Origin of the sequence: Micromonospora sp. NPDC049047, assembly GCF_040649135.1 — a bacterium.
Classification (GTDB): domain Bacteria; phylum Actinomycetota; class Actinomycetes; order Mycobacteriales; family Micromonosporaceae; genus Micromonospora.
The window spans coordinates 133607-235880 of sequence record NZ_JBEZEY010000010.1; the positions used below are offsets into that span (position 1 = coordinate 133607).

87 protein-coding genes and 4 pseudogenes are annotated in these 102274 nt (G+C 72.8%); 67 read left to right on the top strand and 24 right to left on the bottom strand.

The window, feature by feature from the left end; all coding sequences use genetic code 11:
- The first annotated feature begins 240 nt into the window (after positions 1-240).
- Together metF and AB0B86_RS18275 are read left to right on the top strand one after the other, a co-directional pair.
- Entirely contained in the window at positions 241-1158 is a 918-nt protein-coding gene (gene metF / locus AB0B86_RS18270) for a methylenetetrahydrofolate reductase [NAD(P)H] (protein ID WP_357408411.1), read from the top strand.
- A 44-nt stretch (positions 1159-1202) separates the two neighbouring features.
- Positions 1203-1892: a CDP-alcohol phosphatidyltransferase family protein gene (locus AB0B86_RS18275; protein ID WP_357408413.1), complete on the top strand. Its 690-nt coding sequence runs from the start codon at positions 1203-1205 to the stop codon at positions 1890-1892.
- 56 nt (positions 1893-1948) lie between these two features.
- On the opposite strand, the gene crtI is transcribed toward AB0B86_RS18275, so the two are convergent.
- The 6 genes from crtI to AB0B86_RS18305 form a co-directional block, all read right to left on the bottom strand.
- Positions 1949-3436 carry a phytoene desaturase family protein gene (gene crtI, locus AB0B86_RS18280; RefSeq protein ID WP_357408415.1) on the bottom strand — a complete coding sequence of 496 codons (1488 nt, stop codon included), beginning with the start codon at positions 3434-3436 and terminating at the stop codon, positions 1949-1951.
- 12 nt (positions 3437-3448) lie between these two features.
- Positions 3449-4576 carry a glycosyltransferase gene (locus tag AB0B86_RS18285; protein WP_357408417.1) on the bottom strand — a complete coding sequence of 376 codons (1128 nt, stop codon included), beginning with the start codon at positions 4574-4576 and terminating at the stop codon, positions 3449-3451.
- On the bottom strand, positions 4573-5481 hold the full coding sequence (locus AB0B86_RS18290) for a carotenoid biosynthesis protein (protein WP_357418698.1): 909 nt from the start codon (positions 5479-5481) through the stop codon (positions 4573-4575). Before AB0B86_RS18290 ends, AB0B86_RS18285 begins: the two co-directional genes overlap by 4 nt.
- Positions 5478-6029, bottom strand: coding sequence for a GNAT family N-acetyltransferase (locus tag AB0B86_RS18295; protein WP_357408421.1), 552 nt, complete (start codon positions 6027-6029; stop codon positions 5478-5480). The genes AB0B86_RS18290 and AB0B86_RS18295 overlap by 4 nt, the downstream gene beginning before the upstream one ends.
- A complete protein-coding gene (locus tag AB0B86_RS18300) occupies positions 6026-6745 on the bottom strand; it encodes a monooxygenase (protein ID WP_357408573.1) in 720 nt (239 codons plus the stop codon). Before AB0B86_RS18300 ends, AB0B86_RS18295 begins: the two co-directional genes overlap by 4 nt.
- Positions 6746-6819: 74 nt before the next feature.
- Positions 6820-7308, bottom strand: coding sequence for a YbaK/EbsC family protein (locus AB0B86_RS18305; RefSeq protein ID WP_357408423.1), 489 nt, complete (start codon positions 7306-7308; stop codon positions 6820-6822).
- Positions 7309-7780: 472 nt separating this feature from the next.
- Here AB0B86_RS18305 and AB0B86_RS18310 point away from each other — a divergent pair, with 472 nt between their 5' ends.
- The 9 genes from AB0B86_RS18310 to AB0B86_RS18350 all read left to right on the top strand — a co-directional run bounded on the left by AB0B86_RS18310 (position 7781) and on the right by AB0B86_RS18350 (position 18336).
- The gene (locus AB0B86_RS18310) at positions 7781-8230 is read left to right on the top strand and encodes an SAV_6107 family HEPN domain-containing protein (RefSeq protein ID WP_357408425.1); all 450 of its coding nucleotides are present in this window, start codon (positions 7781-7783) and stop codon (positions 8228-8230) included.
- A gap of 111 nt (positions 8231-8341) precedes the next feature.
- Positions 8342-9067, top strand: coding sequence for a hypothetical protein (locus AB0B86_RS18315; RefSeq protein WP_357408427.1), 726 nt, complete (start codon positions 8342-8344; stop codon positions 9065-9067).
- Entirely contained in the window at positions 9064-10713 is a 1650-nt protein-coding gene (locus AB0B86_RS18320; RefSeq protein ID WP_357408429.1) for a DNA polymerase Y family protein, read from the top strand. The genes AB0B86_RS18315 and AB0B86_RS18320 overlap by 4 nt, the downstream gene beginning before the upstream one ends.
- Before the next feature lie 132 nt (positions 10714-10845).
- A complete protein-coding gene (locus AB0B86_RS18325; protein WP_357418754.1) occupies positions 10846-14214 on the top strand; it encodes an error-prone DNA polymerase in 3369 nt (1122 codons plus the stop codon).
- Between the two features lie 92 nt (positions 14215-14306).
- Complete coding sequence (locus AB0B86_RS18330; RefSeq protein ID WP_167492956.1) at positions 14307-14483, top strand: hypothetical protein; 177 nt, start codon at positions 14307-14309, stop codon at positions 14481-14483.
- A gap of 79 nt (positions 14484-14562) precedes the next feature.
- Complete coding sequence (locus AB0B86_RS18335) at positions 14563-15330, top strand: methyltransferase domain-containing protein (protein ID WP_357418702.1); 768 nt, start codon at positions 14563-14565, stop codon at positions 15328-15330.
- Positions 15327-16499 (top strand): nucleotide pyrophosphatase/phosphodiesterase family protein, encoded by a 1173-nt coding sequence (locus AB0B86_RS18340; RefSeq protein WP_357408435.1) that lies wholly within the window; start codon positions 15327-15329, stop codon positions 16497-16499. The genes AB0B86_RS18335 and AB0B86_RS18340 overlap by 4 nt, the downstream gene beginning before the upstream one ends.
- A gap of 62 nt (positions 16500-16561) precedes the next feature.
- Positions 16562-17821, top strand: a complete 1260-nt coding sequence (locus AB0B86_RS18345; protein ID WP_357408437.1) for a DNA polymerase IV — start codon at positions 16562-16564, stop codon at positions 17819-17821.
- Positions 17822-17937: 116 nt separating this feature from the next.
- Positions 17938-18336, top strand: coding sequence for a DUF3040 domain-containing protein (locus tag AB0B86_RS18350; protein WP_357408439.1), 399 nt, complete (start codon positions 17938-17940; stop codon positions 18334-18336).
- Between the two features lie 233 nt (positions 18337-18569).
- Here AB0B86_RS18350 and AB0B86_RS18355 read toward each other — a convergent pair whose 3' ends face one another.
- The 3 genes from AB0B86_RS18355 to AB0B86_RS18365 are packed head-to-tail and all read right to left on the bottom strand — an operon-like array spanning position 18570 to position 23407.
- Positions 18570-21038: a DUF3488 and transglutaminase-like domain-containing protein gene (locus tag AB0B86_RS18355; protein WP_357418704.1), complete on the bottom strand. Its 2469-nt coding sequence runs from the start codon at positions 21036-21038 to the stop codon at positions 18570-18572.
- A gap of 16 nt (positions 21039-21054) precedes the next feature.
- Positions 21055-22353, bottom strand: a complete 1299-nt coding sequence (locus AB0B86_RS18360; protein WP_357408443.1) for a DUF58 domain-containing protein — start codon at positions 22351-22353, stop codon at positions 21055-21057.
- Position 22354: 1 nt separating this feature from the next.
- Positions 22355-23407: a MoxR family ATPase gene (locus AB0B86_RS18365; protein ID WP_357418707.1), complete on the bottom strand. Its 1053-nt coding sequence runs from the start codon at positions 23405-23407 to the stop codon at positions 22355-22357.
- Positions 23408-23808: 401 nt separating this feature from the next.
- Here AB0B86_RS18365 and leuS point away from each other — a divergent pair, with 401 nt between their 5' ends.
- Positions 23809-26649: a leucine--tRNA ligase gene (leuS, locus tag AB0B86_RS18370; RefSeq protein ID WP_357408447.1), complete on the top strand. Its 2841-nt coding sequence runs from the start codon at positions 23809-23811 to the stop codon at positions 26647-26649.
- Positions 26650-26841: 192 nt separating this feature from the next.
- Here leuS and AB0B86_RS18375 read toward each other — a convergent pair whose 3' ends face one another.
- The 3 genes from AB0B86_RS18375 to AB0B86_RS18385 are packed head-to-tail and all read right to left on the bottom strand — an operon-like array spanning position 26842 to position 29478.
- A complete protein-coding gene (locus AB0B86_RS18375) occupies positions 26842-27525 on the bottom strand; it encodes a VTT domain-containing protein (RefSeq protein ID WP_357418709.1) in 684 nt (227 codons plus the stop codon).
- Positions 27522-28241 (bottom strand): glutamine amidotransferase, encoded by a 720-nt coding sequence (locus AB0B86_RS18380; protein WP_357408451.1) that lies wholly within the window; start codon positions 28239-28241, stop codon positions 27522-27524. The genes AB0B86_RS18375 and AB0B86_RS18380 overlap by 4 nt, the downstream gene beginning before the upstream one ends.
- Positions 28231-29478, bottom strand: a complete 1248-nt coding sequence (locus AB0B86_RS18385) for a MurT ligase domain-containing protein (protein ID WP_357408575.1) — start codon at positions 29476-29478, stop codon at positions 28231-28233. The genes AB0B86_RS18380 and AB0B86_RS18385 overlap by 11 nt, the downstream gene beginning before the upstream one ends.
- A gap of 355 nt (positions 29479-29833) precedes the next feature.
- Between AB0B86_RS18385 and mraZ the strand changes: the two genes are divergently transcribed.
- From mraZ to AB0B86_RS18510, 25 genes and pseudogenes are all read left to right on the top strand, one after another.
- Positions 29834-30265, top strand: a complete 432-nt coding sequence (mraZ, locus tag AB0B86_RS18390; RefSeq protein ID WP_357408453.1) for a division/cell wall cluster transcriptional repressor MraZ — start codon at positions 29834-29836, stop codon at positions 30263-30265.
- Positions 30266-30471: 206 nt separating this feature from the next.
- Positions 30472-31578, top strand: a pseudogene (gene rsmH / locus AB0B86_RS18395) (16S rRNA (cytosine(1402)-N(4))-methyltransferase RsmH); the annotation flags it as partial.
- A complete protein-coding gene (locus AB0B86_RS18400; protein WP_357408577.1) occupies positions 31573-32178 on the top strand; it encodes a hypothetical protein in 606 nt (201 codons plus the stop codon). The pseudogene rsmH and the gene AB0B86_RS18400, both read left to right, overlap by 6 nt.
- Before the next feature lie 3 nt (positions 32179-32181).
- A complete protein-coding gene (locus AB0B86_RS18405; RefSeq protein ID WP_357408455.1) occupies positions 32182-34389 on the top strand; it encodes a penicillin-binding protein 2 in 2208 nt (735 codons plus the stop codon).
- A gap of 91 nt (positions 34390-34480) precedes the next feature.
- Positions 34481-36004, top strand: coding sequence for a UDP-N-acetylmuramoyl-L-alanyl-D-glutamate--2,6-diaminopimelate ligase (locus AB0B86_RS18410; RefSeq protein WP_357408457.1), 1524 nt, complete (start codon positions 34481-34483; stop codon positions 36002-36004).
- Positions 36001-37398: a UDP-N-acetylmuramoyl-tripeptide--D-alanyl-D-alanine ligase gene (gene murF / locus AB0B86_RS18415; protein ID WP_357408459.1), complete on the top strand. Its 1398-nt coding sequence runs from the start codon at positions 36001-36003 to the stop codon at positions 37396-37398. Before AB0B86_RS18410 ends, murF begins: the two co-directional genes overlap by 4 nt.
- A complete protein-coding gene (gene mraY / locus AB0B86_RS18420; protein ID WP_357408461.1) occupies positions 37395-38519 on the top strand; it encodes a phospho-N-acetylmuramoyl-pentapeptide-transferase in 1125 nt (374 codons plus the stop codon). The genes murF and mraY overlap by 4 nt, the downstream gene beginning before the upstream one ends.
- Before the next feature lie 439 nt (positions 38520-38958).
- Positions 38959-40401, top strand: a complete 1443-nt coding sequence (locus AB0B86_RS18425; protein ID WP_357408579.1) for a putative peptidoglycan glycosyltransferase FtsW — start codon at positions 38959-38961, stop codon at positions 40399-40401.
- A complete protein-coding gene (gene murG, locus AB0B86_RS18430; protein WP_357408463.1) occupies positions 40401-41507 on the top strand; it encodes an undecaprenyldiphospho-muramoylpentapeptide beta-N-acetylglucosaminyltransferase in 1107 nt (368 codons plus the stop codon). Before AB0B86_RS18425 ends, murG begins: the two co-directional genes overlap by 1 nt.
- Positions 41504-42907: pseudogene (gene murC, locus AB0B86_RS18435) on the top strand (UDP-N-acetylmuramate--L-alanine ligase); the annotation flags it as partial. The gene murG and the pseudogene murC, both read left to right, overlap by 4 nt.
- 158 nt (positions 42908-43065) lie before the next feature.
- Positions 43066-43884 (top strand): FtsQ-type POTRA domain-containing protein, encoded by an 819-nt coding sequence (locus tag AB0B86_RS18440; RefSeq protein WP_357408465.1) that lies wholly within the window; start codon positions 43066-43068, stop codon positions 43882-43884.
- A 245-nt stretch (positions 43885-44129) separates the two neighbouring features.
- Positions 44130-45245 carry a cell division protein FtsZ gene (gene ftsZ / locus AB0B86_RS18445; RefSeq protein ID WP_357408467.1) on the top strand — a complete coding sequence of 372 codons (1116 nt, stop codon included), beginning with the start codon at positions 44130-44132 and terminating at the stop codon, positions 45243-45245.
- A gap of 9 nt (positions 45246-45254) precedes the next feature.
- Positions 45255-45998, top strand: a complete 744-nt coding sequence (locus tag AB0B86_RS18450) for a YggS family pyridoxal phosphate-dependent enzyme (RefSeq protein ID WP_357418713.1) — start codon at positions 45255-45257, stop codon at positions 45996-45998.
- A 189-nt stretch (positions 45999-46187) separates the two neighbouring features.
- The gene (gene sepF, locus AB0B86_RS18455; protein ID WP_357408470.1) at positions 46188-46880 is read left to right on the top strand and encodes a cell division protein SepF; all 693 of its coding nucleotides are present in this window, start codon (positions 46188-46190) and stop codon (positions 46878-46880) included.
- A 30-nt stretch (positions 46881-46910) separates the two neighbouring features.
- Positions 46911-47216 (top strand): YggT family protein, encoded by a 306-nt coding sequence (locus AB0B86_RS18460; protein ID WP_357408473.1) that lies wholly within the window; start codon positions 46911-46913, stop codon positions 47214-47216.
- Positions 47217-47260: 44 nt separating this feature from the next.
- Positions 47261-48067, top strand: coding sequence for a DivIVA domain-containing protein (locus AB0B86_RS18465; protein ID WP_357251070.1), 807 nt, complete (start codon positions 47261-47263; stop codon positions 48065-48067).
- An 81-nt stretch (positions 48068-48148) separates the two neighbouring features.
- Positions 48149-48940 carry a hypothetical protein gene (locus tag AB0B86_RS18470; RefSeq protein WP_357418715.1) on the top strand — a complete coding sequence of 264 codons (792 nt, stop codon included), beginning with the start codon at positions 48149-48151 and terminating at the stop codon, positions 48938-48940.
- Between the two features lie 10 nt (positions 48941-48950).
- Complete coding sequence (locus AB0B86_RS18475) at positions 48951-49256, top strand: DUF167 domain-containing protein (protein ID WP_357418718.1); 306 nt, start codon at positions 48951-48953, stop codon at positions 49254-49256.
- Between the two features lie 22 nt (positions 49257-49278).
- Positions 49279-50778: a potassium/proton antiporter gene (locus AB0B86_RS18480; RefSeq protein ID WP_357408479.1), complete on the top strand. Its 1500-nt coding sequence runs from the start codon at positions 49279-49281 to the stop codon at positions 50776-50778.
- A gap of 227 nt (positions 50779-51005) precedes the next feature.
- Complete coding sequence (locus tag AB0B86_RS18485) at positions 51006-51425, top strand: TraR/DksA C4-type zinc finger protein (protein WP_357418720.1); 420 nt, start codon at positions 51006-51008, stop codon at positions 51423-51425.
- A 64-nt stretch (positions 51426-51489) separates the two neighbouring features.
- Complete coding sequence (gene lspA / locus AB0B86_RS18490) at positions 51490-52104, top strand: signal peptidase II (RefSeq protein ID WP_357418721.1); 615 nt, start codon at positions 51490-51492, stop codon at positions 52102-52104.
- Entirely contained in the window at positions 52101-53045 is a 945-nt protein-coding gene (locus tag AB0B86_RS18495; RefSeq protein ID WP_357408483.1) for an RluA family pseudouridine synthase, read from the top strand. Before lspA ends, AB0B86_RS18495 begins: the two co-directional genes overlap by 4 nt.
- Positions 53046-53087: 42 nt before the next feature.
- Complete coding sequence (locus tag AB0B86_RS18500; RefSeq protein WP_357418723.1) at positions 53088-54122, top strand: hypothetical protein; 1035 nt, start codon at positions 53088-53090, stop codon at positions 54120-54122.
- Between the two features lie 95 nt (positions 54123-54217).
- On the top strand, positions 54218-55984 hold the full coding sequence (locus tag AB0B86_RS18505) for an ATPase (protein ID WP_357408486.1): 1767 nt from the start codon (positions 54218-54220) through the stop codon (positions 55982-55984).
- Positions 55985-56040: 56 nt separating this feature from the next.
- Complete coding sequence (locus AB0B86_RS18510; protein WP_357418725.1) at positions 56041-57015, top strand: DUF2567 domain-containing protein; 975 nt, start codon at positions 56041-56043, stop codon at positions 57013-57015.
- Here AB0B86_RS18510 and AB0B86_RS18515 read toward each other — a convergent pair.
- The gene (locus AB0B86_RS18515; RefSeq protein WP_357408490.1) at positions 56930-57634 is read right to left on the bottom strand and encodes an LON peptidase substrate-binding domain-containing protein; all 705 of its coding nucleotides are present in this window, start codon (positions 57632-57634) and stop codon (positions 56930-56932) included. The genes AB0B86_RS18510 and AB0B86_RS18515 overlap by 86 nt on opposite strands.
- 106 nt (positions 57635-57740) lie before the next feature.
- Here AB0B86_RS18515 and hisD point away from each other — a divergent pair, with 106 nt between their 5' ends.
- The 12 genes from hisD (at position 57741) to hisF (ending at position 66005) form a co-directional block, all read left to right on the top strand.
- A complete protein-coding gene (gene hisD, locus AB0B86_RS18520; protein WP_357408492.1) occupies positions 57741-59063 on the top strand; it encodes a histidinol dehydrogenase in 1323 nt (440 codons plus the stop codon).
- Entirely contained in the window at positions 59060-60130 is a 1071-nt protein-coding gene (locus tag AB0B86_RS18525) for a histidinol-phosphate transaminase (RefSeq protein WP_357408496.1), read from the top strand. The genes hisD and AB0B86_RS18525 overlap by 4 nt, the downstream gene beginning before the upstream one ends.
- 55 nt (positions 60131-60185) lie before the next feature.
- Positions 60186-60797 carry an imidazoleglycerol-phosphate dehydratase HisB gene (gene hisB, locus AB0B86_RS18530; protein ID WP_357069579.1) on the top strand — a complete coding sequence of 204 codons (612 nt, stop codon included), beginning with the start codon at positions 60186-60188 and terminating at the stop codon, positions 60795-60797.
- The gene (locus AB0B86_RS18535) at positions 60797-60970 is read left to right on the top strand and encodes a hypothetical protein (RefSeq protein WP_357408498.1); all 174 of its coding nucleotides are present in this window, start codon (positions 60797-60799) and stop codon (positions 60968-60970) included. The genes hisB and AB0B86_RS18535 overlap by 1 nt, the downstream gene beginning before the upstream one ends.
- Positions 60967-61599, top strand: a complete 633-nt coding sequence (hisH, locus tag AB0B86_RS18540) for an imidazole glycerol phosphate synthase subunit HisH (protein ID WP_357408500.1) — start codon at positions 60967-60969, stop codon at positions 61597-61599. The genes AB0B86_RS18535 and hisH overlap by 4 nt, the downstream gene beginning before the upstream one ends.
- Before the next feature lie 36 nt (positions 61600-61635).
- The gene (locus AB0B86_RS18545) at positions 61636-61959 is read left to right on the top strand and encodes a hypothetical protein (protein WP_357408502.1); all 324 of its coding nucleotides are present in this window, start codon (positions 61636-61638) and stop codon (positions 61957-61959) included.
- A gap of 14 nt (positions 61960-61973) precedes the next feature.
- Positions 61974-62699, top strand: coding sequence for a bifunctional 1-(5-phosphoribosyl)-5-((5-phosphoribosylamino)methylideneamino)imidazole-4-carboxamide isomerase/phosphoribosylanthranilate isomerase PriA (priA, locus tag AB0B86_RS18550; RefSeq protein WP_357408504.1), 726 nt, complete (start codon positions 61974-61976; stop codon positions 62697-62699).
- Positions 62696-63085: a RidA family protein gene (locus AB0B86_RS18555; RefSeq protein WP_357408506.1), complete on the top strand. Its 390-nt coding sequence runs from the start codon at positions 62696-62698 to the stop codon at positions 63083-63085. The genes priA and AB0B86_RS18555 overlap by 4 nt, the downstream gene beginning before the upstream one ends.
- Before the next feature lie 93 nt (positions 63086-63178).
- Positions 63179-63625: a MarR family transcriptional regulator gene (locus tag AB0B86_RS18560; RefSeq protein WP_357408508.1), complete on the top strand. Its 447-nt coding sequence runs from the start codon at positions 63179-63181 to the stop codon at positions 63623-63625.
- 5 nt (positions 63626-63630) lie between these two features.
- A complete protein-coding gene (locus AB0B86_RS18565; RefSeq protein ID WP_357408510.1) occupies positions 63631-64062 on the top strand; it encodes an organic hydroperoxide resistance protein in 432 nt (143 codons plus the stop codon).
- Between the two features lie 43 nt (positions 64063-64105).
- Positions 64106-65104: an NADP-dependent oxidoreductase gene (locus AB0B86_RS18570; RefSeq protein WP_357408512.1), complete on the top strand. Its 999-nt coding sequence runs from the start codon at positions 64106-64108 to the stop codon at positions 65102-65104.
- 133 nt (positions 65105-65237) lie between these two features.
- Entirely contained in the window at positions 65238-66005 is a 768-nt protein-coding gene (hisF, locus tag AB0B86_RS18575) for an imidazole glycerol phosphate synthase subunit HisF (RefSeq protein WP_357408514.1), read from the top strand.
- 5 nt (positions 66006-66010) lie between these two features.
- Here hisF and AB0B86_RS18580 read toward each other — a convergent pair whose 3' ends face one another.
- Positions 66011-66472: a hypothetical protein gene (locus AB0B86_RS18580; RefSeq protein WP_357408516.1), complete on the bottom strand. Its 462-nt coding sequence runs from the start codon at positions 66470-66472 to the stop codon at positions 66011-66013.
- A 102-nt stretch (positions 66473-66574) separates the two neighbouring features.
- On the bottom strand, positions 66575-67246 hold the full coding sequence (locus AB0B86_RS18585) for a hypothetical protein (RefSeq protein WP_357408518.1): 672 nt from the start codon (positions 67244-67246) through the stop codon (positions 66575-66577).
- Positions 67247-67305: 59 nt separating this feature from the next.
- Here AB0B86_RS18585 and AB0B86_RS18590 point away from each other — a divergent pair, with 59 nt between their 5' ends.
- The gene (locus AB0B86_RS18590; RefSeq protein WP_357418728.1) at positions 67306-68763 is read left to right on the top strand and encodes a PLP-dependent aminotransferase family protein; all 1458 of its coding nucleotides are present in this window, start codon (positions 67306-67308) and stop codon (positions 68761-68763) included.
- A 162-nt stretch (positions 68764-68925) separates the two neighbouring features.
- Entirely contained in the window at positions 68926-70230 is a 1305-nt protein-coding gene (locus tag AB0B86_RS18595; protein WP_357418729.1) for a low temperature requirement protein A, read from the top strand.
- 45 nt (positions 70231-70275) lie between these two features.
- Here the strand turns inward: AB0B86_RS18595 and AB0B86_RS18600 are convergent, their stop codons facing one another.
- The 3 genes from AB0B86_RS18600 to AB0B86_RS18610 form a co-directional block, all read right to left on the bottom strand.
- Complete coding sequence (locus AB0B86_RS18600; protein ID WP_357408525.1) at positions 70276-72102, bottom strand: long-chain fatty acid--CoA ligase; 1827 nt, start codon at positions 72100-72102, stop codon at positions 70276-70278.
- 137 nt (positions 72103-72239) lie between these two features.
- The gene (locus AB0B86_RS18605; protein WP_357408527.1) at positions 72240-73115 is read right to left on the bottom strand and encodes a terpene synthase; all 876 of its coding nucleotides are present in this window, start codon (positions 73113-73115) and stop codon (positions 72240-72242) included.
- A 199-nt stretch (positions 73116-73314) separates the two neighbouring features.
- Positions 73315-73944, bottom strand: a complete 630-nt coding sequence (locus AB0B86_RS18610; RefSeq protein WP_357418732.1) for a TIGR03085 family metal-binding protein — start codon at positions 73942-73944, stop codon at positions 73315-73317.
- 173 nt (positions 73945-74117) lie between these two features.
- On the opposite strand from AB0B86_RS18610, the gene AB0B86_RS18615 reads away from it, so the two are divergent.
- From AB0B86_RS18615 to AB0B86_RS18625, 3 genes are all read left to right on the top strand, one after another.
- Complete coding sequence (locus AB0B86_RS18615; protein WP_357408531.1) at positions 74118-76001, top strand: ABC transporter ATP-binding protein; 1884 nt, start codon at positions 74118-74120, stop codon at positions 75999-76001.
- A gap of 183 nt (positions 76002-76184) precedes the next feature.
- Positions 76185-77951, top strand: a complete 1767-nt coding sequence (locus AB0B86_RS18620) for an ABC transporter ATP-binding protein (RefSeq protein ID WP_357418756.1) — start codon at positions 76185-76187, stop codon at positions 77949-77951.
- An 88-nt stretch (positions 77952-78039) separates the two neighbouring features.
- Positions 78040-78789 carry a DUF2470 domain-containing protein gene (locus AB0B86_RS18625; RefSeq protein ID WP_357418735.1) on the top strand — a complete coding sequence of 250 codons (750 nt, stop codon included), beginning with the start codon at positions 78040-78042 and terminating at the stop codon, positions 78787-78789.
- Between the two features lie 33 nt (positions 78790-78822).
- Here AB0B86_RS18625 and AB0B86_RS18630 read toward each other — a convergent pair whose 3' ends face one another.
- The 3 genes from AB0B86_RS18630 to AB0B86_RS18640 form a co-directional block, all read right to left on the bottom strand.
- Complete coding sequence (locus AB0B86_RS18630) at positions 78823-79419, bottom strand: TetR family transcriptional regulator (protein WP_357418737.1); 597 nt, start codon at positions 79417-79419, stop codon at positions 78823-78825.
- A gap of 62 nt (positions 79420-79481) precedes the next feature.
- On the bottom strand, positions 79482-80237 hold the full coding sequence (locus AB0B86_RS18635) for an ABC transporter permease (RefSeq protein ID WP_357408538.1): 756 nt from the start codon (positions 80235-80237) through the stop codon (positions 79482-79484).
- Complete coding sequence (locus tag AB0B86_RS18640) at positions 80234-80989, bottom strand: ABC transporter ATP-binding protein (RefSeq protein WP_357408540.1); 756 nt, start codon at positions 80987-80989, stop codon at positions 80234-80236. The genes AB0B86_RS18635 and AB0B86_RS18640 overlap by 4 nt, the downstream gene beginning before the upstream one ends.
- Positions 80990-81547: 558 nt before the next feature.
- On the opposite strand from AB0B86_RS18640, the pseudogene AB0B86_RS18645 reads away from it, so the two are divergent.
- From AB0B86_RS18645 to AB0B86_RS18660, 4 genes and pseudogenes are all read left to right on the top strand, one after another.
- Positions 81548-81871 (top strand): annotated as a pseudogene (locus AB0B86_RS18645) (phosphoribosyl-AMP cyclohydrolase); the annotation flags it as partial.
- A gap of 180 nt (positions 81872-82051) precedes the next feature.
- Positions 82052-82483 carry a phosphoribosyl-AMP cyclohydrolase gene (gene hisI / locus AB0B86_RS18650; RefSeq protein WP_357408581.1) on the top strand — a complete coding sequence of 144 codons (432 nt, stop codon included), beginning with the start codon at positions 82052-82054 and terminating at the stop codon, positions 82481-82483.
- Between the two features lie 58 nt (positions 82484-82541).
- Positions 82542-84095: an anthranilate synthase component I gene (locus AB0B86_RS18655; RefSeq protein WP_357408542.1), complete on the top strand. Its 1554-nt coding sequence runs from the start codon at positions 82542-82544 to the stop codon at positions 84093-84095.
- A gap of 115 nt (positions 84096-84210) precedes the next feature.
- Entirely contained in the window at positions 84211-84801 is a 591-nt protein-coding gene (locus tag AB0B86_RS18660; protein WP_357408544.1) for a Trp biosynthesis-associated membrane protein, read from the top strand.
- A gap of 27 nt (positions 84802-84828) precedes the next feature.
- Here the strand turns inward: AB0B86_RS18660 and AB0B86_RS18665 are convergent, their stop codons facing one another.
- Positions 84829-85098, bottom strand: a complete 270-nt coding sequence (locus tag AB0B86_RS18665; RefSeq protein WP_357408546.1) for a hypothetical protein — start codon at positions 85096-85098, stop codon at positions 84829-84831.
- A 488-nt stretch (positions 85099-85586) separates the two neighbouring features.
- Here AB0B86_RS18665 and trpC point away from each other — a divergent pair, with 488 nt between their 5' ends.
- Genes trpC through trpA form a run of 3 tightly spaced genes read left to right on the top strand, consistent with a single transcriptional unit; the run spans position 85587 to position 88469 of the window.
- Positions 85587-86390, top strand: a complete 804-nt coding sequence (gene trpC, locus AB0B86_RS18670; RefSeq protein WP_357408583.1) for an indole-3-glycerol phosphate synthase TrpC — start codon at positions 85587-85589, stop codon at positions 86388-86390.
- 35 nt (positions 86391-86425) lie between these two features.
- Complete coding sequence (gene trpB, locus AB0B86_RS18675; RefSeq protein ID WP_357408548.1) at positions 86426-87664, top strand: tryptophan synthase subunit beta; 1239 nt, start codon at positions 86426-86428, stop codon at positions 87662-87664.
- 1 nt (position 87665) lies between these two features.
- Positions 87666-88469 (top strand): tryptophan synthase subunit alpha, encoded by an 804-nt coding sequence (gene trpA / locus AB0B86_RS18680; protein ID WP_357408550.1) that lies wholly within the window; start codon positions 87666-87668, stop codon positions 88467-88469.
- Between the two features lie 122 nt (positions 88470-88591).
- Here trpA and AB0B86_RS18685 read toward each other — a convergent pair whose 3' ends face one another.
- Positions 88592-89278: an NUDIX hydrolase gene (locus AB0B86_RS18685; protein WP_357408552.1), complete on the bottom strand. Its 687-nt coding sequence runs from the start codon at positions 89276-89278 to the stop codon at positions 88592-88594.
- A 101-nt stretch (positions 89279-89379) separates the two neighbouring features.
- Between AB0B86_RS18685 and lgt the strand changes: the two genes are divergently transcribed.
- Complete coding sequence (lgt, locus tag AB0B86_RS18690; protein WP_357408554.1) at positions 89380-90579, top strand: prolipoprotein diacylglyceryl transferase; 1200 nt, start codon at positions 89380-89382, stop codon at positions 90577-90579.
- A gap of 15 nt (positions 90580-90594) precedes the next feature.
- Positions 90595-91782 carry an NAD(P)/FAD-dependent oxidoreductase gene (locus AB0B86_RS18695; RefSeq protein ID WP_357408556.1) on the top strand — a complete coding sequence of 396 codons (1188 nt, stop codon included), beginning with the start codon at positions 90595-90597 and terminating at the stop codon, positions 91780-91782.
- 125 nt (positions 91783-91907) lie between these two features.
- Here AB0B86_RS18695 and AB0B86_RS18700 read toward each other — a convergent pair whose 3' ends face one another.
- The gene (locus AB0B86_RS18700) at positions 91908-92753 is read right to left on the bottom strand and encodes a GNAT family N-acetyltransferase (protein ID WP_357408558.1); all 846 of its coding nucleotides are present in this window, start codon (positions 92751-92753) and stop codon (positions 91908-91910) included.
- A 206-nt stretch (positions 92754-92959) separates the two neighbouring features.
- On the opposite strand from AB0B86_RS18700, the gene gltB reads away from it, so the two are divergent.
- From gltB to AB0B86_RS18720, 4 genes and pseudogenes are all read left to right on the top strand, one after another.
- Complete coding sequence (gltB, locus tag AB0B86_RS18705) at positions 92960-97606, top strand: glutamate synthase large subunit (protein ID WP_357408585.1); 4647 nt, start codon at positions 92960-92962, stop codon at positions 97604-97606.
- Positions 97599-99134 (top strand): glutamate synthase subunit beta, encoded by a 1536-nt coding sequence (locus AB0B86_RS18710; protein ID WP_357408560.1) that lies wholly within the window; start codon positions 97599-97601, stop codon positions 99132-99134. Before gltB ends, AB0B86_RS18710 begins: the two co-directional genes overlap by 8 nt.
- A gap of 587 nt (positions 99135-99721) precedes the next feature.
- Positions 99722-101335 carry a peptidoglycan DD-metalloendopeptidase family protein gene (locus tag AB0B86_RS18715; RefSeq protein ID WP_357418739.1) on the top strand — a complete coding sequence of 538 codons (1614 nt, stop codon included), beginning with the start codon at positions 99722-99724 and terminating at the stop codon, positions 101333-101335.
- A gap of 106 nt (positions 101336-101441) precedes the next feature.
- Positions 101442-102274 (top strand): annotated as a pseudogene (locus AB0B86_RS18720) (hypothetical protein); the annotation flags it as partial.

Genomic DNA, 102274 nt, shown 5'->3' on the forward strand with positions numbered 1-102274 from the left:
CCTGGCGGGCGTCGGCGCGGTGACGACCCACCCGCCCCGATCGGACGGGACCGGCGTCACCGCGGGTAGCTGACCCCCACGCGGGACCTGGGCGCCGCCCCCGCCGCCCCTCCCACGCCACCCAGTTCTACCTCCGGGGTACGACGCCGTCCGCCCGCCGGACCCGACGGACGGTGCGGGAGGGGACCGCGAGGTGGAAAGCGTCTGGGCCGCTGTGGTGTCGCCCGCTAGAGTCGGGTCGTGGCGCTCGGTCTTCCCTCGGTACTCCCCAATCCCCAGCCGGCGATCGGGGAGCTCATCCGTGAGCGCCAGCCGACCTTCTCGTTCGAGTTCTTCCCGCCCAAGACCGAGGCGGGGGAGACGCTGCTCTGGCAGGCCATCCGCGAGTTGGAGTCGTTGCGCCCGTCGTTCGTGTCGATCACGTACGGTGCGGGCGGTTCGACCCGGGACACCACAGTGGCGGTGACCGAGCGGATCGCCACCGACACCACCCTGCTGCCGATGGCCCACCTGACCGCCGTCAACCACTCCGTGGCCGAGCTGCGGCACGTGATCGGCCGGCTCGCCGGGGTGGGGGTGCGTAACCTGCTCGCGGTGCGCGGTGACCCGCCGGGCAATCCGGGCGGCGAGTGGGTCCGGCACCCCGAGGGCGTCGACTACGCCGAGGACCTGGTCCGCCTGGTCCGTGACGCCGGTGACTTCAGCGTGGGCGTGGCGGCCTTCCCGTACAAGCACCCCCGCTCACCCGATGTGGCGAGCGACACCGCGCACTTCGTCCGCAAGTGCCGGGCCGGGGCCGAGTTCGCGATCACGCAGATGTTCTTCGACGCCGACGACTACCTGCGGTTGCGGGACCGGGTGGCCGCCGCCGGCTGCGACACCCCGATCCTGGCCGGGGTGATGCCGGTGACCCAGATCGGCACTATCGAGCGGTCCGTGCAGCTGTCCGGTGCGCCCTTCCCGCCGGCGCTGGCGGCCCGCTTCGAACGCGTCGCCGACGACCCGGAGGCCGTCCGCCAGCTCGGTGTCGAGCAGGCCAGCGAGATGAGCCGCCGACTGCTGGACGAGGGTGTGCCGGGCATCCACTTCATCACCCTCAACCGGTCCACAGCGACCCGCGAGGTCTGGCAGAACCTGAAGGTCGGCGCGCGGGTGTGAATGCTGGTCCTGCGACACCTGATGCCCGGCACGACGGTTGATCCGTGGTGGGCACACAGCTGAACTGGGACCAGTACGCCACGGCATGGGCGCGGTTGCACGGCGGGTTCGACCCGCGGGCCGCAGCCCCGGTGGTCCGCGCCTGGCTGCGGTTCGCGTACCACGTGGGGTACGTGCTGGGGCGGCTGCGGGTCAGCCCCACCGCGGTCACCGTGGCCGGGGTGCTGCTCTGTTTCTGCGTACCGCTGCTCGTCACCCGGCCCGGCGACGGGCCGTTCCTCGGCGCGTTGTTCGTGCTGCTCGCCGCTGTCGCGGACAGCGTCGACGGGGCGGTGGCGGTCGCCACCGGCCGCACCACCCGGCTCGGCTACGTCTACGACTCGGTCGCCGACCGGCTCGGTGAGGTGGCCTGGCTGCTGGCGTTCTGGCTGGTCGGCGCGCCGGGCGCGCTTGTCGTCGCGGGCGGCGCGCTGTCCTGGCTGCACGAGTACGTCCGGGCCCGGGCGGTCGCCGCCGGCATGCGCGACATCGGCGCGGTCACCGTCGGGGAGCGCCCCACCCGGGTCTCGGTGGCGCTGGCGGGCCTGGTGGTCGCCGGCTTGGCCGGGCTGATCGAGACGGACCTGGCCGCCGGCACCATCACCATGGCCACCGCGGTGTGGGTGCTGCTGGCCGGCTTCGGCCTCGGGCAACTGCTCTCCAGCATCCGGCGGGCCCTGCTCGACGCCGGCTGAGCGGCCGGGCCAGCGGCCGCCGCGCAGAAACCGTCGCCGGCTGAGCGGCCGGCGCGCTACCAGGCCGGGCCGATCTCGTCGGCGACGATCTGCGCGGACAGGGTCACCATCGGCAGGCCGCCGCCCGGATGGGTGGAGCCGCCCACCAGCCACAACCCGTGCGCCGGGCCCCGGTTGGCGGGGCGGAGCAACCCACCGGCGGTGCCGTAGATCGAACCACCGGGTGCGCCGGTCGCCGCGCCCAGGTCGGCGGGGGTGCGCACCTCGCGGAACAGCAGCCGGTCGCGTACGTCCACGCCGCGCCGCGCCAGCACCTCCAGGATCCGGTCGGCGTACGCGTCGGCGAGCCCCGGACGTCGCCAGTCGACAGCACCCGCCGCACTGCCGTGGCGGGGTGCGTTCACCAGCACGAACCACGCCTCGTGTCCGGCCGGACGGACCATCGGGTCGTCGGCCACTGTGACGAACACCGTCGGGTCGACCGCCGGCCGGGCCCGTACGCCGCGGCCGGGGTTTCCGAAGACCGCGTCGAACTCCGCGTCGTAGTCGTCCGGGAAGAAGACGTTGTGGTGGGCCAGCCCGGTGCTGCCGGAGACACCGAGCAGCAGCACGAAACCGGCGAGGCTGCGGTCGGTGAGCCCGGCCAGCCGACCCGGGTGCGGCAGCAGGTCACGGTAGACGGTCAGCGCGTCCACGTTGGCCACCACCACGTCGGCGGGCACCGGCGCGGTGACACCGGCGAGGCGTACCCCGTGCACCCGGCCACCGGTGGCGTCGATCCGGGTGACAGTGGCGTCGGTCTGCACCACCACGCCGAGGTCCAGGCAGCGGGTCAGCAGCGCGTCGGCGAGGGTGCCCAGCCCGCCGCGCAGATACCAGCCACCGAAGGCCAGCTCGGCGTAGGGGACGGCGACAAGCGCCGCCGGCGCCCGGCGCGGGTCGGCGCCGGTGTAGGTGGCGTACCGGTCCAGCAGCATCCGCAGCCGCGGGTCGGACAGGTGCCCGCGGCCCAGGCCGCGCAGGGTGCGACCCGGGGCGATGGCGGCCAGGTCGCCGAGCCGCCAGGCCAGCGACGCGAGGTCGCGGGGTGAGTCGACGGTACGGCGCAGAATGTCGCGCTCGGAGGCCCGCCACACCCGTTCGGCGCGACGCCACAGCCGCTGCCAGTCGGCCGCCGCCCGGTCACCGAGGGCGGCCCCGATCCGGGAGGTGAACTCCACCGGGTCGGCGCACGAGTCAAGGGTCGGGCCGCCGCCGGGGAAGACGTGCCGGACGATCGGGTCCAGCGCGACCAGGTCCAGGTATTCGTCGAGCTTCGCCCCGGTCGCCTCGAACAGGTCGTGGAAGACCTGGGGCAGGGTGAGCAGGCTCGGCCCGGTGTCGAAGTGGAACGGGCCGGCCGGGGTGTCGTGCGCGTACCGACCGAGCTTGCCACCGACAGTGTCGGCGGCCTCGAAGACGGTCACCTGGTGCCCGGTGGCGGCCAGCCGGGCGGCGGTGGCGAGGCCACCCACCCCGGCGCCGACGACCACGATCCGCGCCATGCCGCGCCCTCCCTAGCTGACCGGACGGCCCCGCCAGGTCAGGCGGCGTCGCTTCCGCAGATGGTACGACCGCAGGGTCAACCAACCGAGGACCACGACCGACACGGGGTGTGCGAGCGCGTCGGGCCACCACCGGCCGCCGGTCGCCCGCGCGGTGAGCACCCGCCCGGCCACCCCGAGCAGGTAGCCGGCCAGGCCCACTGCGGCCACCCCCGGCGCGCCGGCCACCAGACCGGCCAGCGCGATCAGCGGCGGGGCGGTGTAGAGCAGCAGCAGCGCCGCCACCACTGCCGCCGCCGCGCCCGGGTGCCCGAACGACGCCCAGAGCGACTTCGAGTACCCGTCGCGCAGTTGCGGCCAGTCGTCGTACATCCGGCAGGTGGCCAGGCGCGAGCCGTCGGCCAGGGCGATCCGCCCACCGGCCCGCTTGACCGCCCGGGCCAGCTCGACGTCCTCCAGGATCTTGTCGGCGACCGCGGCGTGCCCACCCGCGGTGGTGTAGCCGGCCCGGTCCAGCGCCAGGAACTGCCCGCCCGCCGCGGCCAGTGACGGCCGCGCCGAGCGTTCCATCGCGCGCAGCGGCAGGAACGTCAACCAGAGCCACTGCAGCAGCGGCTGCACCAGCCGGTCGGCCGCCGTCGCCACCACGATCCGGGGGTACGGCGACAGCAGCGTCACGCGGGCGGCGCGCAGCTCGGTGACGGCCGCCGCTACCGCGTGCGGGGCGAGCACCACGTCGGCGTCGACGAAGACCAGCGCTGTGGCGTCCGGGTCGGCCCGGGTGGCCAACTGCCAGCAGGCGTGCGGTTTGCCCAACCAGCCCGGCGGTGGGGCGACCCCGGTGAGCAGCGTGACCCGGGGGTCGTCGCCGGCCACCGCGCGGACCACGTCGGCGGTGCCGTCGGTCGACCCGTCGTCGAGGACCACGATCCGCAGCCCCGGCACACCGCGTTGGGCGAGCAGGGCGCGCAGGCAGGGCGTGACCCGGGCGGCCTCGTCGCGCAGCGGCAGCAGCACGGCGACCGGCTCGTCGACCTCGTCGGGTCGGTCGGTGGGCCGCCGCAGCCATCCGGCGGCGTTGAGCCAGGTGTGCCCGGTCAGCGCGGCGACGGCGATCAGCAGGGCGAGCAGGACGGTCATCGGGTCGCGTCGACGCCGGGGCGGTGCGGCTGGTGGTCCTCCCGGCGGGAGTCCCGACCCCGGCGGGCCCGCACCAGGGTCACCGCCAGCGGGACGGCGGTCACCGACATGCCGGCGGCCCCCCAGAGCGCCGACGCGGGCAGGTCGAGGAAGACCGCGTGGGCCAGGATGCTGGAGAAGTACGTCCACAGGTAGAGCGCGACCATCGGGGCGTCCCGCCGGTCGGTGTGCGCGGCGGCCGGCCCGGCCAGCGGACGCAGGGCGCTCATCATCAGCACCGCGAAGAGCAGCCAGCCCAGGTAGTTGCTCACCGGAATGCCGGCCAGGCCGGGCAGTGCGGCGGTGACGTCGCGCCACCGCCAGTAGCCCTCGGCCACCATCTGCGGGTCGAGGAAGAGGTCCCAGGCGGCCAACCCCACGGTGGCCAGCGCGATCCGTCGTACCCACAGCCCGGCCGCCGACCCACCGCGGCCGGTCCGCGAGGCGCCGCCGCCGTTCGTCGCGCCGCTGCTGTTCGCGTCGTCGTCGGCCTGCGACGCGCCGCCGGTGAGCCGGACCGCCGCCAGCCAGGCCGGCCAGGCCATCCAGGTCCAGGCCAGCGGAATGATCAGCGGCACGCCGGCCAGTTTGGGACCCAGCTCGCCGGAGTAGTCGTAGCTGCCGAACGGCACACCGGTGGCCACCCCGATCGCCTCGATCGCGAACCCACCGCCGGTGGCCACCGCCACCAGCGCCGCCGCGACCCGCGGGCCCCGGCTGAGCAGCGCGTGACCCACCGAGAGCAGCCACCCGAGCACGACTGTGGCCACGGTGAGCCCGGCCCTGGTGGCACCGGTGGTGAGCGGGTAGCAGATCTGGGCGAGCACCAGGACGGCGAGCAGCGTCCAGGAGATCCGTCGGGTCATGACGCCGGTGGCTCGAGCGGCAGGTCCCGACCGAGTACGCCGAACGGTCGTTCGTCACCGGGGAAGTGGAAGTTGCGCAGCACGTCGACGAAGCCGAAGCGCCGGTACAACCGCCAGGCCCGCGAGGTCTGCTCGTCGGCCTCCGGGGTGGACAACAGCGTGGTGTCGCCCTCGGCCATGCCGAGCAGCGCGCGCAGTTGGCCGGTGCCCAGACCGTGCCCCTGGGCCGGTGGCCGTACGTGCAACTCGACCACCTCGAAGCAGTGGGTGAGCCAGCGCTGGCGGGTCGGGGCGTCCAGCGCCCGGTGCACCTGGTCGTGCCACCACTGACCGGCGGCGCCCAGATAGCCGTAGCCGAAGCCGGCGAGGTGACCCTCGCTGGTCAGACTGGCGACCGCCCGGAAACCCGGCCGGCGGACGTGGGTGGCGATGTAGCCGCGCCGGGCCTCCAGCAGGTCGGTGCGGTATCCCATCGCCTCGCCGTAGACGGCCACCACGTCGTCCAGCCGCCGGACGAGATCGTCCGACGTCCAGCGCACCAACCTCATGCCCGTCCACCCTTCACCGTTTCCGGACCACCGTCGGCGGCCCATCCGAGCACCGACCGGTCACCGACCACGTCGCGCACCTCGAACCGGGCGAACAGCTCCTCGGCGTACCAGCCCGCGATGGGGGTTCGCATGATCGCCGCCCGATGCTCCGGGTGACGGTACGCGAACGCCACCAGGTCTGTCGGGTCACGCCACACGCTCACCGTGCCCTGCCAACCCAGCGGTGCCTCCCCGACCCCGAACCGGGCCAGCAGGCCGGGCGCGTCGCGCAGGGCGGCGGCCACCGGGGGGACCGCCCGCCAGAAGGTGGCCGCCCGGCGGACCCGCAACCGGGCCCGGGTCAGCGCCAGCACCGGGCCGGTGACCCGACCGCCGGCCGGGTCGCCGAACGGCAGCTGGCCGGACCACTCGCCCCGGCTGGTCAGCGGGCGCAGGTCGATCCGGGCCCGGGCGCGGGCGATGCCGGCCCAGGCGCGGCCGACCGGCGAGTCGTCGAAGCCGGCCGCAGCGGCGGGGGAGTCCCAGACGGTGAGCGCCGCCCACCGGGTCAGGTCGGCGTCGCCGGGGCCGAAGCCGGTGCCGGTCCCGGTGCCCAGCAGCTTGCCGAACCGGACGCCCGGAAGGGCACGCAGCCGGCGTGGATCCACCGCCATCCGGGTCAGCGCCCGGGGCAGCGCGCCGGGGGAGGTCCGCCAGACGTGCAGCGTGACCAGCTCCGGTACGGCGCTCGCGTCACCGCGCGGCGGCGGTGCGAGCGCCTCGCCGCTGTCCCCGCTGGTCCGCTCGCTCACGCCACCTCGGCCGGGCTGCCGGCGGTGACCCGCAGCAGCTCGGCGTAGGTGGTCGGGAAGACCGCCTGCGGTACGCCGCCCGCGGCCCAGATCTCGGGGTACGTCGCCAGTGCCGTGTCCACCAGGGTGCGCAGCGGGTGCGGGTGCCCGAGCGGGGCGACTCCGCCGATCGGCTGCCCGGTGTGCGTCCGGACGAACTCCGGGGTGGCCCGGCGCAGCCGGGTGACCCCGATCGACGCGGCCAGGCCGGCGGTGTCCACCCGGTGCGCGCCGGAGGTGAGCACGAGCAGCGGCGCGTCGTCCGCGATGAAGATCAACGAGTTGGCGATCTGGCCGACCTCGACATCGAGTGCCTCGGCGGCGGCTGCCGCGGTGGGCACCGCGTCGGGCAGCAGGCGGATCGTGCTTGGCGCACCGGTGCCGTCGAGCGTGCCGGCGGCGGTGAGCGCGTCCTGCACCGCCCGTACGTTCGGGTGTGGCTGCATCCCGCCATTCTTCCCGGTCCGCTGGTGCGCGGTTCAGCCGGCCGGCAGTTACCCGCGCGGCGGGAGCGCGTCCCCGGTCGGGCGGGTCACACGTTGCATTTTCGTCGGCGGGGAGGTGTACTGTCAGCAGCAGTTAGAACGAGTGTTCGATTGCCTCGAACGTCCGTTCCAACCAGCCGGAGTGCGGCGTTTCGCGGCGCCAACTCCGGGCGGTGCGGCGCCGCGGGCCGCACCTGGGTTTCCGGGCAGTCGCGAGCCTGGTCCCGACAGGCAGGAGCGTCGCCCGCCGCCCACGACCCCCGGGCAGCGGGCGACGCACCCGCCGGTACGCCGGCCGGGTGTGGTGTGGGGAAGCGTCCACACCCGGCCGGCCACACCCGGTGCGTCTTCCTCCGCACCACCCGACCTCGGCGTCTCGTCGGTGGCATCAGCCGCCGCAGTGACGCCTCGGCCACGTGGAGGAGAGACATCCATGCCGACCAACCCGGCTCAGGCACCGACGGTGCCGGCGCACGTGCTGCCGCACCGCACCCCCGTCCAACTCCTCACGTTGGCCCGCCGTGGGCTGGTCGAGGCCGGCCAGACCCGACCCGACGGCCTGCGTTACGCGGCTGCCCACCTGGCGGCGCTGCGGGCGGCGGCTGCCCTGCTCGCCGCCCGGGCCCGGCCCGCGCCGAGTCGTCGCAACCGGATCACCAGCGTCTGGGTCCTCCTCTGCGCCGTGGCGCCGGAGCTCGACGAGTGGTCCCGCTTCTTCGCCGCCGGGGCCAGCAAGCGCGCCGCCGCCGAGGCGGGCATTCCCCGGGTGGTCAGCGCCCGGGAGGCCGACGACCTGCTCCGCGCCGCCGAACAGTTCGTCACGGTGGTGGAGGCCGCGCTCGGCGTGGCCCACCAACCGACGCTGGACGGCCGCGCCGCCTGATCCCGCCGTGCCACCGGCCGTCCCGCGGGGGGAGCCGGGCGGCCGGTGGCACGGCGAGCCGGTCCGGAATGTGATCCACAGCAGCAGCAGTAACGACGGGGGGTTGGTCCAATGGCGGGCCGCATGGTGGTCGGTTCCGCCGCACTTGCCGATCTGGTGCGCCCGGCGAGCGCACCCGACCCGGTCGGTGGTCATCGGGTGCTGCCGGTGGCGCCCGAGCTGACCGGTCTGCTGCCCAACCGGGGCCTGCGTCGGGGGAGCACCATCGCCGTTGCCGCCGGCCAACCCCAGCGCAGCGGCGGCACCTCGTTGATGCTGGCCCTGCTCGCCGAGGCGTCCCGGGCCGGATCGTGGTGCGCCGTGGTCGGTGTGCCGACGTTCGGTGCGGGTGCGGCCGCTGAGCTGGGCATCGCCCTGGACCGGTTGGCCCTGGTGCCCAATCCCGGCCCCGAGTGGGCCACAGTGGTCGCCGCACTGATCGACGGGGTGGACGTCGTGGTCACCACAGTGCCGGCCACGGTCTCCGCCTCGGTCGCCACCCGGTTGGCCGCCCGGGCCCGGCAGCGCGGCAGCGTGCTCGTCCCGTACGGCCGGTGGGACGGCGCGGACGTGACACTGCGGGTGGTCCGGGGAGTGTGGGAGGGGCTCGGGCAGGGCCGGGGGCGGCTGCGTCGCCGGGAGGTCACCGTCTCGGCGCGCGGGCGCGGGGCGGCGGCCCGACCCAAGGAGATCAAGGTCTGGCTCCCGGGTGACGAGCTGACCCGGGTCATTCCCGGCCCGGTGCGCCCGACCGTGGGCCGACCTGCCGCACCGCTTGCCCTGGTCGGTCGGGGGTGACCGGTACGCCGCCACGCACCCTGCTGTTGTGGTGCCCGGACTGGCCGGTGCTCGCCGCCGAGATCGTCGACGGGGTGCCGGCGACCGGGCCGGTCGCCGTGCTGCACGCCAACCGGGTGGTCGCCTGCTCCGAGCGGGCCCGGGCCGAGGGGGTACGCCGAGGTCTGCGCAAGCGGGAGGCGCAGGGTCGCTGCCCGCAACTCACAGTGGTGGAGTACGACCCGGGCCGGGATGCGCGGGCGTTCGAGCCGGTGGTCGTCGCGGCGGAGGAGCTGGTCGCCGGCGTGGAGGTGGTCCGTCCGGGTGCCTGCGCGGTGGCCGCCCGCGGGCCGGGCCGTTACCTCGGCGGCGAGGAGGCGGCCGCCGAGCGGATCATCGAGCACGTCGCCCAGTCGTGCCTGGTGGAGAGCCAGGTAGGCATCGCCGACGGGGTGTTCGCCGCCGGGTTGGCCGCCCGCGCCGGCCGGGTGGTGGCACCGGGCGGGACACCGGAGTTCCTGGCCGGGTTGCCGGTCGAGGCGCTCGGCCGGTCGGCGTTGGCCGACCTGCTGCGTCGGCTGGGAGTGCGTACCCTCGGCGACTTCGCCGCGTTGCCGGCCGGCGACGTGTTGGCCCGGTTCGGGTTCGACGGAGCGCTGGCCCACCGGCTCGCGGCCGGGCGCGACCACCGTCCGCTTGCCGTCCGGCAGCCACCTACCGACCTGACGGTGACCGCCGGGTACGACGAACCGATCGACCGGGTCGACGCGGCCGCGTTCGCGGCCCGCGCGCTGGCCGAGCAGCTGCACGAGGGGCTGGCCGGGCACGGGCTGGCCTGCACCCGGCTCGGCATCGAGGCGGTCACCGAGCACGGTCAGGAGCTGCACCGGGTGTGGCGCCACGATGGCCTGCTCACCGCCGCGGCCATCGCCGACCGGGTGCGCTGGCAGCTCGACGGTTGGCTCTCCGGCAGCAGTGGCCGTACCGGCGCCCGCCCGGCCCGGCCGACGGCCGGCATCATCCGGTTGCGGTTGGTCCCGGACGGGGTGATCGCCCAGGCCGGTCTACAGGCCGGCCTGTGGGGGGAGGCCGGCGAGGAGCGGGAACGGGCTCACCGGGCGTTGAGCCGGGTGCAGGGCATCCTCGGCCCGGAGGCGGTGGTCACCGCGGTGCTCGGCGGTGGTCGCTCCCCGGCCGACCAGGTGCGACTGGTGCCGTGGGGCGACGAACGCCTCCCGGCCCGCCCCGGCCCCGCACCGCTGCCCGGCGAGCCGATCACCGGCGGTGCCGACCGGGTCGCCGGTGCCGGTCGGTCCGCGGACCGCGGTGGCGGAGCGGTTCCGCCGTGGCCGGGCCGGCTACCGGCGCCCGCGCCGGCGGTGGTGCTGCCCAGCCCGCTCGCGGCGACGGTGCACGACGCCGCCGGTGAGCCGGTGGTGATCAGCGCGCGGTTGGCGGTGAGCGCACCACCTGCCCGGTTGGTGGTCGGTGCCGGCCAGCCGACGGAGATCGTGGGCTGGGCTGGCCCGTGGCCGGTGGACGAGCGCTGGTGGGCGCCGGCCGAGGCCCGCCGTCGGGCCCGGTTCCAGGTCAGCCTGGCCGGTGGCGCCGCTCTGCTGCTGGCCGTCGAGGCGGGGCAGTGGCTGGTGGAGGCGATCTATGACTGAGTCGGTGCTTTCCAGTTCGGAGCCGGATGTCCCGACGAGCGACATGACCGTCGGGCACATGTGTGACTCTCCGGCATGTCGCTCGCCGGCGGCTCCGGCCGTCGGGGTCCGGCCCGTCCCGAGGGCGGCTCGATGAGCTTCCACAACCCGAATATGCCCTGGTCGGAGCTGGAGCGGGTGCTCTCCGGTCGGGGCGACGACAAGCGGGGGAGCCGGGGCGAGCGGCACCTGCACGTGGTGGACCCGCTCGCCGTGGACGCCGACGGGGGTGACTCCCCGGCGTGGAGCCGTAAGCGCCAGCAGTACGAGCCGCCGGCGCTGACCCGCCCGGACGGCGTGGTGCCCTACGCGGAGCTGCACGCGCACACCAACTTCAGCTTCCTCGACGGCGCCAGCCACCCGGAGGAGCTGGCCGAGGAGGCGGCCCGGCTGGGGCTCACCGCGCTCGCCGTCACCGACCATGACGGCTTCTACGGGGTGGTCCGGTTCGCCGAGGCGGCCCGCACGCTGGGCCTGCCGACCATCTTCGGCGCCGAGCTGTCCCTCGGGCTGCCCGGCCCACAGAACGGCGAACCCGACCCGCACGGCGCGCACCTGCTGGTGCTCGCGCACGGCCATGAGGGGTACGCCCGGCTGGCCACCACCATCGCCCGCGCCCAGCTCCGCGGCGGGGAGAAGGGCCGCCCGGTCTACGGGGAGCTGGAGGAGGTCGCCGCCGAGCTGCGCGACCACGTGCTGGTGTTGACCGGCTGCCGCAAGGGGCACGTGCCGGGGGCGCTGCTCACCGAGGGGGTGGACGCGGCGGCCCGCGAGCTGGACCGGCTGACCGCGCTCTTCGGCGCGGAGACGGTGGCGGTGGAGCTGACCGACCACGGGCATCCCGTCGACGCCGACCGCAACGACGCGCTCGCCGAGCTGGCCGCCGCTGCCGGGTTACCGACGGTGGCCAGCAACAACGTGCACTACGCCAGCCCCGGCCGGCGTCGGCTGGCCACCACCGTCGCCGCCGTCCGGGCCCGCCGCAGCCTGGACGAGATCGACGGCTGGCTGCCCGCGGCGGCCACCGCCCACCTGCGCAGCGGCGCGGAGATGGCGGCCCGGTTCGCCGCGTACCCGGGTGCTGTGGCGCGGGCCGCCGAGTTCGGCGCCGAGTTGGCCTTCGACCTGCAACTTGTCGCGCCGCGGTTGCCGGCGTACCCGGTGCCGCCGGGGCACACCGAGATGAGCTGGCTGCGCAAGCTGACCGCCGACGGCGCGCGGGAACGCTACGGGCCGCCGCAGGCGCACCCGACGGCGTACGCGCAGCTCGACCACGAACTGAACATGATCGAGGAGTTGGGCTTCCCCGGCTACTTCCTGGTGGTCTACGACATCGTCGCGTTCTGCCGCGAGCAGGACATCTACTGCCAGGGCCGGGGCTCGGCGGCCAACTCGGCGGTCTGCTACGCGCTGCGTATCACCAACGTGGACGCGGTCCGGCACCGGCTGCTGTTCGAGAGGTTCCTCGCCCCGGAGCGGGACGGCCCACCGGACATCGACGTGGACATCGAGTCCGACCGCCGGGAGGAGGTGATCCAGCACGTCTACACCCGCTACGGCCGGGAGCACGCCGCCCAGGTCGCCAACGTCATCTCCTACCGGCCCCGGTCGGCGGTGCGGGACGTGGCCAAGGCGTTCGGTTTCTCACCCGGTCAGCAGGACGCCTGGAGCAAGCAGATCGACAGGTGGGGTTCGGTGGCCACTGTCGACGTCGAGGGCATCCCGGAGCAGGTGGTGGAGTACGCCAACGAGTTGCAGACGTTCCCCCGGCACCTGGGCATCCACTCCGGCGGCATGGTGATCTGCGACCGGCCGGTGATCGAGGTCTGCCCGGTGGAGTGGGGGCGGATGCCCGGGCGCAGCGTGCTCCAGTGGGACAAGGACGACTGCGCGGCTGTCGGCCTGGTCAAGTTCGACCTGCTCGGGCTCGGCATGCTCTCCGCCCTGCACTACGGCTACGACATGATCGGCGAGAGCCTCGACCTGGGTGACATGACCCTGGACGACCCGGAGGTCTACGACATGCTCTGCCGGGCCGACTCGGTGGGGGTGTTCCAGGTGGAGAGCCGCGCCCAGATGGCCACCCTGCCCCGGCTCAAGCCCCGCGAGTTCTACGACCTGGTGGTGGAGGTGGCGTTGATCCGGCCCGGCCCGATCCAGGGCGGTTCGGTGCACCCGTTCATCAGGCGCAAGAACGGCCAGGAGGAGGTGACGTTCGCGCACCCGTTGATGCGCAACGCCCTGGAGAAGACCCTTGGTGTGCCGCTGTTCCAGGAGCAGCTGATGCAGCTCGCCATCGACCTGGCCGGCTTCGACGCGGCCGAGGCCGACCAGTTGCGCCGGGCGATGGGCGCCAAACGGTCGGTCGAGCGGATGACCCGCATCGCCGACCGGCTCTACGCCGGGATGGCCGAGCGGGGCATCACCGGTGAGCTGGCCGACGACGTCTACCGCAAGCTCACCGCGTTCGCCAGCTACGGCTTCCCGGAGAGCCACGCGATGAGCTTCGCCTACCTGGTCTACGCAAGCTCCTGGCTCAAGCGCTACCACCCGGCGCCGTTCCTGGCCGCGCTGCTCAACGCCCAGCCGATGGGTTTCTACTCGCCGCAGACCCTTGTCGACGACGCCCGCCGGCACGGGGTGGAGGTCCGTCGCCCGGACATCAACGCCAGCGGGGCGTCGGCGGTGCTGGAATCCACAGCGGACACCCGGTGGGGCAGCGGGCCGGGTGAGCCACCGCACGCCTGGGGGCTGGGCGGCCCGGCGGTCCGGCTGGGGCTGTCCAGCGTGCGTACCCTCGGCGCCGACGTGGCCGAGCGGATCGCGGCCGACCGGGACTCCGGTGGGCCGTACCGGGACATGCCTGATCTGGTCCGGCGGGTCGGTCTCACCGCCGCGCAGCTGGAGGCGCTGGCCACCGCGGACGCCTTCTCCTGTTTCGGGCTGACCCGGCGGGAGGCGCTCTGGGCCGCCGGCGCGGCGGCCCAGGACCGGCCGGGCCGGCTGCCCGGCACGGTGACCGGCGCGGCGGCGCCCACGTTGCCCGGAATGGAGGCGGTGGACCGGCTGGTGGCCGACGTGTGGGCCACCGGGCTGTCGCCGGAGAGCCACCCGGCCCGGTTCATCAGGGGGCAGCTCGACGTGCTCGGCGCGGTGCCGATCGCCCGGTTGGGGCGGGTGGAGCCGGGGCAACGGATCCGGGTCGGTGGCATCGTCACCCACCGGCAACGTCCGGCGACCGCGGGCGGGGTCACCTTCCTCAACCTGGAGGACGAGACGGGGATGCTCAACGTCACCTGCTCGCCGGGGCTGTGGCAGCGCTACCGGCGGGTGGCCCGGACCAGCGCCGCGCTTGTGGTACGGGGGCGGCTGCAACGGCACGAGGGGGTGACCAACCTGGTCGCCGACCGGTTGGACGCCATTGATCCACCGGTGCGTCCCGCGTCCCGTGACTTCCGCTGATCGAGTGATCCACATTACGGTTTCCTGAGCCGTCGACCGGGAGACTCGTCCCGAGCGGGCAGAGCGGCCCGCGATCCGTAAGGGGGAAGACAGTGACGGGTAATCACGCGTACACCGGTGGAATCGCCAACGCCCGGCGGACCCGACTGGGCACCGGCTGGGTGCCGTCGCACCTCGCCGACCCCCGCGAGTACGAGGTGACGAACGGCCCGGTCGCGAACGAGCGCCGGTCCCGGGCGGAGGACGAGGCCGAGGGCACCGAGGCCTGACCGACCGCCGTACCACGCACCGAGCGGGCGTGTGGTGGGCCGGCCCGCCCGCCACACGCCCGCACCCTCAGCGGAGCGGGTGACTAGGCTCGTCCGGGTGGAGCAGACCCCAGGCCGGTTCGCCGGGCCGCCGCTGACCCCCCGTACCGCAGTGATCTGGTCGGTGCTCCGCGCCGAGTTGGAGCGGCGCGGCGACGCCGAACTGACAGTGCTCGACGTGGGCGGCGGCACCGGCGGTTTCGCCGTCCCGCTGGCCCGAGCCGGGCACCGCGTCACAGTGGTCGACGCCAGCCCCGACGCCCTCGCGGCGCTCACCCGCCGGGCCGCCGAGGCCGGGGTGGCCGACCGGATCGCCGCCGTGCAGGGCGACGGTGACGCCCTCGCCGGGCTGGTCGAGCCGGCCGGCGTCGACCTGGTGCTCTGCCACGCCGTGCTGGAGGTGGTCGACGACCCGACGCCTGTGGTGTCCGCGCTGGCCACCGCGTTGCGCCCCGGCGGCGCGGCAAGCGTCCTGGTGGCCGGCCGGGCCGCCGCCGTGCTGGGCCGGGCGATGAACGGGCACCTGGACGTGGCGACCGCACTGGCCGCCGATCCGGCCGGCACCGCCGGGGCACGCGACACGCTGCGCCGACGCTACGACGCCCCCGCCGCCGCCGCGCTGCTCGCCGCCGCCGGGCTGGTCGTCGAGGAGATCCACGGGGTACGCGTCCTGGCGGACCTGCTGCCGGCCGCGGTCGCCGACGGGCAGCAGGCCGCGCTGGTGGCGCTGGAACGCGTCCTGGCCGCCCAACCGCCGTACCGGGATCTGGCCGCCCAACTGCACCTGTTCGCCCGCCGCCCGGCATGATCACCGCGCCGGATGGCCCGCCGACGCCGCTGGCGGTGCTCGGGCCGGACCACGGCGGCGGCCGGCTCGCCGAGGTGCTGCCCAGCGCCCTCGCCGTGCTGGGCGTGCCCGGCTCGGCCGACCCGCTCGGGCTGGCCCCCAGGCTCGCCGGGGTACGCCGGATCGCCGTGCTGCTTGTCGACGGGCTCGGCTGGTACCAACTGCCGACCGCCGCCCCGCACGCGCCGACGCTCGCCGGGCTCGCCGCGACGGTGGGCCGTCCGCTCATCGCCGGTTTCCCGTCCACCACCCCGACCAGTCTGGTGTCGCTGGGCACCGGCGTGCCGCCCGGCGCGCACGGGGTGCTCGGCTTCACCGTGCGGGTGCCCGGCACGGACCGGGTGCTCACCCACACCGACTGGGCCGGGGATCCGTCCCCGCTGACCTGGCAGCCGGTGACCACCCAGTTGGAGCGTGCCCGAGCCGCCGGCGTGACGACGACAGTGGTGAGTAGGCCGGAGTTCGGCGGCAGCGGGTTGACGCTGGCCGCCAACCGGGGCGGCGACTTCCGGGGCGCCGCCGGCGGGGACGCGGTGGCAGCCGCCATGCTGGCCGCGCTGGCCACCGGCGCCGGACCGACCCTGGTCTCCGGTTACCACGCCGACCTGGACCGGTACGGCCACGTCTACGGTGTCGACTCGGAACCCTGGCGGATCGCCGCCACCGAGGTGGACGCGCTCGTCGCCCGCCTTGTCGACGGTCTCCCGCCGGACGCGGCGCTGCTGGTGACCGCCGACCACGGCCAACTCGACATTCCCGCCGCACACCGTTTCGACCTGGACGCCGACCCCCGCCTGCGCGCCGGGATCCGGGTGGTCGCCGGGGAGGCCCGGGTGCGGTACCTGCACGTCGCACCGGGTGCGCTCGACGACGTGGTGGCGGCCTGGTCGACAGTGCTCGGCGCCGCCGCGCGGGTACGCACCCGCGACGAGGTGGTGGCCACCGGCTGGTTCGGTCCGGTGCCCGAGGAGCACCTGGGCCGGATCGGTGACGTGGTGGTGACCTGCAACGACACCTACGCGGTAATGGCCAGCCGGACCGAGCGGCCGATGGCGTCGAAGCTTGTCGCGTACCACGGGTCGGACACCGCGGCCGAGCTGACCGTGCCGCTGCTTGTCGTACGCGGCTGACCGGCGTGCGTTCTGGCCCGGTGGCGGCTGGTGGTGTCGTACCTCCGGGTTAACCTGCCGGGATGGGCCGCAGTCAGTCGTTGCCCCGGGGCGGTGATCCGCGCTTCGGGCCGGATGCCGACGACTCCGGCAGCCCGATCCTGCACGTCGACATGGACGCCTTCTTCGCCGCCGTCGAGGTGCGCCGCCGCCCCGAGCTGCGGGGCCGGCCGGTCATCGTCGGCGGGGTGGGGCCGCGCGGCGTGGTCAGCTCGGCCAGCTACGAGGCCCGCCGTTACGGCGTACGCAGCGCGATGCCGACCAGCCAGGCTCGGGCGCGCTGCCCGCACGCTGTCTATCTGCCACCGGAGTTCAGCGCCTACACGGCCGCCTCCCGGGCGGTGATGCAGATCTTCCGGGACGTCACCCCGCTGGTCGAGCCGCTCTCCCTCGACGAGGCGTTCCTCGACGTGCGCGGCGCCCGCCGACTCTTCGGCTCCCCGGCCGCCATCGCGCGGCTGATCCGCCAGCGGGTCGCCGACGAGCAGGCGCTCACCTGTTCGGTAGGGGTGGCGCCGAGCAAGTTCGTGGCCAAGCTGGGTTCCACCCGGGCCAAGCCGGACGGCCTGCTGGTGGTGCCCTCGGGGCAGGTGCTCGACTTCCTGCACCCGCTGCCGGTGGACGCGCTCTGGGGGGTGGGGGAGCGGGCCGCCGAATCGCTGCGCCGGCTCGGCCTGGCCACCGTCGGCGACCTCGCCGAAGCCCCCCTGGGCCTGCTCCGCAAGGCGGTCGGCGCGGCGTCCGCCGCCCACCTGCACGAGCTGGCCTGGGGACGGGACCCGCGCCGGGTCAGCCCCGAACACGTCGACAAGTCGATCGGCGCCGAGGTGACCTTCGACGTCGACGTGGCCGACCCGATGGAGATCCGCCGCGCGTTGCTCGCGCTCAGCGCCAAGGTCGGCGTCCGGTTGCGCGGCTCCGGGCAGGTCGGGCGCACCGTCGCCCTGAAGGTCCGGCTGGCCGATTTCCGGACCGTCAGCCGTTCCCGCACCCTGGATGTGCCTACCGACACCGCCCGCGAGATGTTCGACACCGCCTGGGCGCTCTACACCGCACTGGACCCGGGCGAGCGGATTCGACTCGTCGGTGTCCGGGTGGAGGGGCTCGCCCCGGCGCAGGGCGCGCCACGGCAGCTCACCCTCGGCGCGCCCGAGCGCGGTTGGCGGGAGGCGGAAGCTGCCGCCGACGCCGCCGCTGCCCGATTCGGGCGGTCCGTCATAGGTCCGGCCAGTCTGATGGGCGACCGTGACGCTCAACGAAAGGAAAATCCACAGCACCCGTAGGTCGTCCCGCTTTCCGACGCGCGACCCCCCTCGTAGACTTGCGGGTAAGCAGTCGGATGGCTGCCACGGTCTGTCGGCCCGAGTGGGCCCGACCAACGTGACCGGGGAGGAGTGCCGTGCCGCTCTCGGAGCACGAGCAGCGGCTGTTCGAGCAGATCGAGCGGTCGCTTGCCGAGGACCCCAAATTCGCCTCGGCCGTGCGCGCCAGCGATCCGCGCTTCCATGCGCGGCGTCGCCTGCTCGTCGCCGCCGGCGTCATCATCGCTGGCCTGGCTCTACTGGTCTACGGGGCGGTGATCAAGACTCCACCGCTGGCGGTGGCGGGCTTCGTCGTCATGCTGGCCTCGGCCGCGTACGCGGTCCAGTCCCACCGGCGAGCGCAGTCACCCGACCTGCACGTGGTGGGCGGCACGACAAGTCGTCGTCGTTCCCGCGGTGGTCGGTCCGGTCGCCGGTCGTCGCTGCTGGACCGCATGGAGGACAGGTGGCGGCAGCGCCCGGAGGGGCACCGCTGAGGCGGCCCCGCCGCTGAGGCGGGCCGAACGCCGCGATGAGCGGGTCGCCGGGCACGCACTCCCGGCGACCTTCGTCGTATCCGCGTGCCCAGTGCCGATCCGCGTGCCCAGTGCCGTATCCGCGTGTCCGGCGCTGCCGGGGTGCTGACCCGGTGCTGCCCGCTGGCGGGCGGGGCGGCGGTTGGTGCACCGCCACCCCGGCCCTCCCAACGGGCGTCGGTCAGCTGACCAGGTCAGCGGGCCCCTCGGTCCGCCAACAGCCGTCGAGGGTTCCAGCGCAGCAGCCGATACCGGGCTCGCCCGGTCAGCGCCACCATCCGGCCGGACGTGTCCGCCATGGTGGTCCGCCACCGCAGCAGCACCGACGGCGGCAACACGGCGGCGACCAGGCGGGTACGTCGGTCCGCCCGGGCGGCGAGCGCCCCACGGACCGCACGTAGCGCCGGCAGCAACCGCTCACCGGTGAGCGGGTCCCGGGCGTAACGGGCCCGCTCCTCTGCCTGGCCGAGCAGCAACGCCGACCCGGTCGCGGCCGTGTCGTCGCCGAGAGTGTCGCGGACCAGCCGGTCCGCGGTCGCCCGGGGCGTCTCGGTCAGGTCGACCGGGACCCGGAAGTCCACCATCGTGTCGAGCAACTCCGCCCAGGCCGCGTGCGCGTCCGCGCGGGCCCGGTCGGCGTCCACGCCGACCACCACCACCCGCGCCCCCGGCTCGCCACCGCCGGCAGCGGCGGTCACCGCGGCGCTCGCCGGTTGGCCACCCCGTCGGCGGCGCAGCGCCATCCGGCGCAGCGCGGGAATGGCGAGCAGGGCGAGCAGGGCCAGTAGGCCGGCCGTCCACCACGGCCAGACCGGTGGCTGTTCGGCAGGCCTGGTGCCGTCCAGGGACAGCCCGTCGTCGACGTCCCGGTCGGCGTTGTCGGGCCCGGCCGGACCGGCCGACGCCTCGGGGCCCGTGGGAGTGTCCGCGACGCCGCTGCCCGGGGTGGACGGTTCCGGCGCGTCAGTGTCCGGCGCCCAGGCCGAGCGGGTGGATCCCGGCACCCCGTACGTCGGGGTGGCGTCGAACGGCACCCAGCCGACCCCGTTGAAGAAGACCTCGGTCCAGGCGTGCAGGTTGAGGTTGGTGAGCGTGAACGTGTTGCCGTCGCGCTTGCTGCCGTTGGTGAACCCGAACGCCACCCGGGCCGGGATGCCCGCCGAACGGACCAGCCAGGCCATCGCGGCGGCGTACTGCTGGCAGTAGCCGACCTTGTTGGTGAGGAAGTTGACGATGTCCTGCCCGCTGCTGCCGCTCTCGGTGCTCAGCCGGTACCGGAACCCGTTGTCCGCAGAGAAGTGCCGGTAGATCGCCAACACCCGGTCGTAGTCGGTGCGCTTGTCCTGGGTCAGTCCCTTGACCAACTCCTCCACCTCGGGCACCGACCCGGGGGTGGCGGTCATCTGCCGGCGGACCGGGTGCTCGGTCGGCAGCGGTTGGGTGCTCCGCAGCGTCGCCGGGGTGTACGTCGAGCGGACATAGTCGAAGGAGTACTTGCGGCCCCGGGAGTTTTCCCGGTTGGAGAAGATGACCTGCTGGTTGGAGTCGTAGAGCCAGTTGCCGCTGAGGTCGTCGGTGTTCACCGGCTCGGCGTACACCGGCATGAGCGACATGCTCAGGCTCTTGGTGACCTCGACGGTGGCCCGGTAGGTGGTCTGCTGCACGCCCGGGCGGGCCCGCTCGGCCGGGTCGGGCAGGTCCCGGTTCGCCGGCTGGCCGCTCGGGTTGCGGGCCTGGAAACCGGTCGGACGCAACTCGTCGGCGACCGCGTAGCGCAGGTAGAACGGGTCGGGCTCCGATGTGGTGACCTTGACCAGGTCGGCCACCTGGGACTGGTTGAGCTGCCCGGCGAGCGAGGCGAACAGGTCGATCCGACCGGACGTGCCGCCCGAACCGGAGCCGTTGCCGGTGCCGTTGCCCGGACCCCGACTGAGCGAGTCGAGCAGCCCGCCCCGCATGCCCGGCACCGCCAACGGCAGCGCCACCGCCAGCACCACGCCGACCACCGCGAGCCGACGGCCGGCCGACGCCAGCGGCGAGGCCTCCCACACGTCAACGTCGCGGCCGTCGCCGGTGAACCGACGCCCGAACCTGCGTACCCGGTCGACGTTGTCGGTGACCAGCAGCCAGAGGTAGCCGGCGGCGCCCACCACGAACGGCGTCGCGGGGACGCTGTCCACGTAGACGGCGACCGGCACCGAGTAGATGGCGAGCATCGGCAGCCCCGCCAGCGCGGGCCGGCGCAGCCCCACCGCCAGGAAATCCACAAGTACGGCTACCGCGCCGATGCCGAGCACGGCGATGAACAACAGCGGGTCGGTGTCCGGGACCTCGACGCCGTAGGAGCGCATGTCCTGCATGGAGCCGTTGAGCAGGGCGCCGAAGTGCGCGAAGGTGCTCGGCGTGGGCAGGATGGCGAGCAGTTCCTGGTTGCTGGGGAACAACCAGGTCAGGGCGAGGAGCAGACCGGCGAGCATGCCCAGCACCTGACCCCACAGCGGTGCCCGGACGAGCCTGGTCAACGCCGCCGCACCGGCCACCACGGCGACCGCGACGATCGACTCGAACAGCCATGTCCAGCTCTGGAAGATGGCCGACAGCGGCGCGGCGGCCAGCAGCGTGGCCGCCGCCGCCACCAGGCCGATGTTCCGACTGGCGTTCATGAGGGGACCCTTCCGTTCATCGCACGCCGCCGGCGACCGTCTCCGCCAGCGCGGCACGCAGGGCGAAACCCTGCGAGCCCCGGCCGGCCTGCGGCCACAGCGTCGGCAGTCGGGCACCGTGGTCGACGCCGACGACGCGCCAACCGCTCTGCACCATCGCGAGGACGGCGGCTGCGTGCGCGTGCTCCGCCTCCGCCCGGGCCTTTTCCGGCAGGCTGAGCCAGGTGGAGCTGTTCAGCAGGAAGCCGATGCAGGTGGCGCCGTTGCCCCGCAGCCCGGCCAACAGCTCGGCCTCGGCCACGCTCACCGTGCCGAACAGCCCGATGATCAACCCGCCGTCGGCGCGCTGGCGGACCCGCTGCACGAGCCCTGTCACCTCGGCCCGCTGATCCAGGCGCACCTCCGCGAGGTGGTCGAGCAGCACCCCGTCACCACCGGCCTCCGAGGCGTCCACATCGGCGCCCGAGCCGGTGACCAGGCGCAGCTTGTAGCCGGCCTGGCGGAGGTGAACGGCGACGCTCGCGGCGGCGGAGACGGCCCACTCGAAACTCGCCGTCGGCCCCTCGCCGCGGTGGCCGTACGCCCGGGTGTCCAGGACGACGGTGGCCCGGCTCTCCCACGGCTGTTCCTCGCGGCGCACCATCAGCTCGCCGGTGCGCGCCGTGGACTTCCAGTGCACCCGGCGCAGGTCGTCACCGCGCCGGTACTCCCGGGTCGCCGCGTCGTCCTCGCCGTGCACCGCCACCGACCGGGCCCGGCTGTCGCCGCTGCCCGCGTACTCCCCGGGGAGCCGGACCGACGGCAGGGGGGCGACCTGCGGGATGACCGTCAGGTGGTCGGTGCTGGGGAAGGACCGGGTGAGCTCGCAGAGGCCGAACGGGTCGGTTATCCGGACCACGAGCGGGCCCACGTCGTATCGGCCCCGCACATCGGCCCGCACTGTGTACGCCACGGAAGTCGCCTGGTGCGCGCCGAGCCGCTCCAGCACCACCCGAGGCCGGCTGCCCAGCGCGTAGGGCAACCGGTCCTCCAACAGGAGGGTGCCGGTTGGCAGCCGGGAGAGGTTCTGGAGCCGCAGCACCACCCGGGAGTTGGCGCCGACCGGCACCCGGTGCGGGTCCAGGGACCGGTTGCAGGCCAGTTTGTACCGGCTGCGCCCGACGTACGCCGCGGCCAGCAACGGCAGAATGGCCAGCAGCACCGCCACCCGGAGCAGATCCCGCTCGCCGAGGATGCCGGACGAGATCGCCGCCGCGACGGCGGCGGCGAGGAAGGAGCGCCCGCGGGTGGTCAGCCCGCGCAGCCCGGCACGCACGTCATGGCCTCCGCGGCTCGTAGGGCACGCGGCCGTTGCCGGTAGCGGGCCGGGTGTCGTACGGGTTGCGCTGCCGGTCGTGCGGCAGCGGCAGGCGGTGCACCAGCTCGGAGACGATCGCGTCGGTGGTGCGCCGAGCGAGCTGCGCGTCGGCGGTCGGGATGATCCGGTGGGCGAGCACCGGCACCGCCAGGGCCTGCAGGTCGTCGGGGAGGACGTAGTCGCGGCCCTCCAGGGCGGCGACCGCCCGGGCGGTGCGCAGCAGCTGCAGGGTGGCTCGGGGGGAGGCGCCGAGCCGCAGGTCGGGGGCCTCGCGGGTGGCGGTGACCAGGTCGATCGCGTACTGCTTGACGGCGTCCGCGACGTGCACCTGCCGGACGGTGGCGATGAGCTGCCGGACGATCGCCGCGTCGGAGACCGCGCGCAGCTCGTTCAGCGGATCGGTGGCACCGTGGCCGTCGAGCATGGCCAGCTCGGCGTTCGAGTCCGGGTAACCCATCGCGATGCGGGCGGTGAACCGGTCGCGCTGCGCCTCGGGCAGCGGGTAGGTCCCCTCCATCTCGATCGGGTTCTGGGTGGCGATGACCATGAACGGGGTCTGGAGCTGGTACGTCACACCGTCGACGGTGACCTGCCGCTCCTCCATGCACTCCAACAGCGCCGACTGGGTCTTCGGCGAGGCCCGGTTGATCTCGTCGCCGACCACCAGGTTGGCGAAGACGGCACCCGGGCGGAACTCGAAGTCGTGCGTCTCCTGGTTGTAGACGCTGACCCCGGTGACGTCGCTGGGCAGCAGGTCCGGAGTGAACTGGATCCGTCGTACCGTGCAGTCGATGGACCGCGCGAGGGCCTTGGCCAGCTTGGTCTTGCCGACGCCTGGAACATCTTCGATAAGGAGGTGACCCTCGGCGAGCAACACGGCCAGGGCGAGCCGCACGGTGGCGGTCTTACCCTCGATGACCTGCTCGATGTTGGCCACGATGGCCTCGCTGGCGGCGCGGAACTCGTCGTGCGGCAATAGACCGCCCACCTCGTCCCAGGTCTGTTGTGTCACGGGCCTCCTCCTCGTCGCCGTCACGGCAGCTCTTTAGAGAGCACCTGGACCCGCCGTTGGGTTCGCGACGCCGAGCCTCGTTTGCCGCAGGATTCTCACTAGCCTCTCAGGCTAACCATGTTTGTCGTTATCGCCGACCCCCGCAGGTAGTCCGTCGGTTACGCCCCGAATTCGCCGCCTCGGGGGACCCGGCCCGACGCACCCCGGTGGACAGCAGGCCGAACCGGCGGCGAGGTACACTGCGGGACATGGCCGGAGTCTTCCTGCTTCTTACCGGGCCGTGCTGATGCGCTGAACGCGCGACAGCACGGCGGCCCCTCCTGTGCGAGGGGCATTTTTGTGCCCGCCGCCGGCCCGGCCCGGCGATGCCGAGACGAAGCGAAGCGAAGCGAGGAGAGACGATGAGTGAGGCAGCCGCACCGGCGGGCGACATTCCCCCGTTCCGGTACACCGCGGCCCTGGCCGACGAGATCGAGATCCGTTGGCAGGACACCTGGGCGCGCGAGGGCACCTTCCACGCACCGAACCCGACCGGCCCGCTGGCCGACCCGACCCACCCCCGCGCCGGCGCGGAGAAGCTGTACGTGCTGGACATGTTCCCGTACCCGTCCGGCGCCGGCCTGCACGTCGGCCACCCGCTGGGGTACATCGGCACCGACTGCTACGCCCGCTACCAGCGGATGGCCGGGCGCAACGTGCTGCACGCGATGGGCTTCGACGCCTTCGGCCTGCCCGCCGAGCAGTACGCGGTGCAGACCGGCACCCATCCCCGCACCACCACTGTGGCGAACATCGAGCGGTACAAGGCGCAGCTGCGCCGGCTGGGCCTGGCGCACGACGAGCGCCGCTCGGTGGCCACCATCGACACCGACTTCTACCGCTGGACCCAGTGGATCTTCCTGCAGATCTTCAACTCCTGGTACGACCGGGACGCCGGCCGGGCCCGCCCGATCGCCGAGCTGATCGCCGAGTTCGAGGGCGGTAACCGACCCACCCCGGACGGCCGGGCCTGGGCCGAGCTGAGCGTCGCCGAGCGCCGTCAGGTCGTCGACGACCACCGGCTGGCGTACGTCTCGCAGGCCCCGGTGAACTGGTGCCCAGGGCTGGGCACCGTGCTGGCCAACGAGGAGGTCACCGCCGACGGCCGCTCCGAGCGGGGCAACTTCCCGGTCTTCAAGCGCAACCTGAAGCAGTGGATGATGCGGATCACCGCGTACGGCGACCGGCTGCTGGACGACCTGGACAGCCTGGACTGGCCCGAGGCGATCAAGCTGATGCAGCGCAACTGGATCGGCCGATCCACCGGGGCGCACATCGACTTCGCCACCGCTGGCGAGCCGATCCGGGTGTTCACCACCCGTCCGGACACCGTCTTCGGCGCGACCTACATGGTGCTGGCCCCCGAGCACGAACTGGTCGACGCGCTGGCGCCGACCGCCTGGCCGGACGGGACGAGGGACGCCTGGACCGGCGGGCACGCCGGCCCCCGGGAGGCCGTCGAGGCGTACCGTAAGGCCGCCGCCGCCAAGACCGACGTCGAACGGCAGGCCGACGCCAAGGAGAAGACCGGCGTCTTCATCGGCGCGTACGCCACCAACCCGGTCACCGGCGGGCAGATCCCGATCTTCATCGCCGACTACGTGCTGGCCGGCTACGGCACCGGCGCGATCATGGCGGTCCCCGCCCAGGACGAGCGGGACTGGGCGTTCGCCGAGGTCTTCGAGCTGCCCATCGTGCGTACCGTGCAGCCGTCGGAGGGCTTCGCCGGCAAGGCGTACACCGGGGACGGTCCGGCGATCAACAGCGCCGCGCCCGAGCGCGGCCTGGACCTGAACGGCCTGGGGGTCGCCGACGCCAAGGCGGCGATCATCGCCTGGCTGGAGGCCAACGGGCACGGCACCGGCGCGGTCACCTACCGGCTGCGCGACTGGCTGTTCTCCCGGCAGCGTTACTGGGGCGAGCCGTTTCCCATCGTCTACGACGAGGCTGGCGCGGCCATCGCCCTGCCGGAGGAGATGCTGCCGGTCGAGCTGCCCGAGGTGGACGACTTCTCCCCGAAGACGTTCGCCGCCGACGACGCCGACAGCAACCCGGAGACGCCGCTGTCGCGGCGACGGGACTGGGTCGAGGTCGAACTGGACCTGGGCGACGGGCCGAAGCGCTACACCCGCGAGACCAACGTGATGCCGCAGTGGGCCGGTTCCTGCTGGTACGAGATGCGCTACCTGGACCCGACCAACAGCGAGCGGTTCGTCGACGCCGAGAACGAGCGCTACTGGATGGGCCCGCGCGCCGACGGCGACTGCGGCGGCACCGACCTGTACGTCGGCGGGGCCGAGCACGCCGTGCTGCACCTGCTGTACGCGCGCTTCTGGCACAAGGTGCTGTTCGACCTGGGCCACGTGTCGTCGTTCGAGCCGTTCCGCAAGCTGTTCAACCAGGGCATGATCCAGGCGTACGCGTACACCGACTCGCGCGGCAGCTACGTGCAGGCCGAGGACGTGGTCGAGCGCGACGGCGCGTACTACCTGGAAGACCTGGTGGTCAACCGCGAGTACGGCAAGATGGGCAAGTCGCTGAAGAACGTGGTGACCCCCGACGACATGTGCGCCGCGTACGGCGCTGACACCTTCCGGGTGTACGAGATGTCGATGGGGCCGCTGGAGGTGTCCCGCCCCTGGGAGACGCGGGCGGTGGTGGGGTCGTACCGGTTCCTGCAGCGGGTCTGGCGGGCCGTCGTCGACGAGGAGACCGGCGCGCTGCGGATCACCGAGGACCCGGCCGACGAGGCGACCCGCCGGCTGCTGCACAAGGTGATCGACGGCGTCCGCGGCGACATGGACGGCATCCGGTTCAACACCGCGATCGCCAAGCTGATCCAGCTGACAAACGGTCTGACCGGCCTGTCGGCCACGCCGCGTGAGGTGGCCGAGCCGCTGGTGCTGATGGTGGCGCCGTTCGCCCCGCACCTGGCCGAGGAGTTGTGGCGCAAGCTGGGCCACGACACGTCGCTGACGTACGCGGACTTCCCGACCGCCGACCCGGCGTTGCTGGTGGCCGACACGGTGACGTACCCGGTGCAGGTGAACGGAAAGGTCCGTGGCCGCATCGAGGTGCCCGCCGACGCCGCCGAGGAGACCGTCCGCGCGGCGGCCCTGGACGCGGTGGCCGCCACCCTGGCCGGCAAGGAACCCCGCAAGGTCATCGTGGTCAAGGGCCGAATGGTCTCCGTAGTCGCCTAACCCCCGTCCGCCCCGCCCCGCCCCGCCCCGCCCCGCCCCGCCCCGCCCCCCTTGTCCGGTCGATCATGGAGTTGTGGTGCCCGAGTTGTCCCGGGCCAGGGGATTCGTCCCCACCACGACTCCATGATCGGCGCGACCGGGCGCGACCGGGCGCGACCGGGCGCGACCGGGGCGGGGCGGGGCGGGGCTTGGTCAGGCCGGGAGCCGGCGGCGGCGTCGTTCGCCGCGCCACCACCTGTGGACGAGAACGAGGCTGGCGATCAGGCCGAGGCTGGACGGGGCGGCGGCGTACCAGTTGATGTGGCCGGGTGAGCTGACGGCCGCGCCGATCGCGGCGTAACCGAACGCGGTCGGCGCGGAGGCGATCACGCTGCCCACCAGGAACGGCAGCACCCGCGCGGCGGTCGTGCCGTAGCCGTAGCTGACCAGCCCGAAGCCGGCGATCGGCAGCAGCCGGACGGTGACCACACCGATCACGCTCTGCCGGGCGAACCAGCCGTCGAGGCGGGCCAGGCGACCACGGACCCGTTCGGCGACGAACTTCCGGCCGAGCAGTCGGCCGACAGTGAACCCGATCGCCGCGGCCACCAGCGCGGCGCCGAGGGCGTACGCGGCGCCCTCCAGCGGGCCGAAGATCGCGCCCGCGGCGAGCGTGATGAAGGTGCGGGGGACCAGGGCCACCAGCAGCAGCGCCCCACCGAGGATGGCCGCCACCGGGGCGAGGGCACCCAGCCGGTCGGCCAGCAGCGGTAGCTGCTCCGGGTCGGGTCGGGGCACCAGGAACAGCAGCAGCCCGCAGCTGCCGATCAGCAGCACGAGCAGGGCGAACCGAGCGGCCGACGGCTGCCGGAGCAGCCGTCGGACGGCACGGATCATGCCCGGGCGGCGGCCACTGCGGAGCGGCGCTCGTTGCGGAGCCGGTCCGACCAGGTGTCGTCCAACGGCGGGAGCTGGTGTGCCCCGGTGGCCCAGCGCAGCAGCAGGTCGGCCAGGGCGGGGTTGCGGGCCAGCGCCGGCCCGTGCGAGTAGGTGCCCAGCAGCTTGCCGCGCCACGCGCCCTCGGTGGTGCCGTTGTTGCCCACCCCGGCGGTGACCCGGGCCAGCGGGGAGACCTCCGGACCGAGGTGGGTCCGGCCGCCGTGGTTCTCGAAACCGGTAAGTGGCGGCAGGCCCAGCCGGGCGTCGATCTCCCCGGCCAGCTCGCCCACGGCCCGGCTCTCGCCCCGGTCGGACTGCAGGTCGAGCAGCTCCAGCCCGCGGCACTGCACGCCCTTGGCGAAGAACGAGGTGCCGAGCAGTTGGTAGCCGGCACAGACACCGAACACCACCGAGCCCTGCGCGACGGCCCGGTGCAGGCCGCCGTCGGCGAGCAGCCGCTGGGCGCCGAGCGCCTGCGGGCCGTCCTCGCCGCCGCCGACCAGGTAGATGTCGGCGGTCGCGGGCAGCCGTTCGTCGGAGCGGACCTCCAACACCTCGACCGGCATGCCGCGCTGCCGGGCCCGGCGGGCGAGGATCAGGGCATTGCCCCGGTCGCCGTACGTGGACAGCAGGTCGGGGTAGATCCAGACGATGCGCAGACTCTCAGATGACACGGTCCAACTCCGCTCGGATGTCCTGGAACGCGGTGTAGTTCGCGATGACCTCCAGCCGCCCGGGCGGGACCGACCGGAGCGCGTCGTCGAACGTGCGGACGTGCTGGAACGGCACGTCGTTGACGTCCAGCCGAACCGCCAGGTCGTATGCCCGGTCACCGGTGATCAACACCTGCCGGCCACGGAGTGGGGCGAAGTCGACGTCGTAGAGCCAGGAGGTGTCGAGGCCGTCGGGGTCGCGCGCGTTGATGGCGAGCAGGGTCGGGGCGTCGTCGGCCATGTCGAACGCCTCCAGCCAGCTGGCTGGATTCTTGGCCAGCAGCAGCCGGATGTTGCGTCCGTCCTTGTCGACCTGCGCGTAGCGGCCGGCCACCGAGGTGACGATGCCGAGGCGGGACACCGCGTCGACCGGGCGGACGCCGAACTCGGCGGCCACCGCCAGCGCGGTCGCCGCGTTGCCGAGGTTGACCTTGCCGGGCAGTTGGAGGGAGACCTTGTGCCAGGCCCCGGTGGGGTCGAGCACGCCTTCGTCCTCGACGACCCAGTTCGGCTCCGGTCGGCGTAGCGGACAGCCGGTGCACCACCACTGCTCGCCGGAGCGCTGGATGGTGGATCCACACTCCGGGCAGACCCAGGAGTCGTCGTGCCAGCGCTGGCCGGCACTGAACCAGGTCACGTGCGGCGGGTTGATGCCCCGGGCGGGGTCGCCCGGAGGGGTGGCCGCCCAGACCACGAGCGGGTCGTCGGCGTTGGCCACCACCCGCACGTTCGTGTGCCGGACCAGCGCCGCCCGCCAGAGCTGCGCCATCATGGCGACCTCCTTGGCGCGGTCGAGCTGGTCGCGGGAGAGGTTGAGCAGCGCGACCACGTGCGGCTCGGTCGCCTCCAGCACCTGGGCGAGGTAGTGCTCGTCCACCTCCAGCACCGCGTACGGGGTGCTGCCGGCCTTGGCCAGTGCCGAGGTGTGCCCGCTGGGCATGTTGGCGCCGAACGAGTTGGTGGCGACCCGACCGAGCACACCGACCGCGGCGGAGGTCAACCGCGTGGTGGTGGTCTTGCCGTTGGTGCCGGAGACGAGCGCGATCGCACGCCCGGCCGACAGGTGGGCCAGCAGGTCCGGGTCGATCTTCAGGCCGATCCACCCGCCGATCACCGAACCGTCGCCACGGCCGGCCGCCCGGGAGAGGGCCGCGGCGGTCCGTGACACGGAGCTGGCCACCTTGGCCCGTAGGGGCATTTTCGCGTCCGTCACGCGAGCGAGGTTACCGGACCGCCCGCCCCGCCAGATCGCCGCCGACTGTGAACCGTTCGGCCGTGGCGGCGGCGCGGGTGGCCGGAAGGGCCTCCACCGGACGGAGTCGATCTATGTCGGAAAGCGGACCACGCCGGCCGGCGACCGCGGCCCTCCACTCCGCTCCACCCCTCGTGACGTGCGGTTTTGCCGCCGGATCGGACACGCCACGCGGGCGAATCTGGTTGCGGGTGGAGGGAAGTGGAGTAGAGTGGGGACCAATGGTGAGGCCGGGAGGGCTCACCGGCCCGGGGGGTCAGCGGCGCCGCGAACGCCGTTCAGGGGCAAGGGGGTAGGGCCGGTGTTTCTCGGCACCCACACTCCACGCCTTGACGAAAAGGGCCGGTTGATCCTTCCGGCCAAGTTTCGGGATGAGCTGGCGGGGGGTGTCGTGGTCACCAAAGGGCAGGAGCGCTGTCTCTACGTCTTCCCGACCCCTGAGTTCCAGCGGATCGCGGATCAGTTGCGCGCACAGCCGATGACGCACAAGGCGGCGCGGGCCTACAGCCGGGTCTTCTTCGCCAGCGCGCATGACGAGGTTCCGGACAAGCAGGGTCGGGTAACCATCCCGGCCCACCTGCGGGCGTACGCCGCTCTGGACCGCGACCTGGTGGTGATCGGCGCGAGCACCCGGGTGGAGATCTGGGACAAGGCCGCGTGGGAGACCTACCTTGCCGACAGCGAGGACGACTTCGCCGACATCTCGGAGGGGGTGCTGCCCGGCGGTCTGTAGGGCGGAACGGCGCCCCGACGTACTGCGAGATCTCCAGCCGCTTTCGAGTTCCTGGCACCCCTTCCCCGGTGCCAGGCGCACGATCCAGTCATCGGGCGACGGTCCGGTGTCCGGCGGGAGCGGATGGGGATCTGGCGGTACGACGGCAGCGCCGTCCGACGACAGGCGCACGAGGAGAACGGACGTTTCAACCAGTGGGGGTCAACATGGGGGAGTTGCGCGGCACGCACGTGCCGGTGCTGCTTGAGCGGTGTCTTGAGCTGCTGGCCCCCGCGCTGGGTCGAGGCGGCCGGACGGTCCACGTCGATGCGACGCTCGGCCTGGCCGGGCACGCGGAGGCGGTGCTCGAGGCGCACCCGGAGACGGTCCTGATCGGGCTCGACCGGGACACCGAGGCGCTGGCTCACGCGCGGGTCCGGCTGGCCCGGTTCGCCGATCGGGTGCATCTGGAACACGCCGTCTACGACGAGTTGCCCGAGGTGTTGGACCGGCTGGGCTATCCGGGCATCGACGGCATCCTGTTCGACCTGGGTGTGTCGTCGTTGCAGTTGGACGCGCCCGACCGCGGGTTCGCGTACGCCCAGGACGCGCCGCTGGACATGCGGATGGACCAGACCCGCGGGGTGACCGCCGAAGAGGTGGTCAACACGTACGCCCATCCGGATCTGGCCCGGGTGCTGCGGGTGTACGGCGAGGAGAAGTTCGCCGGCCGGATCGCCTCGGCGATCATCCGGGAGCGGGAACGCGCCCGGATCACCTCGTCCGCGCGGCTGGCGGAGCTGGTCCGGGACTCGATCCCGGCACCGGCGCGACGAACGGGCGGACACCCGGCAAAGAGAACGTTTCAGGCTTTACGGATCGAGGTAAACAGAGAGCTGGCAGCGCTGGAGACAGCGTTGCCATCCGCGCTCGACGCACTGACCGTGGGCGGCCGCATGGTGGTCCTGTCCTACCACTCGTTGGAGGACCGGCTCACCAAGGCGGCGCTCGCGGATCGGGTCCGCAGTAAGGGCCCGATCGACCTCCCGGTCGAGCTGCCCGGGTCGGGTCCGACGTTCCGGCTGCTCAGCCGGGGCGCCGAGCTACCCGGGGAGGCGGAGGTCGCCGCGAACCCGCGGGCCGCCTCGGTGCGGCTGCGGGCCGCGGAGCGACTCGACCCGAACGCGACAGAGCAAGGGCGGACCGACCGCGAACGGTCTCGCCGACGGGTGAAGGGAATGCACCAACCGGGCCCGGGGTCCGCCTGATCCGTGGGGGGTCAGGGGCACCGGGACGGCAGACGGACGGACGTTGAGGGGGAGGGACATATGAACATTGACAAGCGCGGCCGCCGGGACGTCACCGGCGGCGGGCAGCGCACACCGCGGTCGGGGGGCCGGACCGCGGCGGAGCGGGCTCCGCGCCTCGGAAACGGTACGCCACGCATCGATCGAGTGAACCGGCAGGGGGATACTCGCGCCCGGGGGGCGCGCGAGTTCCCGACCCAGGGCGCCGCCGCGCTGCGGCCGGTCGAGAAGGCCGTCGGCGCCACCAGCGCCCGCGGGCCACGGCTGCGGGTGGCGCCGCCGCCGCCGATCTCGGTGCCCCGTGCGCCGTTCGCGGCGCTGATCGTGGTGCTGGTGGTCGGTGGGGTGCTCGGCATCCTGGCGGTCAACACCAAGATCAATGAGAACGCGATCCGGTTTGAGCGGTTGCAGCAGCAGCAGGCCCGACTGGACCTGGAGAAGCAGCAGTTGGACAAGCAGATCGCCGAGTACGAGGCGCCGGGCAACCTGACCGCCGAGGCGCGGCGGTTGGGCCTGGTGGACGCCGGCGAGCCGGGCTACATCCGGCTGCCGGACGGCAAGAGCATCGGCGTGCCGCAGCCGGCCACCGGCGAGCCGTCGGTGACCAGCCAGGGTGCGGGAGGCTGACCGGTGCCACGAAGGTCGGACGAGCCGCGCCGGGACCCCACGGGGTCCCGGCGCGGTTCTTCGCGTGATGCCAACCCCACCGACTCCGAGCCGCGTACCGGCGAGGCCGGCATCGGGGGCATCTCCGGTGCCCGCGCGTACACGCCACGGGGCCGGACCGTCCGCGACGAGCGTGGCACACCGCCGCGTGGGGTGGGCGCCGAGCAACGGCGTACCCCGCGCAGCACCCGTTCCGGCGACCCGTTCCGGCCGGCGTTGCAGGTGCTCGACGGTGGCCGGGCCGCCGCCCGGGCCGGTCGGCGCGACGCCCCGGCCGCCGGTCGCGGAGGCGTGGTGCGCACCGTCGCGCCGCGTACTCCCGGTGGGCCGGGCCTCGACGAGCCGCCGTCGCGCCGACGGACCACACCCCGCGCACCACGCCGCGGCGACCGCCCGGCGGCCCGCCGTCCGTCCCGCAAGCCACCGCGCCCGCCGAAGCTTGCCGACTCGCGGCTGCGGCTGCGGTTGGGTACCGCCCTCGCCCTGACGTTGTTCGTGACCATCGGGATCCGGCTGATCTTCCTCCAGGCGGTCGACGCCCCGGCGTACGCCGACGGCGGCGTCGCCGACCGCACCCGCACCGTCGAACTGCCCGCACCGCGGGGCGCGATCTACGACACCACCGGTGCCCCGCTGGCACGTAGCGTCGAGGCCCGGTACGTGTCCGCCGACCCCACCGAGGTCGAGGACCAGGCCGGCACCGCCAAGGCGCTCTCGCCGCTGCTGGCCATTCCGGCGTCGAAGCTCACCGAGCTGCTCAAGCCCCGCAAACTGGAGAACGGCAACGACTCCCGGTTCGTGTACCTGGCCCGGGGGGTGGAGATCTCGACCGCCAAGCAGGTGCAGGCACTGGAGCTGCCGGGCATCGGGGTGCACCGCGACGAGCGACGCGAGGTGCCCGGAGGTGACCTGGCCGCCAACCTGATCGGCTTCACCAGCCAGGACATGGTCGGGTTGGAAGGGCTGGAGGCCCGCTACAACGACGTGCTCGCGGGCCAGGACGGCAAGCGGAGGTACGAGGCCGGCCGCCGTGATCTCGACGCGGCTATCCCGGGCGGCTACAGCCTGACCACGCCCGCCAAGCCGGGCAGCTCGCTTGCCCTCACCATCGATCGCGACCTGCAGTTCCGGACGCAGCAGATCCTCAGCGCGGGCATGGAAAAGGTGCAGGGCGGCACCGCCGCGGCCGTGATCATCGAGATTCCCTCCGGGGCGGTCCTGGCCCAGGCCAGCAATCCCACCTACAGCGCGGCGAAGCCGCTGCCGAGCGACCCGGTCGCCCGGGAGGACGCGGCCACCAGCTTCGTCGTCGATCCCGGCTCGGTGCACAAGGCGATCACCTACGGCGCGGCGCTACAGGAGGGGGTGATCACCCCGGACACCACGCTGCCCATCGCGAACAGCATCAAGATGGGTGACACCTGGTTCTCCGACACGCATCCGGCCAACGGGAAACGGATGAGCATCCCCGGGATGCTCGCCTACTCGTCGAACGTCGGCACGATCACGATCGCCGAGAAGCTCGGCCGGGACCGGTTGATCGACTACCAGAAGCGGTTCGGGCTGGGCAAGCCCACCGGCGAGGGGATGCCGGGGGAGGCCAGCGGGCGACTGCTGCCAGCCGACGAGTGGAGCGAGTCGTCGTACGGGTCGGTGCCGATCGGGCACAGCGTCGACGCCACGCCGTTGCAGATGGCCGCCGCGTACGCCGCCATCGCCAACAACGGCACGTACGTGCAGCCGCACCTCATCAAGGAGGTGATCAGCCCGGACGGCAAGCGCACCCCCGCGCCGGCCCCGGTCACCCGGTCGGTGCTCAGCCCGCAGAACGCGGTGGCCCTGCGCACCATGCTGGAGGCGGTCACCACCGTCGACCACGCCACCGGCGTCACCGCCGCGGTCCCCGGCTACCGGGTCGCCGGCAAGACCGGCACCGGTTCGCGGCTGGTCAACGGCAAGATAGAGCCCGACACGGTGTCCTCCTTCATCGGCATGGCCCCCGCCGAGAACCCCCGCTACGTGATCGCGGTCTTCGTGTACTCGCCCCGCGGTGGGGGAGCGGCGATCGCCAACCCGGCGTTCCGCGACATGATGCAGTTCACCCTGCGTCACTATCGGGTGCCGCCGTCCACAGGTGGTTCCGCGCCCAAGTTCACTGTCTATCCGCGCTGAGCAGCGATGGCGGGACATCATCGGTGAGTGCCGACGAACCACCGGGGCGGCTGTACGGCCGGAACCGGACGACCGGGTAGGGTCTGACGCCGTGCCCGGCAATCCACGTCCACGTACCGTGACCGGAGTCCGGCTCGGTGATCTCGCCGTCCGGCTCGCCGTCGACCTCCCGGCGGAGGCCGCCACGGTGACCGTCACCGGGGCCACCCACGCCAGCCAGGAGGTTCGCCCCGGCGACCTGTACGCGGCGCTGCCCGGTGCCCGTCGGCACGGCGCGGAGTTCGCCGCCGCCGCTGCCGAGGCCGGCGCGGTGGCCCTGTTGACCGACCCGGCCGGTGCCGAGCTGGCGGCGGCGAGCGGCCTGCCCGCTCTCGTGGTGCCCGATCCCCGCGCGGTCGTCGGCGAGCTGGCCTCGGCGATCTACGGCGATCCGACCGCCGCGCTCACCGTGATCGGCGTGACCGGCACCGCAGGCAAGACCTCCACCGCGTACCTGGTCGAGTCGGGGCTGCGGGCCGCCGGCCACACCACCGGGTTGATCGGCACCGTGGAGACCCGGCTCGGTGACCTGGTGATCGACAGCGTGCGCACCACCCCCGAGGCGACCGACCTGCACGCCATGCTGGCCACCGCCCGCGAGCGTGGGGTCACCGCAGTGGTCATGGAGGTCTCCAGCCACGCGCTGGCCATGGGCCGGGTGGGCGGTGTCCGGTTCGCCGTCGGGGGATACACCAACTTCGGCTCCGACCACCTCGACTTCCACGCCGACACCGACGACTACTTCGCCGCGAAGGCGCAGCTCTTCGACGGGCGCTGCGCTGTCGAGGTGCTCAACCACGACGACCCGGCGTTGCAGCCGCTGTACAAGCCGACAACCGTCACCTACTCGGCGGCCGGGGACCGGGGCGCGACCTGGTGGGCCGACGGCGTGGACGGCGAGGGGTACGCCCAGCGCTTCACCGCGCACGGCCCGGACGGGGTGGTCCTGCCCGCCGGGGTGGCGCTGCCCGGCCGGCACAACGTGGCGAACGCGCTGCTGGCCATCGCCGCGCTGGTGGGCGCCGGGGTGGACCCGGCGACCGCGGCGACCGGGGTGGCCGCCTGCGGTGGCGTGCCGGGCCGGCTGGAGCTGGTCGACGTCGCCGCGCCGGTGCGCGGGGTGGTCGACTACGCGCACAAGTCGGACGCGATAGTGGCCGCGCTGGCCGCGCTGCGTGAGCTGAGTGCCGGCCGGTTGATCTGTGTGATCGGCGCCGGTGGGGACCGGGACCGCGGCAAGCGGCCGGTGATGGGCGCGGCCGCCGCCGAGGGAGCCGACGTGGTGCTGGTGACCGACGACAACCCGCGTACCGAGGACCCGGCGGAGATCCGTGCCGAGGTGCTCGCCGGGGCGTACCGGGCCGGCACTGCCGCCCGGATCATCGAGGTGTCCGGAAGGCGTGCCGCGATCGACGAGGCGGTTCGGCTGGCCGAGCCGGGCGACGTGATCGCGCTGCTCGGCAAGGGGCACGAGCGGGGCCAGGAGGTGGCGGGGCAGATGTTTCCGTTCGACGACAGCGTCGAGCTGGCCGACGCGTTGCGGGCCCGCTTCGGGGACCTGGCGGGTCGGCGATGATCGCGCTGAGCCTGGCCGAGGTGGCCGCGGCCGTCGACGGGCGGCTGGTGGGTGCCGACCCGGCCGCCACCGTCACCGGTTCGGTGGAGTTCGACTCGCGCAAGGTGGGGCCCGGTTCGCTCTTCGTGGCCTTCCCGGGTGAGAAGGTCGACGGGCACGACTACGCGGCGACGGCGATCCAGGCCGGGGCGGTGGCGGTGCTCGGCAGCCGCGAGGTGCCCGGGGTGCCGATGGTGCTTGTCGACGACGCGCTGACCGCGATGGGCCGGCTGGCCCGCGCCGCGGTGGACCGGCTGCCCGGGTTGACAGTGATCGGCGTGACCGGTTCGTCCGGCAAGACCACCACGAAGGACCTGATCGGTCAGCTCACCACCCGGCTCGGGGCCACTGTGGCGCCGCCCGGATCGTTCAACAACGAGCTGGGGCACCCGTACACCGCGCTGCGGGCCGGGCCGGACACCCGTTACCTGGTGATGGAGAAGGGCGCGCGCGGCATCGGGCACGTCCGTTACCTGTGCGAGCTGGTGCCGCCGCGGATCTCCGTGGTGCTCAACGTCGGCACGTCGCACATCGGCGAGTTCGGCTCCCAGGACAACATCGCAGTGGCAAAGGGCGAGCTGGTCGAGGCGCTGCCGCCGGACGGGCTGGCCGTGCTGAACGCCGACGACCCGCGGGTGGCCGCGATGGCGGGTCGGACCCGGGCCCGGGTGGTCCGCTACGGCGAGGCGCCGGAGGCGGACGTACGCGCCGAGGACGTCGCGCTCGACGAGCGCGGGCACCCGTCGTACACCCTGGTCACGCCGGAGGGACGTGCGCCGGTGCGGCTCGGGCTGGCCGGCCGGCATCAGGTCGGCAACACCCTCGCCGCGGCGGCGGTGGCCCGGGAACTGGGCATGCCGCTGACGGAGCTGGCAACGGCGCTCGGCGAGTTGCGGCTGGTCTCGACCCGCCGGATGGACGTGTTCGACCGCCCCGACGGGGTGACGGTGATCGACGACTCGTACAACGCCAACCCGGCCTCGATGGCGGTGGCGGTGCGGGCGCTGGCCAGCATCGGCCAGGGGCGGCGTACCGTCGCGGTGCTTGGTTACATGGCCGAGCTGGGTCCGTTCGAGTACGACGGCCACGCCGAGGTCGGCCGACTCGCGGCCGAGCTGGGTGTCGACCGGCTGCTCGTGGTGGGCGAGCCGGCCGCGCCGATCCACGAAGGCGCAACAGCGGTAGTGAACTGGGGAGGAGAGTCGGTGCTGCTCACCGATCAGGCGGCGGCCGTCGAGGTGCTGCGGGGCGAGTTACGGCCGGGCGACGTCGTCCTGGTCAAGGGCTCCCGGTACCGGACCTGGGAGGTGGCCGACGCGCTGCGCGCCGACGCCGGCGGGGAGTCCACCCGATGAGGGCGGTCATCGTCGCCATCGGGGTGGCCTTCATCGTGTCGCTGTTCTGCACCCCCCTCGCGATCAAGGTGTTCACCCGGCTCAAGGCCGGTCAGCCGATCCGCACCGACGGCCCGGCCATGCACCAGGGCAAGAAGGGCACGCCCACAATGGGTGGCGTGGTCTTCATCCTGGCCACGGTGATCGCGTACGTGGCCGGGCACCTGGCCCTGACCACCCTGCCGGACCAGCAGATCGCGCAGGTGGAGCCGACCATCACCGCGCTGGTGCTGCTGGGGCTGATGGTCTTCTCCGGCGCTGTGGGTTTCCTCGACGACTTCCTCAAGGTGCGCAAGCGCAACAGTGCCGGTCTGAACAAGCGCGGCAAGCTGCTCGGGCAGATCCTGGTCGGTGCGGTCTTCGGGGTGATCGCGCTGTGGTTCCCGAGCACGATGACCGACGCGACGGGTAGGGCGACGAACACCGAGACGGTGGGCAGCACCACGCTGAGCTTCATCCGGGACATCGACTTCCTGGAGGTCAGCAAGGTCGGCGCGGTGATCATCTTCATCTTCGTGGTGATGGCCGCGACGAATGGCGTCAACCTCACCGACGGCCTGGACGGTCTGGCCACCGGCGCGTCGGTGATGGTGCTCGCCGCGTACGCGCTTATCGCGTTCTGGCAGTACCGGCACTGGTGCGCCGACCCGAGCTACAAGCAGCCGTACTGCTACGAGGTGCGCGACCCGTTGGAGATCGCGCTGATAGCCGGGGCGGCGGCCGGGGCCTGTGTGGGCTTCCTCTGGTGGAACACGTCCCCGGCGCGGATCTTCATGGGCGACACCGGGGCGTTGGGGCTGGGCGGCCTGATCGCCGGCATGGCGATGTCCACCCGCACCATCCTGCTGCTGCCGATCATCGGCGGGCTCTTCGTGATCATCACGATGTCCGTGGTGATCCAGATCATCTCCTTCAAGACCACGGGTAAACGGGTGTTCCGGATGTCGCCGCTGCAGCACCACTTCGAGCTGGCCGGCTGGAGTGAGGTCAACATCGTGGTGCGCTTCTGGATCATCGCCGGCATCGGCGTGGCCATCGCCCTGGGCCTGTTCTACAGCGAGTTCCTCGCCAACATGACCTGACCAGCCCCGACTCCCGTTGGCGGCTGACCCAGGATCCGCGCAACGTCGGCGACGTCGCCGCCTCGACGAGTTTCCGAGGCGGCCACCTCCTCGACCTTGCGCGGATCCTGCGGTTCGACACGCCGGGAGATTCGTTGTGGGCTCGCCGGGCGGGGCTAGCGGTGATGATGTCGGGGTGGGGGAGGAACCAGGCACCGACGACAGGGACGACCGACCGACCGGCCGGCCTCGGCGGTCAGCGGGCTCGGCGGGCACCGTGCCGTCGCGCCGCGCGGACGACCGGCGCGGCCCGAAACCCGACGCGACGGCGCGGGAGCCGACGCCGGGCGCCAAGCAGCCGGGCGCGACAGCGCGCGGTAAGGCGTCCGGCGTGACGCCGGACGACGCCCACGTTCCGGAACCGGGTGCGGCGCCACGCGCGGCGCAACCAGCACCGTCAGTGCCGCTACTCGGGCTGGACGCGGCCGGCGGGCTCGCCGCGCTGCGCGGCCTGCTGGACCGGCCGCTGGCCTCCTACTATCTGCTGTTGTCGAGCGCCGGCCTGCTGCTGTTGATCGGGCTGACCATGGTCTTCTCGGCGACAAGCGTGAAGGACTACGCCGAGGACGGCAACGCCTCGGCGTCGGTGACCAAACAGGCGATCTTCGCGGTGATCGGCATCGGGGTGTTCTGGGCCTGCCAGCGGCTGCCCGCCAGCACCTACCGGTCGCTGGGCCGGCCGCTGCTGTTCACCGCTATCGCGCTGCTGCTGGTGCTCAACCTGCTGCTCGCGTACGCGCGCCTGACCCACCAGGACTCCGCCCGGATCGGCCCGATCGAGGCGCGGCTGCTCTGGCTGTTCATCGGCGGCATCCAGGTGCAACCGTCCGAGCTGGCCAAGATCGCGCTGGTGCTGTGGGGCGCGCACGTGGTGGCCCGCAAGGGCGCCGCGCTGGGCTGGTGGCGGGAGTTGGCCACCCCGCTCTTCCCGGTGATGGGCCTGCTCTTCGTCCTGGTCGGCTACAACGACACGGGCACCATGCTCTGCCTGCTGGCCCTGGTGGTGGGCCTGCTCTGGGCCGCCGGGGTGCGGATGCGGGTCTTCGGCGCCCTGACCGTGGTCGGTCTGCTCGGCGTCGGCCTGCTCATCGCGGTGGCCTCGCTCGGCGCCGGTTCCGGCGAGAAGGGCGCGGACAACTACCGGCTGGCGCGACTGACGCTCTTTCTCAACCCACCGCCGCCGGACGAGTGCGGCGACCCGTGTTACCAGTTCTATCAGGGCCGGCTGGCCATCGAGCACGGCGGCTGGTTCGGTGTCGGGCTGGGCAAGGGCAGCCTGAAGTGGGACTGGCTGCCCGAGGCGCACAACGACTTCATCTTCGCGATCATCGCGGAGGAGTTGGGCGTGATCGGGTGTGTGGTCATCCTCAGCCTGTTCGCCGTCCTCGCGTACACCGGGTTGCGGATCGCCCGGCGGGTCGACGATCCGTTCCGCCGGCTCGCCGCCGCCGCCGTGACCACCTGGCTGGTCAGCCAGGCTGTGATCAACATCGGTGGGGTGGTCGGGCTGCTGCCGATCACCGGCCTGCCGCTGCCGTTCATCTCCGACGGCGGAAGTGCCCTGGTCGTGACGTTGGCCGGCATCGGCATGCTGGCCTCCTTCGCCCGCGCCGAACCCGATGCGGCCAGAGCACTGCATGCCCGTCCGCCGGCCCGGTGGGTCCGACTACTCTGGGCCCCGTTGCCGCCGCTTCCCGGCCGGCGTCGCCGACCGGCGACGCCGCCGGCGGCCCGAGGGCCCGTGCCCCGGTCCCGCGAGCGGCGCCATGACGACCAGGCCGCGCCGCGCGGGGTCCGCCAGGACCGCAGCCGCGGTGGTGCGGCGAGCGAGAGGAGACGCTGATGGGTCCGCTGCGTTCGGTGGTGCTCGCGGGAGGTGGCACCGGGGGGCACGTCTACCCGCTGCTCGCCTTCGCCGACTGCCTGCGCCGACACGACCCGGGCGTCCGGATCACCTGCCTCGGCACACCGCGGGGCATGGAGAACGACCTGATTCCGCCGCACGGCTACGAGCTGCGGCAGATCCCGGCGTACCAACTGCCCCGGTCGGTGAACATGAACCTGGTCCGCACCCCGGGCCGGATGTGGACCGCGGCCCGCGCCGCGGGCAAGGTGATCGACGAGGTGCAGGCCGACGTGGTCGTCGGCTTCGGCGGGTACGTCTCGGTGCCGGCCTACCTCGCCGCCTGGCGCCGGGAGTTGCCCATGGTGATCCACGAGGTGAACGTGCCGCCGGGCGTGGCCAACCGGCTGGGCATGAAGTTCACAAAGAACATCGCCGTCGGCTTCCCGCACCAGCCGAGCCAGGCCGAGTCGCTGCGCGACGCCACAATCGTCGGGGTGCCGCTGCGGCGCACCATCGCGGGCCTTGACCGGTACGCGCTGCGCAACGCCGCCCGCGCCCACTTCGGGCTCCGCCCGGACCTGCCGGTGCTCTTCGTCTCCGGTGGCTCGTCGGGCGCCCGCTCGATCAACCTGGCGGTCTCCGGGGCGGCCAAGGAGTTGGCCCGCAACGGTGTGCAGGTGCTGCACGTGATGGGCGCCCGTAACGAGCCGGTGCCGATCCCCACCGACCTGCCGGTGCCGTACGTGACGCTGCCCTACCTGTCCGAGATGGAGCTGGGTTACGCCGCCGCCGACCTGATGCTGGCCCGGGGCGGGGCGATGACAGTGGCCGAGGTGGCCGCGATCGGGCTGCCCACGATCTACGTGCCGTACCCGCACAGCAACCAGGAGCAGCGGCGCAACGCGCTGCCCGTGGTGGAGGCCGGCGGTGGGCTGATTGTCGACGACGCGGAACTCACCCCGGACTGGTTGGAGCGCACCGTCATTCCGCTCATCCGCGACCCGCAGCGGACGGCAGCGATGGGTGCCGCCGCGTCGGCGTACGGGCGGCGCGACGGTGACGAGGCGCTGCGTTCCTTCGTCATCGCGGCGGTGGCCCGATGACCGCGCAGTTCACCCCGGCCGGCACGCTCACGGCGGAGGACCTGGGCGCGGTCCACCTGATCGGCGTGGGCGGGGTGGGCATGCTCGGTGTGGCCCGGCTGCTGCTCACCCGGGGCATCCGGGTCTCCGGCAGCGACCTGCGGGAGTGGCCCTCGCTGGAGGGGCTGCGGGCGCTCGGCGGCACCATCCACCTCAGCCACCAGGCCAGCAACCTCGACGGGGTGGACACCGTCGTCTACTCGTCGGCCATCCCACAGGACCACCTGGAGCTGGTCGAGGCGCGTCGGCGGGGCCTGCGGGTGCTGCACCGCTCGGAGGCCCTGGCCGCGGCGATGACCGGCCGTCGGGCGGTGGCGGTGGCCGGCACGCACGGCAAGACCACCACCACCTCGATGGTGACGATGGTGCTCCAGCATGCCGGCGTGGATCCGTCCTTCGTGATCGGTGGGGAGATCTCCGAGGTCGGCTCGGGCGCCCACCACGGCACCGGCGAGCACTTCGTGGTCGAGGCGGACGAGAGTGACCGCTCGTTCCTCATCTACCGCCCGTACGTCTCGATCATCACCAACGTCGAGGCCGACCACCTGAACACCTACGGCGACTACGCGACGCTGGAGGCGGCGTTCGTGGAGTTCGCCCGCCTCACCGACCCGGACGGGTTCATCATCACCTGCGCCGACGACCCGGGCGGTCGGCGGCTGGCCGAGAGCCTGCGCGCCGAGGGGCGGCGGGTGTTCACCTACGGCGAGGCCGCCGACGCCGACCTGCGACTCACCGAGATCGTCTCCTCCTCGCGTGGGGTGCGCTACCTGGCCGCTGTCGACGGCCGGTCGCTCGGCGAGTTCCGGCTGCCGGTGCCGGGGCGGCACATGGGGCTGAACAGCGCCGCCGCGGTGCTCACCGCGTACCTGCTGGAACTGCCACTGGAAGCGGCGGAGGCCGCGCTCGCGGTCTTTCCCGGGGTGCGCCGGCGCTTCGAGCGCAAGGGTGTCGCGGACGGCGTGCTCGTCTACGACGAGTACGCCTACCACCCGACCTCGATGACGCTCGCCATGCAGACGCTGCGCGAGGTGGCCGGGGACGGGCGGTTGATCGTCGTCTTCCAGCCGTACCGGCTGTATCGCACCCGCGACAACCAGGCGGAGATCGCCGCCGCGCTGGCCCTCGCCGACGAGGTGGTGCTGCTTGAGGTCTTCGGGCCGGGTGAGTTGCGGCAGCCCGGCGAGGGTTCGGCGGCGCTGATCGCTGCGGTGCAGCTGCCCGCCGACCGTAAGGTCTTCGTGGAGTCGTGGGAGCAGGCGCCGGTCGAGGTGGCCCGTCGCGCCCGCTCGGGGGACGTGGTGGTCACCATGGGCGCCCCGCCGATCTCGCTGATGGGCGACGAGTTGCTGGCGGCGCTCGGTGCGCGCACGGCCGGCCCGGCGCCGACCACGACCGTCGACCCGGCGGCCACGTCCCCGGCGATCACTGATGCGGTGCCGGGTGGGACCACGGCCGGCGGCGACGGAGCGGCTCTCGGTGGCACCGCCGCGCCCGGCGGCGCGGCGCCCCTGGCCGGATGAGTCCCGGCCCGTCCCGGGGACGGACCAGCGGCGCCGACGGTGGTGTCCCGCGGCGTGGGCCGGCGCGGCGGTGGCAGCTGGTCCGGGCCGGGCGCGACGCGGTGCCGCCCTCGACCCGTCGGTTCATGGCTCGGGCCCGGCAGCGTCGGATGCGCGCGGCGCTGCCGTGGGCGGTGGCGGCCGGGGTCCTCGCCCTGGCCGGGCTGGTCGCCTGGACGGTGCTCGGCACCGGCCTGTTCGGGGTTCGGGAGGTGCGGGTGGAGGGTGTCGGTCTGGTCACCCCGGTGCAGGTGCACGACGCGGTCGGCGTGCCGGAGGGGGTGCCGCTGGCCCGGGTGGACCTGGCCGCCGCCGCCCGCCGGGTCGGTGCGCTGCCGGCGGTGGAGCGGGCCACGGTCTCCCGGGACTGGCCCGGGACGCTCGTGGTGCGGGTGACCGAGCGCACCGCGGTGGCGGTGGTGCCGCAGGGGGCGGCGTTCGCCGTGATCGACCGCAGCGGGGTGGCGTTCCGGACGGTGGACCGGCGTCCCGCTGATCTGCCGCAGGTGACGGTGGGCCGTCCGGCGGCCGACGACCCGGGCACCCGGGCCGCGCTGGAGGTCCTCGCCGCGCTGACCCCGCAGCTGCGCGCGGAGTTGGTGGACCTGCAGGTGGAGGGGTTGGCCCGGATCAGCCTGCGGTTGCGCGGGGACCGGACGGTGGTCTGGGGCGACGCGACAAGGGGTACGGACAAGGCCCGGGTGGCCACCGCCCTGTTGGATGAGGACGCTGACCGGATCGACGTGAGCGCGCCCGATGTGGTGACGTTTCGCTGACCGGACAGCGCCCACGGCGGTGACCCGTCGCGCTCGGCTCGGCGACACGCCGGTGGGGTCCTTGGCTCATCGCGCGGTGGCGCTTACGTTGCCCCGAAGAGGAACAGTGGTTGACATAACTGTAAGCCTCTAGTAGAGGGTGAGGGTTCACCTCTGAGCCTCGCTGGTGACAGCTGTCGTCGGCCGCTGGTCTGGCCACGCCGTACCCGGTCGGCCGAAGCCAATCTCGAAGGAAAGGACCGGAGATGACACCTCCGCACAACTATCTGGCGGTCATCAAGGTCGTCGGCATCGGGGGCGGCGGGGTCAACGCCGTCAACCGGATGATCGAGGTTGGGCTCAAGGGCGTCGAGTTCATCGCGATCAACACCGATGCCCAGGCGCTGCTGATGAGCGACGCCGACGTCAAGCTCGACGTGGGCCGGGAACTGACCCGCGGCCTGGGCGCCGGCGCCAACCCCGACGTCGGCAAGAACGCCGCCGAGGACCACCGCGACGAGATCGAGGAGGTGCTCAAGGGCGCCGACATGGTCTTCGTGACCTGCGGTGAGGGCGGCGGCACCGGCACCGGTGGCGCGCCGGTGGTCGCCAACATCGCCCGCAAGCTCGGCGCGCTCACCATCGGCGTGGTGACCCGGCCGTTCTCCTTCGAGGGCAAGCGCCGCCAGGTGCAGGCCGAGACGGGGATAGACGAGCTGCGCAACCAGTGCGACACCCTGATCGTGATCCCGAACGACCGGCTGCTGGCCCTGGGTGACCGCAACATCAGCATGATGGACGCGTTCCGCACGGCGGACCAGGTGCTGCTCTCCGGTGTGCAGGGCATCACCGACCTGATCACCACCCCGGGTCTGATCAACCTGGACTTCGCCGACGTCAAGAGCGTGATGAGCGGCGCCGGCAGCGCGTTGATGGGCATCGGCAGCGCCCGCGGGGAGAACCGCGCGGTCGAGGCGGCCGAGGCGGCCATCTCCAGCCCGCTGCTCGAGCAGAGCATGGACGGCGCACGGGGCGTGCTGCTCTCCATCGCCGGCGGTTCCGACCTGGGCCTTTTCGAGATCAACGACGCGGCCCAACTGGTCACCGACGCGGCCCACCCGGACGCCAACATCATCTTCGGCGCGGTCATCGACGACGCGCTCGGCGACGAGGTGCGGGTGACTGTCATCGCGGCGGGCTTCGACGGCGGCACGCCGGCGTACAAGGCGGCCGAGCCGACCCGCAAGACCAACACCAACCAGCCCGCGCCGCAGAACACACCGGTGCCGGCACCGGTAAGCAACCCGGCACCGGCCCAGTCGCCGCGTCGGGTGCTCTTCGACGACGTCGACGTTCCCGACTTCCTCAAGAACGGGTCCTGAGCCCCGCCGATGACCGACAGCTCAGCCACTGTACGACCGGACCGGCACGCCGAACTGGCGGCCGGCCTGGCCCAGATCCGGTCCCGCATCGCCGACGCCTGCGCGCAGGTCGGTCGGGACCGTGCCGAGGTCACGATGATCGCCGTGACGAAGACCTACCCGGCCAGCGACGTGCTGGCGCTGGCCGGGCTCGGGGTGACCGACGTGGGGGAGAACCGCGACCAGGAGGCGTCCGGCAAGGCCGCCGAGGTGGCCGCGGCCGGGGTACGTCCACGGTGGCACTTCATCGGTCAACTGCAACGCAACAAGGCCCGCTCGGTGGTCCGCTACGCCGACGCGGTGCACTCCGTGGACAGTGTCCGGCTGGCCCGGGCGTTGGCGGCCGCGACCGCCGACCGGGAGGTGCCGCTGGACGCCATGGTCCAGGTGAGCATCGACGGCGACGCGGCCCGGGGCGGGGCGCTGCCCGGTTCGGCCGATCCGGGCGCCGGGTTGGAGCCGGTGGCCGAGGCGATCGCCGACGCGCCGGGGTTGCGTCTGGCCGGTCTGATGGCGGTGGCTCCGCTGGGTTGGGAGCCGGACCGGGCCTTTGCCCGACTCGCGGAGGTTGCCGGCATGTTTCGGACCGTCCATCCGGGAGCCACCGGACTGTCCGCCGGGATGAGCGGGGATTTCGAAATCGCCATCCGATACGGCGCGACACATGTCCGCGTCGGTAGCGCGTTGCTCGGAATGCGTCCCACGCTGCGGTAGCCTGACCGCGAGACATGCAAATTACATCAGTGTTGTTTCAGGGGCGGCGTCTCCTGGTCGGGGTCGTGCGCGCGACGCGAATCGCGCGCCGGGGGGATTGCGGTTCCGGTCCGGTGGGCATGGTTGTCCACTCGCGACGGGCGACATGGCACGGGGGCGCGTGCCGCACGGCGGACGGAAGGGCGCGGGATGGGTGCACTGCGCAAGGCGGGGGTCTGGCTCGGTCTGGTCGAGGAAGACGACGAGCGGGCCTACGACGACGGTGGCTACGACAAGGGTGGCTACCGCGACTCGCGGTACCGGCAGAGCAGGTACGCCGAGGAGTTCGCCGACGAGGATGAGGACGACACCGAGGAGCCGCCGGCTCCCCGGCCGCGGGCAAGCGAGCGGGGTCGACTCTCCGAGCGGACGAGCGGGCGGTTGAGCGAGTCCGAGCGTGGTGACGGCGAGCGCGCGGAACGGGTCGAGCGGTCAAGCGTCCGGTCGATCACCAGGTCGTCGGCGGGCGAGACCTCCGGTGCGCTGACGTACCACACCCGGGACAACCTGGCCCTCGCGCCGCAGGTCACGTCGCGGGAGCGGGCGCTGCCCGAGGAGGAGCAGCGCTACCAGATCACCACGCTGCACCCGACCACCTACCGGGAGGCGCGCACCATCGGTGAGCACTTCCGCGACGGCGTCCCGGTGATCATCAATCTCACCGAAATGGATGAGGCCGATGCCCGCCGTCTGGTTGACTTCGCGGCCGGGCTGGCGTTCGGCCTGCGCGGTACGATCGAGCGCGTGACCAACCGGGTGTTCCTGCTCTCACCGGCAAACGTCCAGGTCACCGCTGAGGACAAGGCCAAGATCGCTGAGGGCGGCTTTTTCAGTTTGAGTTGACCCCGCCCGACCCGAGGGACGTCGCTGACCGTGTTGTCGATCTTACTGCAAGTGCTGTACCTGATCCTTTATGTCTTCCTGCTTCTTCTTCTGTCCCGGTTCGTGTTGAGCGCCGTCCTGCAGTACGGCCGGCGCTGGCAACCGAGCCGTGGTGCATCGGCAGGATTGGAATCCGTGTGGAGCGTCACTGATCCCCCTCTCAACGCGTTGAGGCGTGTGATCCCTCCGCTGCGAATTGGTACCGTGAGCATCGACCTGGCCTCCCTTGTGCTCCTGGTTATCCTGTTCGTGCTGATGGAGTTCGTGTTAGGGCCGTCGATCAGGGCATCTGCCTGATGACCGACGCGCTTTCGCGGCCGCAACTGACCCGAGGAGTTTCGATGCCGCTGACCCCGGCCGACGTCCACAACGTCGCCTTCAAAAAGCCGCCGATCGGCAAGCGGGGGTATGACGAGGAGGAGGTCGACGCCTTCCTGGACGAGGTCGAGCGCGAGCTCGCCCGTCTCATCGAGGAAAACAACGAGCTGCGCGCCCAGGTGGAGCGCGGCGGCCGTGGCGGTGCCCCCGCCGGCCCCGGCGGCGACGCCCGACTGGCGGCGGAGCTCAACGACGTCAAGGCCCAACTGGACCGGGTGCAGCGCGACAAGTCGGCGGCCGAGCAGGCCGCCCGCGCGATGCAGGCCGAGCTGGAGCAGGTCCGCGCGACCGGCGGTCCGGCCGGCGGCGTCACCGGTGACGGCGAGCAGCAGGCCCTGCGCGTGCTGATGATGGCCCAGCGCACCGCCGACGACCACGTGTCCGACGCACGCCGCGAGGCCGACCAGTTGCTGTCCGAGGCCCGCGGTAAGGCTGAGGAGGTGACCCGCGAGGCTCGCGCGAAGGCCGACGCCCTGGAGCGGGACGCCCGCCAGCGGCACCAGGAGGCCATGGGCGGCCTGGACGCCAAGCGCACGGCCCTGCAGAAGCACATCGAGGAGCTCAAGCAGTTCGAGCGCGAGTACCGCACCCGGCTCAAGGCGTACCTGGAGAGCCAGCTGCGTGACCTCGACGGTCGTGGCCAGGGTCTGGAGGCCGAGATGACCCGGTCCGAGGCAGGCCGGGTCGCCGGCGGCAACGGGCTGGCCGCTGCGGGTCTCGCCGGTTCGTACGGCAGCGGGCGTTCCGGCGCCCTCGAAGCCGGACGCTGAGCGCCCGGCCGGCGGTCGCTTTCCACAAATGGTGACGGTCGCCGGCCTTGTCTGGACGGTACGACGCGGCGGGGGTGAGCCGTGATAGTCGCAAGTCTCCTGCTCATCCTCGTCGCGGTGGTGCTCCTGGTGCTCGGCCTGGCCAGTGGCTCCAGCTTCATGTTGATCATCTCCATCGCGGCCAGTCTGCTGGCCGCCGTGGCGTTGGTGGCGGGTGCCCGCCAGGCAGCCGCCAACCGTGCGACGGCGGATCCCGGCCGGGCCGGCCGGCGGCAACCGGAAGCGCCCCGCACGGCCAGCCAGGCCACACCGGGTGTCGCGTACGGACCTCCGCTTGTCGAGCCGGAGGTGCCGGTCCAGCACGTGCCCACGACGGTCGGCACCGGCGGCACCGGGTGGCGGCAACCACCCGCGCCGCCGGTCGACCAACCGGCACCCGCTGCCGCGCGGGTCGATGACGCGCCCCCGTTCGACCCGCGGGTCGATGACGCGCCCGCGTATGACGCGCCCCCGCATGACGCGCCCCCGTTCGACGAGGGGGCGCCGTTCGGGTCGTCGGTCGACACGTCCCCGGCGGCCAGCCCGGTCAGCCCGGCGACGGCGAGCGACGGCGATCCGCGCAACGATGCCCCGGCCGCCGACGAGCCCGCCGAGCAACCTGTCACTCCCGCCGAGGCCGCCCGGGTGGCCCGACTCACCGCCGCCGTCGAGGTGGTGGACGGCCACCCCCGCTACCACCTCGCCAGTTGCTCCTATCTGGTTGGCCGGGTGCCCGAGCCGCTGCCGGTCGCCGAGGCCGCCGAACTCGGGTTCACCCCGTGCGCGCACTGCGCGCCAGCTACCGCCCTGCTCGCCGACGCCCGGCCGATCTGAAGCGGCCACGGTGCCCGCGCAGGACACGCTCACCGTGGCGGTACGCGTGAAGCCAGGAGCCTCGTCCGCGCGGGTGGGCGGCCGCTTCGACGGCCCGCACGGGCCCGCCCTCGTGATCGCCGTGCACGAGCCGGCCGTCGACGGTCGGGCGACCGAGGCGGCTCGCCGGGCGCTGGCCGCTGCCCTGGGTGTCCGGCGGGCCGAGGTCGCGCTGCGCGCCGGCGCGGCCAGTCGGGACAAGCTCTTCCTCGTCGATCGGTCCGGCCCGGAGCTGTCCGAGGTGCTGCGCCGACTGCGCGACGGATCCGCCGAGTGAGGAACGCCCAGGCCAGGCAGCCGTGACGCCCGGGTTTGATATCGCGCTGCTGCTGGGGGCGGCCGTGCTGCTGGTCGCCGTCGGCGCGGTGCGACTCTCCACCCGGCTGGGTGTGCCCAGCCTCCTTGTCTACCTGGCGCTTGGCGTGGCGATCGGCGAGGGCGGCCTGGGCATCCGCTTCGACGACGTCGAGTTGACACGTACCCTCGGCTTCTGCGCACTGATCGTGATCATCGCGGAGGGTGGTCTGACCGCCCGGTGGTCCACGCTGCGGCCGGTGCTCGGGCTGGCGTCCGCGCTCTCCACTGTCGGTGTGGTCGTGAGCATTCTGGTGGTCGGCGTCGCCGTGCACCTGTTGCTGGGGTTGGACTGGCGGTTGGCGCTGCTCTACGGTGCGGTGCTCTCGTCCACCGACGCGGCGGCCGTCTTCGCCACCCTGCGCCGGCTGCGGTTGCCGCCTCGGCTGGTGGCGACGCTGGAGGCCGAGTCGGGCATGAACGACGCCCCGGTGGTGCTGCTCGTGGTGCTGCTGTCGCATCAGGGCTGGTCGCATCCGTGGTGGTATGAGGTCCTGCTGGTCTGCTACGAGTTGGGCGTCGGTGCCGCGGTCGGGGTGGGCGCGGGAGTCGCCGGCACCTGGGCGCTGCGCCGGGCCGCGCTGCCCTCGGCCGGGCTCTACCCGATCGCCGCGGTGGGCATCACCGTGCTGGCGTACGCGGCGGGGGCAGTGCTGCACGCCTCGGGATTCCTCGCGGTCTACGTGGCCGGGGTACTGCTCGGCAACGCCCGACTGTCGCACCGGCAGGCGATCCTCGGCTTCGCGGACGGGCTGGCGTGGCTCGCCCAGATCGGGTTGTTCGTGCTGCTCGGGTTGCTGGCCTCGCCGGGCCGGTTGGACGCGGCGGTGGTGCCGGCGGTGGTCGCGGGGCTGGCCCTGGTGCTGCTGGCCCGTCCGCTGTCGGTGGCCGTCTCGGCGCTGCCGTTCCGCGTGGGCCTACGCGAACAGGCGTTCCTGTCCTGGGCCGGGCTGCGCGGGGCGGTGCCGATCGTGCTGGCGACCATTCCGCTCTCCGAACGGGTGCCCGGCGCGGAGCGCCTCTTCGACGTGGTCTTCGTGCTGGTGGTGATCTTCACGCTGGTGCAGACCGGCACGCTGGGGCCGTTCGCCCGTCGGTTGCGGGTGACCGCGCCCGCGGAGGCCACGGAGATCCATCTGGAGACCGCGCCGCTGGAGCGGATGCGGGCGGACCTGCTCCAGTTGGAGGTGCCACCGGGCTCGCGGTTGGCGGGCGTGCACGTCGACGAGTTGCGGCTTCCCCTGGGCGCGTCGGTCACCCTGGTGCTGCGCGACGGGGTGGGTTTCGTGCCCACCCCGGGCACCCGGCTGAAGACCGGCGACAGTCTGCTGATCGTGGCGACGGCCGGGGTGCGCGACGCCGCCGAACGGCGGCTGCGGGCGGTCAGTCGGCGCGGCCGGCTGGCCCGATGGTTTGGCGAGTACGGGGACGAGGCGGTCAATTGACCTGCTAGCGTTCCCTTTGCCCCGGTTAGGCAGGGCTAGGGGTAGTTGAGCGGTGCGACGGTGCGGCACGTTGTCGGACGCCTGTACGTTCCGTATTCTTGCCAACCTCCGGAGTGCGCGGCCATCGTCGCCGTGCGCCCCTTTTCGTACATATAGGGGACGTCGTGGTTGGCGCCCCCTGACCAGGTGCCGCGGATCACGCGGCTCCGCGGCCGAGGGAGCGACCCATGGCGAAGCCAGCCGACACCAGGACCCCCGGGCGCAAGCCGGTGGCCAAGGCCACCCGTAGCACCGCGGAGACCGAGAAGATCCGGGCGGCGCTGGCGGCGCGGCGGGACGAGCTTCGCGCCGAGTACGATCAGACGCTGAGCGAGATCACCGAGCTGCAGCGCGATCGGCTGACCGACTCGGCCGGGGACGACCAGGCCGACACGGGCACCAAGACGCTCGAGCGGGAGCAGGAGATCTCTCTCGCCAACAGCATTCTGGAACGGATCACACAGGTCGAGCGCGCTCTGGAGCGTCTTGACGAGGGTGGTTACGGCTGGTGCGAGCGGTGCGGCAACCCGATCCCGGTCGAGCGCCTCGCCGCCTTCCCGTCGGCCACCCAGTGTGTGACGTGCAAGCAGCTGGAGGAGCGGCGCTGAGGTCCGCTCCCCGGCGGCGATGAGACGGTGAGCGATCACCGCCGAGACTGTCGATGGGGAGCGCATGACCGCAGCACCGTCCGCCGAACCCGGCCGCACCGACCCGGGCGGCGACAAACGCCGGCCCCGGGCCGTCGCGATTCTTGCCGGAGTCGCCCTGGTGGCCCTGCTGGCCGACCTGGTCACCAAGCACCTCGCGTTGGCCGCGCTCACCAACCGGGAGCCGGTCCGGCTGCTCGGCGGAGCGGTCTACCTGAGTCTGACCCGTAACAGCGGTGCCGCCTGGAGCATCGGCGCGGACCACACCTGGATCTTCCCGTTGATCACCATCGGTGTGGTCGGCTGGATCGTCTGGATGGCCCTGCGGCTGCGCTCGGTGCCGTGGGCGATCTGCCTCGGCCTGGTGCTCGGCGGCGCGCTGGGCAACCTCGTCGATCGGATCTTCCGGGCCCCCGCGCCGTTCCACGGGCACGTGGTCGACATGATCAGCCTGTTCGACCCGTGGGGCCAGGTCTGGCCGGTGTTCAACCTGGCGGACAGTTCGTTGGTCTGCGGGGTGCTGCTGGCCATGGTGTTGGAGTTGACCGGCCGCCAGCGCGACGGCCGGCGGGCCGGACGCGACGGCGCCCCGGTCGAGACGGACGCCACCCAGGGCGCGGACCAGCGGGAGCGGGCATGACCTCCGCGTTCGCCGCAGGCGGCGACCACCGTTCCCTGCCCGTCCCGGACGGCCTCGACGGCATGCGACTGGACCAGGCGGTGTCCCGGCTGTTCGGGCTCTCCCGCACCGCCGCCGCGGCGCTTGTCGATGCCGGCGACGCGCTTGTCGACGGCACCTCCCGCGCCAACTCGCACAAGGTCAAGGCCGGCTCGTGGCTGGAGGTCACGCTGCCCGCCCCGGTCGCGCCGCCGACAGTGGTGCCGCAGGCGGTGCCCGGCCTGCGGGTGGTCTACGCCGACGACGACATCGTGGTGGTCGACAAGCCGGTGGGGGTGGCCGCGCACCCCAGCCCCGGCTGGACCGGCCCGACGGTGATCGGTGCCCTGGCGGCGATCGGGCACCGCATCTCCACCAGCGGTGCCGCCGAGCGGCAGGGCGTGGTGCACCGACTCGACGTGGGCACCACCGGGATCATGGTGGTCGCCAAGAGCGAGCAGGCGTACACGGCGTTGAAACGGGCCTTCAAGTACCGCGAGGTGGACAAGGGCTACCACGCGGTGGTGCAGGGTCACCTGGACCCGCTGCGCGGCACCGTCGACGCGCCGATCGACAGACACCCCACCCACGACTACCGCTGGGCGGTTGTCTCCGGCGGTAAGCCGAGCATCACCCACTACGACACCCTGGAGGCGTTCCCGGCGGCCAGCCTGGTCGACGTCCGACTGGAGACCGGCCGGACCCACCAGATCCGGGTGCACTTCTCCACCATGCGGCACCCCTGCGTGGGTGACCTGACATACGGTGCCGACCCCACCCTCTCGGCCCGTCTCGGCCTGGCCCGACAGTGGCTGCACGCCCGCGAACTGAGCTTCCTGCACCCCCGAACGGGGGACGAGGTCCGGTTCGTCAGCGACTACCCTGACGACCTGGACCGCGCGCTCCAGATCTTGCGTGACTGAGCGGCGACCGCCCGACAACGATCCGACGAGGGGATCCCGCCCGTGCGCGCCGGCAACCTGCTGCGGCAGCTCGACCAACGGTTGCTGCCGCCGCTGACCCGGGCCGTGGCCCGGCTGGGCGACCGGCCGACCCGGTCCGGGGTGCTCACCTGGGCGGCCGCGCTGTCCGCGGCGGCGGTGCTCGGCACCGCTCTCTGGGCCGCCGACGAGACTCCGTCGGGCGACCCGACGGTGGGCGAGGTGACCCGGGTCGGCGTCACCGACGGCGACTCCGCGCCCGGTTACCTGCGGTCCGCCGCGGCCGACCTGGCCGCGCTCAGCAGCCAGTCTGCCCCGGGCACTGCCGACGGGACCTACGCGCTTGTCACACTCGACGCGTACCTGCCGCCGCAGCGGCTGGCGATGGTGCTCGGCGACGTTCCGGTCTCGACGGTCTTCGGGCGGGTTCCGCTGCCGGGGCGGCAGACCGAGATCGTCAAGATTCCCGCGCTGCGGGTGCCGGACGACGTGGTCGCCGGAATGGACCAGGTGGCGTCGCGCAAGGAGACCGAAGCGGCCGACTACCGGGCCAGGGCCGCCGCGGTCGACGGCGACGGGGCGAGCGAGCGGGAGTTGCGGGCGCGTTACGCGAGCGGCGCCGAGGTGGCCGCTGCCGAGGCGGCCGCGTACCGCACCGGCTGCGCCTGCGTCTACGCGGCGGTGGTACGAGCGGCACCTGTCGTGTTGCGCGGCATGGCGGCTCGACCAGACGTGCGGGCTGTCGATCCTGCCCCGGAGGTGTACCGGCTGGACCGCACGGTCTTCACACCACCCCTGCCCGAGCAGCGGGACGTGGTGCGCCCGCCCGCCGACACCGGGCCGACGCCGGAGTCGGCACCGGCCGAGCGGTCGGAGCCGGCACCGGGACTGCCGGCGCCCCTGGCATCGGTGGGCGAATCGTCGGAACCCGCACCCGTCGTGACGATTCCGTTACCTGAGCCGTCCTCGCCGGAGCCCACCGAACCGCCCCCGCCGAGCGTTACCACCTCGCCGGACGTGGCCATCGCCGTCGAACCGCCGACGCCCACGTCGTCGTGATCTGCGTCGGCTGGTGTGCGTTCTGAGGTGTGGTCCGAATAGGGTTTGCTTCGTAGCCTGTCAGACGAAGAGCGATGGTGCTGGGAGGGCGGGCCGTGGAGGGCAGTGAGACCGGCTGGGGCCGGCCGGCCGAACCAGCGCCGCGGTGGCGCGCGTTGTTGGACCGCGCCCGGCTGGGCGCTCGCGGCGCGGAACAGGCCGAGCCGGAGCGGCGGGCCGACGAGGCGCCTCCGGACGCGCTGCCCCGACGCGCCGCCCCGAACGGGTACGCCGGTCGGGCGCCCGCCGTCGGGCAGCCGGCGGAGTTGCCGTACGGCGCGGACCCCGCCTACCGGGCCGAGGCGACCTACCGTGTCGATCCCGCCTATCGGGCCGAGCCGGGGTACCGGGCGGAGCCCGGCTATGGGGCGGAGCCGGCGTACCGGACCGAGCCGGCCTATCGCGCGGAGCCGGCCTATCGCGCCGAGCCGGATTACCGGGCGGAGCCGGGCTACCGGGTTGAGCCGGATTACCGGGCCGAGCCGGGCTATCGCGCGGAGCCGGGCTATCGGGCCGAGCCGGGGTACCGGGCGGATCCCGGCTATCGGGCGGAGCCGGACTACCTGTCGGAGCCGGCGTACCGGACCGAGCCGACCTATCGCGCGGAGCCGGGCTATCGGGCTGAGCCGGATTACCGGGCCGAGCCGGGCTATCGCGCGGAGCCGGGCTACCGGGCCGAGCCGGGTTACCAGGCCGAGCCGGGTTACCAGGTGGAGCCGGCGTACCAGGCCGAGCCCGAACCGTCGCCCCGCGCGCCCGAGCCCGCCCAGTCCCGCTACGCGCTGCTTGACAACGGCTACCGGCAGGGCGACCCGGCAGCGGAGTCGCGGTACGCGTTGTTGGAGACCGGCTACCAGCCGGAGACCGGTTATCCGGTGGCCGTGCCGCCATCGCCACCTGTCGCACCCCCGCCGGCCCCGCCAGTGGTGCCACCGCCCAGCCCGTCGGTCGGCCCGGCGATCGCCGAACCCGCCTACCCGGCCCGGGTGGAGTGGCGCCCGCAGGGCGCCGACCCGGAGCAGGAGCGGGCCAACGGGGTGCTCCGCCGCGACCTGGGCACGCCCCGGGTGTTCGCCTTCGCCAACCCCAAGGGCGGGGTGCACAAGACCACCGCCACCGTGCTCGCCGCGGCGACCGTCGGCAGCGTGCGCGGACAGGGCGTACTGGCCTGGGACGACAACGAGCTGCGCGGCACCCTCGGACTGCGCGCCGGCAGCGCCCGGCACGCCCGGACGATCCGGCACCTGGTCGGCGACCTGGCCCAGATCGAGATCCTGGAGGGCTCGACCCTGCTGGGTCGACTCGACGACTACCTGCGGCACGCCTCCGACGGCTCGTACGACGTGCTGGCCGGTGAGGAGAGCCCGCGCTTCGCCCAGCGACTTGACCAGTTCACCGTCCGGCGGGTGTTGGAACTGCTGCGGCGCACCCACGACGTGGTGTGCGTGGACACCGGCAACAACGTGGAGAGCCCCAACTGGCGCACGGTGATGCAGGCCGCGGATCAGTTGGTGGTGACCACAGTGCCCCGCGAGGACGCGGCGTTCAGCGCCGACTGGATGCTCGACCTGCTGCACGAGGAGGGCATGGGCGAGCTGGCGGACAACGCGATCACCCTCATCTCCTGCCCGACCCCGGGTCGCTCGCCCCTGCAGGACGACCTGGAGCGGCACTTCGCCACCCGTACCCGGGGGGTGGCCGTGGTGCCGTACGACCCGGCGCTGGAGACCGGGTCGTCGATCGAGTACCACCAGCTTCAGCCGGAGACCCGGCAGGCGTGGCTGCGCGCGGCGGCGATGATGGTGGAGCCGTTCGCCCGGTGAGCTGGTCTGCCGCCACCGGGGCCCCGGCCCCACATCGGGCCTGAGAGGATCATCGGGTGAGCCCGGACAACCTCGACCGTGAGCGGCCCGTCGACGAGCCCGACCGATCCACGCCGCCCCGATCGCCGGGCGCGACACCGCCAGTCGATGCGCAGCCGTCAGCGGGCGAGCAGTCCTCGACGGATGAGCCGCCGCCGTCAGTGGATGAGCCGCCGGCAGTGGACGCGCAGCCTTCGGCGGGTGGACTGCCGCCGTCAGCGGGCGAGCAGCCGCCGGCAGTGGGCGAGCAGCCGCCGTCAGCGGGCGCGCCGCCGGCCGTGGGCGAGCAGTGGGCTGGCGCTGCCCCTTGGGGGGCGTACCAGAGTTCGCTGGAGCTGAACTTCGACGAGCCGCGCCGTCCGCTGCGTGCCGCGGTGACGGTGTTGGGCGCCGTGCTCGCGCTGGCCGTGCTCGGTGTGCCGTTCGGGCTGCTCTGGGCCGCGCTCGCGCCGGACACCCCGGTGGTCAAGACCGTCGAGGGGGCGATCTACGCCGACCCGCAACCGGAGCAGCCGATCGCCGCGGACGGGTGGTTCAGCCTGCTCGGGCTGGGCTTCGGGCTGCTGGTCGCGCTCGCCCTGTGGTTCGTGCTGCGACGGCGGCGGGGTCCGGTCGGGTTGCTCGCCGCGGTGCTCGGCGCGTTGGTCGCCGCCCCGGTGGCGTGGCAGGTGGGTCGGCGCGTCGGCCTGGCCACCTTCGACCGGCTGCTGGCCACCGCCCCGGCCGGGCAGGCCTTCACCAAGCCCGCGGACCTGCGGGCCGGTGGGGTCGACTGGCTGCTCGGCGTGCTGCCGGTGCCGCACGGCAACCTGCTACTACCGGCGTTCGGTGCCGCGATCATGTACACCCTGCTGGCCGGCTGGTCGCGGTGGCCGGGGCTGCGCCCGGAACCGGACCCGGCGGGGCTCAGTTGGGTGTCGGCGGGGACGCCAACTCCGTCAGCGGCACCGGCACCGCCCGCACCTGACGAAGCAGAGCCGCCTCGCGGTTGAGCAGCCGCAGCTCGGCGCGGAGCCGGGCGGCGGTGTCGTCGATGGCCAGCAGCCGCTGGCGGTCGTCGACGGTGAGCGCCGCGGTCGCCGCCACCAGGTGGGAGAGCACTGTCGGGTCCTCCGGCAGCTGCTCGGAGATCTCCTCCGGGTCGGAGCGGATCAGGCCGAGGTACTGCCGGAACACGGCGATCACCCGGGTGGCCAGCAGCTCGGCCACCTCGTCCGGGCCGCCCGGGTCGGGCAACCACTCCACGTCGGCGGTCAGGTAGGGCGCGGCGCTGTCGTCGACCTCGGCGATCCGGAAGCGACGTCGGCCGACGGTGACGATGTCGAAGCCGCCGTCGGCCAGCTCGGTCACCTGGCGCAGCTCCGCGGTGCAGCCCACCTCGTGCAGGGTGACCTCGCCGGCGCTCGGCGTGGCGCGGGCGCCGGGTCCGGCGGGCGCGACCTCCCAGCCCGCCTGGATGGCCACCACGCCGAACTCCCGCGGCGCACCCTCGGGCAGGTTGACCAGGTGCCGCACCAGCGCCCGGTAGCGCTCCTCGAAGATGTGCAGCGGCAGCACCAACCCGGGGAAGAGCACTGTGGCGAGCGGGAACACCGGCAGCCGTGCGGTCACATGGTCGAGCCTAACCAATCTTGCCGGCGGCGGCGTGGCCCGGCTCACCGTCCCGGCGGTCGGGCGGCTCGGGTGCGTTGCACGCCGGCCGCCTAGACTCGCAAGGGTGCTGAATCGGATCGACCTGCGCGACGGTCTTGGTGACCCGCGCCGCCTGCTGCCCCGTGCCCAGCTCGACGTGTCGGTTGCCGTCGAGCGGATCCGCCCACTGGTGGAGGCGGTCCGCGAGCATGGATACGCGGCGATCCGAGAGGCCAGCGAGCGGTTCGACGGCATCTCCCCGCAGGTGCTGCGGGTGCCGGTCGAGGCGATCACCGCCGCCGAGGGGGTGCTCGACCCGGCAGTGCGCGCCGCGCTGCTGGAGTCGATCACCCGGGCCCGCAAGGTCCACGACGACCAGCGCCGCACCGACCACACCACCCAGGTGGTGCCCGGTGGCACTGTCACCGAGCGCTGGCTGCCGGTCGACCGGGTCGGCCTCTACGTGCCCGGCGGCCTGGCGATGTACCCGTCGACGGTGGTGATGAACGTCGTGCCGGCCCAGGCGGCCGGGGTGCGGTCGCTGGTGGTGGTCAGCCCGCCGCAGCAGGACAACGGCGGTCTGCCCGACCCCCGGGTCCTCGCCGCGTGCGCGCTGCTCGGCGTCGACGAGGTGTACGCCGTGGGCGGGGCCCAGGCGGTGGCGATGCTGGCCTACGGCGCGGCTGTCGACCCGTTGGGTGAGCTGCGGTGTGACCCGGTCGACCTGATCACCGGTCCCGGCAACATCTGGGTGACCGCCGCCAAGCGGCTGCTGCGCGGCGTGGTCGGCATCGACGCCGAGGCCGGGCCGACCGAGATCGCCATCCTGGCCGACGACACCGCCGATCCGGCGCACGTGGCCGCCGACCTGATCAGTCAGGCCGAGCACGACCCGCTGGCCGCGAGCGTGCTGGTCACCCCGTCGCTGACGCTTGTCGAGTCGGTCGAGCGGGAGTTGGCCCGCCAGGTGCCGGCGACCAAGCACGCCGACCGGGTCACCACGGCGTTGACAGGTGAGCAGAGCGGCGTGGTCCTGGTCGACGACCTGGAGGCGGGGTTGCGGGTGGTCGACGCGTACGCGGCCGAGCACCTGGAGATCCAGACGGTCGACGCCCGGGAGTGGGCGCTGCGGGTCCGTAACGCCGGGGCGATCTTCGTGGGCGCCTGGTCGCCGGTGTCGCTCGGCGACTACTGCGCCGGGTCCAACCACGTGCTGCCCACCGGCGGCTGCGCCCGGCACTCCTCCGGGTTGTCGGTGCAGTCGTTCCTGCGTGGCGTGCACCTGATCGAGTACACCGAGACCGCGCTGCGCGAGGTGGCCCCCCACGTGGTCACCCTGGCCAACGTGGAGGACCTGCCGGCGCACGGCCAGGCGGTCCAGGCCCGGTTCCCCGGAGGGTCGGTGTGACCGGCCTGGCGGACCTGCCGATCCGCGACGACCTGCGCGGGCTGTCGCCGTACGGGGCGCCGCAGTTGGACGTGCCGGTGCGGCTCAACACCAACGAGAACTCCCACCCGGTGCCGGAGCCGGTGGTCGAGGCGATCGGCAAGGCGCTCGCGGCCGAGCTACGCGAGTTGAACCGCTACCCGGACCGGGACGCGGTGGCGCTCCGCGCCGACCTGGCCGAATACCTCGGGCACGGGCTCACGGTCGAGCAGGTGTGGGCGGCCAACGGCTCCAACGAGATCCAGCAGCAGCTGTTGCAGGCGTTCGGTGGGCCGGGGCGCAGCGCCCTCGGCTTCGTTCCGTCGTACTCGATGCACCCGCTGTTGGCCCTCGGCACCGGCACCCGGTGGGTGCCCGCGCGGCGCGGCGCCGACTTCGGTCTGACCGTCGACGAGGCGGTCGCCCAGGTCCGTGAGCACCAGCCGGACGTTGTCTTCCTCTGCTCGCCGAACAACCCCACCGGCACGGCCCTGGACCCGGCGGTGATCGCCGGGGTGCTCGACGTCGCGCCGGGGATGGTGGTCGTCGACGAGGCGTACGCCGAGTTCGCCAGGCCGGGGACGGTGAGCGCCCTCGCGGTGCTGCCCGGCCACCCCCGGTTGGTGGTCACCCGGACGATGAGTAAGGCGTTCGGCTTCGCCGGTGGGCGGTTGGGTTACCTGGCCGCCGACCCGGCCGTGGTGCAGGCGGTGCAGCTCGTCCGCCTGCCGTATCATCTCTCCACGCTGACCCAGGCCGCCGCCCGCGCGGCGGTGACCCACCGCGACGCCCTCCTCGCAACGGTGAGCGCGATCATGGTGCAGCGGGACCGGATCGTGGCGACGTTGCGCGAGCGTGGGTTGCGGGTCGCCGACAGCGACGCCAATTTCGTGCTCTTCGAGGTGGGCGGCGACCAGAGCACCGTCTGGCACGCACTGCTGGCGCAGGGGGTGCTGGTCCGGGACGTCGGCCTGCCCGGCTGGCTGCGGGTGACCGCGGGCACCTCGGCCGAGACCGACGCCTTCCTTTCTGCAATGGAGACTGTGTAGTGGGAGCGCGAGGAATGAGCGTGCGAGCCCCGCAGTCGCGACCGAGAGGCAAGCAATGAGCCGGACCGCCCGGGTGGAGCGGATCACCAAGGAGACAAAGGTTCTCGTCGAGATCGATCTCGACGGCAACGGCACCGCCGAGATCAGCACCGGGGTTGGCTTCTACGACCACATGCTGCACCAGATCGCCCGGCACGGCGGCTTCGACCTGACCGTACGCACCGTGGGTGACCTTGAGATCGACGCGCACCACACGATCGAGGACACCGCTCTGGCCCTGGGCGCCGCGTTCGACCAGGCGCTCGGCGACAAGGCCGGCATCCGGCGGTACGGTTCGGCGACCGTGCCGATGGACGAGGTGCTGGTCCGGGCGGCGGTGGACCTGTCCGGCCGGCCGTACGTGGTGCACGACGAGCCGGCGCTGGCCCCGTACATCGGGCCGGTTTACGCGACGAGCATGACCCGGCACATCTGGGAGTCCTTCGGTCAGGCGGCCCGGGTCACGTTGCACGTCGACGTGCTGCGGGCGGCCCGGCCGGGTGGTCACCCGGACGCACACCACGTGGTGGAGGCCCAGTTCAAGGCGGTGTCCCGGGCGTTGCGCGAGGCCACCGCGATCGACCCCCGGGCGGCGGGCGCGATCCCGAGCACGAAGGGCGCGCTCTGATGGGCGGGGCTCTGCCGGTGTTGCTGTTGATTCTGGCCGGGGTGCTGGTCGGCGGCGCCTGGTCGCTGTACCGCCAGGGTGCGCCGAAGGTGGCGGTGCTGGTCACCGGGGTGCTCGCGGTGCTCGCCACGGTCGCCGGGGTGCTGCGGTTGCTGCCGGGGGGTGACGCGTGAGCGCCGTGGTGGTGCTCGACTACGGTTCGGGCAACCTGCGCTCGGCGGAGCGGGCGCTTGTCGCCGCCGGCGCGGATGTCCGGGTGACCGACGATCTGGCCGCCGCTGCCGCCGCCGATGGTCTGGTGGTGCCGGGGGTGGGGGCGTACGCCGCGTGCATGGCCGGGATCGAGGAGTTGGGTGCCGGCCCGGTGATCGCCGAGCGGGTTGCCGCCGGCCGGCCGGTGCTCGGCATCTGCGTGGGCATGCAGGTGCTCTTCGAGCACGGTGACGAGCACGGCGTGGTGACCAAGGGGCTCGGGCTGCTGCCGGGCGGGGTGACCCGACTGGCCGCCACCAGGCTGCCGCACATGGGTTGGAACACGGTCCGGGCGCCCGAGGGGTCGGTGCTCTTCGCCGGGTTGTCGCAGCGGAGCCGGTTCTACTTCGTCCACTCGTACGCGATGGGTGACCCGGCGGCGTTGGCGGCTGCCGGTGCCGTGGTGACCACCGCCCATCACGACGTCGATTTCGTCGCCGCGGTGGAGCGGGGTCCGCTCTCGGCGGCCCAGTTCCACCCGGAGAAGTCCGCCGACACCGGTGCCGCGCTGTTGCGCAACTGGCTCGCCACGCTGCCCACCGGTGGCTGAGCGTCGTCGCCCGACGCCTGATCCGGTGGTGTCGCGGTGAGCCGGGAGCGGGCCCGACGGCGGGCGGAGCGGGAGGCGGAGCAGGCCCGGCAGCGGGCGGTCCGGCAGCGGCAGGTGGCACGCCGGCAGCGTCGCCGTGCGGTGCTTCGCCGGTTGACTCCGCGGCTGCGTCGGGGCCGTTCCGGGCGGCTGGCCCGGCACACCCGTGGTGAGCGGGCCGCCATCGTGCTGCTCACCGGCGCGGCGCTGATTCTGATCTGGTCGTTCGTCGACAACCTGGCGTTGCGTGTCGCGCTGATCGTGCTGTTGCTGCTTGTACTGCCGGCGATCGTGGTGATCGCCCTGGACCGCCGTACCTGATCGAGGAGAAGACGTTGAGCCTCACCCTGTTACCCGCCGTGGATGTCGCAGACGGCCGGGCCGTCCGGCTCGTGCAGGGCGCCGTCGGAAGCGAGAGCATCTACGGTGACCCGCTGGACTCCGCCCTGGCCTGGCAGCGGGACGGCGCTGAGTGGATCCACCTGGTCGACCTGGACGCGGCCTTCGGCCGGGGCACCAACGCGCACCTGCTCGCCGAGGTGGTGCGCCAGTTGGACGTGAAGGTGGAGCTTTCCGGCGGCATCCGTGACGACGAGTCGCTGCGGGCCGCGTTGGGCACCGGGGCGGCCCGGGTGAACATCGGCACCGCGGCGCTGGAGGACCCGGAGTGGTGTGACCGGGTGGTGGGGGAGTACGGCGACCGGGTCGCCATCGGATTGGACGTGCGGGGGCACACCCTCTCCGCGCGGGGTTGGACCCGGGACGGCGGCGACCTGTACGAGGTGCTGGAGCGGCTGGACAAGGCCGGCGCGAGTCGGTACGTGGTCACCGACATCACCAAGGACGGCACGATGCGCGGCCCGAACCTGGATCTGTTGCGCGAGGTGTGTGCCCGCACCGACCGGCCGGTGATCGCCTCGGGTGGGGTGTCCACGCTTGACGACCTGCGGGCGTTGGCGACCCTGGAGCCGGTCGGGGTGGAGGGTGTGATCGCCGGTAAGGCGCTCTACGCGGGCGCCTTCACGGTGGCCGAGGCGCTGCGGACCCTGGCCGAGGTGTGACGGTCACGCGGCTCGGGTCGGGTGGCCCGTGGGAGCAGCTCTACGGCTACTCCCGGGTGGTCCGGGCCGGCGATCGGGCCGTCACGGCCGGCTGCACCGCGACTGTCGACGGCCGGGTGGTGCATGTCGGTGACGCCGCCGCGCAGACCGCGCAGGCGCTGCGGATCGGTTTGGCAGCGCTTGCCGAGGTGGGTGCGGAGCCGGGTGACGTGGTCCGGACCAGGATGTACGTGACCGACCGGCGGTACGCCGACGAGGTGGGCCGGGCGCACAACGCGGTCTTCGGCGCGGTCCGGCCGGCGGCGACGCTCGTGGTGGTGGCCGCTCTGCTGGACCCGGAGCACCTGGTAGAGGTGGAGTTGGAGGCGTACCTCGGCGATCGCTGAGGTGGATCCGGCCGGCTCACGGTGCGAGCCGTGGACGGCCGCACCTCGGCCAGATAAGTTGTGCACAATTAAATCGCGGGCTATGGTTCATTGGTGACCGATGACCTGGTGCTGCGCCGGCAGGTGTGCTTCGCGCTCTACGCCGCGTCGCGCGCCCTGACCGACGTCTATCGGCCGATCCTCGACGAGTTCGGGCTGACCTACCCGCAGTACCTGGTGCTGCTGGTGCTCTGGGAGCGGCCCGACGCCGCCCCCACGGTGTCCGAGCTGGGCGCCGAGCTGCGGCTGGACTCCGGCACGCTCTCTCCGCTGCTCAAGCGGCTGGAGGGGGCGGGTCTGGTGCTCCGGCGGCGGTCGGCCCGCGACGAGCGGCGGGTCGAGGTCGGCCTCACCGAACAGGGGCGGGCGCTGCGCGAGCGGCTGTGCGACGTCCCGCCGCGCGTCGCGCAGGCCACCGGGCTCGACCTGAGCGAGCTGGTCGCGCTGCGCGACACCCTCACCCGGGTCACCGAGACCATCCACCGACAGAAGGAGCAGTGACTCTCGTGCAGGTTCTTTACACAGCGTCAGCGACCGCCAGCGGCGATGGCCGCGAAGGCCACGTCGAGACCTCCGACGGCACCTTCTCGCTCGACCTGGCCGCGCCGAAGGAGATGGGCGGCGCCGGTGGGGCAGCCAACCCCGAGCAGCTCTTCGCCGCCGGCTACGCGGCCTGCTTCCACAGCGCGCTGCGGCTGGTGGGCCGCCAGGCCAAGGCCGACGTGAGCGACTCCGTCGTCAGCGCCGAGGTGGGCATCGGCCCGAACGACAACGGCGGTTACGGGCTCACCGTGCAGCTCGTCGTCGACCTGCCCGCCGTGTCCCGGGAGGCCGCCGAGCGGATCGTCGAGCGGGCCCACCAGGTCTGCCCGTACTCCAACGCCACCCGCGGCAACATCGACGTCACGCTCACCGTCCGCGAGACCTCGGCCGCGTGACACCGCGGCCCCAGGCCCCCACGGACGAGAGGACCACCACCACGTGACCGACAATCGTGAGATCCACCTGGCCAGCCGACCGCAGGGCTGGCCCACCGAGGACATCTTCCGGCTCGTCAAGACCGATGTCCCGACGCCCGGACCGGGCCAGATCGTGGTCCGCAACCAGTACGTGTCAGTCGACCCGTACATGCGGGGACGGATGAACGACGTCAAGTCGTACGTGCCGCCGTTCGCGCTCGACGCGCCGCTGGAGGGTGCCGCGGTCGGCGAGGTGGTGGCCAGCGAGGCGGCGGACATCGCCGTCGGGGCCACCGTCCTGCACGGGCTGGGCTGGCGGGAGTACGCGCTGCTCGACGCCACCGCCGCCCGGCCGGTCGACCCGAGCCTGGCACCGGTCAGCGCGTACCTCGGTGTGCTTGGCATGACCGGGCTGACCGCGTACGCCGGGCTACTCGAGGTGGCGGCCATGAAGCCGGGCGAGACGGTCTTCGTCTCCGCGGCGGCCGGCGCGGTCGGCAGTCTGGTGGGCCAGATCGCCAAGCTCAAGGGTGCCGGTCGGGTGGTCGGCAGCGCCGGCTCGCCGGCCAAGGTGCAGCGGCTGATCGGGCTGGGTTTCGACGCCGCCTTCGACTACCACGACGGGTCGATCCGTGACTCGCTGCGCAGCGCCGCCCCGGACGGCGTGGACGTCTACTTCGACAACGTCGGCGGCGATCACCTGGAGGCGGCGATCTCGGCGATGAACCTGCACGGCCGGGCCGCCCTCTGCGGCATGATCGCGCAGTACAACGACGCCGAGCCGCCGGCCGCTCCACGCAACCTGGTGCAGGCCATCGGCAAGCGGCTCACCCTGCGGGGTTTCCTGGTCGGCGACCACAACCACCTGCGCGCCGCGTTCGTCCGTGACGTCGCGGGCTGGCTGCGCGAGGGCACCCTGTCCTACGACGAGACGATCGTGGACGGCATCGAGAACGCCCCGGCCGCGTTTCTCGGCGTTCTCCGCGGCGACAACGTGGGCAAGATGCTCGTCCGCGTGTAGGGAAGGGCACCCGGGTCAACGCCTGCGGTACGGCAAGAGCCCCTTCTCGCACGGGTTCGGGGCGCACTGATGGCACGGTGGTCGGCCCGAGAGGGCCGGCCACCGTCGTGTCACTGAGGGATAGGGTGGCGGCATGACGCTGGCGGTACGGGTGATCCCCTGTCTCGACGTGGACGCCGGGAGGGTGGTCAAGGGGGTCAACTTCCTCGATCTGCGCGACGCCGGTGACCCGGTGGAGTTGGCCGCGGCGTACGACCGGGCCGGTGCCGACGAGTTGACCTTCCTCGACGTCACCGCGTCCTCGAGCGACCGCGGCACCATGCTCGACGTGGTGCGCCGCACTGCCGAGTCGGTGTTCATCCCGCTGACGGTCGGTGGCGGTGTTCGCCAGGTCGCCGACGTGGACACGCTGCTGCGTGCCGGTGCGGACAAGGTCGGCGTGAACACCGCGGCCATCGCCCGGCCGGAGTTGATCGCCGAGATCGCCGACCGGTTCGGCCGGCAGGTGCTGGTGCTCTCCCTCGACGTGCGCCGTGCCCGGACCGACGCCACCCCCAGTGGCTTCGAGGTCACCACGCACGGGGGCCGCCGTGGCACGGGCATCGACGCGGTGCGATGGGCACAGCGGGGGGCCGAGCTGGGGGCGGGGGAGATCCTGCTCAACTCGATGGACGCCGACGGCACCAAGGCCGGTTTCGACCTGGAGTTGATCGCCGCGGTGCGGGCGGTGGTGGACGTGCCGGTGGTGGCCAGCGGGGGCGCCGGCGAGGTGGCCCACTTTCCGCCCGCTATCGGCGCGGGCGCGGACGCGGTGCTCGCCGCGAGTGTCTTCCACTTCGGCGAGCTGACCGTGGCCGAGGTCAAGGACGCGTTGCGGCACAGCGGCCACCCGGTGCGCTGAGGCGGTCAGTGCCCGCCGGAGTGCCCCTCCGGTGACCGGCGGGGCGTGGGAATCGACCGGACGGCGTATTCCTGCACGGCGGCGGCGTGGTCGGCTTCGTCCAGACTCCAGTCGGCGCTGCCGGGGGCGTGTCGGCGGGTCAGCACGCCCTGCACGGTGTCCACCATGGTCGCCACCCCGGCGCGGGGGCGGGTGCGCCAGAGCTGCTCACCCTCGGCGGTGATCCGGAACCAGCCGTCGGCGACGCTCACCAGCCCGGCACCGACCAGCCGCTGGACCGCGGCCTCCACCTCGTGCCGCTGCGGTATCGCGTGGTTGAGGTGGTCGGCGGTGGAGAGCACGTCGGTCAGGCGGACCCCCTCCGGTCGTCGACTCGTCGCCGACCGACGGTGCCGGCCGGCTCCGCTCGCGATGACGAGCGACACGAAGATCCAGGCGTCCGTCCAGCGCCAACCGTTCTCCCCCATGCAGAGATGATGACGGCGCGCGTCGCGGAAGGGAACACCCACCCTCCCATCTGGTACGCCGCACCACCACGACGTACCGGTTCGTGGACGGTGGGTGAGGTTTCAGCCCGCGGGGGTGACCGGCGCGGCGCTGCCCGGCGTGGGCGCGGGGTCCTCCGGTGCGGCAGCGGCGGGCACCTCGAACATCGGGATGAAGAGCTGGGCCAGCGGGCCGATGGCCAGCGCGTACGCGACGGTGCCCAGCCCGACAGTGCCGTCGAGCAGCCAGCCCAGCGCCAGCACGGTGACCTCGATGACGGTGCGCACCAGCCGGACCGACCGGCCCGGCCGGCGGGCCACGAAGCCGGTCATCAGCCCGTCCCGAGGGCCCGGCCCCAGTCGGGCACCGAGATAGAGGCCGGTGGCGGCACCGTTGGCGACGATCCCGGTGATCAGCAGCGCGATCCGGACGCCCAGCGGGCCACCGGGCGGCAGGAGGGCCAGGGTGGCGTCCACGACGAGGCCGACCACCACGACGTTGCTCACCGTGCCGAGCCCCGGCCGCTGTCGTAGTGGAATCCAGAGCAGCAGCACCAGCGCGCCGACGGCGATGGTGACGGTGCCGAAGGAGAGCCCGGTCAGCTTGGACAACCCCTGGTGGAACACGTCCCAGGGGTCCAGGCCCAGGTCGGAGCGGACCATCAGGGCCATGCTGACGCCGTAGAGCGCGAGTCCGAGGTAGAGCTGGACCAGTCGCCGCACGGGCCGCTGCCGCAGATTGCCAATCAGTGCCATGCGTGCCACTCTAGGTGCCAATCGTCGCGGAGGAAGAAGCCAATATCCGAGGAGTGGTCATGAGCGGGCAGGTGCGAGGCGTCCAATTGGCCCGTCTGCTCGGCCAGTGGCACGCCCTGCCGGGCCGGCGGCGCAGCCCCGACTACGCCGCCCTGGCCGGCGCGGTCCGCGGTCTGCTCGCCGACGGCCGGTTACCGCTGGGCGTCCGACTTCCGGCCGAGCGGGAGCTGGCCGAGGCGCTGCGGATCAGCCGGACCACTGTCACCGCCGCGTACCGACAGCTGCGGGAGACCGGGCACCTGACCAGTCGCCGGGGGGCCGGCAGCTGGACGATGCTGCCCGGCAACCACCGGGTGGCCAGCACCGGCCTGTGGACCCCGCTCGACGACCGGGACATGCTCGACCTCGGCGTCGCCGCGTTGGCCGCCCCGCCGCAACTCCTGACCGCCGCCCGGGCGGCCACCGAGGACCTGCCCCGCTATCTGGGCGGTGCCGGCTACCACCCGACCGGCATCATCGAGCTGCGCGAGGCGGTGGCCGACGCGTACACCGCTCGGGGCCTGCCGACCTCGGCCGACCAGATCATGGTCACCAGCGGCACCCAACACGCCCTGGACCTGGTGTTGCGACTCGCGCTGGCCCCCGGCGGCAGCGTCCTGGTCGAGTCCCCGACCTACCCCAACGCGCTCGCCGCGCTGGCCGGCCGGCGCGCCCGGATCACCACCCACGGCCTGGCCGCCGATGCCGGTGGCTGGGACCCCGACCTGCTCCTGGGCAGCCTGCGGCAGACCCGGCCCAAGCTTGCCTACCTGATCCCGGAGTTCCAGAATCCGACAGGGCACCTGATGCCCGCCGCGCTACGTGAGCGGGTGGTGGCCACCGCCCACGCGGCCGGCACCGACCTGGTCATCGACGAGTCCTTCGTGGACCTCGCGCTTGACGACACCGAGGTGCCACCCCCGGTCGCCGTCCACGACCGGCACAGCCGGGTGGTCAGCATCGGGGGAATGAGCAAGCCCTACTGGGGTGGCCTGCGGATCGGCTGGGTCCGCGCCGCCGCGCCGCAGGTGCAGCGGCTGGCCGCCGTCCGGGTCGGGGTCGACATGGCCAGCCCGGTGCTTGACCAACTTGTCGCGGTGCACCTGCTCGCCGACGCCGAGGCCATCGTCGCCGACCGGCGCGTCCAGCTGGCCGTGCAACGTGACGCCCTGCTCGGTGCGCTTGCGCACCGACTTCCGGAGTGGCGGGTCACCGTGCCAGGTGGTGGCGTGACGCTGTGGGCCGAGTTGGACGGTCCGGTCTCGAGCGCGTTGGCCCGGGCCGCCGAGGAGGTCGGCGTACGCCTGGCGCCGGGCCCCCGGTTCGGCCTGGACGGCACCCTGGAGCGCTTCCTGCGGCTGCCCTTCACCCTGCCCGCCGCGGACCTCGTGGAGGCCGTCGGGCGGCTCGCGGCGGTCCGCTACGACCTGGACCGGGGTGGCCGACAGCGGTGGCGGGAGCCGGCCGTCATCGCCTGAGCCCGCCGCCGGTAGCGACCGGATGGACCGACCTCCGGCCAGGTCTCCCCGGACCTGGCCGCGCTCGTCGCGGACCGCCGGGTAGGGGTGAGCGGTACCGTCACGTCCACCGGTCTGCCCGCAATGCGCCTTTCATCCCGTCGTGACTGCCACAATCTGCTGGTGGGCGAGGGTGCGACGGCGCGGGGGGTCCAGCGGAGCGCTCCGGGCTCCCGGGCCACCCGCCTCGAACTCTTCTACGACCTGATCTTCGTCTTCGCCTTTCTGAACGTCACCACCGTCACCGCCGGCAATCCGACCGCGCGCGGCCTGGCCCAGTGCCTGGTGGTGCTGGCGCTGCTCTGGTGGTGCTGGACGGGGTTCGCCGTGCTCGGCAACCTGGTCCGTACCGACCAGGGCATCGTCCCGCTGGTCGGCTTCGCGACAATGGCCGCCGCCTTCGTGCTGGCGCTGAGCCTGCCGAAGGCGTTCGTCGACCGCCCCGGCGGGCTGCCCGGCCCGTTGGTCTTCGCGGTCGGCTACTTCCTGGTCCGGGTGAGCGAGACGTCGATCTTCATCTGGGCCGGGCGGCGGAACCGGGACCTACGCCGACGCTGGCGACTGTTCGCCCTGCCGCCGCTGCTGGCCACGGCGCTCATCGTCGTCGCCGCACTGCTGCCGCAGCGGCTCTTCGACGGGAGCGCCGAGGGGGCTGCCCGGTTGGTGCTCTGGCTCGCGGCCCTGGCCGTGGAGTACGGGGCCGGGCTCACGCTGCGCGGCACCGGCTGGACGGTGCTCTCCGCCGGGCACTGGGCGGAGCGGCACGGCCAGATCGTCCTGATCGTCCTCGGTGAGGCCATCATCGCGCTCGGGCTCGCTCCCGGCGGCAGCGCCGTTCTGCTGCTGACCTGGCCGGTGCTCATCGCCGCGGTGCTCGGCGTCGCGGTGGCCGCGGCGCTGTGGTGGGCGTACTTCGACACCCTGGCGCTCGGCATGGAGCAGACCCTGCACCGGACCCGCGACCCCGCCGCCCGCGCCTCCCTGGCCCGCGACGCCTACACCTACCTGCACCTGCCGGTCATCGCCGGCGTCATCCTGTTCGCGCTCGGACTCAAGGGGCTGATCCACGAGGGAGCCGACGTCGGCACGCCGAGTTGGGGGGTTCCGCTGCCGAGCTTCGACCTGCTGGCGCTCTACGGCGGGGTAGCGCTCTATCTGCTCGCGCTCATCGTGCTGGGCCGGAAGATGCTCGCCGCCCCCCGCTGGCCCACGATCGGTGGAATTCTGCTGCTGCTCGTGCTGGTGCCGGTGGCCGGTTCGCTGCCCGAGATGTTCGCGTTGGCCATGCTGGCCGTGGCCACGTGGCTGGCCGTGGGGGCGCAGACGATCGTCGACGCCCGCCGGCGGCGCGAGGTCCGCGAGGTGGCGCTGGCGGAGCAACTCGCCGTGGAGGAGGACCAGACGAGGTGGCGGGGCCACCACCTGTGAGGGCCCCGTGCCGGCGGGGAGCCGGGCACGGGACCCTCTGTGGAATCAGAGTTCGGCGAGGCTGCCGGCGTACATCTTGTCGATCTCGCGGGCGAAGTTGCTCTCCACACCACGCCGCTTGATCTTCAAGGACGGGGTGATCTCGCCGTCCTCGATGGTGAGATCGCGGGGCAGGATGGTCACCTTCTTGATCTGCTCCCAGCGGTTGAGCCTGGCGTTGAGCTGGACGACGTGCTCGTCGATCATCGCCCGGGCCTCCGGCGAGGTGACGATCTCGGTGTAGCTGCGCCCCTCCAGCGGCCCGCCGGCGACCCAGCCCCGGATCCCGTCCGGGTCCAGCGTCACGAGCATCGTGCAGAAGTTGCGGGCCTGCCCGACGACGACCGCCTGCGAGGTGTACGGGCAGAGGGCCTTGAACAGTCCCTCGATGTGCGACGGCGCGATGTACTTGCCGCCCGAGGTCTTGACGAGGTCCTTCTTGCGATCGGTGATCTGGAGATAGCCCTGCTCGTCGAGGATGCCGATGTCACCGGTACGGAAGAAGCCGTCCTCGGTGAACACGGCGGCGGTCTCCGCCGGCAGGTTGTGGTAGCCGCGCATCACCGGTCGGCCGCGCAGCAGGACCTCCCCGTCGGCGTCCAGCCGGCACTCCAGGTCACCCAACGGCTGGCCCACAGTGCCGATCCGCAGCCCGCCCGGCGGGTTGACGAAGTTGCCGGCGCTGGTCTCGGTCAGGCCGTAGCCCTCCGAGATCGGCAGGTTCGCCGCGGCGAAGAAGGTGGCGATCTCCGGGCTGAGCGGCGCGGCGCCGGAGACCAGCACCCGCATCCGCCCGCCCAGGCGGGCCTGGAGCTTGCCGAACACCAACTTCTCGGCCAGCGCGTAGCGCAGCTTCAGCCCGGCCGGCACCGGCTTGCCCGCCTGCTCCAGGGCCACCTTCTCCTTGCCGACCCGCACCGCCCAGGCGAAGATCTTCGCCTTCGCGCCGCCCGCGCTCTGCGCGGTGGTCACCGCCCGGTTGTAGACCTTCTCGTAGATCCGGGGGGCGCCGCACATGAGCGTCGGACGGATAACCGACAGCATGTCGACAAGCTTGTCCACCCGCCCGTCGACGTAGGTGGGCAGCCCCACGTGGGTGGCGCCGCAGAGCAGTGTCTTGCCGAACGAGTGCGACAGCGGCAGCCACAGGTACTGCAGATCGTCGTCGAGCAGCAGCCCGGCCTCGGCCTGTGCCACAGCCTCCCAGCACCAGCCGCCGTGCAGCAGCTCGACGCCCTTGGGCCGGCCGGTGGTGCCCGAGGTGTAGATCAGGGTGGCCAGGTGGTCGGGGCCGATGCCGGCCACCAGCATGTCGATCAGTTCCGGTTCGGCGGCCAGCGCGCGGGCGCCCTGTTCCTCAAGCTCGCTGAGGGTCAGTTGCGGGATCGCGGCGGCGGGGTCGGCGGCGCCGTCGAGGAGCACCACGTGGGTGAGCGCGGGCAGGTCGGCGCCGACGATCTTCGCCGCCTGGGTCGGGTCTTCCGCGAACAGCACCTTCGACCCGGAGTCGGCGAGGATGTACGTCGCGTCCGCCGGTTCGGTGGTCGGGTAGACGGTGGTTGTCGCACCACCGGCACACAGGATGCCGAGGTCGATGATCACCCAGTCCAGCCGGGTGTTGGCGAGGATCGCGACCGGATCCTCCTGGCCGATACCCAGCCCGTGCAGGCCGGCGGCGACCGCCTTGGCACGCTGGCTGACCTGCGCCCAGGTCAGCCAGGCCGGCCCCGAGTCGTCGGCGTTCGGGGACGCGAAAGCGTGCCGGTCGGGGGTGGCCGCCACGCGCTTGAGGAACATGTCCGGGATAGAGCGGTACGGTACATCGAGAGCCATCGCTGTAGCCGCCTTCGAGGGTGGTGGCGTGACGGTGATCACGTCGTGAGGGTTACCGAAGAGTATTGCCTGGCGGGGTGCATCGGCTAGCCCTGGTGATCATCCGGCCGTCCTACCCTCCGCCCGGTCCGGTCGATTCAGGCGTACCGGGCGGCCACAATTGACCAGTCGTAGGTGGCACGAACCCAGTTGCGCCGTGCGGCGAGCGCGTCGCGCAAGCCGTCGTCCCCGCTGGCCAGCAGCGACTCCTCGACATCGAGGTACGCGGCCAGCCCCTTGTTGAACTGGTCCGCCGCGGCCCGCAGCGCGTCCGCCTCGTTCGCGCCGCTGTCGCGGGCGAGCACCGTCACCAGGTTGTGCGCGTCCGGGTCCACCTGGCTCTCCTTGCCGTAGGAGAACAGGTCGTTGCACCAGCAGACCAGGTCCACCGCCAGCAGATCCAGGGCGACGAGCGCCGGCTCGACGCGCCGGGTCACCCCGAGCGGCCGGGCCGCCGCCAGGTCGGTAAGCGTGAGGCACGGGCGTACCCCGCCGATGTGTCGCCGCAGTTGGACGTACTCCGCCACCTCGGGCACCCGCCGACGCTCCCGGTTGGTCGCCTCCCAGAGCAACGCCAGCAGGTACTCCCGCATCTGGCTGACGAACCGCAACAGCAGGGCCGGGTGGTCGTGCAGTCGGGTACGGCGGCACAGGTCGTGCAGCGCGTCACCGAGCGGCCCGACGGTGGGCGGTGCGACGTTCGGGTCGCCGCATCGGTCCAGCACGTCGATCAGGGTGCTGATCGCCGGCCCCAACCGGGCCGGATTGGCGCCGAGGCCGTCCTCGTCGCACGCGTCGTCCATCACGAAGAGCCAGCTGATCAGGTCGGTGAGCAGGCGCAGCCCGTCCACCGACCCGTCCGGGCAGGCCCGTCCGGCCAGGCCGGCGGCGTCGGCCCGTTGTAGCCGGTGCACACGTTGGCTGGAATCGACCAGCCCAAACGTGCGCGCCCACTCGACGCTCTCGCTCGCCACCTGCTCTGTGGCGCCATGGTGCCCGCCCCGAAAGGGAGGCTCCCGCAGCGCCGAAATCGCAAAATTCCGCACAGTGCGCCCCCACTTCGTACCGCCCGGCGCGGAGCGGCGCGGTGAAGCGTACGGGAGGAGACATCAGTACGCGTCGCTGGGTGTGGGGAACGCCACACTTGACTTGTGACCGCTTAAGCTCAGGGAGTCACATGCCCAGGTTGGCGCCGCGCAGTTGCCGCGCGGCTGCGGTGGTGCCGTCCAGTTGGACCCGCGCCACCCGCTGCCGGCCGGAGAGGAACAGGGCCAGTTCGGCGGGGGCGCCGACCAACCGCAGCGGCTCCCCGCCCCGACCGACGGAGATCTCGCCGTGACCGGGTGCCTGCACGTAGAGGTCCGCCGGAAAGCGGCGCAGGGCCAGCCGGGCCAGTGTGGCGACCCGCTTCCACAGGGCGTTCTGCAGGCCGGCGGGCAGGTCGCGCGGCTGCCACCCGGAGCCGGCCCGCCGCACGTCCTCGTGATGGATGAAGAACTCCATCGTGTTCGCCAACTCGTCGGTGAGCGGGTTGCTGACCGGGCTCCACAGCGGCGGCCGGCGTACCTGCGCCACCAGCTCCGGGTAGGGCCGCGCGGCGAGTCGGCGGCGCACCCGTTCGGCGTAGCCGCGCAGCGGCGGCAGCAGGATCCCGCCGGCCGCGTCGGGGCGGCGCTCCCGCAGCACCAGGTGCGCGGCGAGGTCACGGGTCACCCACCCCTCGTTGATCGTCGGGGCGTCCGGCCCGAGGGCCAGCAGAAGATCGGCCAGCGCCTCGCGCTCGGCTCGGGCGTACCGCGGCATGGGCCGATCGTAGGCCCGGTCGCTCGTCGGCGCGCGGCAACGGCCGGCGGGCCGTCGCACGCCGCCTGTCGCCATCCGGTACGTGACGGTCGACATATCCGCTCCGGGTCGGCGGCGCTGGCCCGGACCGGTAAGGATGAGGGAGATAATTGCGGCTTACGGCGGGGGAGAGCGTGGCGAGCAAGACAAGTCGGGACGTACTCAGTCGAGGGCTGGGGGTCCTGCGGCAGGCGATCCGCGAGCAGCCCCGAATCTTCACGGTCGCTGTGGTCGGCAGCGTGCTCTTCGGCGGGATGATCATCGTCAGTGCCCGGGTCGTCGGGACGGTCATCGGTGAGGTGGCGCTGCCGGCCATCTCCCGCGGTGAGGTGGGCGCCGGGACCCTGGCGTTGGCCGCGACCGCGTTGTTCGGGATCAGCGTGCTGCGGGTGGCGGGCATCTTCGGCCGCCGGCTCGGTGCCGGCTACATGCAGTACCGCCTCCAGGCCTCCTACCGCCGCCGGGTCACCCGCCGTTACCTGGAGCTGCCGCTGTCCTGGCACCACCGCAACTCCACCGGCACCCTGCTGTCCAACGCCAACTCCGACGTGGAGGCGGCCTGGTACCCGATCGCACCGCTGCCCTTCGCCGTCGGCACGCTCGTGATGCTTGTCGGCGCGATCGTGTCGCTCTTCGCCACCGACTGGGCGCTCGCCCTGGTCGGCCTGGCGGTCTTCCCCGCGCTGTTCGCGCTCAACGTCGTCTACTCCCGCCGGATGGCACCCCGCCAGGCCCGGGCGCAGCGCCTACGCGCCGAGGTCAGCGGCATCGCCCACGAGAGCTTCGACGGCGCCCTGGTGGTCAAGACGATGGGCCGCGAGGCCCAGGAGACCGCCCGGTTCGCGGGTCGCGCCGGTGAACTGCGCGACTCGTTGATCGCTGTCGGTCGGCTGCGCGGCGTCTTCGACCCCCTGTTGGAGACCCTGCCCAGCCTCGGCACCCTCGCCGTGCTGGTGGTCGGGGCGTTCCGGCTGCGCCAGGGCGCGATAAGCGTGACCGAGTTGGTGAGCGTGGCCTTCCTCTTCACAGTGCTGGCCTTCCCGGTGCGGGCCATCGGTTGGGTGCTTGCCGAGTTGCCGCGCAGCGTCGCCGGCTGGGACCGGGTCCGCCGGGTGCTCGACGCCACCGGCGAGATGCCGTACGGGCGGCGCGTGCTCGACCCGGCCGGTGCCGGCCCGGCCACCCTCGCCTTCAGTGACGTGCACTTCTCCTACCCGCCGGCCGAGGCGCACCAGGCCGGTGCGCAGGTCCTCGGCGAGGTCGGCTTCACGGTGCCGGCCGGCCGGACGGTGGCCCTGGTCGGGCCCACCGGCGCCGGCAAGTCCACGATCGCCTCGCTCGCGGTGCGCCTCGTCGATCCGGACTCCGGCATCGTCACCCTGGACGGGGTGGACGTGCGCGAGCTGACCGCCGCCTCGCTGGCCGGCACTGTGGCGTTGGTCGCGCAGGTGCCGTTCGTCTTCGACGACACGGTCCGGGCGAACATCGCCCTCGACCGGCCGGGCATCGACGACGAGGCGGTCTGGGCGGCGTTGCGGTTGGCCGAGGCGGACGGGTTCGTCGCGGCGTTGCCCGAGGGCCTGGACACCATGGTCGGCGAGCGGGGCACCTCGCTCTCCGGTGGGCAGCGTCAGCGGCTCACCCTGGCCCGCGCGTTGGCCGGCCGGCCGCGCCTGCTGGTGCTCGACGACGCGACGAGCGCTGTCGATCCGCGGGTGGAGGCGGCCATCCTGGCCGGGCTGCGGTCCGCGTCGGCCGAGCCGGGGGTGCCGGTCGCGTCGATCCTGGTGGTGGCGTACCGGCGGGCCACCATCGCGCTCGCCGACGAGGTGATCTACGTGGAGCAGGGCCGGGTGCTCGCCCGGGGCACGCACAGCGAGTTGTTGGCCACCGTGCCCGGCTACGTCGACCTGGTCACCGCCTACGAGCAGGCGGAGGTCGAGCGGGCGCAGGAGAGCGCGTACGGCGACGAGGTCGCGTCGCTGCCCTCGGGCCTGGAGATCGAGGTGGACCGGTGAGCGCGAGGAGTGCAGCGAAGCGGAGCCCCGCAGTCGCGAACGAAAGGCCGGCTTGGTGAGCGCGAGGAGTGCAGCGAAGCGGAGCCCCGCAGTCGCGAACGAAAGGCCGGCTCGGTGAGCGCGAGGAGTGCGGCGAAGCGGAGCCCCGCAGTCGCGAACGAAGGGCGGGATCCGGTGACGACGGTGGATGGTGCCGGGCGGGAGGAGACGACCTGGCAGACCCTGCGTCGTGGGTTGGCGCTGTCGCCTGAGTTGCGGACCGGTCTGGCCGGCACCCTGGCGCTGGCGTTGGTCTACATGGTTGGTCGGGTGGCCGTGCCGGTGGCCGTGCAGCAGGGCATCGACCGGGGCATCGTGGGCGGCCTGAACCTCGACGTGGTGTGGTCGGTGGTGGCGGTCACCGCGGTGATCCTGACGGTCACGACGGTCTGCGGTTATCTGATGATGCGCCGGCTGTTCACGGTGAGTGAGACGGCGTTGGCGAACGTTCGGACGCGGGCGTTCCGTCACGTGCACGACCTGTCGATGTTGCACCAGCAGTCCGAGCGGCGCGGTTCGCTCGTTTCCCGGGTCACCAGCGACGTCGACCAGATCACCCAGTTCCTCCAGTGGGGTGGGGTGATCCTGTTGGTGAACCTCGGTCAGCTGGTGGTCACCACCGCCGTCATGCTCGCGTACTCCTGGCAGTTGACCCTTGTGGTGTTGGCCGCGTTCCTGCCGGCGGTGTTCGTTATCCGGCAGTTGCAGCGCCGGCTGGGTTCGGCGTACGCGACGGTGCGTCAGCGCACCGGGACGCTGCTCGGCACGATCGGCGAGAGCGTGGTGGGTGCGTCGGTGATCCGGGCGTACGGGATCGCGGGGCGTACCGAGCGGCGGTTGGACGAGGCTATCGACGGGCAGCGGCTGGCGCAGCAGCGGGCGATCCGGATCAGCATCGTGGGTAGCTCGGTCGGCGAGTTGGCGGCGGGGCTGGCGCTGGCGGGTGTGGTGGTGCTGGGGGTCACGCTCGGGGTGGACGGGACGCTGTCGATCGGCCAGTTGACCGCGTTCCTGTTCCTGGTGACGCTCTTCATCCAGCCGGTGCAGATCGCGACCGAGGTGCTCAACGAGGCGCAGAACGCGATCGCCGGTTGGCGCCGGGTGCTGGATGTGCTCGACGTCGCTCCGGACGTGGCAGACCCGGGGGAGCAGGGGCGCAACCTGCCGGCCGGGCCGTTGGACATCCGGTTCGCCGGGGTGCGGTTCGCCTACCCGGGTGGCCCGCCGGTGCTGCACGACATCGACCTGGAGATCGCGGCGAAGAGCCGGGTGGCGGTGGTCGGCGAGACCGGCAGCGGCAAGACCACCTTCGCGAAGTTGCTGACCCGGTTGATGGACCCGTCGGCCGGGGCGGTGCTGCTGTCCGGGGTGCCGTTGGCGCAGGTGCGGTTCGACTCGCTGCGTTCCCGGGTGGTGATGGTGCCGCAGGACGGGTTCCTCTTCGATGCGACGGTGGGGGACAATGTCCGGTTCGCCCGGCCGGAGTTGACCGACGAGGAGCTGAGCGTGGCCTTCACGGAGCTGGGCCTGTCGGACTGGCTGGAGGGTCTGCCGGCGGGTCTGGACACGCCGGTCGGCGAGCGTGGCGAGGCGCTCAGCGTCGGTGAGCGGCAGTTGGTCGCGCTCGCCCGCGCGTATGTGGCCGACCCGGATCTGTTGGTGCTGGACGAGGCGACGAGCGCTGTGGACCCGGCGACCGAGGTGCGCCTGCAGCGCACCCTGGACGCGGTCACCAGGGGGCGGACCACCCTCGCGATCGCGCACCGGCTCTCCACGGCGCAGGCCGCCGACGAGGTGATCGTGGTGGATCGGGGCCGGGTGGTGCAGCGTGGCCCGCACGACGAGTTGGTCCGCGACGCCGACTCGGTCTACGGCCTGCTCTACGCCTCCTGGCTGGAGCAGACCAGGTGAGGCGTCTGCGCGCTGAGTGGTGGACGCCGCCGGCCGGGTGCTCTAGGCTCCGGGTTAGGTAAGCCTAACCTTTGAAGGAGGTCGCGCCATGCGGCCCAACCCCGCCGAGATCGTTCGTACCCTGGTCGCCGGCCGGCTGCCCGGCCTGGTCCATCTCGCGCACCGGCCGAGCCCGCACCACGTCCGGCACGTGACCGACCCGGAGGGGCGGGTGCTGCTGCTGGTGCCGGTGGCCAGCCACCTGGCCGCCGTACTGCGACCGGTCGCCGGGGTCGGCGATGTCGCGGTGGTGCTCGACGTGCTCGACCTGCCGCCCGCCGCCGGTGCGCCAGGTCTGGGCCGGGCCTGGGTTTCCGGCTGGGCGGTCGAGCTGCACGGCGACGAGGCCCGCCGGGCGGCGCTCGACTTCGCCGCTGTGGAGCCGACCGGTGACCTGCTCGACCTGGGCACCCGGTTCCGGCTGTTCCGCTTCGAGGTGGTCGAGGTCCGTTGGGAACGCGCCGGCGCCGTGCTCCGGATCGACCCGGGGGAGTACGCGGAGGCCGAGCCGGACCCGGTGCACCCGGTCGAGGCGCGGCTGCTCGCCGACCTCTCCGAGCGCCATGGTGCCCAGGTGACCGCGTACCTGCGCCGGCAGCTCGGCCTGACCGAGCGGACCCTCGACGGGCCGCCCCGGGTGGTGCGGATCGACCGCTACGGGCTGGTGGTGGCGCTCGGCCACCCCGGCGCCCGGCGTCGGATCCGGTTGGCGTTCCCCGACCCGGTGACCGACCCGGCCGACCTGCCGCGACTGCTGCCGCCACTGCGACTGCCCGCCGGCACCCGCCCACCGGGCTGAGCGCGACCGGTGCCGCGCCGGCCTGCTGGCGCGTCAGACCGGCAGCGGGCCGGTGAGGTAGCGCTGGATCGTCGGGCCGATAGTGGCGACCAGGGTTTCCGGGTCCGCCGACGCGACCGGCTCCAGGCGCACCACGTGCCGCATCATGGCCAGGCCGATCATCTGGGTGGCCACCAGGGAACCGCGCAGCGGCAGTTGGGCCGGGTCGACGTCGAGCTGTTCGAGCACCCGCCGCAGGACCTGGGTGGTGACGAACTCGCGCAGCAGGCGAGCGGTCCACTCGTTGCTCACCGCGGAGCGCAGCAGTGCCTGGGCGGCGCTGCCGGCCGGTGAGTCCCAGATGCCGAGGAACGTGCGCACCAGGCGCTCACCGGCGCCGTCCGGGTCACCGACGAGCACCTCCGGCAGGAACTGGCCAGGGTCGACCGGAAAGTCCATCGCGGTGCGGAAGAGCTGGTCCTTGCTGCCGAAGTAGTGGTGCACCAACGCCGGGTCGACGCCGGCGGTGGCGGCGATGGCGCGGATCGAGGCGGAGTCGAAGCCACGCTCGGCGAACGCGCTGCGCGCCGCGTCGAGGATCGCCTCCCGGGTGTCCGGGTTGCCGGGTCGCCGGCCGGTCCGCCGCGTCATCGCCGCCCCTCGTTCGTCCGCCTGGGCAGCCGTGGGCCGATCCGCCCACGGCTGCCGCAGCCTCACCCGCTGCGTCGGCGCAGGGTGGCCGCCGCGAGCACCAGCGCCAGCACCACCGCGCCGAGCACCACCGCCACGTCCCACCACATTGTGCCGGTCGGCTCGGCGTGGGCGCCGACCTCCTGCAACGCCTCGATGGCGTACGACAGGGGGAAGGCGTCACTGAGCGCCTGGAGCCAACCGGCCATCTCGTCGCGGGCCACGAACAGCCCGCAGAGCAGCAGTTGGGGGATCACCACGACTGGCAGGAACTGTACTGCCTGGAACTCGGTACGCGCGAAGGCGCTGCACAGCAGCCCGAGCGCGACGCCGAGCACGGCGTCGACGACAGCGATCCCGATCACCAGCCAGCTGCTGCCGGCGGTGTCCAGGTCGAAGATCCAGTACGCCACGGCGGCGGCGACGGCCGCCTGTGCGGCAGCGGCCAGCCCGAACGCGATGCCGTACCCGAAGAGCAGGTCGAGCTTGCCCAGCGGCGTGGTGAGCAGCCGCTCCAGGGTGCCGGAGGTGCGTTCCCGGAGCATGGCGATGCTCGTCACCAGGAACATGATCACGAAGGGGAAGATGCCGAGCATCACCAGCGCGACCCTGTCGAACGTGCTCGGCTGGCCGGGTGGGGTCGGCTGGTCGGCGTACATGAAGTGGACGAGGGTGAGCAGGACGGCCGGCACCACCACGAGCAGCGCGATGGTCCGGCGATCGTGCCGGAGTTGACGCAGGATGCGGCCGGTGGTGGCGACCAGGATCCGGGGGTTCATGAGGGCTCCTGTCCGGCTTGCGAAGCGGTGCTGGTCGGGTCCGCCTCGCTGGCCCGGATCAGGCGCAGGAACGCCTCGTCGAGGTCGTCCACTCCGGCGGCGGCGCGGATGGCGGCCGGGCTGTCGTCGGCGATCAACCGCCCCTGGCGGATCAGCAGCAACCTGTCGCAGCGGGCCGCCTCGTCCATCACGTGGCTGGACACCAGCAGGGTGGTGCCGGCGGCGGCCATCGCGTGGAACCGGGCCCAGAGGTCGGCCCGCAGCACCGGGTCCTGACCGACGGTCGGTTCGTCGAGAATGACCAGCTCCGGCTCCCCGACCAGGGCGCAGGCCAGCGAGGCGCGGCTGCGTTGACCGCCGGAGAGGGTGGCGACCAGTTGACCGGCGGCCTCGGCCAGCCCGACATCGCGTATCGCCCGGTCGGCCTCGACCCGCCCCCGCCCGTGAAGGGCCGCGAAGTAGCGGGCGTTCTCCCGGACGGTCAGGTCGGCGTAGACGCTCGGTGCCTGGGTCAGGTAGCCCACCCGGTGCCGCAGCGCCGGGGTGCCCGCCGGTTGCCCGAGGACGGTGACCGTCCCGCCGTTGACCACCTGAACCCCGACCACGGCGCGCATGAACGTGGTCTTGCCACTGCCGCTGGGGCCGAGCAGCCCGGTGACGGCGCCGCTGGTGACCCGGCAACTGATGCGGTCCAGCACCCGCCGCCCGCCCCGGTCGACGACCAGGTCGCGGACGGCTATCGCGTCGTGCATCGTGCACCTCCCAAGAAACTCATCATCTGTTGAAATCAACGCTAGATGAAATACCGAGCCGGGCGCAACGGCCGGGAGCGGTGGCCGACTGTCCGCTGTTGCGGAGAGCATGAGAACGGGCAGTAGGCTCCGGACCGGACACCGAGTCCGCCAACGGGCATTGCGCGCTGATCGGACGTACGGCACGATGGCGCGGTGGGTCACGCTCCGTTACCGGACAGCGGTTTTCTTGAGGACTGGGCCGCGCGGTTGCGGCAGGGCGCCGAGCGGCCGGTCGTCGGCATCCTGCTGCGCGGCAGCCACGCCCGCCGGGCCGCCACCGCGCACAGCGACGTCGACCTCGACGTGCTGGTCGGCGGGGCACCGTACGCCGCACGCCAGGCGTACCTGGCCGAATCAGCTGGTCGGGTCACCCACGTCTCGGTCGCCGCCCGGGACGTCCGCTCCTGGGTGCACCGGCTCGGCGAACCGGCCGACTGGGCGTTCGGGCTGCCGGTCACCGCACCGGCGCGGCTGCTCTGGGCCGACCCGCACTGGCGGCCCCGAATCGACCTGCCGGTGCTCTGTCAGCCCGCCGAGCCACCCCGGCTCGAGGAGTTGATCGCCACGCTCGGTAAGGCAGCCGCCGCCCGGTCCGCCCACGACCGCCTCGGGGTCCGGCTCGCCGTCGCCGACCTGGCTCGGCTGTGCCCGTCGGTGCTGCGACCCGCCAACCCGTCGGTGCGGGTCCACTCCCGTCGGGCGGCCTTCGCGGCGGCCCTGGACCTGCCGGTGGCCCCGCCGGGCTACCGGGCGGACATGCTGCTCTGCCTCGGACTGCGACCAGGGGCCACCGGCCAGCTGTGGGCCGCCGCCGTACGACTGGTCGCCGGCACCCTGCCGTTGATCCGGCCGTACGCCGAGGAGATCGCCGAGGCCACCGGTGCGGACCTGGCCGCCGCCCTTGTCGACGGCCGGCTGGACCGTTACGTGGCCCAGCTGGCCCGGCCCGAGGGGTCCGCGCCGCAGCCCTGCCGGGAGCGGTCGCCGGTGCCCGCGCCACGTGCGGGACACTTGGACACTGTGTCCGTACCTGACTCGCCGGCGACCGGCGTCCCCAGCGATCCGAGCGACCCGGTGGCAGCCGGGTCGGCCCGCCCGTCCCGACTCGACGCGGCCATCGCGGCCCGGCTGCGCCGCACCGCCGACGGTCTGGTCGCCGCGGTGGTCCGCGCGCACGACTCCGGAGAGGTGCTGATGGTCGCCTGGATGGACGACGAGGCGCTGCACCGCACCCTGACCACCGGCCGGGCCACCTACTGGTCGCGCAGCCGACGCGAATACTGGGTCAAGGGGGCCACCTCCGGGCACCACCAGTACGTCCGCTCGGTGGCGCTGGACTGCGACGGGGACGCCCTGCTGGTGAGCGTGGAGCAGGTCGGTGCGGCCTGCCACACCGGACACCGGACCTGCTTCTTCACCGAGTTGCCCGTCACCGCCCCGGAGGGCCGGTGAGCCGGCGCGGCGCAGCCCGGCGCAGCCCCGCAGCCGCGAACGAAAGGCAGACCCAGCCATGACCGACGGCATCGTCAGCCCCGACCTGGGCACCTTCACCGAGCTGGCCGCCGACTGGCGGGTGGTGCCGGTGACCCGGCGGCTGCTGGCCGACGCGGAGACGCCGGTCGGGGTCTACCGCAAGCTGGCCGGGGGGCCCGGCACGTTCCTGCTGGAATCCGCCGAGCAGGGGGTCGGCTCGGCCGGCATGGCCTGGTCGCGATACTCGTTCGTCGGCGTACGGAGCAGCGCCACCCTGGTCGAGCGGGACGGCGTGGCGACCTGGCTCGGCCAGCCGCCGGCGGGGTTGCCCACCGAGGGTGACCCGGTGCGGGTGCTGCGGGAGACGGTGGCGGCGCTCGCCGGCCCGGCCGGGGACCCCTCCGACGGTCTACCGCCGCTGACCGGCGGCATGGTCGGCTACCTCGGCTACGACCTGGTGCGCCGCTTCGAGCGGCTGCCCGAGCTGACCGAGGACGACCTCGGCGTGCCGGAGTTGGGCATGATGCTCGCCACCGACCTGGTGGTGCTCGACCACTACGACGGCTCGGCGATCCTGGTCGCCAACGCGGTGCTGCCGCCGCTGGACGCCCCGGACCGCGCCCCGCAGGTCGCCGCCGCGTACCACCACGCGGTGGGCCGGCTGGACGCGATGACCACGGCGCTGTCCCGCCCCATCCCCCCGATGATCTCCACCGTCGAGCGTCCGCAGGTCGGGGAGGTGCTCTGCCGTACGCCCGACGGCGGCTACCCGAAGGCGGTGGAGGCGGCCAAGGAGGCGATCCGGGCCGGTGAGTGCTTCCAGATCGTGCTCTCCCAGCGCTTCGAGCGTTCGACGCACGCCGACCCGCTTGACGTCTACCGGGTGCTGCGTACCAGCAACCCCAGCCCGTACATGTACCTGCTGCGCTTCGACGGGTACGACATCGTCGGCTCGTCCCCGGAGGCGCACCTGAAGGTCACCGGCGGTGCGAACGGGCGGCGTCACGTGTTGCTGCACCCGATCGCCGGCACCCGGCCGCGCGGCGACACCCCCGCCGCCGACGCCGTGCTCGCCGCGGAGCTGCTCGCCGATCCGAAGGAACGGGCCGAGCACGTGATGCTCGTCGACCTCGGCCGCAACGACCTGGGCCGGGTGTGTCAGCCCGGCAGCGTGGAGGTGCCCGAGTTCGCCACCATCGAGCGGTACAGCCACGTCATGCACATCGTCTCCACCGTCACCGGCACGTTACGCGACGATCAGAGTGCGTTCGACGCGCTCGCCGCGACGTTCCCGGCCGGCACCCTCTCCGGTGCGCCGAAGGTGCGGGCCATGGAGATCATCGAGGAGTTGGAGCCGGTCCGCCGCGGCCTCTACGGCGGCACTGTGGGCTACTTCGGCTTCGGTGGCGACCTGGACATGGCGATCGCCATTCGGACCGCGCTCATCCGTGACGGCCGCGCCTACGTGCAGGCCGGAGCCGGTGTGGTGGCCGACTCGGATCCGGCCGCCGAGGAGCAGGAGACGCGCAACAAGGCCGCCGCCGTGTTGGCGGCGATCGCCGCCGCCGAGACGTTGCGAGCGGCTCGGTGAGCGCGAGGAGCGCAGCGCAGCGGAGCCCCGCAGTCGCGAACGGAAGGGGTGGCTCGGTGAGCGCGAGGAGTGCAGCGCAGCGGAGCCCCGCAGTCGCGATCGGAGGGGTGGTCCGGTGACTGACGGCGAGCGGTCCGCCGGGGGCCGGCGCGAGTTGACGTACGCCGTGCTGCTCTGCCTGGTCGGCGCGGGCCTGGCGCTGTGGGCCGCGACGCGGACCTGGTCGGTCGAGCTGACCGTGCGCCCGGCGCCGCTGCCGCCGGTACGGGAGACCCGCAGCGGTGCGGGGCTGCTGCCGTGGCTGCCGGCGTTGGCCCTGGTGACGTTGGCCGGCGGTGGCGCGGTGCTGGCGACCCGGGGCCGGCCGCGGCAGGTGCTCGGCGCGGTGCTCGGGGTGCTCGCGCTGGCGGTGGCGGCCGGTGCTGGGTACGGGCTGGGCGTCGACGTCGACGGCTCGGTGAACCGGCAGTGGCCGGTGCTCTGCCTGCTCGGCGGCGTGCTGGCGGCTGCCGGTGGGTTCTGGACGGCGGTGCGCGGCGCTGGCTGGCCGGCGATGGGCGCCCGGTACGAACGGCCGGGGCGCACCGCGCCGGGGGGCGCACCATCGCCGAGCGGCACACCGGACTCGTCCGCGCCGATGGCCGGGCGGCGGACCACCGAGGCGTGGGACGCGCTTGATCGGGGTGAGGATCCGACGACCGACTGACGGCGACGGCCGTTACCGTCGGTGGGGTCAGCCGACCGGCTGACGGTCCCGCTGCGGTCGCTGGGTGGCGGCGCGGGCGGCGGTCAGTTCGGCCACCAGGCGGTTGAGTTCGGCGCGCTGGTCGGCGCGGGCCCGGTCGGCGCAGACCGCCTCCCAGGCGTTGCCACGCGCTGTGCGCATCCGCCCTTCGCCCACCACTGCCCGTTCCACGGTGTGCACCACCCCGACGGCCAGCGATGCCACCGTCCGCGAGATGGTCGTCAGGCCGATTGTCGCTTGCGGCTCGGACATGCTCATGGTCACCTCGCACGAGGAGTTGCGACGGTCGGGGCAGGCGCCTCATCGAGTCTGCCCGAGGACGATGCTGGCCGGTTGACGTTTCGCCGTCGTGACCGCCCGGTCAACTGTCCCGCCCCGGCCGTGACCAGGGACCGTCCGTTCGGCCTTGAGCTTGCTCACAACATCGATCGACGCCGTTGTCGTCGGGCGCCGGTCCGGAACTGGTGGCATGATCGATGCAACGGCACCTGCTGACCGCGGGCCGTCAGGCTCCATACCGGGTGACGATTGTCGATACGGGAGGTGGCGCTGCGTGACACACCGTTCACGGCAAGTCGGCCATTATGCCGCAGCCCTTTTCGTGAGCAGCGCCATACCCCCGGCATTCGGTGTCGGTCGGCTGCCCCTAGCATCGGCCCATGACGCCCGGAGAGGGGAGTCCGTTGGTGACTGCTGAGCATGCGCACGCGGAGGGGGACGATGCCGGTCAGGCAGCGTCCGTAAGCGTGCTCGACGAGATTCTGGCTGGCGTGCGTGAGGACGTCGCCCGACGCCAGGAGCAGGTTCCGCTGGAGCGGATCCGTGCACTGGCGGCGGCGGCGCCGCCGCCGCTGGACGCGTACGCGGCGTTGCGTAAACCGGGCGTGGCCGTGATCGCCGAGGTGAAGCGCTCGTCGCCGTCCAAGGGGCGGCTGGCCGAGATAGCCGATCCGGCCGACCTGGCTGTCGACTACGCGGCCGGTGGGGCGCGGGTGATCAGTGTGCTGACCGAGGGGCGCTGGTTCGGTGGCTCGCTCGACGACCTGGCCGCCGTGCGGGCCGCGGTGAGTGTGCCGGTGCTGCGTAAAGACTTCGTGGTCTCCAGTTACCAGGTGCACGAGGCACGCGCGCACGGCGCCGATCTGGTGCTGCTGATCGTCGCCGCCCTTGAGCAGAACGTGCTGATGGGCCTGCTGGAGCGGATCGAGTCGTTGGGCATGACCGCGCTGGTCGAGGTGCACGACGAGGAAGAGGCCGACCGCGCGCTGGAGGCGGGCGCTCAGGTGATCGGGGTCAACGCCCGTGACCTGCGTACCCTTGAGGTCGACCGGTCGGTGTTCGAGCGGATCGCGCCCGGCCTGCCCAGCAGCGTCGTCAAGATCGCCGAGTCCGGCGTGCGTGGTCCGCACGACCTGATCCGGTACGCCTCCGCGGGTGCTGACGCGGTCCTCGTGGGCGAGGGCCTGGTCACCCAGAAGAGCCCTCGCGAGGCGGTCGCCGAGTTGGTCAACGCGGGTAACCACCCGGCCACGCCCCGTCCGGTGCGCTGACCTCGCACCGGACGTTCCCACCGAGAGGATTTCCGATGAGCGCCGACGCGCTGGCCCCGGTGGCCGGCCCGCAGCCCGACTCCGCCGGCCACTTCGGCCGTTTCGGCGGTCGGTTCGTTCCCGAGGCCCTGGTGGCCGCGCTCGACGAGCTCGACGGGGCGTGGCGCACGGCGATGGCGGACGAGTCCTTCCAGGCGGAGTTCGGCGCGCTGCTGCGGGACTACGCGGGTACGCCGTCGCTGCTCTACGAGGCCCGGCGGTTCTCCGCGAAGCTCGGGGCACGGGTGCTGCTCAAGCGCGAGGACCTCAACCACACAGGTGCGCACAAGGTGCGCAACGTGCTCGGCCAGGCGCTGCTCACCAAGCGGATGGGCAAGACCCGGGTGATCGCCGAGACCGGCGCCGGCCAGCACGGCGTGGCCACCGCGACCGCCGCCGCCCTGTTCGACCTGGAGTGCGTGGTCTACATGGGCCAGGTCGACACCGAGCGGCAGGCGCTCAACGTGGCCCGGATGCGGATGCTCGGGGCCACCGTCGTGCCGGTGACCACCGGCTCGCGCACCCTCAAGGACGCGATGAACGAGGCGATGCGCGACTGGGTGGCGAACGTCGACGAGACGCACTACCTGATCGGCACCGCCGCCGGCCCGCACCCGTTCCCGGCGATGGTCCGCGACTTCGTCCGGGGCATCGGTGACGAGGCCCGTCAGCAGTGCCTCGACCTGACCGGGGCGCTGCCGGACGCGGTCACCGCGTGCGTCGGCGGTGGCTCCAACGCGCTGGGCATCTTCCACGCGTTCGTCGGCGACGACGACGTGCGGCTGTACGGATTCGAAGCCGGTGGTGACGGGGTGACCACCGGTCGGCACGCGGCGAGCATCACCGGTGGGTCGGCCGGGGTCCTGCACGGCACCCGCACCTACGTGTTGCAGGACGCCGACGGGCAGACGCTGGAGTCGCACTCGATCTCCGCCGGTCTGGACTACCCGGGCGTCGGGCCCGAGCATGCCTGGCTGCACGACACCGGCCGGGCGAGTTACCTGCCGGTCACCGACGACGAGGCGATGGCAGCGTTCGAGCTGCTCTGCCGCACCGAGGGGATCATCCCGGCGATCGAGAGCTCACACGCGCTCGCCGGCACCGTCACGCTGGCCCCGAAGCTCGCCGCCGAACTGGGTCGGGAGCCCACCATCGTGGTCAACCTCTCCGGTCGGGGCGACAAGGACGTGCACACCGCCGGCGACTACTTCGGCATCCTCGACAAGGAGCGGTGAGATGAGCCGGATCGGGGTGGCCTTCGACAAGGCCCGCGCCGACGGACGGGCCCTGCTGATCGGCTGCATGCCGGCCGGGTTCCCGACCGTCGACGGCAGCATCGCCGCGATGACCGCCATGGTCGAGGCCGGCGTCGACGTCATCGAGGTGGAGATCCCCTACTCCGACCCGGTGATGGACGGGCCGGTGATCCAGAAGGCAAGCGACATCGCGCTGGCCGGCGGCGTCCGCACCAGGGACACTCTGCGCATCATCGAGGCGGTGGCCGCCACCGGCGCGCCGGTGGTCACCATGACCTACTGGAACCCGGTCGAGCGGTACGGCGTGGACGTGTTCGCCCGTGACCTCGCCGCCGCCGGTGGCACCGGCCTGATCACCCCGGACCTGATTCCCGACGAGGCGGCGGAGTGGCTGGCCGCCTCCGACGCACACGGACTGGACCGCACGTTCCTGGTCTCCCCGTCGTCCACCGACGCGCGGCTGGCGATGACCGTGCAGCACTGTCGTGGTTTCGTCTACGCCACAGCGGTGATGGGTGTCACCGGGGCGCGGGCGCGTACCTCGGACGCCGCACCGACGCTTGTCTCCCGGGTCCGGGAGGTCACCGACCTGCCGGTGGGTGTCGGTCTCGGCGTGGGCACCGGTGCGCAGGCCGGCACCGTCGCCGGCTACGCCGACGGGGTGATCGTCGGCAGCGCGCTGATCCGGTGTCTCCTCGACGCGCCCACCGAGGCGGAGGGGCTGACTGCCCTGCGGGCCCTCAGCACCGAGCTTGCCGAGGGCGTCCGCAACCCGGCCCGCTGAGCCCCGGGCCCGGTCCGCCGCCGGTAAGCCGTGTGGGCCACGGGGTACGTGTGCCTCGTAACCGGTATACCGGTCATCCGGTGAGGCCCACGCGGCGGATCTCTGGTGCTCGCCCCTGGTTCTCAGGGCCGTAGGGACGGGTCCGCGGGCTCGCCGCGTTGTCCCGGTGGCTGCCCCACGCCCGGCCGTGCGTCCTGGCCGATCCCCGGCGGTGCGTCCGGGCCGGTCCCCGGCCGTGCGTCCGGGCCGGTCCCCGGCCGTGCGTCCGGGCCGGTCCCCGGCGGTGCGGCCGGGTCACTCGCCCGCCCACACTCCTCGGCCACGCGAGCGGCTGGTGGCGGCGGGGCGTCGACGGCGTCGGGCGTCCAGGGGACGGCGTGCAGTACGCCGGAGCGGCCGGCGCGAGCGTGCGTGACGGCGGCCAGGGTGAGCGGGGTGACGGCCTCCGGCAGCGCGTCGGGGGAGTGCCAGGACAACCGGCAGCCCGGCAGCGGGTCGGCCGCCGGTGGGCCGGCGGCGCGGGCCCGGAAGACGTGCACGAGGACGTTCGGCAGTGGCCCGGCGCGTCCGGGCGACGGCTGCCCGCCGGGGCCGGTCAGGTGGTAGACGCCGACCAGGTCGACCAGCTCGATCTCCCAGCCGGTCTCCGTGCGGATGTCCCGCAGGGCCGCCTGCGCCGGGCTCTCGGCCGGGCGTAGCCGCCCGCCGGGTAGCGCGTGGCGGCGCTCACCCCGGCCCTGCCGGCAGAGCAGCACCCGGCCGGCGTCGTCGTTGACGACCGCGGCGACCGCCCAGGTGAGCGCGCTCATGGACAAAGAGCCTACGGTGGCGCAAACCAGAAGTCACCGAAGTGCGCGCTGCCGTGCCCGGGGTGCCGCTACGAGGGTGTGCAGCGGTAGCGTGTGCACCCGTGACCCTCGCCTCGCTGTCCCCCCAGGCGGCCCTGCCCAGTCCCAGCACCGCGGTCTGGCAGCTGGGGCCGGTGCCGATCCGGGCCTACGCGCTCTGCATCATCGCTGGCATCGTGCTTGCCTGCTGGGTGACCGAGCGCCGGCTGCGGCAGCGCGGCGTCGCGCCCGGCGCGGTGCTCGACATCGCCGTCTGGGCGGTGCCGGCCGGCATCATCGGCGCCCGGATCTACCACGTCATCACCTCGCCGGAGAAATATTTCGGCGCCGGTGGTGAGCCGATGAAGGCGTTCGCCATCTGGGAGGGCGGTCTCGGCATCTGGGGTGCCGTCGCCGGTGGCGCAATCGGTGCGTGGATCGCCGCCCGGCAGCTCGGCATCCCGTTCGGCGTGGTGGCCGACGCGCTGGCTCCTGGGCTGCCGCTGGCCCAGGCGGTCGGCCGGCTCGGCAACTGGTTCAACAACGAGCTGTTCGGTGGCCGGACCGACCTGCCGTGGGGCCTGCAGATCCACCGGATGGACCCGGACAACCCGGGGCACTCGCTGCGTGACGACGCCGGGCAGCCGATCCTCGAACCCGGCCTCTACCAGCCGACCTTCCTCTACGAGGCGTTGTGGAACCTCGGCGTCGTCGCCCTGGTCCTCATCCTGGACCGCCGGCTGAAGCTGGGGCGTGGCCGCGCGTTCGCGCTCTACGTGATGGGCTACACCGCCGGCCGGTTCTGGATCGAGCTGATGCGCACCGACGAGGCCAACCAGATTCTGGGCGTCCGGCTCAACGTCTGGACCGCCGCCCTGGTCTTCCTCGGCGCGTTGATCTACTTCGTCCGGGTGCGCGGCCCGCGGGACTACCTGATCCCGCTCGGCGCGGCGGCGACGCCGACCCCGCCTCCCGCCTCCGACCTGTCCCAGGTCGACCTCTCGGAGCGGGAGACCCCGGCCCGGACCGCCGCGCCGGAGGGGTACCGGGTGGTGAACGAGCAGCAGTACGCCGCCTGGCAGGACACCGGCGTCATCCCGCCGGAGCCGGCCACCGACCAGGACTCCCGGCCGGGCGACGAGCCACTCGGTGATGCGGCACCCGGTGCCGACGAGCCGAGCGACGACGAGCCGAGCGACGACGAGTCGACGGACGACCCGTCGGCTCCCCGTGCCGACCGGGCCGACGCCGCGGGCGTACGGCCCGCCGACCGGGACAGCTGAGCGGGGGCGGCACCCATGCGAAGCGCGGTGGTGGTCGGCGCGGGGGTCGGTGGCCTCGCGGTGGCCGGCGCGCTGGCCCGCTCCGGCTGGCGGGTCACCGTGTTGGAACGCGCCGAACGGATTCGCCCCGAGCCGACCGCCGTGGTGCTCTGGCCCAACGGCGTCCGCGCGTTGCAGGCGCTCGGCCTCGGTGCGGGACTGGCCGCCATCGCCACCCCGCTGGCCGACGGTGGGGTCCGTCGCCCGGACGGGCACTGGCTGGTGCAGCCCCGGCCCATCCCGGCCGACCGGATGCCGGTGGTGGTGCACCGCGAGGACCTGCACGACGCCCTCATCGCGGGCCTCGGTGAGCGGGTGGAGCTGCGTACCGGCGTGACCGTGCGGCACGTCCGGGTCGAGCCGGGGGAACGGCCGGCGGTCAGCGACGGACGGCACACCATCGAGGCCGACCTGGTGGTCGCCGCCGACGGCACGGACAGCGGCATCCGCCGCCAACTCGCCCCCGAGTCCCGGGTGGTCAGCTCCGGGTGCGCCGCCTGGCGGGCCGTCATTCCCTGGTACCAGGCACCGCGGCTGCCCGACGACCAACCGCTGGCCGGGGAGATCCTCGGTGCCGGCTACCGGTTCGTGGCCGCGTCGTTGGGTGATCGCGGCTCCTCGGGTGGGTCCAGCCGGGGCGGGATCTACTGGGTGGCCACCGCCGCCGGCGCCCCGCGCCCGGAACCACCGGAGACCCAACTCGCCCTGCTGCGCCGTTGGTACGCGGGCTGGCCCGCCCCGATCGGCGCGCTGCTCGATGCCACCGACCCGGCCGACCTGGTCCAGCAGGAGGTCCGCGAACTGCGTCCGTTGCCCCGTGCGTACGGCTTCCCGGTCGGGCCGGGCGGCGTGGTGCTGCTCGGCGACGCGGCGCACGCCATGCCACCGCACCTGGGGCAGGGCGCCTGCCTGGCGTTCGAGGACGCCGCCACGCTCGCCTCACTGCTGCGCGAGGCGCGACTGCCCGACGCCGTGCAGGCGTACGACCGGGTGCGTCGCCCCCGGGCCACGACAGTGGTCCGGCAGACCCGGCGGATGTCGGCGGTGCTCCAGGCCCGGGGCCGGTTGGCGTTGCGCGCCCGGGACGCCGCCCTCGGCACGATCAACACCCGGCTGCTGTCCAGTGCCGCCGCCTCCGCCGCCCAGTGGCGCCCCCCCACCTGACCCAGCCCCCTCGTCCGCTACGTCGATCATGGAGTTGTGGTGGTAGTCGAAGCGTGACAAACCCGTCCTAACCCGGCACCACGACTCCATGATCGACGCAGGCGGGGGCGGCGGCGCCGGAGCGATCAGGCGATGAGCGCGGCGGGTTCGGCGATGCAGGCGGTGCCGATGCGGCGGAAGCCGACCCGCAGGTAGACCCGGGCGATGTCCTCGCTGCCCGCGGAGAGAAAGATCAGGTCGGTGCCGGCCTCGTGCAACTCCCGGGCGAGGGTGGCGGTGAGCGCGGCGCCCAGCCCTCGCCGCCGGGCGGTCGGCAGCGTCGCCACGCCGGCGATCTCCGCGACGTCGCCCACCCGCATGGCCATGCCGCTGGCCAGCGCGCCGTCGGTAGGTGTCCCGGCGAGCGCGGAGATCCGTCGGCCGTCGGCGATCCGGGCCCGCTCCTCGTCGAGCGCGGCCAACTCCAGTTCGGTGACGGCGGCGTCCCGCTCGGCCGGGCCGGCGTCACCGGGCGCGGTGCCGGCGGCGGCGAACGACACCGCTGCGACAGCGCGTCGGGCCGCGACGGCGGCGGCGAAGTCGGGCGAGTCCGGTGCCAGCACCCGTACCGCCACGTCGGACAGGGTCGCCGGGTCGGGCAGCGCTGCCGGGTCGAGCACCATCAGCGGTGCCTCCAGCACGTGCAGCCCCGCCGAGCGGGCCACCGCCAGCAGCTCGGGGGTGGTCTCGTGCACCCACTCGAAGGCCTCCGGCAGGCCCAGCTTGCGCTGCCGCTCGCGTACCGAGGTCACGTCGGCCAGGGACGGCGGCTCGGTGGCACCGATCCGGGGGCGGGCGTAGAACGGCCAACCGGCACCCTCGCGCACGAACAGCACAAACGCGCCGTGGTCCTCGGCAGCGGCGACGTCGCGGGGCACCGCGTCGTAGAAGTGTTCCAACCGGTCGAAGACGTCCTTGTGTAGCGGATCCACCGCGCGAGACTACACGTCCCAGCCAGTGGACGGTGTGATCAATCTCAGGTGGCAGTGCGAGCCTGGCCCTAACGTAGACTCAATAGACCCACGGGCCGACGTCGTCCCCACCATGATCAACCTGAGTGACGACAGGAGGCCCGGTGGCTCAGCCGTACGCGGAAACGACACAGCCGCACACCCCGCACAGCCCGCAGGCGTCCCCGATGCCCGGTGCCGGCCCGTCCGCCCAGGGCCTCTACGACCCCGCGCGGGAACACGACGCCTGCGGGGTTGCCTTCGTGGCGGACCTGCACGGCCGCCGCTCCCACTCGGTTGTCGCCAACGGGCTCGGCGCGCTCTGCCGCCTGGACCACCGGGGTGCCCGGGGCGCGGAGCCCAACACCGGCGACGGCGCGGGCATCATGATCCAGGTGCCGGACGCGTTCCTGCGCGCTGCTGCCGACGTGGCGCTCCCCCCGGCCGGCGAGTACGCCACCGGGCTGGTGTTCCTCCCCGACGACGACGCTGGCGAGGCCCGTGCCCGGCAGGTGGTCGAGAAGTACGCCCTCGTCGAGGGTGCCGAGGTGCTCGGCTGGCGGGACGTGCCGATCGCCCCGGACGGGCTCGGCGAGACCGCCCTGGCGGCGATGCCCCGGGTCCGGCAGGTCTTCGTGGCCGCGCGCCGGCTCACCGGTTCACCCGCCGGCCCGGCCGGCGACGCGCTGAGCGGCATCGAGCTGGACCGGGTGGCGTTCTGTCTGCGCAAGCAGGCCGAGCGGGAGACCGCCGAGCGGGGCGTGCCGGCGTACTTCCCGTCGCTGTCCAGCCGGACGATCGTCTACAAGGGGATGCTCACCCCCGACCAGTTGCCGGCCTTCTACCCGGACCTGCGCGACGAGCGGGTGGAGAGCGCGATCGCGCTCGTGCACTCCCGCTTCTCGACAAACACCTTCCCGTCCTGGCCGCTGGCGCACCCGTACCGCTTCATCGCCCACAACGGCGAGATCAACACGATCCGGGGCAACCGCAACTGGATGCAGGCCCGCGAGGCGCTGCTGCGTTCGCCGAACGTTCCGGGCAACATCCGGCGGGTCTTCCCGATCTGCACCCCCGCCGCCTCCGACTCGGCGAACTTCGACGAGGTCCTGGAGTTGCTGCACCTGGCCGGCCGGAGCCTGCCGCACGCGGTGCTCATGATGATCCCGGAGGCCTGGGAGAACGACCCGGGGATGGAGCCGGCCAAGCGTGCCTTCTACCGGTTCCACGCCAGCCTGATGGAGCCGTGGGACGGGCCGGCGTCGGTGGCCTTCACCGACGGCGAGATCGTCGGCGCGGTGCTTGACCGCAACGGGTTGCGCCCGGGGCGTTGGTGGCAGACCGACGACGGGCTCGTGGTGCTCGGCTCCGAGGCGGGCGTGCTCGACCTCGACCCGGCGCACGTGGTCGCCAAGGGGCGGCTCCAGCCGGGCAAGATGTTCCTGGTCGACACCGTGGCCGGCCGGATCGTGCACGACGAGGAGATCAAGTCCGAGTTGGCCGCCGCCCAGCCGTACGGCGATTGGCTGCACGCCGGGCTGATCGAGCTGGGTGACCTGCCGGCCCGCGAGCACACCGTCTACACCCACGACTCGGTGCGCCGCCGGCAGCAGACCTTCGGCTACACCCAGGAGGAGCTGAAGATCCTGCTCGCGCCGATGGCCCGCACCGGCGCCGAGCCGCTGGGCTCGATGGGCACGGACACCCCGATCTCGCCACTGTCCACCCGGCCGCGGCTGCTCTACGACTACTTCCACCAGCTTTTCGCCCAGGTCACCAACCCGCCGCTGGACGCCATCCGAGAGGAGTTGGTGACCAGCCTGGCGTCGACGATCGGGCCGGAGGGCAACCTGCTCGACCCGGGCGCGGCGAGCTGCCGGCAGATCGTGCTGCCGCACCCGGTGATCGACAACGACGAGCTGGCCAAGATCCTCTCCATTGACGAGGACGGCGACCTGCCCGGCTTCAAGGCGGTCCGGGTGTCCGGCCTGTACCGCATCCGGGAGGGCGCGGCCGGGATCAAGGCCCGGCTGACCGAGATCTGCCGGCACGTCTCCGAGGCCATCGAGGACGGCGTCCGCATCCTGGTGCTCTCCGACCGGGACTCCAACGCCGACCTGGCGCCGATCCCGTCGCTGCTGCTCACCGCCGCCGTGCACCAGCACCTGGTGCGGGAGCAGACCCGCACCCAGGCGGCGCTGATCGTGGAGTCCGGCGACTGCCGGGAGGTGCACCACGCGGCGGTGCTGATCGGCTACGGCGCGGCGGCGGTCAACCCGTACCTGGCGTTCGAGTCGCTCGAGGACATGATCTCCACTGGCGCGCTCGCCGGCGTGGAGCCCGCCGCCGCGGTGCGCAACTACGCCAAGGCGCTCGGCAAGGGCGTCCTGAAGATCATGTCGAAGATGGGCATCTCGACTGTCTCGTCGTACTGCGGGGCGCAGGTCTTCGAGGCGGTCGGCCTGGACACCCGACTGGTCGAGCGCTACTTCCGGGGCACCCCCAGCCGCATCGGCGGGGTGGGCCTCGCGGGCGTGCACACCGAGGTGGCCGCCCGGCACGCGCTGGCCTGGCCCCCGGCGGGCACCGCCAACTCCGACCGGTTGGAGGTCGGTGGCGAGTACCAGTGGCGTCGCGAGGGTGAGCTGCACCTGTTCAACCCGGAGACGGTCTTCCTGCTGCAACACGCCACCCGCAGCCGGCAGTACGACGTCTTCCGGAAGTACACGGCCACTGTCGACGCGCTCGCGGCGCAGGCCGGCTCGCTGCGGGGGTTGTTCACCCTGCGTACCGGGCTGCGCCCGGCGGTGCCGATCGACGAGGTCGAGCCGGCCACCGAGATCGTCAAGCGCTTCGCCACCGGCGCCATGTCGTACGGGTCGATCTCGGCGGAGGCGCACGAGACGCTCGCCATCGCCATGAACCGCCTCGGCGGCAAGTCGAACACCGGTGAGGGTGGCGAGGACGTCGACCGGCTGCACGACCCGGCCCGGCGCTCGGCGGTGAAGCAGATCGCCAGCGGTCGGTTCGGTGTGACGAGCGAATACCTGGTGAACGCCGACGACCTCCAGATCAAGATGGCCCAGGGCGCCAAGCCCGGCGAGGGCGGTCAGCTGCCCGGCAACAAGGTCTGGCCGTGGATCGCCCGGACCCGGCACGCCACGCCCGGTGTCGGTCTGATCTCCCCGCCGCCGCACCACGACATCTACTCCATCGAGGACCTCGCCCAACTCGTACACGACCTGAAGTGCGTCAACCCGGCCGCCCGGGTGCACGTCAAGCTGGTCAGCGAGGTCGGCGTCGGCACCGTCGCCGCCGGGGTGGCGAAGCTCAAGGCGGACGTCATCCTGATCTCCGGCCACGACGGCGGCACGGGCGCGTCCCCGATGAACTCGCTCAAGCACGCCGGCACCCCGTGGGAACTGGGGCTGGCCGAGGCGCAGCAGACGCTGCTGCTCAACAAGCTGCGCGACCGGGTCACCGTGCAGGTCGACGGTCAGCTCAAGACCGGCCGGGACGTGCTGATCGCGGCGCTGCTCGGCGCGGAGGAGTTCGGCTTCGCGACCGCCCCGCTGATCGTCGCCGGTTGCGTGATGATGCGGGTCTGCCACCTGGACACCTGCCCGGTCGGCATCGCCACCCAGAACCCGGTGCTGCGGGAGCGCTTCACCGGCACCCCGGAGTTCGTGGAGAACTTCTTCCTGTTCCTCGCCGAGGAGGTCCGGGGCTACCTTGCCGAGCTGGGCTTCCGGTCGATCGAGGAGGCGATCGGGCAGTCCGAGGTGCTCGACGTGGCATCGGCGGTGACGCACTGGAAGGCGCACGGGTTGGACCTCGCGCCGGTCCTGCACCTGCCGGAGTTGCCCGCCGGCGCGGCCCGACGCGGGGTACGCGCCCAGGATCACGGCCTGGAGCAGGCGCTCGACAACGAGCTGATCGCACTGGCCCGTCCGGCACTGACGGAGGGGTCCCCGGTGCGGGTCGAGGTGGCGGTGCGCAACGAGCACCGCAGCGTCGGCGCGATGCTCGGCGGCGAGGTGACCCGTCGTTTCGGCGGTGCCGGTCTGCCCGAGGACACCATCGAGTTCGTGTTGCACGGCACTGCCGGGCAGTCGTTCGGCGCGTTCCTGCCGCGCGGGGTGACCCTGCGGCTGCACGGCGACGCCAACGACTACGTGGCCAAGGGCCTCTCCGGCGGGCGGATCATCGTCCGTCCGGACGCCGCCGCGCCGTTCCTGGACCCGGACGCCGCGCCGGGTCAGCGGGCCGAGGACCAGATCATCGCCGGCAACACCATCCTGTACGGGGCGACCGCGGGTGAGGTCTTCCTGCGCGGTCGGGTGGGGGAGCGGTTCGCGGTGCGCAACTCCGGCGCGGTCGCCGTGGTCGAGGGCGTCGGTGACCACGGTTGCGAGTACATGACCGGCGGCACGGTGGTGGTGCTCGGCGCGACCGGCCGTAACTTCGCGGCCGGCATGTCCGGCGGCACCGCGTTCGTGCACCACCTGGACCGTGCCCGGGTGAACGCGGAGCTTGTCGACCTGGCGCCGCTGGGCGAGCAGGAGCAGGCGCTGCTGCACGAGTTGGTCCAGCGGCACGTGGCCGAGACCGGGTCGGCGGTCGCCGAGGAGCTGCTCAAGCGTTGGCCGGAGGCGGTGGCCGAGTTCACCGCGGTGGTGCCCCGCGACTACCGCCGGGTGCTGGAGATCATGAAGGCCGCCGAAGCTGCCGGCCGCGACGTCGATGACGCGGTGATGAGCGCGCTCAGCGTGCCGTCCGCCGCGCCGGTGCCGCCCGCCCCGCGGGTGGCGGCCCAGGAGGTGGCACGTGCCTGACCCGAACGGTTTCCTGCGCTACGACCGGCGGCTGCCGGCCCGCCGCCCGGTGCCGGTGCGGATCAGCGACTGGCGGGAGGTGTACCCGCCGGCCGGCGAGGAACTCATCCGTGAGCAGGCCACCCGCTGCATGGACTGCGGCATTCCGTTCTGCCACGACGGCTGCCCGCTGGGCAACCGCATCCCGGACTGGAACGACCTGGTCCGCACCGGCAACTGGGACGCCGCTGTGGAATCGCTGCACGCCACCAACAACTTCCCGGAGTTCACCGGCCGGCTCTGCCCGGCGCCCTGTGAGGCGGCCTGCGTCCTCGGCATCGCCGGCGGCCAGCCGGTGACCATCAAACAGGTCGAGGTGGAGATCGCCGACGCCGCTGCGGCGCGCGGGTTCCCGCCGCGCCCGGTGCCGGCACCGTCCGGCCGCTCGGTCGCCGTCGTCGGCTCGGGGCCCGCCGGCCTGGCCGCCGCCCAGCAACTGGCCCGCGCCGGTCACGCGGTCACTGTGTACGAGCGCGACGACGCGATCGGTGGCCTGCTCCGGTACGGCATCCCCGACTTCAAGTTGGAGAAGCGGCACATCGACGCCCGGCTGGCCCAGCTCACCGCCGAGGGGGTGCGCTTCCGCACCGGGGTGAACGTCGGGGTGGACGTCACCGCCGAGCAGCTGCGCGCCGAACACGACGCGGTGCTGTTGGCCTGCGGCGCGTTGCAGGGGCGGGACACTCCGGACACTCCGGGGCGGGCGCTTCGGGGCGTACACCAGGCGATGGCGCACCTGGTCGCGGCGAATCGCGCGGTCGCCACGGCGGCCGGCGGCGGGCCTGGCGTGGCGGTCACCGGCGAGGGCCGGGCGGCCCGCGCGGTGCTGCCGGACGGCACCCCGATCGACGCGGCCGGCAAGCACGTGGTGATCATCGGTGGCGGTGACACCGCTGCCGACTGTCTCGGTGTGGCGCATCGGCAGGGAGCCGCTGGCGTGCACCAGCTCGACCTGTACCCGCAGCCGCCGAGCGAGCGCGACGAGGCCCGGGACCCGTGGCCGACGTGGCCGTGGATTCTGCGCAGCTACCCGGCGCACGAGGAGGGCGGCGAGCGGGTCTTCGCCGTGGCGGTGCAGGAGTTCGTCGACGACGGCACCGGACAGGTGCGGGCGGTGCGGATCGCCGAGGTGACAGTGGAGAAGCACGACGGTCGGCGCGTGGTCACCGTGGTGCCGGGCTCCGAGCGGGAGTTGCCAGCCGATCTGGTGCTGTTGGCGATCGGCTTCGAGGGCACCGAGCAGCAGCCGTTGCTTGCCCAGTTCGGCGTGACCCGCAATCCCCGGGGCGCTGTCGACGCCCGGGACGACTGGCAGACCGACGCGGACGGGGTGTTCGTGGCCGGTGACATGCACCGGGGCGCCTCGCTGATCGTCTGGGCCATCGCCGAGGGGCGGGCTGTGGCCGCCGCCATCCACGGCTACCTGGGCGGTGTCGGCACGCTGCCGGCCCCGGTGCGCGCCGACGCCCGGCCGCTGGCCGTTTCCTGATCCGGCCGCCGGTGGTCGGGCGAACCCCTTTGGGACCTCTCGCCTGACCACCGGCCGCCGGACGCCCGCCGGTCGGTGAGCGGCTGCATGGCCTACGAAGACCGACTCGGCGACGGTGCTCACCGCGCCTTCTGCGCGTGTCCATCGGGTTCGCACGCCCGTCATCAGTGCGTTCGCACGGCCGGGAACCCGCTGGGGTGGCGCACGACCAGCACAGCATTGCTGGCTTTCTCCGGTCTGCTGATCCCCTAAGCCCTGTCGATCGTGGGCGCCCACCGAAGGATCGGTGTGCCGCCCCGGCCGCTGCTGCCTGCTGTCAAGCAATCGTCAAGCTTTTCTCCCTGGCCCATCTGGCACCGTCTTCATTGGCCACACCGAGCGCAGCGGGCGGTTATCAGTCGTTAGCGGCGTACCTCCAAGGATTCGCGGGCGACGCAGATAACGGCCAGTTCTGGCGACGCGGTACGGCCTTTTACCTACCCGGCACGGCGTTCGGCGAGGTGCTGGCGAGATCAGCGCGGAGAAATGGCACCCGGCTGCCGAAACGCACCGGATCTCGTCGTCGCCACATCCACGAGGGAGCACTGTTGCTAACGAAACTCGTACGAGGATTCACCGCGCGAGCCGCTGCGGCGGGGGCCATCGGTGTTGTCGTGTTGACCGGCGCCAGCCTGGGTGTCGTCGGCGCTCAGGCGGCCGGTCCTCGACCGTTGTTCCAGCTACCCGTCACCTGCGGTGAGACGTGGAACCTCAGCACGTACGTGGGCCATGACGACTACGACATCGACATGACGTCGACCGCCGGAAACAACTGGGGTCGTCCGATCCTGGCCGCCTACGGGGGGCGGGTGGAACGGTCCGGCATCAGCGGCACCCTGGGTGGCCGCACCCCTGACAACCCCGGCGGGCCGATGGGGACCGGCGGCGGCTACTACGTCAAGATTGACCACGGTGACGGCTGGCAGACCCTCTACCTGCACATGGTGGAGCCACCCATGGTGTCCGTGGGGCAGCGCGTGACGAGGGGGCAGCAGCTCGGCAAGGTCGGCAGCACCGGCTCTTCCAGCGGGCCTCACCTGCATTTCGAGCAGCTGCGCGATGGTGCGAAGACCGAGTCGTGGTTCGACGGTGTGCCGTCGGGGATCACCCATGACAACTCCAACTACACCGTCAAACGGCAGAGCGCCAACTGCGCCCCGACGCCGGTTCGGCCGGTGGATCGGCTCGCCGTGGCACCCAACGCGGACGGCCGGCTGCAAGCCTTCGCCGTGCGCGACGGGGCGGTGAAGAGCACCTGGCAGAGCAGCGTGAACGGTCCGTTCGCCCCATGGACCAGTCTCGGGGGCAGCGAGCTGAGAGCCCCCGTGGTCGCACCGTCCAGCGACGGTCGGCTGGAGATGTTCGCCATCGGCGGCGACGGCAAGCTCTACCACAAGTGGCAGACGACTCCCAACGGATCGTGGTCCGGGTGGCTCAGCCGGGGCGGCACGGACCTGAGTAGTGAGATGTCCATCGGGCGTAACGCGGACGGTCGTCTCCAGGTCTTCGTGGTCGGTGGAAACGGTGCCATCTACTCGATCTGGCAGACCAGCCTGAACGGTCTGTGGTCGGACTGGGCGAGCCTCAGCGGCAGCGACCTGCAGGCGCCGGTCGTCGGCTCGTCGGCGGACGGCCGGATGGAGCTGTTCGCCATCGGCGGTGACGGCAAGCTCTACCACAAGTTCCAGACCAGCCCGAACGGCCCGTGGTCGGACTGGGTCAGCCGCGGCGGAACCAACCTCACCAACGAGCTGACGATCGGGCGCAACGCTGATGGTCGGTCTCAGGTCTTCGTCATCGGCGGTGACGGCGCCCTCTACTCGATCTGGCAGAGCAGCGTGAACGGGCCGTGGTCGGACTGGCAGAAGATGGGCGGCAGCGAGCTGAAGACACCCGTGGTCGGTTCGTCGGCGGACGGCCGGATGGAGCTGTTCGCCGTCGGCGGTGACGGCAAGCTCTACCACAAGTTCCAGACCAGCCCGAACGGCCCGTGGTCGGACTGGCTCAGCCGTGGCGGCAGCGACCTCAGCGGCGACCTGGTACTCGGCTCGAATCGCGACGGTCGGTTGCAGGTGTTCGTGATCGGCGGCAACAACGCCCTCTACTCGATGTGGCAGACGTCTGCCAACGGTGCCTGGGGTGACTGGGCCAGCCTCAGCTAGCCGGTGACGCCCCTTTCCAAACTCCGGCCGGTCGCCGTACCCCCAGCGGCGACCGGCCGGTCCTGGCCGGTAGCCCGGCCCTCAACCTCGCCCCTGGAGTGTCCTTATGAGCAGGAAACTGCGCTATGCCCTTGCCGTGGCCGCGTTGACAGTCGCTTCGTTTGCCGGCTCCGCCTCCGTGCTGTCCAGCCCGGCGCACGCCGCTGTTGTGCCCAACTGCACCGCCGCGAGCCCGACCGCTGCCGACGTCGCCTTCGCCGCCCGAGTGAACCCGCTGTTGAACGGGAAGCTGGCCGGCTATCTCGATGCGACGCGGGCGGCCTGCGTTCGCGTCATCGTCTCGGTGGTCAAGTCCCAGAATCTGCCGATGCGGGCGGCCAGCATCGCGATCACCACGACAATCGTGGAGACCGGCATCCGCAATCTCGACTACGGCGCCGATGACAGTCTCGGCCTTTACCAGCAGCGGCCCAGCCAGGGCTGGGGTTCGCCGGCGGAGATCCTGGACCCGGTCTCCTCCACCAGGAAATTCCTCAGCGCGATGAAGAGCAACTACCCGAACAATGGCTGGTTGACCGCCCCGATCGGCGAGATCTGTCAGCGGGTGCAGATCTCCGGCTATCCGGACCGCTATTACGGTCAGGCCTCGGATGGTGCGACGCTCGCCCTCGCCGCCTGGGGTGAGGACCGCGTCGAGGACCAGCTCGCTGTGGGGGCGAACGCCGATGGACGGCTCCAGGCGTTCGCGGTACGTGGCGCCGGCGCCGTGCACAGCGTGTGGCAGACGAAGCCGAACGGCGGCTTCGGCGACTGGGTGAGTTTGGGCGGTACGGCCCTGCGCCATCCGGTGGTCGATGTGGCGGCGGATGGTCGGATGGAGTTGTTCGTCGTCGGTGGTGACGGGAAGCTGTATCACAAGTGGCAGCAGAGCCCGAATGG

Excerpts from the sequence above, each read along its gene's own strand:
- crtI (WP_357408415.1), bottom strand. The coding sequence starts at position 3,436 with ATGGCGCGGATCGTGGTCGTCGGCGCCGGGGTGGGTGGCCTCGCCACC.
- AB0B86_RS18285 (WP_357408417.1), bottom strand. The coding sequence starts at position 4,576 with ATGACCGTCCTGCTCGCCCTGCTGATCGCCGTCGCCGCGCTGACCGGG.
- AB0B86_RS18290 (WP_357418698.1), bottom strand. The coding sequence starts at position 5,481 with ATGACCCGACGGATCTCCTGGACGCTGCTCGCCGTCCTGGTGCTCGCC.
- AB0B86_RS18295 (WP_357408421.1), bottom strand. The coding sequence starts at position 6,029 with ATGAGGTTGGTGCGCTGGACGTCGGACGATCTCGTCCGGCGGCTGGAC.
- AB0B86_RS18305 (WP_357408423.1), bottom strand. The coding sequence starts at position 7,308 with ATGCAGCCACACCCGAACGTACGGGCGGTGCAGGACGCGCTCACCGCC.
- AB0B86_RS18310 (WP_357408425.1), top strand. The coding sequence starts at position 7,781 with ATGCCGACCAACCCGGCTCAGGCACCGACGGTGCCGGCGCACGTGCTG.
- AB0B86_RS18315 (WP_357408427.1), top strand. The coding sequence starts at position 8,342 with ATGGCGGGCCGCATGGTGGTCGGTTCCGCCGCACTTGCCGATCTGGTG.
- AB0B86_RS18325 (WP_357418754.1), top strand. The coding sequence starts at position 10,846 with ATGAGCTTCCACAACCCGAATATGCCCTGGTCGGAGCTGGAGCGGGTG.
- AB0B86_RS18340 (WP_357408435.1), top strand. The coding sequence starts at position 15,327 with ATGATCACCGCGCCGGATGGCCCGCCGACGCCGCTGGCGGTGCTCGGG.
- AB0B86_RS18345 (WP_357408437.1), top strand. The coding sequence starts at position 16,562 with ATGGGCCGCAGTCAGTCGTTGCCCCGGGGCGGTGATCCGCGCTTCGGG.
- AB0B86_RS18355 (WP_357418704.1), bottom strand. The coding sequence starts at position 21,038 with ATGAACGCCAGTCGGAACATCGGCCTGGTGGCGGCGGCGGCCACGCTG.
- leuS (WP_357408447.1), top strand. The coding sequence starts at position 23,809 with ATGAGTGAGGCAGCCGCACCGGCGGGCGACATTCCCCCGTTCCGGTAC.
- AB0B86_RS18375 (WP_357418709.1), bottom strand. The coding sequence starts at position 27,525 with ATGATCCGTGCCGTCCGACGGCTGCTCCGGCAGCCGTCGGCCGCTCGG.
- AB0B86_RS18385 (WP_357408575.1), bottom strand. The coding sequence starts at position 29,478 with ATGCCCCTACGGGCCAAGGTGGCCAGCTCCGTGTCACGGACCGCCGCG.
- AB0B86_RS18400 (WP_357408577.1), top strand. The coding sequence starts at position 31,573 with ATGAACATTGACAAGCGCGGCCGCCGGGACGTCACCGGCGGCGGGCAG.
- murF (WP_357408459.1), top strand. The coding sequence starts at position 36,001 with ATGATCGCGCTGAGCCTGGCCGAGGTGGCCGCGGCCGTCGACGGGCGG.
- mraY (WP_357408461.1), top strand. The coding sequence starts at position 37,395 with ATGAGGGCGGTCATCGTCGCCATCGGGGTGGCCTTCATCGTGTCGCTG.
- murG (WP_357408463.1), top strand. The coding sequence starts at position 40,401 with ATGGGTCCGCTGCGTTCGGTGGTGCTCGCGGGAGGTGGCACCGGGGGG.
- AB0B86_RS18440 (WP_357408465.1), top strand. The coding sequence starts at position 43,066 with ATGAGTCCCGGCCCGTCCCGGGGACGGACCAGCGGCGCCGACGGTGGT.
- ftsZ (WP_357408467.1), top strand. The coding sequence starts at position 44,130 with ATGACACCTCCGCACAACTATCTGGCGGTCATCAAGGTCGTCGGCATC.
- AB0B86_RS18450 (WP_357418713.1), top strand. The coding sequence starts at position 45,255 with ATGACCGACAGCTCAGCCACTGTACGACCGGACCGGCACGCCGAACTG.
- sepF (WP_357408470.1), top strand. The coding sequence starts at position 46,188 with ATGGGTGCACTGCGCAAGGCGGGGGTCTGGCTCGGTCTGGTCGAGGAA.
- AB0B86_RS18465 (WP_357251070.1), top strand. The coding sequence starts at position 47,261 with ATGCCGCTGACCCCGGCCGACGTCCACAACGTCGCCTTCAAAAAGCCG.
- AB0B86_RS18485 (WP_357418720.1), top strand. The coding sequence starts at position 51,006 with ATGGCGAAGCCAGCCGACACCAGGACCCCCGGGCGCAAGCCGGTGGCC.
- lspA (WP_357418721.1), top strand. The coding sequence starts at position 51,490 with ATGACCGCAGCACCGTCCGCCGAACCCGGCCGCACCGACCCGGGCGGC.
- AB0B86_RS18495 (WP_357408483.1), top strand. The coding sequence starts at position 52,101 with ATGACCTCCGCGTTCGCCGCAGGCGGCGACCACCGTTCCCTGCCCGTC.
- hisB (WP_357069579.1), top strand. The coding sequence starts at position 60,186 with ATGAGCCGGACCGCCCGGGTGGAGCGGATCACCAAGGAGACAAAGGTT.
- AB0B86_RS18535 (WP_357408498.1), top strand. The coding sequence starts at position 60,797 with ATGGGCGGGGCTCTGCCGGTGTTGCTGTTGATTCTGGCCGGGGTGCTG.
- hisF (WP_357408514.1), top strand. The coding sequence starts at position 65,238 with ATGACGCTGGCGGTACGGGTGATCCCCTGTCTCGACGTGGACGCCGGG.
- AB0B86_RS18580 (WP_357408516.1), bottom strand. The coding sequence starts at position 66,472 with ATGGGGGAGAACGGTTGGCGCTGGACGGACGCCTGGATCTTCGTGTCG.
- AB0B86_RS18585 (WP_357408518.1), bottom strand. The coding sequence starts at position 67,246 with ATGGCACTGATTGGCAATCTGCGGCAGCGGCCCGTGCGGCGACTGGTC.
- AB0B86_RS18590 (WP_357418728.1), top strand. The coding sequence starts at position 67,306 with ATGAGCGGGCAGGTGCGAGGCGTCCAATTGGCCCGTCTGCTCGGCCAG.
- AB0B86_RS18600 (WP_357408525.1), bottom strand. The coding sequence starts at position 72,102 with ATGGCTCTCGATGTACCGTACCGCTCTATCCCGGACATGTTCCTCAAG.
- AB0B86_RS18610 (WP_357418732.1), bottom strand. The coding sequence starts at position 73,944 with ATGCCGCGGTACGCCCGAGCCGAGCGCGAGGCGCTGGCCGATCTTCTG.
- AB0B86_RS18625 (WP_357418735.1), top strand. The coding sequence starts at position 78,040 with ATGCGGCCCAACCCCGCCGAGATCGTTCGTACCCTGGTCGCCGGCCGG.
- AB0B86_RS18630 (WP_357418737.1), bottom strand. The coding sequence starts at position 79,419 with ATGACGCGGCGGACCGGCCGGCGACCCGGCAACCCGGACACCCGGGAG.
- AB0B86_RS18635 (WP_357408538.1), bottom strand. The coding sequence starts at position 80,237 with ATGAACCCCCGGATCCTGGTCGCCACCACCGGCCGCATCCTGCGTCAA.
- AB0B86_RS18640 (WP_357408540.1), bottom strand. The coding sequence starts at position 80,989 with ATGCACGACGCGATAGCCGTCCGCGACCTGGTCGTCGACCGGGGCGGG.
- AB0B86_RS18655 (WP_357408542.1), top strand. The coding sequence starts at position 82,542 with ATGACCGACGGCATCGTCAGCCCCGACCTGGGCACCTTCACCGAGCTG.
- AB0B86_RS18665 (WP_357408546.1), bottom strand. The coding sequence starts at position 85,098 with ATGAGCATGTCCGAGCCGCAAGCGACAATCGGCCTGACGACCATCTCG.
- trpB (WP_357408548.1), top strand. The coding sequence starts at position 86,426 with ATGAGCGCCGACGCGCTGGCCCCGGTGGCCGGCCCGCAGCCCGACTCC.
- trpA (WP_357408550.1), top strand. The coding sequence starts at position 87,666 with ATGAGCCGGATCGGGGTGGCCTTCGACAAGGCCCGCGCCGACGGACGG.
- AB0B86_RS18685 (WP_357408552.1), bottom strand. The coding sequence starts at position 89,278 with ATGAGCGCGCTCACCTGGGCGGTCGCCGCGGTCGTCAACGACGACGCC.
- AB0B86_RS18695 (WP_357408556.1), top strand. The coding sequence starts at position 90,595 with ATGCGAAGCGCGGTGGTGGTCGGCGCGGGGGTCGGTGGCCTCGCGGTG.
- gltB (WP_357408585.1), top strand. The coding sequence starts at position 92,960 with ATGCCCGGTGCCGGCCCGTCCGCCCAGGGCCTCTACGACCCCGCGCGG.